Source organism: Ignatzschineria cameli, from assembly GCF_003121895.1.
Classification (GTDB): domain Bacteria; phylum Pseudomonadota; class Gammaproteobacteria; order Cardiobacteriales; family Wohlfahrtiimonadaceae; genus Ignatzschineria; species Ignatzschineria cameli.
Window position 1 is genome coordinate 1 of sequence record NZ_QEWW01000004.1, and the last position, 115,343, is coordinate 115,343.

The 115,343-nt window shown below is 42.1% G+C and carries 109 protein-coding genes and 3 tRNA genes (1 of these 112 running past the window's edge); 44 read left to right on the forward strand and 68 right to left on the reverse strand.

Annotated features, from left to right (window positions below; genetic code table 11):
- Positions 1-228, forward strand: a 228-nt coding sequence (locus DC077_RS10975; protein WP_204758305.1) for a hypothetical protein, incomplete at its 5' end; no start/stop codon positions are given.
- Positions 229-744: 516 nt separating this feature from the next.
- On the opposite strand, the gene DC077_RS06700 is transcribed toward DC077_RS10975, so the two are convergent.
- The 7 genes from DC077_RS06700 to rsmH form a co-directional block, all read right to left on the reverse strand.
- Positions 745-1,725, reverse strand: coding sequence for a malate dehydrogenase (locus tag DC077_RS06700; RefSeq protein ID WP_109201744.1), 981 nt, complete (start codon positions 1,723-1,725; stop codon positions 745-747).
- A 273-nt stretch (positions 1,726-1,998) separates the two neighbouring features.
- Positions 1,999-3,081 (reverse strand): phospho-N-acetylmuramoyl-pentapeptide-transferase, encoded by a 1,083-nt coding sequence (mraY, locus tag DC077_RS06705; protein ID WP_109201745.1) that lies wholly within the window; start codon positions 3,079-3,081, stop codon positions 1,999-2,001.
- Positions 3,082-3,278: 197 nt separating this feature from the next.
- The gene (locus DC077_RS06710) at positions 3,279-4,640 is read right to left on the reverse strand and encodes a UDP-N-acetylmuramoyl-tripeptide--D-alanyl-D-alanine ligase (protein WP_109201746.1); all 1,362 of its coding nucleotides are present in this window, start codon (positions 4,638-4,640) and stop codon (positions 3,279-3,281) included.
- Position 4,641: 1 nt separating this feature from the next.
- Entirely contained in the window at positions 4,642-6,162 is a 1,521-nt protein-coding gene (locus DC077_RS06715) for a UDP-N-acetylmuramoyl-L-alanyl-D-glutamate--2,6-diaminopimelate ligase (RefSeq protein WP_109201747.1), read from the reverse strand.
- An 88-nt stretch (positions 6,163-6,250) separates the two neighbouring features.
- Positions 6,251-7,975 carry a peptidoglycan D,D-transpeptidase FtsI family protein gene (locus tag DC077_RS06720; protein ID WP_109217906.1) on the reverse strand — a complete coding sequence of 575 codons (1,725 nt, stop codon included), beginning with the start codon at positions 7,973-7,975 and terminating at the stop codon, positions 6,251-6,253.
- Positions 7,976-8,373: 398 nt separating this feature from the next.
- Positions 8,374-8,691 (reverse strand): cell division protein FtsL, encoded by a 318-nt coding sequence (ftsL, locus tag DC077_RS06725; protein WP_109201749.1) that lies wholly within the window; start codon positions 8,689-8,691, stop codon positions 8,374-8,376.
- On the reverse strand, positions 8,688-9,623 hold the full coding sequence (rsmH, locus tag DC077_RS06730; protein WP_109201750.1) for a 16S rRNA (cytosine(1402)-N(4))-methyltransferase RsmH: 936 nt from the start codon (positions 9,621-9,623) through the stop codon (positions 8,688-8,690). Before rsmH ends, ftsL begins: the two co-directional genes overlap by 4 nt.
- 507 nt (positions 9,624-10,130) lie before the next feature.
- On the opposite strand from rsmH, the gene DC077_RS10865 reads away from it, so the two are divergent.
- Both DC077_RS10865 and DC077_RS10660 read left to right on the forward strand, forming a co-directional pair.
- Complete coding sequence (locus DC077_RS10865; protein ID WP_157953505.1) at positions 10,131-10,280, forward strand: hypothetical protein; 150 nt, start codon at positions 10,131-10,133, stop codon at positions 10,278-10,280.
- Between the two features lie 42 nt (positions 10,281-10,322).
- Complete coding sequence (locus tag DC077_RS10660; RefSeq protein WP_133243425.1) at positions 10,323-10,535, forward strand: hypothetical protein; 213 nt, start codon at positions 10,323-10,325, stop codon at positions 10,533-10,535.
- Positions 10,536-10,608: 73 nt separating this feature from the next.
- Here DC077_RS10660 and DC077_RS10665 read toward each other — a convergent pair whose 3' ends face one another.
- The 3 genes from DC077_RS10665 to DC077_RS06740 form a co-directional block, all read right to left on the reverse strand.
- A complete protein-coding gene (locus DC077_RS10665; protein WP_133243426.1) occupies positions 10,609-11,043 on the reverse strand; it encodes a hypothetical protein in 435 nt (144 codons plus the stop codon).
- Between the two features lie 54 nt (positions 11,044-11,097).
- Positions 11,098-11,508: a hypothetical protein gene (locus tag DC077_RS06735; RefSeq protein ID WP_133243427.1), complete on the reverse strand. Its 411-nt coding sequence runs from the start codon at positions 11,506-11,508 to the stop codon at positions 11,098-11,100.
- A gap of 292 nt (positions 11,509-11,800) precedes the next feature.
- Positions 11,801-12,283, reverse strand: a complete 483-nt coding sequence (locus tag DC077_RS06740; protein WP_162297639.1) for a pilin — start codon at positions 12,281-12,283, stop codon at positions 11,801-11,803.
- Between the two features lie 423 nt (positions 12,284-12,706).
- On the opposite strand from DC077_RS06740, the gene DC077_RS06745 reads away from it, so the two are divergent.
- On the forward strand, positions 12,707-13,540 hold the full coding sequence (locus DC077_RS06745; protein WP_109201753.1) for a M48 family metallopeptidase: 834 nt from the start codon (positions 12,707-12,709) through the stop codon (positions 13,538-13,540).
- Positions 13,541-13,642: 102 nt separating this feature from the next.
- Here the strand turns inward: DC077_RS06745 and DC077_RS06750 are convergent, their stop codons facing one another.
- From DC077_RS06750 to tpiA, 14 genes are all read right to left on the reverse strand, one after another.
- Positions 13,643-14,647 (reverse strand): DNA polymerase III subunit, encoded by a 1,005-nt coding sequence (locus tag DC077_RS06750; protein ID WP_109201754.1) that lies wholly within the window; start codon positions 14,645-14,647, stop codon positions 13,643-13,645.
- A 17-nt stretch (positions 14,648-14,664) separates the two neighbouring features.
- Positions 14,665-15,324, reverse strand: coding sequence for a dTMP kinase (gene tmk / locus DC077_RS06755; RefSeq protein ID WP_109201901.1), 660 nt, complete (start codon positions 15,322-15,324; stop codon positions 14,665-14,667).
- 20 nt (positions 15,325-15,344) lie between these two features.
- Positions 15,345-16,403 (reverse strand): endolytic transglycosylase MltG, encoded by a 1,059-nt coding sequence (gene mltG, locus DC077_RS06760; protein ID WP_239990296.1) that lies wholly within the window; start codon positions 16,401-16,403, stop codon positions 15,345-15,347.
- Positions 16,404-16,629: 226 nt separating this feature from the next.
- A complete protein-coding gene (gene fabF, locus DC077_RS06765; protein WP_109201756.1) occupies positions 16,630-17,871 on the reverse strand; it encodes a beta-ketoacyl-ACP synthase II in 1,242 nt (413 codons plus the stop codon).
- Positions 17,872-18,082: 211 nt separating this feature from the next.
- Entirely contained in the window at positions 18,083-18,316 is a 234-nt protein-coding gene (acpP, locus tag DC077_RS06770) for an acyl carrier protein (RefSeq protein WP_094567847.1), read from the reverse strand.
- Between the two features lie 123 nt (positions 18,317-18,439).
- On the reverse strand, positions 18,440-19,174 hold the full coding sequence (gene fabG / locus DC077_RS06775) for a 3-oxoacyl-ACP reductase FabG (protein ID WP_109201757.1): 735 nt from the start codon (positions 19,172-19,174) through the stop codon (positions 18,440-18,442).
- Positions 19,175-19,390: 216 nt separating this feature from the next.
- On the reverse strand, positions 19,391-20,107 hold the full coding sequence (zapD, locus tag DC077_RS06780; protein ID WP_109201758.1) for a cell division protein ZapD: 717 nt from the start codon (positions 20,105-20,107) through the stop codon (positions 19,391-19,393).
- A 110-nt stretch (positions 20,108-20,217) separates the two neighbouring features.
- The gene (gene coaE / locus DC077_RS06785; RefSeq protein ID WP_109201759.1) at positions 20,218-20,901 is read right to left on the reverse strand and encodes a dephospho-CoA kinase; all 684 of its coding nucleotides are present in this window, start codon (positions 20,899-20,901) and stop codon (positions 20,218-20,220) included.
- A 171-nt stretch (positions 20,902-21,072) separates the two neighbouring features.
- On the reverse strand, positions 21,073-21,927 hold the full coding sequence (locus DC077_RS06790; RefSeq protein ID WP_109201760.1) for a prepilin peptidase: 855 nt from the start codon (positions 21,925-21,927) through the stop codon (positions 21,073-21,075).
- A gap of 9 nt (positions 21,928-21,936) precedes the next feature.
- Positions 21,937-22,995: a type II secretion system F family protein gene (locus DC077_RS06795; protein ID WP_162297640.1), complete on the reverse strand. Its 1,059-nt coding sequence runs from the start codon at positions 22,993-22,995 to the stop codon at positions 21,937-21,939.
- A gap of 247 nt (positions 22,996-23,242) precedes the next feature.
- A tRNA-Leu gene (locus tag DC077_RS06800) sits at positions 23,243-23,327 on the reverse strand.
- Between the two features lie 1,003 nt (positions 23,328-24,330).
- Positions 24,331-24,415: transfer RNA gene (locus DC077_RS06805), tRNA-Leu, on the reverse strand.
- A 25-nt stretch (positions 24,416-24,440) separates the two neighbouring features.
- Positions 24,441-24,755 carry a preprotein translocase subunit SecG gene (secG, locus tag DC077_RS06810; RefSeq protein ID WP_094567856.1) on the reverse strand — a complete coding sequence of 105 codons (315 nt, stop codon included), beginning with the start codon at positions 24,753-24,755 and terminating at the stop codon, positions 24,441-24,443.
- A 26-nt stretch (positions 24,756-24,781) separates the two neighbouring features.
- Positions 24,782-25,531, reverse strand: a complete 750-nt coding sequence (tpiA, locus tag DC077_RS06815; RefSeq protein ID WP_109201762.1) for a triose-phosphate isomerase — start codon at positions 25,529-25,531, stop codon at positions 24,782-24,784.
- A 353-nt stretch (positions 25,532-25,884) separates the two neighbouring features.
- On the opposite strand from tpiA, the gene DC077_RS06820 reads away from it, so the two are divergent.
- The 10 genes from DC077_RS06820 (at position 25,885) to DC077_RS10670 (ending at position 37,696) form a co-directional block, all read left to right on the forward strand.
- Entirely contained in the window at positions 25,885-26,934 is a 1,050-nt protein-coding gene (locus tag DC077_RS06820; protein ID WP_162297643.1) for a rod shape-determining protein, read from the forward strand.
- A gap of 157 nt (positions 26,935-27,091) precedes the next feature.
- The gene (gene mreC, locus DC077_RS06825; RefSeq protein ID WP_157953506.1) at positions 27,092-27,949 is read left to right on the forward strand and encodes a rod shape-determining protein MreC; all 858 of its coding nucleotides are present in this window, start codon (positions 27,092-27,094) and stop codon (positions 27,947-27,949) included.
- Positions 27,933-28,427 (forward strand): rod shape-determining protein MreD, encoded by a 495-nt coding sequence (gene mreD, locus DC077_RS06830; RefSeq protein ID WP_109201765.1) that lies wholly within the window; start codon positions 27,933-27,935, stop codon positions 28,425-28,427. The genes mreC and mreD overlap by 17 nt, the downstream gene beginning before the upstream one ends.
- 115 nt (positions 28,428-28,542) lie before the next feature.
- Positions 28,543-30,660, forward strand: coding sequence for a penicillin-binding protein 2 (gene mrdA, locus DC077_RS06835; protein ID WP_109201766.1), 2,118 nt, complete (start codon positions 28,543-28,545; stop codon positions 30,658-30,660).
- On the forward strand, positions 30,657-31,793 hold the full coding sequence (gene rodA, locus DC077_RS06840; protein ID WP_109201767.1) for a rod shape-determining protein RodA: 1,137 nt from the start codon (positions 30,657-30,659) through the stop codon (positions 31,791-31,793). Before mrdA ends, rodA begins: the two co-directional genes overlap by 4 nt.
- On the forward strand, positions 31,794-32,927 hold the full coding sequence (gene mltB / locus DC077_RS06845; RefSeq protein WP_109201768.1) for a lytic murein transglycosylase B: 1,134 nt from the start codon (positions 31,794-31,796) through the stop codon (positions 32,925-32,927).
- Complete coding sequence (locus DC077_RS06850) at positions 32,927-33,946, forward strand: septal ring lytic transglycosylase RlpA family protein (RefSeq protein WP_109201769.1); 1,020 nt, start codon at positions 32,927-32,929, stop codon at positions 33,944-33,946. The genes mltB and DC077_RS06850 overlap by 1 nt, the downstream gene beginning before the upstream one ends.
- A 50-nt stretch (positions 33,947-33,996) precedes the next feature.
- Positions 33,997-35,130 carry a D-alanyl-D-alanine carboxypeptidase family protein gene (locus DC077_RS06855; RefSeq protein ID WP_162297641.1) on the forward strand — a complete coding sequence of 378 codons (1,134 nt, stop codon included), beginning with the start codon at positions 33,997-33,999 and terminating at the stop codon, positions 35,128-35,130.
- A 105-nt stretch (positions 35,131-35,235) separates the two neighbouring features.
- Complete coding sequence (gene pckA / locus DC077_RS06860) at positions 35,236-36,846, forward strand: phosphoenolpyruvate carboxykinase (ATP) (RefSeq protein ID WP_094567866.1); 1,611 nt, start codon at positions 35,236-35,238, stop codon at positions 36,844-36,846.
- 466 nt (positions 36,847-37,312) lie between these two features.
- Complete coding sequence (locus tag DC077_RS10670) at positions 37,313-37,696, forward strand: hypothetical protein (protein ID WP_133243428.1); 384 nt, start codon at positions 37,313-37,315, stop codon at positions 37,694-37,696.
- Here DC077_RS10670 and DC077_RS06865 read toward each other — a convergent pair.
- Genes DC077_RS06865 through DC077_RS06875 form a run of 3 tightly spaced genes read right to left on the reverse strand, consistent with a single transcriptional unit; the run spans position 37,674 to position 41,622 of the window.
- Entirely contained in the window at positions 37,674-38,714 is a 1,041-nt protein-coding gene (locus tag DC077_RS06865; protein WP_109201772.1) for a class I SAM-dependent methyltransferase, read from the reverse strand. The genes DC077_RS10670 and DC077_RS06865 overlap by 23 nt on opposite strands.
- Before the next feature lie 2 nt (positions 38,715-38,716).
- Entirely contained in the window at positions 38,717-39,445 is a 729-nt protein-coding gene (locus DC077_RS06870) for a pseudouridine synthase (RefSeq protein ID WP_109201773.1), read from the reverse strand.
- 5 nt (positions 39,446-39,450) lie between these two features.
- Positions 39,451-41,622: a GspE/PulE family protein gene (locus tag DC077_RS06875; protein ID WP_157953507.1), complete on the reverse strand. Its 2,172-nt coding sequence runs from the start codon at positions 41,620-41,622 to the stop codon at positions 39,451-39,453.
- Between the two features lie 205 nt (positions 41,623-41,827).
- Here DC077_RS06875 and DC077_RS06880 point away from each other — a divergent pair, with 205 nt between their 5' ends.
- The 3 genes from DC077_RS06880 (at position 41,828) to DC077_RS06890 (ending at position 44,021) form a co-directional block, all read left to right on the forward strand.
- Positions 41,828-42,859, forward strand: coding sequence for a PhoH family protein (locus DC077_RS06880; RefSeq protein ID WP_109201775.1), 1,032 nt, complete (start codon positions 41,828-41,830; stop codon positions 42,857-42,859).
- A gap of 3 nt (positions 42,860-42,862) precedes the next feature.
- Complete coding sequence (ybeY, locus tag DC077_RS06885; RefSeq protein WP_109201776.1) at positions 42,863-43,372, forward strand: rRNA maturation RNase YbeY; 510 nt, start codon at positions 42,863-42,865, stop codon at positions 43,370-43,372.
- A 148-nt stretch (positions 43,373-43,520) separates the two neighbouring features.
- On the forward strand, positions 43,521-44,021 hold the full coding sequence (locus DC077_RS06890) for a hypothetical protein (RefSeq protein ID WP_109201777.1): 501 nt from the start codon (positions 43,521-43,523) through the stop codon (positions 44,019-44,021).
- Positions 44,022-44,071: 50 nt separating this feature from the next.
- Here the strand turns inward: DC077_RS06890 and cmoB are convergent, their stop codons facing one another.
- The 5 genes from cmoB to cfa all read right to left on the reverse strand — a co-directional run bounded on the left by cmoB (position 44,072) and on the right by cfa (position 48,885).
- Positions 44,072-45,025, reverse strand: coding sequence for a tRNA 5-methoxyuridine(34)/uridine 5-oxyacetic acid(34) synthase CmoB (gene cmoB, locus DC077_RS06895; RefSeq protein WP_239990360.1), 954 nt, complete (start codon positions 45,023-45,025; stop codon positions 44,072-44,074).
- 64 nt (positions 45,026-45,089) lie between these two features.
- Entirely contained in the window at positions 45,090-45,860 is a 771-nt protein-coding gene (cmoA, locus tag DC077_RS06900; protein ID WP_275663912.1) for a carboxy-S-adenosyl-L-methionine synthase CmoA, read from the reverse strand.
- A 285-nt stretch (positions 45,861-46,145) separates the two neighbouring features.
- Complete coding sequence (gene tatB, locus DC077_RS06905) at positions 46,146-46,892, reverse strand: Sec-independent protein translocase protein TatB (protein ID WP_109201779.1); 747 nt, start codon at positions 46,890-46,892, stop codon at positions 46,146-46,148.
- Positions 46,893-46,956: 64 nt separating this feature from the next.
- Entirely contained in the window at positions 46,957-47,208 is a 252-nt protein-coding gene (gene tatA, locus DC077_RS06910; RefSeq protein ID WP_109201780.1) for a Sec-independent protein translocase subunit TatA, read from the reverse strand.
- Between the two features lie 531 nt (positions 47,209-47,739).
- The gene (gene cfa, locus DC077_RS06915) at positions 47,740-48,885 is read right to left on the reverse strand and encodes a cyclopropane fatty acyl phospholipid synthase (RefSeq protein WP_109201781.1); all 1,146 of its coding nucleotides are present in this window, start codon (positions 48,883-48,885) and stop codon (positions 47,740-47,742) included.
- A gap of 802 nt (positions 48,886-49,687) precedes the next feature.
- On the opposite strand from cfa, the gene gpmI reads away from it, so the two are divergent.
- From gpmI to uvrA, 3 genes are all read left to right on the forward strand, one after another.
- On the forward strand, positions 49,688-51,223 hold the full coding sequence (gene gpmI / locus DC077_RS06920; RefSeq protein ID WP_109217908.1) for a 2,3-bisphosphoglycerate-independent phosphoglycerate mutase: 1,536 nt from the start codon (positions 49,688-49,690) through the stop codon (positions 51,221-51,223).
- Between the two features lie 348 nt (positions 51,224-51,571).
- Entirely contained in the window at positions 51,572-52,984 is a 1,413-nt protein-coding gene (locus DC077_RS06925; protein WP_109201783.1) for a S41 family peptidase, read from the forward strand.
- A 160-nt stretch (positions 52,985-53,144) separates the two neighbouring features.
- A complete protein-coding gene (gene uvrA / locus DC077_RS06930; protein WP_109201784.1) occupies positions 53,145-55,973 on the forward strand; it encodes an excinuclease ABC subunit UvrA in 2,829 nt (942 codons plus the stop codon).
- 79 nt (positions 55,974-56,052) lie between these two features.
- Here the strand turns inward: uvrA and DC077_RS06935 are convergent, their stop codons facing one another.
- Complete coding sequence (locus DC077_RS06935) at positions 56,053-57,690, reverse strand: lactate permease LctP family transporter (protein ID WP_109201785.1); 1,638 nt, start codon at positions 57,688-57,690, stop codon at positions 56,053-56,055.
- Positions 57,691-57,868: 178 nt separating this feature from the next.
- On the reverse strand, positions 57,869-60,709 hold the full coding sequence (locus tag DC077_RS06940; RefSeq protein ID WP_109201786.1) for an FAD-binding and (Fe-S)-binding domain-containing protein: 2,841 nt from the start codon (positions 60,707-60,709) through the stop codon (positions 57,869-57,871).
- Positions 60,710-60,949: 240 nt separating this feature from the next.
- On the opposite strand from DC077_RS06940, the gene lldD reads away from it, so the two are divergent.
- A complete protein-coding gene (gene lldD / locus DC077_RS06945; protein ID WP_109201787.1) occupies positions 60,950-62,086 on the forward strand; it encodes an FMN-dependent L-lactate dehydrogenase LldD in 1,137 nt (378 codons plus the stop codon).
- A 366-nt stretch (positions 62,087-62,452) separates the two neighbouring features.
- Here the strand turns inward: lldD and DC077_RS06950 are convergent, their stop codons facing one another.
- Together DC077_RS06950 and sufU are read right to left on the reverse strand one after the other, a co-directional pair.
- Positions 62,453-62,842, reverse strand: a complete 390-nt coding sequence (locus DC077_RS06950) for an iron-sulfur cluster assembly protein (protein WP_275663913.1) — start codon at positions 62,840-62,842, stop codon at positions 62,453-62,455.
- Positions 62,843-63,052: 210 nt separating this feature from the next.
- Positions 63,053-63,520: a Fe-S cluster assembly sulfur transfer protein SufU gene (gene sufU / locus DC077_RS06955; RefSeq protein WP_109201788.1), complete on the reverse strand. Its 468-nt coding sequence runs from the start codon at positions 63,518-63,520 to the stop codon at positions 63,053-63,055.
- 336 nt (positions 63,521-63,856) lie between these two features.
- On the opposite strand from sufU, the gene accD reads away from it, so the two are divergent.
- The 23 genes from accD (at position 63,857) to DC077_RS07075 (ending at position 87,833) form a co-directional block, all read left to right on the forward strand.
- Entirely contained in the window at positions 63,857-64,726 is an 870-nt protein-coding gene (accD, locus tag DC077_RS06965; RefSeq protein ID WP_109201790.1) for an acetyl-CoA carboxylase, carboxyltransferase subunit beta, read from the forward strand.
- Positions 64,727-65,008: 282 nt separating this feature from the next.
- Entirely contained in the window at positions 65,009-66,316 is a 1,308-nt protein-coding gene (locus tag DC077_RS06970; protein ID WP_109201904.1) for a bifunctional folylpolyglutamate synthase/dihydrofolate synthase, read from the forward strand.
- Complete coding sequence (locus DC077_RS06975) at positions 66,309-67,052, forward strand: SPOR domain-containing protein (RefSeq protein WP_109201791.1); 744 nt, start codon at positions 66,309-66,311, stop codon at positions 67,050-67,052. Before DC077_RS06970 ends, DC077_RS06975 begins: the two co-directional genes overlap by 8 nt.
- A 198-nt stretch (positions 67,053-67,250) precedes the next feature.
- Complete coding sequence (locus tag DC077_RS06980; protein ID WP_157953508.1) at positions 67,251-67,895, forward strand: CvpA family protein; 645 nt, start codon at positions 67,251-67,253, stop codon at positions 67,893-67,895.
- A complete protein-coding gene (gene ubiG / locus DC077_RS06985; protein ID WP_109201793.1) occupies positions 67,888-68,577 on the forward strand; it encodes a bifunctional 2-polyprenyl-6-hydroxyphenol methylase/3-demethylubiquinol 3-O-methyltransferase UbiG in 690 nt (229 codons plus the stop codon). Before DC077_RS06980 ends, ubiG begins: the two co-directional genes overlap by 8 nt.
- A 109-nt stretch (positions 68,578-68,686) precedes the next feature.
- On the forward strand, positions 68,687-69,409 hold the full coding sequence (locus DC077_RS06990) for an SDR family NAD(P)-dependent oxidoreductase (RefSeq protein WP_109201794.1): 723 nt from the start codon (positions 68,687-68,689) through the stop codon (positions 69,407-69,409).
- Positions 69,410-69,459: 50 nt separating this feature from the next.
- Complete coding sequence (locus DC077_RS06995) at positions 69,460-70,866, forward strand: M16 family metallopeptidase (RefSeq protein WP_109201795.1); 1,407 nt, start codon at positions 69,460-69,462, stop codon at positions 70,864-70,866.
- Positions 70,867-70,896: 30 nt separating this feature from the next.
- On the forward strand, positions 70,897-72,255 hold the full coding sequence (locus DC077_RS07000) for a M16 family metallopeptidase (RefSeq protein ID WP_162297642.1): 1,359 nt from the start codon (positions 70,897-70,899) through the stop codon (positions 72,253-72,255).
- Positions 72,256-72,725: 470 nt separating this feature from the next.
- Positions 72,726-74,675, forward strand: coding sequence for a DNA repair helicase YoaA (locus tag DC077_RS07005; protein WP_109201797.1), 1,950 nt, complete (start codon positions 72,726-72,728; stop codon positions 74,673-74,675).
- A 210-nt stretch (positions 74,676-74,885) separates the two neighbouring features.
- Positions 74,886-75,488, forward strand: coding sequence for a glycerol-3-phosphate 1-O-acyltransferase PlsY (gene plsY, locus DC077_RS07010; RefSeq protein ID WP_109201798.1), 603 nt, complete (start codon positions 74,886-74,888; stop codon positions 75,486-75,488).
- Between the two features lie 228 nt (positions 75,489-75,716).
- Positions 75,717-77,309 carry a 23S rRNA pseudouridine(2605) synthase RluB gene (gene rluB, locus DC077_RS07015; protein WP_109201799.1) on the forward strand — a complete coding sequence of 531 codons (1,593 nt, stop codon included), beginning with the start codon at positions 75,717-75,719 and terminating at the stop codon, positions 77,307-77,309.
- 362 nt (positions 77,310-77,671) lie between these two features.
- Complete coding sequence (locus DC077_RS07020; RefSeq protein ID WP_109201800.1) at positions 77,672-78,616, forward strand: ABC transporter ATP-binding protein; 945 nt, start codon at positions 77,672-77,674, stop codon at positions 78,614-78,616.
- Positions 78,609-79,382 (forward strand): ABC transporter permease, encoded by a 774-nt coding sequence (locus DC077_RS07025; RefSeq protein WP_109201801.1) that lies wholly within the window; start codon positions 78,609-78,611, stop codon positions 79,380-79,382. Before DC077_RS07020 ends, DC077_RS07025 begins: the two co-directional genes overlap by 8 nt.
- 253 nt (positions 79,383-79,635) lie before the next feature.
- Positions 79,636-80,418 (forward strand): MlaA family lipoprotein, encoded by a 783-nt coding sequence (locus DC077_RS07030; protein ID WP_109201802.1) that lies wholly within the window; start codon positions 79,636-79,638, stop codon positions 80,416-80,418.
- A gap of 120 nt (positions 80,419-80,538) precedes the next feature.
- Positions 80,539-81,360 (forward strand): 16S rRNA (uracil(1498)-N(3))-methyltransferase, encoded by an 822-nt coding sequence (locus tag DC077_RS07035; RefSeq protein WP_109201803.1) that lies wholly within the window; start codon positions 80,539-80,541, stop codon positions 81,358-81,360.
- 114 nt (positions 81,361-81,474) lie between these two features.
- Entirely contained in the window at positions 81,475-82,461 is a 987-nt protein-coding gene (gene gshB, locus DC077_RS07040; protein ID WP_109201804.1) for a glutathione synthase, read from the forward strand.
- Between the two features lie 82 nt (positions 82,462-82,543).
- Positions 82,544-83,587, forward strand: coding sequence for a M42 family metallopeptidase (locus DC077_RS07045; RefSeq protein WP_109201805.1), 1,044 nt, complete (start codon positions 82,544-82,546; stop codon positions 83,585-83,587).
- Between the two features lie 82 nt (positions 83,588-83,669).
- Complete coding sequence (locus DC077_RS07050) at positions 83,670-84,536, forward strand: YicC/YloC family endoribonuclease (RefSeq protein ID WP_109201806.1); 867 nt, start codon at positions 83,670-83,672, stop codon at positions 84,534-84,536.
- A 53-nt stretch (positions 84,537-84,589) separates the two neighbouring features.
- Positions 84,590-84,666: transfer RNA gene (locus DC077_RS07055), tRNA-Arg, on the forward strand.
- A gap of 174 nt (positions 84,667-84,840) precedes the next feature.
- Positions 84,841-86,058: a tyrosine-type recombinase/integrase gene (locus tag DC077_RS07060; protein WP_109201807.1), complete on the forward strand. Its 1,218-nt coding sequence runs from the start codon at positions 84,841-84,843 to the stop codon at positions 86,056-86,058.
- 22 nt (positions 86,059-86,080) lie between these two features.
- Positions 86,081-86,944, forward strand: a complete 864-nt coding sequence (locus tag DC077_RS07065) for a bacteriophage abortive infection AbiH family protein (protein WP_109201808.1) — start codon at positions 86,081-86,083, stop codon at positions 86,942-86,944.
- Between the two features lie 165 nt (positions 86,945-87,109).
- Positions 87,110-87,454 (forward strand): hypothetical protein, encoded by a 345-nt coding sequence (locus tag DC077_RS07070; RefSeq protein ID WP_109201809.1) that lies wholly within the window; start codon positions 87,110-87,112, stop codon positions 87,452-87,454.
- Positions 87,455-87,584: 130 nt separating this feature from the next.
- Positions 87,585-87,833 (forward strand): hypothetical protein, encoded by a 249-nt coding sequence (locus DC077_RS07075; RefSeq protein ID WP_109201810.1) that lies wholly within the window; start codon positions 87,585-87,587, stop codon positions 87,831-87,833.
- 53 nt (positions 87,834-87,886) lie between these two features.
- Here DC077_RS07075 and DC077_RS07080 read toward each other — a convergent pair whose 3' ends face one another.
- From DC077_RS07080 to DC077_RS07245, 32 genes are all read right to left on the reverse strand, one after another.
- The gene (locus DC077_RS07080; RefSeq protein WP_109201811.1) at positions 87,887-88,633 is read right to left on the reverse strand and encodes a hypothetical protein; all 747 of its coding nucleotides are present in this window, start codon (positions 88,631-88,633) and stop codon (positions 87,887-87,889) included.
- 18 nt (positions 88,634-88,651) lie between these two features.
- On the reverse strand, positions 88,652-90,646 hold the full coding sequence (locus DC077_RS07085) for a hypothetical protein (protein ID WP_109201812.1): 1,995 nt from the start codon (positions 90,644-90,646) through the stop codon (positions 88,652-88,654).
- Between the two features lie 3 nt (positions 90,647-90,649).
- On the reverse strand, positions 90,650-91,147 hold the full coding sequence (locus tag DC077_RS07090) for a hypothetical protein (RefSeq protein WP_109201813.1): 498 nt from the start codon (positions 91,145-91,147) through the stop codon (positions 90,650-90,652).
- An 11-nt stretch (positions 91,148-91,158) separates the two neighbouring features.
- Positions 91,159-94,266 carry a host specificity factor TipJ family phage tail protein gene (locus DC077_RS07095; protein WP_109201814.1) on the reverse strand — a complete coding sequence of 1,036 codons (3,108 nt, stop codon included), beginning with the start codon at positions 94,264-94,266 and terminating at the stop codon, positions 91,159-91,161.
- The gene (locus DC077_RS07100) at positions 94,259-94,681 is read right to left on the reverse strand and encodes an NlpC/P60 family protein (protein WP_109201815.1); all 423 of its coding nucleotides are present in this window, start codon (positions 94,679-94,681) and stop codon (positions 94,259-94,261) included. Before DC077_RS07100 ends, DC077_RS07095 begins: the two co-directional genes overlap by 8 nt.
- Positions 94,647-95,174 (reverse strand): DUF1833 family protein, encoded by a 528-nt coding sequence (locus DC077_RS07105; protein ID WP_109201816.1) that lies wholly within the window; start codon positions 95,172-95,174, stop codon positions 94,647-94,649. Before DC077_RS07105 ends, DC077_RS07100 begins: the two co-directional genes overlap by 35 nt.
- Before the next feature lie 45 nt (positions 95,175-95,219).
- Complete coding sequence (locus tag DC077_RS07110; protein ID WP_109201817.1) at positions 95,220-97,952, reverse strand: coiled-coil domain-containing protein; 2,733 nt, start codon at positions 97,950-97,952, stop codon at positions 95,220-95,222.
- The gene (locus DC077_RS07115) at positions 97,945-98,178 is read right to left on the reverse strand and encodes a hypothetical protein (protein WP_109201818.1); all 234 of its coding nucleotides are present in this window, start codon (positions 98,176-98,178) and stop codon (positions 97,945-97,947) included. Before DC077_RS07115 ends, DC077_RS07110 begins: the two co-directional genes overlap by 8 nt.
- Before the next feature lie 38 nt (positions 98,179-98,216).
- Positions 98,217-98,615, reverse strand: coding sequence for a phage tail assembly chaperone family protein, TAC (locus tag DC077_RS07120; RefSeq protein WP_109201819.1), 399 nt, complete (start codon positions 98,613-98,615; stop codon positions 98,217-98,219).
- Between the two features lie 40 nt (positions 98,616-98,655).
- Entirely contained in the window at positions 98,656-99,180 is a 525-nt protein-coding gene (locus DC077_RS07125) for a phage tail tube protein (protein ID WP_109217909.1), read from the reverse strand.
- The gene (locus DC077_RS07130) at positions 99,173-99,517 is read right to left on the reverse strand and encodes a hypothetical protein (RefSeq protein WP_109201821.1); all 345 of its coding nucleotides are present in this window, start codon (positions 99,515-99,517) and stop codon (positions 99,173-99,175) included. The genes DC077_RS07125 and DC077_RS07130 overlap by 8 nt, the downstream gene beginning before the upstream one ends.
- A gap of 59 nt (positions 99,518-99,576) precedes the next feature.
- Positions 99,577-100,542, reverse strand: coding sequence for a hypothetical protein (locus tag DC077_RS07135; protein ID WP_109201822.1), 966 nt, complete (start codon positions 100,540-100,542; stop codon positions 99,577-99,579).
- Between the two features lie 74 nt (positions 100,543-100,616).
- The gene (locus tag DC077_RS07140; protein ID WP_109201823.1) at positions 100,617-101,072 is read right to left on the reverse strand and encodes an HK97-gp10 family putative phage morphogenesis protein; all 456 of its coding nucleotides are present in this window, start codon (positions 101,070-101,072) and stop codon (positions 100,617-100,619) included.
- Positions 101,073-101,074: 2 nt separating this feature from the next.
- On the reverse strand, positions 101,075-101,599 hold the full coding sequence (locus DC077_RS07145; protein ID WP_109201824.1) for a hypothetical protein: 525 nt from the start codon (positions 101,597-101,599) through the stop codon (positions 101,075-101,077).
- Entirely contained in the window at positions 101,600-102,496 is an 897-nt protein-coding gene (locus DC077_RS07150; RefSeq protein WP_133243429.1) for an endonuclease/exonuclease/phosphatase family protein, read from the reverse strand. It abuts the gene before it with no gap.
- Positions 102,497-103,455: 959 nt separating this feature from the next.
- Entirely contained in the window at positions 103,456-104,412 is a 957-nt protein-coding gene (locus DC077_RS07160; RefSeq protein WP_109201827.1) for a hypothetical protein, read from the reverse strand.
- A gap of 82 nt (positions 104,413-104,494) precedes the next feature.
- Positions 104,495-104,830 (reverse strand): phage head closure protein, encoded by a 336-nt coding sequence (locus DC077_RS07165; protein WP_109201828.1) that lies wholly within the window; start codon positions 104,828-104,830, stop codon positions 104,495-104,497.
- Between the two features lie 8 nt (positions 104,831-104,838).
- Positions 104,839-105,135: a head-tail connector protein gene (locus DC077_RS07170; RefSeq protein ID WP_109201829.1), complete on the reverse strand. Its 297-nt coding sequence runs from the start codon at positions 105,133-105,135 to the stop codon at positions 104,839-104,841.
- Positions 105,132-106,130: a hypothetical protein gene (locus DC077_RS11040; protein ID WP_239990354.1), complete on the reverse strand. Its 999-nt coding sequence runs from the start codon at positions 106,128-106,130 to the stop codon at positions 105,132-105,134. Before DC077_RS11040 ends, DC077_RS07170 begins: the two co-directional genes overlap by 4 nt.
- Complete coding sequence (locus tag DC077_RS07180) at positions 106,123-107,445, reverse strand: phage portal protein (RefSeq protein ID WP_109201830.1); 1,323 nt, start codon at positions 107,443-107,445, stop codon at positions 106,123-106,125. Before DC077_RS07180 ends, DC077_RS11040 begins: the two co-directional genes overlap by 8 nt.
- 38 nt (positions 107,446-107,483) lie before the next feature.
- A complete protein-coding gene (locus DC077_RS11135) occupies positions 107,484-107,621 on the reverse strand; it encodes an E3 binding domain-containing protein (RefSeq protein ID WP_109201905.1) in 138 nt (45 codons plus the stop codon).
- A gap of 35 nt (positions 107,622-107,656) precedes the next feature.
- Entirely contained in the window at positions 107,657-109,036 is a 1,380-nt protein-coding gene (locus DC077_RS07190; RefSeq protein ID WP_109201831.1) for a phage major capsid protein, read from the reverse strand.
- Between the two features lie 14 nt (positions 109,037-109,050).
- Positions 109,051-109,644 carry an HK97 family phage prohead protease gene (locus DC077_RS07195; protein WP_109201832.1) on the reverse strand — a complete coding sequence of 198 codons (594 nt, stop codon included), beginning with the start codon at positions 109,642-109,644 and terminating at the stop codon, positions 109,051-109,053.
- Positions 109,645-109,655: 11 nt separating this feature from the next.
- Positions 109,656-111,290: a terminase large subunit gene (locus DC077_RS07200; protein ID WP_239990355.1), complete on the reverse strand. Its 1,635-nt coding sequence runs from the start codon at positions 111,288-111,290 to the stop codon at positions 109,656-109,658.
- Positions 111,283-111,750 carry a hypothetical protein gene (locus DC077_RS07205; protein WP_109201833.1) on the reverse strand — a complete coding sequence of 156 codons (468 nt, stop codon included), beginning with the start codon at positions 111,748-111,750 and terminating at the stop codon, positions 111,283-111,285. The genes DC077_RS07200 and DC077_RS07205 overlap by 8 nt, the downstream gene beginning before the upstream one ends.
- Positions 111,751-111,875: 125 nt before the next feature.
- Positions 111,876-112,133: an HNH endonuclease signature motif containing protein gene (locus tag DC077_RS07210; RefSeq protein WP_239990356.1), complete on the reverse strand. Its 258-nt coding sequence runs from the start codon at positions 112,131-112,133 to the stop codon at positions 111,876-111,878.
- Positions 112,134-112,177: 44 nt separating this feature from the next.
- Complete coding sequence (locus DC077_RS07215) at positions 112,178-112,369, reverse strand: hypothetical protein (RefSeq protein ID WP_109201835.1); 192 nt, start codon at positions 112,367-112,369, stop codon at positions 112,178-112,180.
- Positions 112,362-112,973, reverse strand: a complete 612-nt coding sequence (locus DC077_RS07220; RefSeq protein WP_109201836.1) for a hypothetical protein — start codon at positions 112,971-112,973, stop codon at positions 112,362-112,364. Before DC077_RS07220 ends, DC077_RS07215 begins: the two co-directional genes overlap by 8 nt.
- Positions 112,974-113,102: 129 nt before the next feature.
- A complete protein-coding gene (locus DC077_RS07225) occupies positions 113,103-113,357 on the reverse strand; it encodes a DUF2681 domain-containing protein (protein WP_109201837.1) in 255 nt (84 codons plus the stop codon).
- Entirely contained in the window at positions 113,350-113,571 is a 222-nt protein-coding gene (locus DC077_RS07230) for a DUF2644 domain-containing protein (RefSeq protein WP_157953509.1), read from the reverse strand. The genes DC077_RS07225 and DC077_RS07230 overlap by 8 nt, the downstream gene beginning before the upstream one ends.
- Positions 113,572-113,588: 17 nt before the next feature.
- On the reverse strand, positions 113,589-114,143 hold the full coding sequence (locus tag DC077_RS07235; protein WP_109201839.1) for a TIGR02594 family protein: 555 nt from the start codon (positions 114,141-114,143) through the stop codon (positions 113,589-113,591).
- A 676-nt stretch (positions 114,144-114,819) separates the two neighbouring features.
- Positions 114,820-115,343, reverse strand: partial view of a hypothetical protein gene (locus DC077_RS07245; protein WP_109201841.1) — the 3' portion only. It continues 523 nt past the right edge of the window; only the last 524 of its 1,047 coding nucleotides appear in the window; the start codon falls outside the window, past its right edge; its stop codon occupies positions 114,820-114,822.

The following is a 115,343-nucleotide window of genomic DNA, read 5'->3' on the forward strand; positions in this document are numbered from 1 at the left end:
GATGATATCGCTAAAGTAGCGATATTTGCCGGCATGCAAATTTTGGAGGGATGCAATGGTCATCTCCGGCAACTCATCAACCTATATTATTTCAAAAAAATAAGAAAGTTATTGGCGATAGAAGATCGCCAGCTGCCGGCGTGCGATTTATGGAAGTACGCAATAGTGAGGACCGGCAGCGTTCAGCTTTTTCTGTCTCATTTTTTTATCTCAAACAATGATTCCTAAGAAGGTTCATGGAGCCGCGGGAACCGACCATTTCGTTCTTTTCACCTCTGCATGCCCGCTGTTCGGCACTTTCAGCACCAGGATGATATCGCTAAAGTAACGATATTTGCCGGCATGCAAATTTTGGAGGGATGCAATGGTCATCTCCGGCAACTCATCAACCTATATTATTTCAAAAAAATAAGAAAGTTATTGGCGATAGAAGATCGCCAACTGCCGGCGTGCGATTTATGGAAGTACGCAATAGTGAGGACCGGCAGCCTTCAGCTTTTTCTGTCTCATTTTTTTATCTCAAACAATGATTCCTAAGAAGGCTCATGGAGCCGCGGGAGCCGGCTATTTCGTTCTTTTAGCCGGTGCATGCCCGTAAATTGGCATCTTTGATGCCGGCACTAAAACTACATATTACCTACGAAAATATCCATAAAAAAAGCTAATGTGATCTGATCGATCATCATTAGCTTATTTAATACTTGATATTTTAGGACGCCGCTATTAGCAACGTATCAACATTGATTAACCTAAAAGTGATTTAACTGCTTCTGCTTCTTCACGAAGTTCTTTCTCAGTTGCATCCATCTTCTCACGTGAGTAGTCAGAGATCTCAAGACCTTGAACGATCTCAAAATCACCATCTTTACAGATACATGGATATGAGTAGATGATTCCTTCTTCGATACCATATGAGCCATCAGCAGGTACTGCCATAGAGACCCAATCGCCCTCTTTCGTACCTAATGCCCATGAACGCATATGATCGATTGCAGATGATGCTGCAGATGCCGCTGAAGATGCGCCACGTGCTTTGATAATCGCTGCACCACGTTGTTGAACTTGTGGAATATACTCGTTTTCATACCAATCACGCTCAATTAACTCAAGCGCTGGCTTACCATTAACAGTTGTAAAGGTAAGATCAGGATATTGTGTTGAAGAGTGGTTGCCCCAGATTGTCATCTTTTTGATGTCATTGATGTGTGAACCTGTCTTCTCTGCAAGAAGGCTTAAACCACGGTTATGGTCTAAACGTGTCATTGCATGGAAATGACGTGGGTTAAGATCTGGTGCATTCTTCATTGCGATCAATGCGTTTGTATTTGCTGGGTTACCAACAACTAATACTTTAACATCACGGCTTGCGTGATCATTAAGCGCTTTACCTTGTGGACCAAAGATCGCACCGTTTGCTTCAAGAAGATCTTTACGCTCCATACCTGGACCACGTGGACGCGCACCAACGAGCATCGCATAGTCAGTATCTTTAAATGCAACGTTAAGATCATCTGTTGCGATGATATCTTGCACTAATGGGAACGCACAGTCATTGAGCTCCATCACAACACCTTTAAGCGCTTCTAACGCTGGGGTGATCTCTAGAAGCTGAAGGATAACAGGTTGATCTGGACCTAACATATCGCCTGCTGCGATACGGAATGCCATTGCATAACCGATATTACCTGCTGCACCTGTGATGGTTACTCTTACTGGTTTTTTCATATTTGCTTCTCCTCATAAATAGAATGCACTGTCATTAAAATCTTGTTAAAACAGATCTTGCTAAAATTGCTTAACAAGCGATCGTGCGCGAGTTCAAATCATTTTTCATATCTCTTCTCGACAATTGCACCATCTGTTGTTTCTGTTTTGTAGTGAATATGTAATTTTTTCTATTATACGCCATTCAATGGGAATGTCTTCTCTATTGTCCCCACTTTTATAAAAGTTTCCGCCCGACGCTCATCTTAAGCCGGCGATAACACCTTTGATCGATTAACGAAGTTTAATTGAGGCAAGCCCTACTAAAACTAAGATAAAGGTGAAGATCCAGAAACGGACAATAACGCGTGGCTCCGGCCACCCTTTTAACTCAAAGTGGTGATGAATCGGCGCCATTCTAAAGAGTCGCTTTTTACGCAACTTAAAGGAGGCAACCTGTAGGATCACAGAGAGTGTCTCCATCACAAAGAGCCCACTCATAATAAAGAAAACTAACTCTTGGCGCACAATTACAGCAATCACCCCTAATACGCCCCCTAAAGAGAGCGCACCAACATCCCCCATAAAGACCTGTGCAGGATAGGTGTTAAACCATAAGAAGCCTAATCCCGCGCCAACAATAGCGGCACAGATAATTAGCATCTCCCCTGCTCCTTCCACATAAGGAAGTGAGAGATAATCAGCAAAGACCATATTACCGGCAATATAAGCAAAGATCGCCAATGCCCCGCCGACCATAATAGTAGGCATAATCGCTAAGCCATCTAAACCATCGGTCATATTGACTGCATTACTCGCACCGACAATAACAAGATAGGTAAAAGGGATAAAGAGAATCCCTAAGGGGATCGCTAAATCTTTAAAGTAGGGGATTAAAAGATCGGTATCTGAAGGTACTTCTGCCGTAAAGTAGAGCGCACATGAGGCGAGTAACCCTGCGGCACTGAGATAGAGATACTTCTCTTTTGCCCGTAATCCTAAGGATTGCTTCTTCACCACCTTGCGATAATCATCAAGAAATCCCACAGCGCCAAAGCTTAGGAGAACAAAGAGCACTACCCAAACATCAAAGTTAGAGAGATCGGCCCATAAGAGAGTGGAGATAAAGATCCCAAAGATAATGAGAACGCCCCCCATGGTTGGCGTTCCCTGCTTAGAGAGATGACTTTCCGGCCCATCATTTCTAACAAATTGACCAATCTGCTGCTTCTGCAGATAGCGGATAAAGCTTGGACCAAAGCCAATACTCAAGACTAGCGCTGTTAAGGCCGACATAATTCCGCGCATCGTAATGTATTGAAAGACGCGGAGCGGCGACCAATATTCCGCTAGAAAAGAGAGAAGCGCATACAACATAGTGGAGAATCCTTTAAACGAATAATGCTAATGAGTAATGTGTAATGTGTAATGTGTAATTTAATGAGTAATAACTTAGTAATGGTTTAATAAGAGTTTGGTAATGATTTTTAATCATCATCGAGCCATAATCTAGTGATCAACTGATCGAGTCATGACTCGGCAATCAATTAAGGAATTAAAGGGCTGAGGGAGGCTTATTCATCATCCCGATACTCTCGCTCCCGCAATAGTGCCTCATAGAAATATTGCATATTCATGCTATTAGAGCCTTTAAGGAGAATCGTTAAGAGTGTTGAATCATCATAGCCATCAATCGCCGCCCTCAATTCCTCAAGCAGTGATTGATGATCCTCAAAACTGATGGCACCGGCACCAAATCCGGTAACGCTAGCTTTTGTCAATTCACCTAACGCAAACAGCTTAGAGAAACCGGCCTCTTTCGCATAGAGACCACACTCTTGATGAATGGCGATCTCCTCTTTGCCAAGCTCCCGCATATCCCCTAAAACTAACCAGCGAACGCCGGCATTACAGGCATCAATTCCTGCTTTTAAGGAGTTAGGATTTGCATTGTAGGCATCGTTGACTAGTTGCACATTCTCTTTGAGCTTCACAACTTGTAATCGCCCTTGAACAGCTTCTAAGCGCTCAAGCCCTTTCTGAATCGTGGTGATCGACTCGCCGGCGGCAACTGCAGCGGCAGAGGCGGCTAAGGCATTGAGAATATTGTGGCGCCCTAACAATTTTAATTCGATCTTGCGTCGCTCTTTTAAGGGTTTTAGCTCTAACTCAAAAGATCGTCCTTCAATCTGATGCGCCATCACATCGGAGGCAGATTTAATCCCGAAGGTCAGGTGTTTAAAGTCGGCAACATCTTTAAGCCACTTCTTCGCAAAGGCATCATCGGCATTGATAATGGCTGTTCCCGTTTTTGCCAATCCTAAAAAGATCTCCGCTTTTGCCTCAGCGACCCCTTCAAGAGAACCAAATCCCTCTAGATGGCAGGCGCCGGCATTATTGAGAATAGCGATATCGGGTTGAACAATTTTGGTTAAATACTCAATTTCATGAGGATGATTCGCCCCCATCTCAATTACCGCATGGGTATGATGCTTATTGAGTCGTAAGAGCATCAAAGGGCAACCGACATGATTGTTGTAGTTGCTCTCTGTGGCTAAAACTTCATGTTCTTGTGAGAGAATGGAGGTGATCATCTCCTTTAAGGTAGTTTTACCATTCGATCCAGTCAGTGCGATCATGGTTCCTTTCCACTCTTTACGCCACGCTTTCGCAATTTTACCTAGCGCTTTTTGGCTATCTTTAACCACAATCTGTGCAATTTGAGCCGAAGGAACAAAGCGCTCAACAACGGCGCCGATCGCCCCTTTGAGCTCAGCACTCTCAAGATAATCGTGCGCATCGAAGCGATCCCCTTTCCATGCAAAAAAGAGCTCGCCCGGCTTTAGTTTACGCGTATCACTTGCGCCACCAAAGAAGTAGGCATCTTGCCCAATCAGCTCACCATTCATAATTTTGGCCGCATCTGATAGCTTCATACTATAACTCCTCGTTATTCTTCTCTACTTCAGCAAAGTCGGAGAAATAGATCTCTCTATCTCCTAAAATTTGGTAATCTTCATGCCCTTTTCCGGCAATCAGGATAATATCGCCCGGCGCACTGGTGCGAATTGCCATCGCAATGGCTGCTGCACGATCAGCTTCAATAGTAATATGGGTGCCTTCAGGATCTTTTAATCCCGCTTTGATCTCCTCAATAATCGCCATCGGCTCTTCAAATCGAGGATTATCGCTTGTGATAATCACCTTATCGGCATGCGCTTCTGCAATCTCCGCCATCAATGGACGCTTCCCTTTATCACGATTGCCACCACAGCCAAAGAGTACGGTAAGCGCGCCTTCATCGAGATGATCTCTTAAAGAGAGAAGCGCCTGCTTTAACGCATTAGGCTTATGAGCATAATCGACCACCGCTACCGCTCCATTTTTAAGATGGAGCATCTCCATGCGCCCTTTAACATGGGGAATATGGGAGATAATCTCCACAATCCACTCGATGCGTAGGCGGAATGAGAGTAAAACAGCGATCGCTGCTGCTAAGTTATAGGCATTAAATGCGCCATAGAGCGGACTTTTAATCGGGTAAGCCGCGCCCTCAAAGTTGAGCGTAAAGCGCAGCCCTTCCGCATGAAGCTCTAGATTCTCAATATGGAGGTAGCGAGGATCATCAACAGGTTTCGTCCCAAAAGGGAAGAGTCGCACCTCAGGACGTTCCTGCTTTAAGCGCTGATAGAGTGTCGCTCCAAAGGGATCATCGAGATTGATAACACTATTTTTTTGAGGATACTCTAAAAAGAGGCGAGCCTTTGCAGCACCATAAGCCTCTAATGTGCCGTGATAATCGAGGTGATCACGATTGAGATTGGTAAAGACAGTGGTCTCAAAAGTTAATCCCTCTACCCGCTTCTGATCGAGCGCATGTGAGGTAACCTCAAGCGCGATCGGCAAGCGACCATCGATCAAGACACGAACATTATCATTCTGATCGATCTCTGCGAGAGATTGATAGAGCGCTAAAAGGTCGGGCGTTGTATGGGTATTCTCCTTTAAATTATGGAGAAAGCCGATGCCATTTGTTCCGATTAAACCACAATCGATATTGAGTGCTTCAAACGCTTTCACAATAAATTGGGTCACTGATGTTTTTCCCTCAGTGCCGGTCACACCGATTAGTGCAAGCCGTGCTTGTAACTCTTCGTAGTAGCGAAAGGTGAGAAGACGCATCAATTGATCGACCGATGCCACTTTAAAGGCGGGAATCGTTGTGGGATGAGGGATCGTTCCGTGAGGATCTTCATAAAAAATCGCAGCAACACCGATCGTTTCAAGTGCCGGGAGATAATCGAGGCCGTGACTGCTCTCCCCCTGCTTTGCAAAAAAGAGATCACCCTCTGCGGCATAACGGCTATCCGATGCCAAACCAGCAATCTCAAGGATTAAGAACTCGGCAGGAATATCACCGATGATGTTGGTTCCTTCTAAAAGTGTTGCTAATTTCATCCATCACTCCTCTGCTTAAAATTCACTGCTACTTCACTACTACTTCACTATTATGCAACTACTAAGATCGCTCTTTTCGCCCCTCGCCCTACTTCGCAATGAGCTTAATATTGGGCTCATCGAGCAATGCATCGGGCTTGGTTCCCATAATTCTTAAGGTGCTGCGCATCACATCACTAAAGATGGGCGCCACTACTAAACCACCGTAATAACCATCTTTTCGAGGCTCATCAATCATCACTGCCACAACATATTGAGGATCGGAGATCGGTGCGACACCCACAAAGAAGCTACGATGGTGCGTACTACTATATTTACCATTGACGATTTTACGAATCGTTCCCGATTTTCCACCTACTCTAAAGTTAGGTACACGCGCACGCCAACCGCCGGCTCCTTTCGATTTATCTGTTGCGGCTTCCAACATTAAGAGAACCTCGCCTGTAACGCGAGGGCTAAAGACCTCAACCGTTTCAGGATAGTAATCATTCTTCACAATACGAAGGGGTCGATATTGCCCCTCATTACCGAAGACGGTATACATCTGCGCTAATTTTAAGGTATTGACACTGATGCCATAACCATATGCTTTTGTGGCATATTCAAAGGGATCGACTTGCCAACGACGAAGGGGACCGAGTCGCCCCGCCTCTTCACCGGTTAAGCGTAATTGGCTCTTCTGGCCGATCCCGATTTTGTCATAGATATTGTAGAGAATAGAGGGTTCTAAGGTCTCTGCAATCCGCACAACACCGATATTACTCGACTTCATCAAAACAGTAGTAACATCCATCGTGTCAGAGGAGGAGACGTCACGAATCACATTTTTCCCGATTCGATAACCCCCACGTCCCGTCTTTACAATTGAGTTTGGACGCCACTTTCCTGATTCTAATCCTGCAGCAACAACAAAGGGTTTAATTGTTGAGCCAGGTTCAAAGATATCGGTAATAACACGATTTTTCAGAAGTTCAGCACGGCGCTCATCTAGACGATTTGGATTTCCCGCAGGTTGATTCACCATCGCGAGGATATCGCCTGTTCGCATATCGGCAACAATGACCGCACCGGCAACCGCTTCATGCTTAATCATTCCTGTTTTCAAGGCGCGATAGGCAGAGATCTGAATACGGCGATCGATGGTTAATGTTAGATCTTTACTCTCACGGAAATTATCCATATCGATAATCTCTTCCCGCTCAATCACTCGACCTTTCGCATCTTTTAAGATTCGTGTCGTCGTATCATCCCCTTTCAGCCAATCTTGATAGGAGAGCTCTAAGCCTTCGATCCCATCATCATCAATATTGGTAAACCCTAAAAGGTGAGAGGTGATCTCCGCATCGGGATAGTAGCGTTTATACTCCACCTGATCGTAGACCCCGGGGATTTTAAGATCCATTAAGACTTGTGCTTCATGGGGAGGAAGTTGACGCTTTAGCCAGTAGAATCGTGACTTTTGACGTGAGAGGATGAGCTGTTTAATCTCCTCTTCGGAGCGCCCTAAAAAGTAGGCCAGCTTAGGAATTTCATGGAGGTTTTGACTTAAGATACTCGGATCGATCCAGATGGAGCGAACCTCAGTTGAGAGCGCAATCGGCTCTCCATTTCGATCATAGATGGTGCCACGAACAGCGGGATTCTTTACATGGCGAACAAAACGATTATCCCCCTGCTCGAGGAGAAAATCGGTCATATAGTATTGGAGGTAGAGGGCTCTAGCAACAACGGCAAACGCTATCAGCGTGAAAATCCCTAAAACTAATATTTTCCGCCAATTACGCTTCCCTAGCGATTTCAATGCGCGCTTCATTCGTTTCTCTTACTCGCTTTTATGCACTATTTTAATTTTAGTTTTAACTATCAGTATTGATTCTAAGTATTGATTTGAGATTTCAAGTTTTAATTCGAGATTTCGATGCTCATCGAAACTACTATTTTCAGACTCATTTGCATCTCTTTCGAAATCTTTTTAACGCTTCAACACTTTTAAATCTTCTAGACCTTCTAGGTCTTCTAAGATTTTCTAAGATCTTCTAAATCTTAATAAATCTTTTAGCTCTCATTTTAAAATGAGTCTTAATATGGGCTTGAATATAAAAATCATGGAATAATAAAAGCCATGAAAATCATAAAAATGACACAATAATAAAAAAGAAAATAGGAAGACCGGCACCTAAAGCACCGGTAACTTCCTTCATTTTATTGCTCTTACTGTGCATTAACCTTAGGATCAAGGCCAACATATTTCACATCAGTATTGGTCTCAATAACATAGACAATAGCACTCTCATCAGGGACGACCATCTTCAATTGCTCTCTTGTTTCACTATCGAGAAGCGCCTCTGTAATCAACATGCTCTCTTCTAACTGCAAGCGACCATACTCTTCACGCAGAGCGATATTTTCACGTTCGATCTTATCGATCTCATTCCACAGCTTATAGCTCTGTTGGATTGTCACTGAACGATGAATCCCCAATGCAACAATTCCAAACATTACTGCAATAATTAACTTATCTACTCTCATAGAACCCTCTCCGCAACCCGTAGGATTGCACTTCTAGAACGCACATTTGCCCGGCACTCTTCATCGCTTGCTTTAATTGGTTTCCCAATCACTTTTAGCGCCGGTTTACCTGTACTTATTAAGATTGGAAGATCTGGGTAGAGATCCTTCACTCTCGATTGATCCCGCATAAAGTGTTTTACAATTCGATCCTCAAGGGAGTGGAAGCTAATCACCGCTAATCTCCCCTCATGACCTAATATCTCCACTGACTGGGCTAATGCAGCTTCTAACTGCTCAAGCTCACCGTTAACAGCAATACGGATTGCTTGAAAAACTCGCGTTGCCGGATGAATCCGCCCCTCTTTAAAGGGCATCGCATCACTGACAATATTAGCGAGCTGTAATGTTGTTGTGATGGGCGTCTCTGCTCGCTCTCGCTCAATTGCGCGGGCGATTCGATGAGAGAAACGCTCTTCACCATACTTTTTAAAAACTTCGGTCATCTCTTCGACGCTGCTCTCTGCGACCCAAACTTCAGCGCTCAATGGCGACGCTTGGTCCATGCGCATATCTAACGGGCCCTCTTTCATAAAGCTAAAACCTCGTTCAGCTTCATCAAGTTGTGGCGAAGAGACACCAATATCCATTAAGATGCCATCGACCGCTGAGATCCCGATCGATCTTATCAAGGCTGCAATGCTCCCCATCTCGCCTCGCAAGAAGCGGAAATTTTCATATTGCGAGAAATGCTCTTTCGCATAGGCTTCTGCCGTTAAATCGCGATCGATACCGATTAACAACCCTTCATGACTCAGATATTTTAAGATCTCACGAGAATGTCCGCCGCGCCCAAAAGTAGCGTCAACGTAGATTCCATTGGGCTTAATATTGAGTGCAGTGATCGACTCTTCTAAAAGAACCGAAATGTGTTTATCTGTTGGGCTGCTCACGATGATCCTTATATCTCTATTATTAGAGCAAATATTACACTTTCTATAAAATATTTTCCACTTTTCGCCACTTTTCTCCACTATTTTGTTTTTATGTCAATATTTGTCGATCTTAATCTTCTCTTTTCCAAATAAAATAGCGCTCTCCACGCAACTTAAGTTCATCTAAAAATAGATATGATTTTGATAATAAAATGCCGGCGATTTGGAATTAATTATTTTCTATCGGCACGAGATTTATGGAAGCACGCGATAGTGAGGACCGGCATCTCATCAGCCCTTTTCTATCAACATCTTTCAACCAGTCATTCTTAAGAAAAGCTGTGGAGCGGCGGGAACCGACTATTGCAATCTTTTCACTACTGCATGCCCGCCCTTTGGCATCTTCAATGCCTACTGCCGGCGCGAAATTTGTTGGAAATACGCGATAGTGAGGACCGGCAGCGTTCAGCTTATTTTGGAATGAATGATTCTTAAGAGGATTTGTTGAGCGGCGGGAGCTGACTATTGCAATCTTTTCACTACTGCATGCCCGCCGGTTGGCGCTTTCAGCGCCAGGATTATATTACTAAAGGAGCACCATTTGCCGGCATGAGATTTGTGGAAGCACGCGATAGTGAGGGCCGGCAACTCAACAGCTTTGACAAGAATGAATAATGTTGTCAGCGATTGAGATTGCCTACTGCCGGCACGAGATGTGTGGAAGCACGCGATAGTGAGGACCGGCAGCGTTCAGCTTATGTTGTTCCAATATTATCTATCGTTAAAGTAGCGATATTTGCCGGCGCAAGATTGATAGAAATATGCGATGGTAAGATCCGACAAATCATTAGCTTTTATAAAGATAAGATCTATTCCGGCAATCGAATGATTGCCTACTGCCGGCGCGAGATTTGTGGAAATACGCGATAGTGAGGACCGGCAGCGTTCAGCTTATTTTTGGATGAATGATTCTTAAGAGGATTTGTTGAGCGGCGGGAGCTGACTATTGCAATCTTTTCACTACTGCATGCCCGCCGGTTGGCGCTTTCAGCGCCAGGATTATATTACTAAAGGAGCACCATTTGCCGGCATGAGATTTGTGGAAGCACGCGATAGTGAGGACCGGCAACTCAACAGCTTTGATAAGAATGAATAATGTTGTCGGCGATTGAGATTGCCTACTGCCGGCGCAAGATTGATAGAAATATGCGATTGTAAGATCCGACAATTCATCAGCTTTTATAAAGATAAGATCTATTCCGGCAATCGAATGATTGCCTACTGCCGGCGCGAAATTTGTTGGAAATACGCGATAGTGAGGACCGGCAACGTTCAGCTTATTTTTGGATGAATGATTCTTAAGAGGATTTGTTGAGCGGCGGGAGCTGACTATTGCAATCTTTTCACTACTGCATGCCCGCCATTTGGCACTTTTCAATGCCGAGAGTGATTGCTAAGAGAGCAATCCTTGCCGGCATCAATGATGCCGAATCTATCGACGACATTGTAGCGGCGTGATCGGCATCGGTAGATCGCCACCTCGGCACTCCACATTCCCTCGCGTTAAGTGATCAAGGGAGATGAAAGAGAGTTGCAATGTTCTTGTGGGAAGATCAATCAATTTTGGAGAAAAGGTTACTTCAAGGTAATTACCTGGGTAGATAATAATATCGGTAATATCGGGAGCACGCGTTGCCAAAAAGGCACTTGATACCGCAAGAGGACCACTCATCTGCTCTATCGTTAAACTTAAAGCAACCTCCGATATTAAACTCTTCGCCTCTTCTAATGCCTGATCAATACGACGTCGCTCCATAATATCACGCGCAATAATCGCCACTAAAGCTAAAACGATCAGCCCTAAAATGAGGGTAATCATCCATTCCGGTTTTACTCTACGCAATAGTAATCTCTTCACAATTAACGGCTCTGTTATCAATAATTTTAAGGAGAATAAAAGAGATAACCGATCAAAAACATTATTTCGATCGGTTGCCAATTCACTTCCCTACCAACTTGAATCTTCTGCATCACCACCACTTTGCTATTTTAGCGCATGATATTTTAGCGCATGAATATAGATCTTATCTGAAGCTTGATAATGAAGACCCGCTGATAGGGTTATTTGAGAGAAATTATATCACACCCCTAAAACAAAACCTCACTGAAGATCACGCTCTTTAGGGAAGATACCATTAAGGAAGACACTCTTTAGGGAGATGATCTTCCGCAATATTCTCACCGGAGCAGCGCCAGCGGATCGTCCCTCCGGGAGCTTCTGCTCTTAAAATCAATCTTGCCGGCCCACCTTCTGCCCCCACTTCATCATTATAGGTGATGGTGATCTCATTGCCTTCAAGCGCGATTGACTCCACACTATTGCCACGATAATCGCTCGCCTTATCAAGCCCTAAAGCTTGATGTGCATTCTCCCGTGGCCAATCACCATTGAGCGCATAGTAGAGTTCTGCTTCTAGTTGAATACCTTTTGCTAAAGTTAAACCCTCAGTAATCTTTGCTCGTTGAAGATAGTTACTATAGAGGGGAATAGCGATCATGCTGATCGTAGCAATTAGCGCTAAAACAATGAGAAGCTCCATCAATGTAAAACCGCTCTCTTGTACAAAAGCATGCTCTCGCCGGCGTAACATCATATTGCGAACTCTTGAGTTTTGCATACTTGAGTCTCGAATACTTAGGCCACTTTTGATGCCTCTTGATACCACTGCAGCCTCAATAGCATCTACGTATAATCTCTCTCTGAAAAACTTGATCATCGATCTCATACATCCTCCTACTATTTTCTGCCGTTTTTCAATAAGATCGCCCCTAAAAGTAGTACAATGGAATCTTTTAAGGTGAAAAGGAAATAGTACGTATCTCCCCACCTCAAAAAAAACTTTAGTACCAAATGATCGAGCAACTGAATGAGAAGTCTTACAAATCGCTACCCATATAAACGGTAAATCTAAGCGGTAAGTCCGAATAATACGAACAATAGGGATAAGGCGGACAATACGAATAAGACGGATAAGACAGATAAGACGAATAAGTGCAAATTGCTAAGAATAGAGAATAAGAATGATAGGAGAGTAGAGCCGATGAGTATCAAGAAGATCTATCAAAGAGTGCAGATGGGAATTACAGGTAAAAAGGGATTACTCCCCATTGTTGCGGCAACCCTGATTTTAAGCGCCTGTGCTAGTAGCACTCAAGCAGGATTGACCGGCGTTACACGATCACAACTACAAATCATTCCTGCGGCAGAACTGAATGCTCAATCGAAGCAGGCATATCAAGGGATGATTCTTGAAGCGAAAAAAGAGGGAGCGATCGATCATAACTCCCGCACAGCACAGCGAGTCAAGCGTGTCTTTAAACGGTTAGTACCTCATACTCAAAATTTCCGCCCCGATAGCGATCAATTTGAGTGGGAGATCAATGTGATTCGTAGCAATGAGCTCAATGCTTTTGCAATGCCGGGTGGGAAAATGGCGGTCTATAGCGGTATTGTGGAGAAACTCAACCTCTCCGATGATGAGATCGCTGCAATTGTCGGTCATGAGATGGCGCATGTCTTAAGAGAACATAGCCGAGAAAAAGCATCACAAGCGTTAGTGAAGAGTTCTGGTATCTCTATTGTCGCCTCTGTCTTAGGCGTGGGGGATATTGGCAATGAGTTGATGCAGCAGGCAGGCGATGTTGCTTTTTCCCTCCCCTTCTCACGAACCATGGAGAGTGAAGCTGATATCTTAGGATTGGAGTTGATGGCACTTGCCGGCTACGACCCTAATGCCGCCGTCACACTATGGCAGAAGATGTTAAATGCCTCCGGCAGTAGCGGTAGCTCAATTCTCTCTACCCACCCTTCAGGCCCTGAACGAATCACAAACCTTCAATCCCAAATCCCTAAAGTAGCCCATCTTGCTCGATAGTATAATTCGATAACATTATTCGATACCGTTACTCAATAACGTTACTCGATAACGTTACTTAAGAATCAGGATTAGAGAACATCACTAAGGAAGCTAAGGGAACTAAGGGAAAAAAGAGAGGAACCATGCTTCAAGCGCCCAATCGGTTCGAGTCTGCTCCTCTCGAAGACGACTCATCTCCACAAGCGCCTCATATTGCTGTAAGCGCAACTGTGGGGAGAGTCGCGAAAGGTAGAGAAAGAGCGCGGCTAACGTTGGAAATCGCTCCCCAATTGTGGGATCAAAAGAGCTCCGAAGAAGGAAGAAGAGAAAAGCAAAAGTGAGCCCCTCAACTTCTAACAATAGCGTCATCTCACGACTCGGGAGCGTCTCTCCTAAAAGGAGGCGCTCAATACTCGCCTGTAGCGCCGGCAATTTTTCAACATCGCCCTTCTTAAGATATGAAAGCGCTAAGAAAGGTGCATCAAAAGTGATAGCAAGAAGAAGCCGTAACTGCTCCTCATTGAGGCGATATTCCCCTTCAATCTGCGTTTGAAGATAGCGAAGAGCATCCGGCTCTGATGGTGAGGCGACAAAGTAGAATTGTGAACGACTGCGAACCGTAATCGGCAACTTCTCCGGCTCGCTACTCTCTAAGAGAAAGAGAAGATCTAATGGAGGCTCCTCAAGAACTTTCAAAAGACTATTTGCCGCATTGAGATTCATTCGATCTGCCTGCTTGATGACGACAATTTTACGCCCCGTTTCGGCGGTTAATTGGGCAAAGTGGTGAATTTTCCGAATATCATCCACCTTAATCTCACTCTCGCCTGCGATGATATAGAGATCGGGGTGAAAATCTGAGTGCAACCACCGGCAACTCTGACACACTCCACAGGCATGATTCTGCTGCGGCTGTTGACAGAGTAATCGCGCAACAAGCGCATCAATTAAGTAACGTTTGCCAACGCCAGCCTTCCCATAAAGTAGTAGCGCATGGGGAGGATAGGGGCTCTCAAGACGATTCATCAGATCGGCATAACCTGCCTGCAACCAAGGAATCTCTCTAAAGAGAATCGGCCGTTCAATCTTCTCCTGCCCCGCTTCTTGCTGCTTATCTCTCATCATTGCTCTCCCTTCTCTTCTCAACAACTTCTCTGCTGATAGGCCGGTAGACTCTCGATTTTTCTTAAGATCTCTGAAGTCACCTGATCAATCGATTGCATAGCATCAATGATATAAAATTGTTCTGGGCGCATTTTCGCAAGCGCCGCAAAACCAGCTGCGACCTGCTCAAAAAATTGGATATTCTCCGCCTCAAATCGATCCTTCTTACCGCGAGATTGAACACGCTTCATCCCCTCTACCACCGGTAAATTGAACCAAAAAGTACAATCGGGGCGAAGATCCCCTTGAACAAGCGTCTCTAAGGTTTCAATATCGTCAAGCGGTAGCCCTCGCGCATAACCTTGATATGCATAGCTCGATTCTGTAAAACGATCACAGAGCACCCATTTTCCTGCGACTAATGCCGGGAGGATCACCTTTTGAAGATGCTCTGCTCTTGCGGCAAACATCAAGAGAAGTTCTGTCATCTGCGACATCTCTTTTGTTAGGAGCAATTCCCTAACAGATTCCCCTAAAGCGGTACCGCCAGGTTCTCGCGTGGTGACTACCTCAATTCCATGCGCCTCTAAAAAGTGTTGCACATAGGCGATCTGAGTACTCTTTCCCGCCCCTTCTGTTCCTTCAAAGGTAATAAAAGAACCCCGAATGGGGTTCTGACTCTGCGGAGTATTCTCCATAGATAATCTCGCTTGCTTTATCACTGCTGCTTTCCTCTGACTCGATCTCGATACTGCTTCACGGCTCGATTATGTTGCTCTAATGTCTCTGAGAAGAGATGCTCCCCGGAACCATCTCCTTTAGCAACAAAGTAGAGTGTCTTTCCCGGTTTAGGATTAGCTGCAGCATAGATCGCCTCTCGACTCGGCATTGCGATCGGTGTTGGGGGCAGACCATCGCGGGTATAGGTGTTATAAGGCGTATCTTTCTGCAGATCGCTCTTATAGATCACGCCACGATAACGATCTCCTAAGCCATAGATCACGGTAGGGTCGGTCTGTAGACGCATCCCCTTTTGCAAGCGACGCACAAAGACGCCGGCAATCTCTGGCCGTTCACTAGCAACGCCGGTCTCCTTCTCCACAATAGAGGCAAGCGTTAAGAGCTCCCCTTTATTCTTAATCGGTAGATTAGGCTGACGCGTCGCCCACGCTTGATCCACCACTTCATTCATCGCGGTGTAACTTCGCTTAAGGAGTTCAGCATCGCTATAATTTTTAGGAAAGAGATAGGTATCGGGGAGGAAATAGCCTTCATAGGGCCTGCCTTCTAAACCGATCGCCGCCATCACCTCCTCATTACTTAAACCCTTTAAGGTCTGATTGAGATGGGGGGATTTCTCCAATGCTTGCCGCAACTGAGAAAAATTCCATCCCTCAATAATGGTAAAGTTATATTGCAACACCCGACCACTGGTAATGATGGAGAGCAGCTCTAAAGGATACATCTCCGGCAAGAGCGCATACTCCCCTACCTTTAACTTACTTGCATCACCAGTAAAACGGGCATACCACTTAAAGTAGAGCGCATTGCGAATAATATTTTTACTACGCAATATCCCGACGACATCATCGATCGTCATCCCCGGTTTAATCTCCAATACAATTCCATCTTCCGGCAAATTGACCGGCGTTTGGAGAAAGTCCTCCAGATCTTTAGAGACCACGAAGAATCCTCCTAATAGAATAATTAAGAAGATAATAACGCTTACTTTCGATAGAAGATAACGAAAAAAGGTCTGAATAACTCTACCTAACAATCTCAAAAGAAACCTCTTTACTTAAGCTATTTGGTCTATTAGTTCGATCAATCGACTAATGATTAATCATTAACCACTAATTACTAATCGCTAATCAAGACTCATTAGCCAACTGATCAGCAGATCAACTGCCTAACAGGTCAATTAGCAAATGAGTCTATTAATGCATCGATTAATGATTCGATTAATGAATCGATTAGTCAGTCAATTAATCAATCTACGCTCTTTAATCTATTTTTTTAAAGATTAGGCTACCATTGGTCCCGCCGAATCCAAATGAGTTAGAAAGTACTACATTCAACTCAGCAGGTTCCGCCTTATTGGCAATAATCCGATACTCTGCAACTTGTGGCTCAGGATTATCAAGATTGATAGTTGGGGGAATAATCTGATCACGCAATGCCAAAATAGAGAAGATCGCCTCAATCCCACCGGCAGCGCCTAAGAGATGTCCCGTCATCGATTTAGTTGAACTAATGGCAACATCTTTAGCAGCATCACCAAAGCTATTTTTAATCGCCTCAAGCTCCATCAGATCCCCAACCGGTGTTGACGTTCCATGGGCATTGATATAATCGATCTCCGAAGGATCAATTCCAGCATCTTTAATAGCGGCATTCATACAGAGTGATGCACCTTCACCATCTGGAGAGGGGCTCGTGATATGGTAAGCATCAGAGCTCATTCCAAAGCCAATAAGCTCACAATAGATATGGGCGCCACGCGCCTTAGCATGTTCATACTCTTCTAAAACAATTACACCGGCACCATCGCCTAAGAGAAAACCATCACGATCCACATCCCATGGACGAGAGGCTTTTTCTGGTGCATCATTTCGGCGCGAAAGAGCTCTTGCTGCAGCAAATCCGGCAACACCAAGAGGCGTTGTCGCCATCTCCGCTCCACCTGCTAACATCACATCTGCATCACCATGCTCAATTAAACGCGCAGCAAGACCGATGGAGTGGGTCGCTGAAGCACAAGCGGTTACCGCAGCAATATTAGGACCTTTCAACCCGGTTAAGATTGAGATCTGTCCTGATACCATATTGACAATCGATCCAGGTACAAAAAAAGGGCTCACCTTATTGGGCCCACGATCGATCAATGTTGAATGATTCTCTTCAATCCCTGGTAAACCACCAATTCCAGAGCCGATTAATGCACCGATGCGCTCGGCATTCTCTTCTGTTACCTCTAATCCTGAATCCTTTAAGGCATCTAATCCCGCAGCGATTCCATACTGAATAAAGAGATTGAGTCTTCTCGCATCTCTTGGAGAGATATATTGAGCGATATCGAAATCTTTTACAGGGGCGGAAAATGTGACAGGTGAGTTACTCACATCAAAATGGGTAATCGGCGCAGCGCCACTCTTCCCGGCTAAAATATTTTTCCAAGATTCTTCATAACTATTCCCTACAGGCGTTACTGCTCCTAATCCTGTAACAACCACTCGTCGTTTCATTTAAAGCCCCCTTGTCTGTCAGCTTTATCTATATATCAATCAAGTAAATCGGTATTGCTTCTGTTCAATAATCAATAATCTATCAATAAAAAAAAGCGACTGTATAGAGCTTAATATAAGTCCTAAACAGTCGCTTCTATTTACATATGTTTTCTCGAGCAGACGCTCGTCTCCAAACACCTACTCAAAACTACATTCTGTAAATCAACTACTATAGGTTAGCATTTACGTAGTCGATAGCCTGCTGAACTGTAGTAATTTTTTCTGCTTCTTCGTCTGGAATATCGCAGTCAAACTCTTCTTCAAGAGCCATTACTAACTCAACAGTATCAAGAGAATCTGCACCTAAATCGTCTACGAAAGATGCTGAATTCACAACTTGCTCTTCTTTAGCATCAAGTTGTTCCATAATTACTTTTTTGACTCGTGCTTCGATGTCGCTCATAACTTTAAATCCTTAAATTATTATAACAAAATGGCTCGTGCCAATTCTGTACTAAAAAAACGACTGTTGAATTAACAGTTCACCAAAATTAATACAAAGGCAATTATAACGAATAAAAAATCATTAGTCCATCAACATACCACCATTAACATTGATGGTTTCGCCTGTAATATAAGCAGCAAGATCGGAAGCTAAAAAGGTGACTGCCGCTGCAATCTCCTCAGGTTGACCTAATCGTCCTACAGGAATATTGGCTAAAAGAGCCTCTTTAACAGACTCTGGTAAATCTTTAGTCATATCGGTATCGATAAATCCGGGAGCGACGCAATTGACGGTAATTCCGCGTGATCCCACCTCTTTAGCCATCGATTTTGTAAAGCCAATAACGCCCGCTTTTGCCGCTGCATAATTTGTTTGTCCTGCATTGCCGGTAATTCCAACCACAGAACTAATATTGATAATACGACCATATCTAGCCTTCATCATTGGGCGAAGAAGCGCTTTAGAGAGGGTATAGACACTTGTAAGATTGGTTAAAATAACATCATTCCACTCATCATCTTTCATGCGCATTAAGAGCTGATCTCTTGTAATACCGGCATTATTGACCAAAATTGCAGGTGATCCTTTCTTCTCAGTGATCGTCTTTAACACCGACTCAATACTCTCTTGATCGGTCACATTGAGCACTAATCCTTCACCAGAATCTCCTAAATAAGCGGAGATCGCCTCTGCACCCTTCTCTGAGGTTGCTGTTCCAAAGACATAAGCACCTTCACGCGCTAAACTCTCCGCAATCGCCTTACCAATTCCGCGCGTTGCGCCTGTTACTAATGCAATTTTTCCATCTAAACTCATAAATACCTCATTCAAATAAAGGAGTGAATCATCTAACTTAACAGTTGAGTCAAAAATTTACGTTAAAATTAAGTTAAAAATTAAGGGTTAAATCAGGGGTAAATCAAAATCTTAGTAAAAATCTCACTGAAAAATTCAATAAGAGCTTTCAATAAGCGTTTTCAATAAAAATTCAATTAAGCTTTCAAGCAAAGTAGATTAAGCAGACCAAACAGACTAGGCACCGCAAATTTCAACCTTTAAGGTGATATCGGTATCTACTTGACGCGGTGGTTCCCAAGGAGTTGATTGGGCAACAAGACGAATACTAAGCTGATGACGATTACCACTAAATTCGGGAAAGAAATCGTAACCTTCCGTATTTAAGCGTAAGAGTCCTGCTTTCCATTTTACCGAGCGATAGTAGAAACCGTGCTTAAAGATGCACTCCTCCTCCACCATTTTGCTCCGAAGATGGGTTAACACAAAGCGGACTGCGTGCATGATATTATCGATAACCGACATCCATTGATAGAAATGTTGCTTGCGAAGCTCAAAGGGCATATTGAGCCAATTGTGAAGGACGGGAAGATCAAACGCGCAGATTCCGCCAACAATCACAAATCGTTGCCGTAAGGTATTGAGGAAGACATTCTCCTTAACATCATCGTAGGCACGGAAAGATTGCCGGCTTAAAATATTCTTTAGTTCAACTGCCTCTAACTGATCTTCACCCTCTAATTTCTTCATCGAGATCATCTGATCGAGCTGTTTAATCAATTCAATCTTCGTATCATTTTTAGAAACGAGTGTCACTAGATCTAGCAATGCCCGAACAGCAGCTATGGTACTATATTCTGAATCATGCTCAATATAGACAACCGCTTGTTCAGCTAACATCTCGATTCTTAAAAAGCGTCTAATACCTTCTGTTAATGGAAACTCGTAAATCATTCTAATCCTTATCTGTTATTTCACGATCTCGCTTTAGCAATGAGCTCAAAGAGTAGTCTATCACTCTTACAACTCCTGTAACCCCAGCAACTACTGCAACTACTACATGTCTAAGCCAAAACGATCGGTTCTATATAGTGTTGATGAAGCTTATCGAGTTGCCGCTTCACAAACTGATTGTTTTCATTGATGATAATATGATTACCTAACTTGCGTCGATCTAAACGAGAGATTTGAGCATTAATAATCTTCTCTGCTAACGCTTGATCAATATTATCACGCGCCATTAAGCGCTGTAACTGTAATTGATAGGGAACCTCAACGACTAAGACTTCATCACATAAGAAGAGATAGGGAGATTTTAGATCAATAACCGGCACAACGACGACAATATAGGGGACATTTTCTGCTTCAGCTATCATCTTCTCAACAGCGCTTCGAATTCGCCCATGCAAAATCGCCTCTAGCTGCTGCTTTGCATTGAGATCATTAAAGATCAGCGCGCGCATCTTTGCCCGATCAAGCTCACCCGATTCTGTAAAGAGATCGGCACCAAAATAGGCTCGAATCTCTGCAAGTGCCGCTCTTCCCTGCTCATTATCGCTTTGTGTCATCGAGCGAGAGATCTGATCGGTATCGATAATCATCGCCCCTTTAGATGCAAGGTAATCGGAGACAAATGTCTTACCACTTGCTATTCCGCCCGTCAAAAGAAGGCACCTTGCTCTTTTACCCAAATCACTCTTTTCTTGATGATGATCATCTACGATCAATTGATCACGCTTATCGCCCATCGCTGTTACTCTCCCTCATTGCTACCTCTCCTACTCTACACTCAACTCGACTTATCAACTAGATATCGATTAGATATCGATTAGATATCACTAGACATCGACAAGGCATCAACGCCCTTACGACTCTGATAATGTGCCGGTAGATACGCTGCAATCGCTCCTCTTTTTCGATCAATAACCGAAAATTTGTAAGTTAAAGTAGAGAATTATACCTGAAAATCCTAATGCCGGCGCAAACGGAATCACTTTCGCTGCCGATTGATCTCTTCTCTCTTCTTGCAAAAATAACCAGAGATAGCTCAGTACACCATAGAGCAATCCCAAAAGCGCACTTAAAAGAAGCAGTAATGGTAAATTCCCCACACCTATCCAAGCAAGTAGTGCCGCAAAGAGCTTAATATCGCCCCGCCCCATCACCTCTCTTCTACTCAAAAGTAGCCCTATCCAATAGATAGACTCAAAAAGGAGATAACCTAAAATGACACCCCAAAGCGCCCCCTCCACCACAAAAGGGGTTAAATGGAGAAGTGCTAGAGAGAGTCCCGACCAGAGAAAGAGATACAAAAGTGGATCTGGAATCAGATAATAACGACAATCGAAGAGAATTAAGGGCAGTAAAAGCAACAGAAAAAGGCCATCTTGCCACTTAAGTAAATAGGCAAAGAAAAAAGAGAGAATCAAGGTCAGCAGAAATAGTAGCCCCCATAAAAGGAGAAAGAGAAAGGAGAGATTCTGCCAAAGTCTGCGTAATCTTTGATTGCTCACCCATTGCGGTAGACACCAATTGAGTAACCTTAAGGGTTGTTCAAAGAGCTGTAATCTTCGATTCTCCCCGGGTTCTCTCATCTCTTTTGATTCTCGCCACAAAGCAAGATAGATTCCTTTACGAATCCACCAGAGCCAGAGGGTCAGTAACGTTACGCCAAGGGCAACCGTTGCTGATTGGGCAAGCGCCTTCAATATCAAAATCACTATCTGAAGAAAAGAAGATTCAGAAAGGCTCTGCTCACTCAATAGCATTCTCATAATATGCCCCTACAATGCCGATCCAAGATTGAAGAGTGGTAGATAGAGCGCGATCAAGATTACACCGACTAAAGCACCAATAAAAAGTAACGATAGCGGATCGATCAGAGCAATAAGCCCTTCAATTCGCCCTTTTAATCGAGCATTATGGTAATCGGCAATTCGCTTCATCACAGAGGTTAACTCTCCACTCATCTCACCAATTGAGATCATCGTTAAAGCCACATCACTCATCAAGCCACTATCGGTTGCACTCAGATGAAGTGATTGTCCGGCACTTAGCGCGGCAATCATCTCCTCCAACTTCTCCTTCTGATAATGATTTTCAACGCTCTCGCCAAAAAGCTTAAGCGCATTCACTAAGGTAACACCACTCTGTAACATCAAATTTAAGACAGTCGCACAGCGGACAATAAAGCTTTCCTGCAAAATCATCCCCAATAACGGGAGCTCTAATACGATTCGATCAAACTGATAACGAAAGCGCCCTTCAGCGCCGTAGAGGCGAATAATACCCCACACTAAAATCAAAAATGAGGTCAGCCAATAGAGCATGGCCGGTGAGAAGAGAAAATGGGAAAATTGGATCACCTTTTGTGTCAACAATGGCAGAGATTCACCGCCAGCGCGATAGATCGATTCAAAGGTAGGTACAATTGCAATCAAAATAAAGAGTAGAACAGCTATCGCTACCACTAAAACCGTTAATGGATAGCGCAAAGCATTACGAATCATCGCTACTCTCTCATGCTCGGTGCGTTCTAAGGATTCTAGATAGTGAAAAACAGCAGATAATTGCCCTGATCGCTCTCCTACCCTTATCAAAGCTAGATAGAGTCTTGAAAAGCTACGGGGTGCTAAGGCTAAGACCGTCGAGAGCGCTTGCCCTGCCATCACGCTTTCTTGTAGTTTTCGAAAGAGAAATTGCAAACGTCGCCGGGTACTATGCGTTGTTAATAGCACTAACGCTTGAGTCAAAGGAACGCCGGCATCAAGTAACAATGCCATCTGCTCTGTAAAGAAGCGTCGCTCTTGCCAACTTAGCTCTAAACGCTCTAATTTCTGCATTCGCCTCTCCATCAAACTATCTCTTCTCATCGGTATCATCTATTCGTTATCATCTAAAATGATCAACTCAATGCTCAGATTGCACCCATCGATGGAGATAAGCGTAGTGAAGTGGACGTATTTTCGGGAAGAGAATATCAGAGGCGGAATATTTACCGGCGCAATACAAAAAAACTTAAGAAGCGCTAATAAAAATTGGACAAAAAAGCAAAAAGCTCTAGCATTTCTACTAGAGCTTCTCTTTGTATGGTACCGACGCCCAGATTTGAACTGGGACGCAGTTACGCACTACCACCTCAAGGTAGCGTGTCTACCAATTCCACCACGCCGGCATTACTCAATCAACTTTTAAACTGCTTGCTGAATTGAGGAAAACAATATTACAACCCTTCCCAACATAAAACAAGCAGATGAGAAAAAATAATACAAAACAGTAAATACTCCCGGCATTATCAATGCCAAATGGCGGGCATGCACCGGTTAAAAGAATGAAATAGTAAACTCCCACCGCTCCACAGATTTTCTTATTTGTTGAAACAACACTGGCAGATGAGTTGCCGGTAATTAGCGATACTTTATCATCGGCAATGAAAGCGCCGATTGGCGGGCATGCAGTAGTGAAAAGAGTGCAATAGTCGGTTCCCGCCCCTCAATGAATCTTCTTAAGAATCATTCATCAAAAAATAGGCTGAACGCTGCCGGTCCTCACTATCGCATATTTCCATCAATCTCGCGCCGGCAGAGGGCAATCTCAATTACCGGCAAATATTTGTTAGATAGAAAATATTCCCGGCATCATCGATGCCAAATGGTGGGCATACACTAGTTAAAAGAATGAAATAGTAAGCTCCCACCGCTCCACAGATTTTCTTATTTGTTGAAACAACACTGGCAGATGAGTTGCCGGTAATTAGCGATACTTTATCATCGGCAATGAAAGCGCCGATTGGCGGGCATGCAGTGGTGAAAAGAGTGCAATAGTCGGTTCCCGCCCCCTCAATGAATCTTCTTAAGAATCATTCATCAAAAAATAGGCTGAACGCTGCCGGTCCTCACTATCGCATATTTCCATCAATCTCGCGCCGGCAGAGGGCAATCTCAATTGCCGGCAATTAGCGATACTTTATCATCGGCACTGAAAGTGCCGAGTGGCGGGCATGCAGTGGTGAAAAGAGTGCAATAGTTGGTTCCCGCAGCTCAATGAATCTTCTTAAGAATCATTCATCAAAAAATAAGCTGAACATTGCCGGTTCTTACTAAAAATATATTCAACAAAATGTATTTAATAGAAAAATAAAAAAATCCTAGATAGCTTTCACTATCTAGGATCTCTGTTGGTACCGACGCCCAGATTTGAACTGGGACGCTGTTAGGCACTACCACCTCAAGGTAGCGTGTCTACCAATTCCACCACGCCGGCATAACTTTTAAAATCTGCTGCAGAGTTACTTCGTTACAGGCTCACTGCCACCAATCACAGGAACTTCCTGAATTGGGAGTGAATCGATCACACTACTGCTAGCGCTAATCTTACCTGAATTAAACATCATTACAAGACTTGTAATGAAAAAAAGCGCAACCATCCACTTCGTAAGACGTGCGAGAAAGTTCGCTTTCCCCGCCGCACCGAACACCGTACCTGATGCGCCCTGTCCGAAAGAAGCACCTATATTCGCGCCCTTACCTTGCTGTACAAGTACTAATGCAATAATAATAAGACATACTACAACATGAAGAACATAAATTAGATTTTCAAGCATCTTTCTTACTCTACCTTATCCTAAAATTAGGCTAAAACAATCTTTGCAAACTCTTTAGCTTTCAACGATGCGCCTCCAACGAGAGCCCCATCAATATTCTCTTGTGCAAAGAGTGATTCTACATTTGATGCATTCACGCTACCGCCATAAACCACTCTTACAAGGTTCGATATTTTATCATCGTAACTTTTTAAAGTACAGAGAATAAAATCATGAACACTCTCTGCTTCTTCTGGCGTCGCTGTTTTACCCGTCCCGATCGCCCAAACAGGCTCATATGCAATAATGGCATTCTTAAATGCTTCAATTCCAATCGCATCGATCACTGAGGTTAACTGCTTTTTGATAACCGCTTCAGTCTCTCCAGCTTCCCGCTCTTCCAAAGTTTCACCCACACAGATAACGGGAATTAAACCGGCATCAACCACCGCTTTCATCTTTTTCGCCACATCGGCATCGGTCTCACCATAGAGGGTTCTACGCTCTGAGTGACCAATTAATACATAGCGACATCCAAAATCTTCTACCATCGCTAAAGAGATCTCACCTGTAAAGGCGCCCTTCGCTTCTGCCGAGACATTTTGAATTCCCACTTTAATATTGCTCCCTTCTGTAATGGAAGCGACTTGCTGAATATAGATCGCTGGGGGGAAAACAACCACTTCAGCATCGGCATCTTTGACAAGCTCCATCAACTCATTGAGAAGCTCACGATTCTCCGCAAGTGATCCATTCATCTTCCAGTTACCCGCTACAAACTGCTTTTTACGACCCATCTAATTCTCCTTCAAGACTCGATAACAATAAAAATTTTCTAATATTTTAATCATCTGGCGCCATTAATTGCTATAATCGTACCTTATTTTCTAGGAGCCTGCCTACTTTATAAGAAGAGTTACTCAAAGCTTTATACAACTTGATATTAAAACTTGATATTAATTAAATATTTGATTGATATATCGATTACCTATCAATAGATCGCTCCGTTGCAAGCGATAGATAGGATAGCAATAGATTGATCAGCAAATAAAGACAAATAATCAAGTAATAGATAGTCAGTAAAGTAGTAAGTAAAGATTTGATCGGCAGGTTAATACGTTAACCGAATTCACATTGAGTATTAATTATGATCCCAAAACGTTTGAAGGCTTTCTTTTCCAGAGATCTCTCTATTGATCTCGGTACGGCAAACACTCTGATTTATATGCGCGGTCAAGGGATCGTGTTAAATGAACCTTCTGTCGTCGCCATCGAGCGCGATCTAAAAACGGGGCGCCCGCGTCTCTCTGCAGTGGGTCAAGAGGCAAAATTAATGCTCGGTAGAACGCCCGATACGATCGAAACAACTCGCCCACTGAAAGATGGTGTGATTGCCGATCTTCCGAAAACAGAGATTATGCTCGAAAACTTTATTAACCAAGTCCTCAAGCGCAATATCTTCTTAGGGCGTCCTAACCCTCGCGTTATTGTCTGTGTTCCATCTGGCGCAACCCATGTTGAGCGCCGTGCGATTAAAGAGGCGGCTGAAAGTGCCGGGGCTCTCGAAGCTCGCCTTATTCCAGAACCGATGGCTGCAGCTTTAGGTGCCGGCATTCCTGTCCATGAGGCAACTGGATCGATGGTCCTCGATATTGGGGGCGGAACATCTGAAGTCGCTGTAATCTCCCTAACCGGTATTGTTTATGCTAACTCTGTTCGTATCGGTGGAGATACCTTTGATGAGGCGATTATCAACTACGTTCGCCGAAATTATGGCATGCTCATTGGGGAACCTACCGCAGAACGAATCAAAAAAGATATCGGCACTGCCTTCCCGACAGCAGAAGTGTTAGAGACACAGGTGCGTGGCCGAAACTTAAGTGAAGGCTTACCAAGAACCTTCTCTCTTACCTCTAATGAGATCTTAGAAGCCTTAATGGAACCGCTACAAGGAATTGTCAGCGCCGTTCAATTAGCGTTAGAGTCTACACCACCTGAGCTTGCAGCAGATATCTCTGAGCGTGGTATTGTAATCACAGGAGGCGGTGCGCTTCTTCGTAATATCGATCAATTGATCTCTGAAGAGACCGGCTTAGATGCACTGATTGCTGATGATCCGCTGACCTGTGTCGTTCGCGGAGGTGGAAAAGCGCTCGAGCTTCAAGGCGTCTACGGTTATAATGCTTTCGGCTTAGAGTAGAACTTAAGACAAAACTTAAAGTAGAATCTTTAAGAGCGCACTAAAAAAATAGCAAAGCCCCTATCTTGAATCTCTCGGTAGGGGTTTCTCTATCATCCGCAAGATGGCGCCTCGCCTCTTTCACCCACTATTTTTTGCAGTAAACGAGCGAACATTTATGGATAAGCAAGATAAAGGGCAGGAACAGTTTGAGTTCCAAAGCTTTGGCCTAAAAGGAAAAACGATTTTTTTCTGCTTGCTCTCGATCGCCTTAATGTTTCTTGATCATCGGACCCCCTACCTTCGACTCCCTAAATATTACCTTGAAGAGATGATTCATCCACTCTCTTTAATTGCTGAAGCCCCTTACCGAGGGATTGAGACTTTAAAACAGTGGTATACCGAAAAAGAGGAGCTGCTACAACGGATTGCCACATTAGAAGAGAAAGAGCTCTATCTTGCTTATGAAACGCAACAGATGGCAGCTTTAACTGCAGAGAATAGGCGTCTACGCCTGCTGTTACAATCCTCCTCAAAGCTCGATCACTCCACGATTATTGCTCAACTGATCAATATCAATTCCGATCCTTACCGCCATATTGTGCTACTCAATCGTGGTGCTAATCAGGGCGTTAAGGAGAATCTTCCCGTCTTAAATAATCTTGGAATTGTAGGGCAAACAGTCTCTGTCTCCCCCTCTTCAAGCAAAGTAATTCTCATTACAGACCCTCACCATTCACTCCCGGTGGAGGTCAATCGTAATGGGATTCGTGGGATTGCAAATGGTAATGGCAAGCTCAATGAGATTGAGATCTCCAATATCGCTTTCGATGATGATGTAAAGGTGGGCGACCTACTTGTTACATCGGGATTAGATGAGCGCTTCCCCCAAGGTTATCCTGTTGCTGTAATCAAGACAATTACAGTCGATTCCACAGGTTATTTTGCAAAAATTATTGCAACCCCTACTGCCAAGTTAGATCGAATTCGTGAGGTCTTAATCTTAACGCCGGGAGAGTATGATGACCTTCATTAAACGATTTATTATTATTTTGATCACTTTTGGTATCGCCATTGTGTTAGATACCATCTCGATGCCCAACTTTTTTGAGGCGATTCGTCCTAACTGGACCACCATGACCATGCTCTTTTGGGCAATTAAATTGCAGAGACACTTTGGCATCGGTTCTGCTTGGCTGATGGGACTCCTTCTCGATATCTCTAAATCCTTTGTCTGGGGCCTGCATGGATTTACCTTTGCACTGCTTTGCTATATTGTAAAACGTTACTATCCTCGGATAAAATCTTTCACATTACCGGTAAAGACCTGCCTTATCCCTATACTTTTGATCATACAATCTCTTATTACCATCTGGGTGAATGGCATTTTAGGTAATTCAACTCCTAGCTTTACCCATTGGGTGATACCGATAGTTGTCTCTAGCCTCTTATGGCCGATTCTCAATATTCTTCTTTCGGAGATCTGTGACGTTTTTGGTATCACTGATAAGTAGATCGGCTCTCTATTGATCGGTATTGAATCGATATTGATCAGTATTAATCACTCTAAACCAATACTTTCTACTCATAAAAATAGAGCTTTAGACAGCAGATAGATTAGATAAACCTATGAATGTAACTCGCAATAAGAAGAAGACCAATAGCAACTCGCTCTTTCTAGGGCGGGCGATCTTATGCGCTATTCTCGTTCTTTGTGGTTTTCTCTTCCTCATGGGGCGACTCTTCCACCTTCAAGTCATTGAGCATGAACTCTATACTACGCGCTCAAATGATAATCGCATCAAGCTTCTTCCTCTTCCCCCAACTCGCGGGCAGATCTTTGATCGTAATGGTGAAGTATTAGCCACCAATATCCCCATCTATAATTTAGAGATTGTTCGGCAAGATTTAACACTCCCTCTCGATCAGGTTTTAGCTGAGATCAATACTCTTGTTCCACTCACCGAAGAGGAGATCAAGCAATTTGAACGTGGCCTTCGTCGCTCTAATCGTCAAGAGAGTGTCGTCCTTAAAAAGGGGTTAACGGAAGAGGAATCGGCGCTGATTGCGATCAATCTGCATAAGCTCAATGGTGTCAATCTACAAGCAGATCTCGTCCGCGTCTACCCTTATAAAAACCGTGCGGTGCATGCTATCGGCTATGTGGGAAGAGTTGATACCCGAGATCTTAAAGAGATTGAAGAGCAAGGATTGCAGCATGAGTATAGCGGCATCACCCACATCGGTAAACGAGGAGCGGAAAAGAGCTTTGAACATATCTTACGAGGCTCGATGGGCTTTGAGACTGTCGAGGCGAGCTCTTCCGGTCGTACTGTCCGCAAAATCGATGAAGTCCCCCCTGTCCCTGGGAAAAATATCTATCTAACGCTCGATCTTCGTCTTCAAATTCTCGCCGAAGAGGCGCTTGAAGATTATGATGGTGCAATTGTCGCGCTCGATCCTCAAAGTGGTGATGTGCTCGCCTTTGTCTCAAAACCGACCTACGATCCTAATCTCTTTGTCGATGGCATTACTCATAAAGATTTTAATGAGCTCAATAATGATCCTTCCACCCCTTTTCTCAATCGTGTTATGCAGGGGCTCTACCCCCCTGGATCGGTGATTAAGCCACAGATCGGCCTTGCTGGTCTTGAAAATGACTTTATTACAGAAAATACCATTATCAACTGTAAGGGATACTTCTCGGTTCCCGGCAATAGCCATAAATTTAGAGATATGGGCTACTATGGCCCCTCTGATCTCCGAAAATCGATCGAGCGCTCTTGTGATGTCTTCTTCTATGAACTTGCCTACAATATGGGCGTCACTATTATGACCGATTTTCTCAAACCTTTTGCCTTAGGAACTCCGACTAATATCGACCTTTTAGGAGAATCGAAGGGAGTAGCACCAACGCCTGAATATAAGCGTCAGCGATTTAAGCAACCCTGGTATACCGGTGATACGATCACTGCGGGGATTGGCCAGAGCTATTGGTTAACAACTCCGCTTCAGATTGCACAAGCCACCGCCATTGTCGGGATGCGAGGAGAGGCCTTTGAACCCCATATCTTAGGGGCAACAGCAATGCCACCCTCCAATCAGAAGGAGTTTGTTATTCCCAACCCTATCAAACCGATCGTCCTCAAAGATGAGAAGTATTGGGATGTGGCGATCGATGGAATGGTTGCGGTTGTCCACGGTGCAAGAGGAACCGCAAGAGCGACAAAATCAGATCACTATAAAACAGCGGGGAAAACAGGAACGGCACAAGTGAAGACAATTGCCCAAGGGGCGAAATATGATGCAAATAAGCTCGACCGCCGCCACCGAGATCATGCTTGGTATGTGGCCTTTGCCCCAGTAGAATCCCCCAAAATTGCCATCTCGGTTATCGTTGAAAATGGAGGATCTGGCTCAAGAGTTGCCGCACCGATTGCGAAAAAACTTTTAGATGCTTGGTTACTCGACTTTGATACCCCTTATGCCAAAGAGACACTCGCTCGCGTCAAGGCTGAGGAGGGTGCTTTTGCCCAAGAGGAAGCCGTTACACTTCCGCTACTAGAACTTGAGTCGATGCCCTACCTTGAAGAGATCCCTTTCGACTCAGAAGGAAAAGACTCTCCACCAGAGAAAGAGATCCCCAACCTTAAATCATTGATGAATATTCGTTTAGGCTCCAAAGCACCCAAAAATAATCTTCTTATAGAGAGAAGCGAGCTCTACCCGAAGGAGGATGAGTTATGAGACATGAAGAGCTCTACCACACAATTGAGGTGAAGCCCAAAGGGCTACTCGCCTTCTTTCATCTCGATACAGTTTTAACCTTTCTTATCTCGATGCTCGCACTCTTTAGTATTGCTGTTCTCTGGAGTGCATCAAATCATGATACCGCTTATATCACCTCTCAAGCATTAAAGATCATTGCCGGCTTTGTGATGATGGTAATTATCGCTTTTATCCCGCCAGAGCGTCTAAAGCAGCTCACCCCTATTATCTATATTGCGGCTCTTCTTCTCCTTCTTGCCGTGATCTTTATCGGGATTGAAGCAAATGGCGCATACCGCTGGATCGATCTTAAGCTCTTTCGCTTTCAGCCCTCTGAAATTGCCAAGTTAGCAGTGCCGATGATGGTGGCTTACTATCTCCATAAAACAAAGATTCCCCCCACTTTCCTCAATGTTATCGGCTCTCTACTCCTTATCGCCCTTCCCGTTGCCCTTATCTTTCTTCAGCCCGATCTCGGAACGGCGATTATTGTCCTCTTCTCTGGCGTAATTGTGCTCTTTTTAGGAGGATTACAGTGGCGCTATATCTTAATTGCTTTCGGAATTATTGCCATCGCCATTCCCTCACTCTGGTTTTTTGGGATGAAAGAGTATCAGAAAGATCGTGTAGAGACCTTTCTTAACCCTGAGCTCGATCCGCTTGGAAAGGGGTATCAAATTATCCAGTCGAAGATTGCGATCGGCTCTGGTGGTATCTATGGGAAAGGATGGGAAAATAGTACCCAAGTCTCCCTACAATTTTTGCCGGAAGCCACCACCGACTTTATCTATGCCATTATTGGTGAAGAATTTGGACTAATAGGTTCGGTTCTCCTCTTAATCTGTTATCTTATGATTATTTGGCGCGGACTCTATATCTCCTACTATGCTCGGGATAGCTTCTATCAGCTTGTTGGAGGCGCTGTCTGCCTTGTGTTCTTTTTCTATGTCTTTGTTAATACCGGAATGGTGAGCGGCGTTCTTCCTGTTGTCGGAGTACCGCTCCCATTTATTAGCTATGGAGGGACCTCGATTATGACTCTCTTTATCTCCTTTGGTATATTAATGAACATCTATTCACATCCCGCATCTATCACAAAGAGGATTCAATAAATGAGATTACGACTTTTAACGGTAACATTGATCAGCGCAATGACGCTCTCCGCCTGCGCATCGAATAGTGCTAACGAGAGTAATTTATCGCAATCTCAAGCGAGCGAACCGGCCCATATTCAACAATCGATTCAACGATCAACCCCTCAACCTAAAAGGACCGCGGCACAGATCAATCCTAATACTCGCCCCGACAAGAGCGATTTAGCACAGCGTCAAGATGTACAAGAATTTATCAATAAAGTGAGTCGTGAACAGAATCTTGATCCTCGCTGGATGAGCGAAATCCTCGATCACACAACGATTCAACCTAAGATTATCGCCGCAATGAATAGACCTGCCGAAGGGGTGATGAATTGGGGTAAATATCGCCCAATCTTCCTAACTGAGAAGCGAATCAATGATGGTGTTAAATTTTACAACCAATATAAAGAGGCTTTTCTTCGAGCAGAAGAGATCTATGGCGTAGATCGCTTTGTGATTGCCGCAATTATTGGTGTTGAGACCGGCTATGGACAGAATAAAGGCTCTTGGAAAGTGGTCGATGCGCTCTCCACACTTGCTTTTGATTACCCAAGACGCGCGAGCTACTTCTCGGGCGAATTAGCCAACTTCTTTAAGATCCTCAATGAAAATGGGGGTGATCCCTTTAGTTATCGCGGTTCCTATGCCGGCGCAATGGGATATCCTCAATTTATGCCATCAAGCTATCTTGCCTACGCGGTGGATTTCGATGGCGATGGTAAACGCGACCTTTGGAATAATCCGGTGGATGCCATCGGTTCTGTCGGTAACTATCTGATGAAAAGTGGCTGGGTAAGAGGAGGCAAAATTGCTGAACAGGTTGAAGTGAGCAGAAATAACCTCGCCTATCAAGCTCTTAAACAGAGTGGCCGTTTAACACCCCCTAAAGAGACAATCCAGATGTTACGCAATGCTGGGGTGATTATTCCACAAGGAACACCTAATGCTAAAGTGACTCTCTTTGAATTTGAGGTGAGTGCTGAACCGAAAGTGGATGAATGGTGGATCGGTTATCAAAACTTCTATGCAATTACACGCTATAACCACTCTAAACTCTATGCACTTGCGGTCTATCAAGTTGCTGAGGCAATTCGAAAAGGGGTTCGTTAATGCAATTAGGTCGTTATCAGAAGATCATTTTTGGCTCGCTGCTACTTCTCATTGCTGCGAGCTGCTCTTCTACAGGTCAACATCAATATCGAACGAGCGTTAAAGGGGCAACACCTCAAGATCACCCTCTTAGTAAGTCGGGAAATCCCGCTAGCTACGTGGTATTTGGTAAAACGTATCATCTGTTACCCACTTCGAAGGGATATAAAGAGAAGGGAATGGCCTCTTGGTATGGCGATAAGTTTCATGGCAAACCAACCTCAAGTGGTGAGCCCTACAATATGCATGCTTATACTGCCGCGCATAAGACACTTCCTATCCCCTCTTATGTTATCGTCACCAATACAGAGACAAATAAATCGATCACCGTCTTAGTCAATGATCGTGGTCCTTTTGTCAAAGGGCGAATTATCGACCTCTCCTATGCGGCAGCGAAAGAGCTTGATGTGGTTAAAAATGGTACGGCGCCTGTTATTGTCGAAGCAATCGGACCGTACCAATATCTCGATCCGACAAAAAAGCCTAAGAAAAATCCTGTTGCCGAGATTAAGGTGAGTAATCCGGGAACGGTACAGATGGCAAAATTAGAGGAGAGTACAATCTCCTATCAAGGAGAGCCGATCGAAGTGACTTGGCAAGAGCCGCCACCACAAGCATCAGCAACAGCAACTACACAGCAACCCTATTTCAATGGAGATGGAGATGCATATCGCTCACCATCGCCCCAGTTTATTGAGGAGAGCTATCAGCAGCAAAATAGTACAGCGACGATAACTTCGATCGATAAACGCCCGGTGCAACAGAATGCTGCAAGCTACCATATTCAGCTCGGCTCTTTTGGGAACGAACAAAATGCTATCAACTTCCAGCGAAGTATGGCAAATAGGCTACAGCAGCCAACAGAAGTCAAGTATGATAAAGGGCTCTATCGAGTCTATATTGGAAACTATCCGACACGAGAAGAGGCGGGATATGCCGCATTCTCTCTCCCTGTATCCACAACTGTTATCCACTTTTAAGAATGAAAACAACTATGTTTAAAAAAATCTTCAAAATTTGCGCGATCGCGATGACAACCGTTTCACTCTCATTTGCGCAATCGCCCAGCACTTTGCAGCTTCCTGAGTATGCCGTAAAATCTTGGATTATTATGGATTATGATACCGGTGCTGTCTTAGCTGAATATAATAGTACCGTTCAATTTGAGCCGGCGAGTATCACCAAAGTGATGACCGATTATGTCATTGCCGATGCGATCGAAAAAGGTCTTATCAACCATAATGATCAAGTTCTCATCTCCTCTAAATCTCGCAATATGCCGGGATCAAGAATGTTTGTTGAGGAAGGAACATTGGTCTCTGTCGATAATCTCTTACAGGGACTAATTGTACAATCGGGGAACGATGCAGCGGTTGCTCTTGCAGAACATGTCGCGGTCTCCGAAGAGGCTTTTGCCATTAAGATGAACGAAAAAGCGGCAGAATTAGGCATGAAGAAGAGCCACTTTAAGAATGCTAGTGGCCTGCCTGACCCAGAGCATCTTACAACAGCTTACGATCTTGCGATCCTCTCACGAGCATTGATCAATAATTTCCCAGATCACTACAAATATTATTCCCAAAAAACCTTTACATGGAATAACATTAAACAGAACAATCGCAACACACTCCTTTGGGAAGATCCTTCCGTTGATGGCATTAAGACAGGTCATACAAGCAGTGCGGGTTATGCCCTTGCTTCAAGTGCAGAGCGTAATGGATTTCGAGTTATTGTGATTGTAATGGGAGCAGATACTGAAGCGTATCGCCAACGCGTATCGCGTGAGCTGATCAACTTCGCATTCAACAACTTTGACCGAAAACAGCTCTATAGCGCTAATGAAGTGATTGCCGAGGCAAATGTCCTTCATGGAATTGAGAAGCAGGTACCGGTAGGCGTTAGCGAAAGCATCACAGCGACACTTCCTCGCGTGCAATATGATAATCTCAAAGCACAGATTCAGATCAATCCTGGCTTAGAAGCACCCATCACAAAAGGGGAGCAGATCGGGAATTTAGAGTTCTATATCGACAAGCATCTTCTCTACAGTTTCCCCGTTATTGCGCTCGATAATGTTGAGAAAACCGGGATATTCCATCGTTTATGGAATAGTTTTTTAATAAAACTCAACAATAAAATCAATAAGTTCAAAGAAGCGCTCTAAATTTAGCCACTTTTTTGTAGTATTTTTGTAGTTTATTAGTTATCATACTTCCCCATAAACAAGGTGTGTTTATTTTTTGAATTAAATTTTTAGGAAACGAGAGACATGTCACAACAGATTATTGACGATCTAAAAGCACAAGGTATTACCGCAACAGAAGTTATATACAATCCAAGCTATGATGTTCTTTTCAAGGAAGAGACTGACCCAAGCCTTACAGGCTATGATAAAGGGACTGTCACAAACCTAGGTGCCGTCGGTGTAGATACTGGTATTTATACAGGTCGCTCGCCTAAAGATAAATATATTGTTCGTGATGAAACGACTAAAGATACCGTTTGGTGGGCAGATTCCGGCAAAGGTAAAAATGATAACAAACCAATTACTGAAGAAGTATGGGCACAATTAAAAGAGCTCGTATTAGACCAGTTATCAGGCAAACGCCTCTTTGTTATCGATGGTTTCTGTGGTGCTAACGAAGAGACTCGCCTCGCGGTTCGCTTTGTGACTGAAGTTGCATGGCAAGCGCACTTTGTTAAGAACATGTTCATTCGCCCAAGCGAAGAAGAGCTTAAAAACTTTAAGCCTGACTTTACCGTTCTCAATGGTGCAAAAGTTACCAATAAGAACTACAAAGAGATGGGTCTTAACTCTGAAACTTTCGTTGCGTTCAACTTAACTGAAAATATGCAGTTAATTGGTGGTACTTGGTACGGCGGCGAGATGAAGAAAGGTCTCTTCTCTGTTATGAACTATCTTCTCCCATTAAAAGGCATCGCTTCAATGCACTGCTCTGCAAACGTAGGTAAAGATGGCGAAACAGCGATCTTCTTCGGTCTTTCAGGAACAGGTAAAACAACACTTTCAACAGACCCTAATCGTCAATTAATTGGTGATGATGAGCATGGTTGGGATGATGATGGTGTCTTCAACTTTGAAGGGGGTTGCTATGCAAAAACAATCAACCTCTCAAAAGAGCATGAGCCAGAGATCTATGGTGCGATTCGTCGTGATGCGCTTCTTGAAAACGTTGTTATCAAAGAAGATGGTTCTGTCGATTTTGATGATGCATCAAAAACAGAAAATACTCGTGTTTCATACCCGATCTACCATATTGAAAACATTGTAGAGCCTGTATCAAAAGCAGGTCCTGCGAAGAAAGTTATCTTCTTAACTGCAGATGCTTTCGGTGTTATCCCACCGGTATCGAAATTAACACCTGAGCAGATGCAATACTACTTCCTTTCAGGCTTTACCTCTAAACTTGCAGGTACTGAGCGTGGTATTACTGAGCCAACACCAACTTTCTCAGCATGTTTCGGTGCGGCATTCCTTCTTCTTCACCCAACACAATACGCTGAAGTATTGGTAAAACGTATGGAAGAAGCAGGTGCATCAGCATACTTAGTGAACACTGGTTGGAATGGTACAGGTAAACGTATCTCTCTTAAAGATACACGTAACATTATCAATGCAATCTTAAGTGGTGATATTGATAAAGAAGAGACAGAGATTATTCCAATCTTCAATCTCGAAGTGCCAAAAGCAGTTGCAGATGTTGACTCAACAATCTTAGATCCACGTAACACCTACGCAGATCCAGCTGAGTGGACAGAGAAAGCAGAAAAACTTGCTGAACTCTTTGAGAACAACTTTGACAAGTATACCGATACAAAATTAGGTGCTGAACTTGCTAAAGTGGGTCCTAAGAAGTAATTAAGGTATCAGTTATATAAGATCTATCTTTCACAGATAGCATCAAATAAAAAGCAAAAGCCCGAAGATAAACACTTCGGGCTTTCTTTTATCCTCAATTTCTCTAACATCATCGGTGCCAAACCGGCAGGCATGCAGTGGTGAAAAGAACGAAATAGTAGGTTCCCACCGCTCCACAATCTCTCTTAAGAATGATTAATTGAAATAAATAAAGCTGTTGAGTTGCCGGAAATCACTATCGCATGCTTTCACAAATCTCATGCCGGCAAATATCGCTCTTTTAACGATATCGTCCCGGTGTCGAAGATGCCGAATGGCAGGCATGCGCCGGCGGAAGAACGAAATCTTCACGACATCAAGGATGCCAACCGGTGGGCATGCAGTGGCAAAAGAACGAAATAGTAGGTTCCCACCGCTCCACAATCTCTCTTAAGAATGATTAATTGAAATAAATAAAGCTATTGAGTTGCCGGAAATCACTATCGCATGCTTTCACAAACCTCATGCCGGCAAATATCGCTCTTTTAACGATATCGTCCCGGTGTCGAAGATGCCGAATGGCGGGCATGCAGTGGCGAAAGAACGAAATCTTCACGGCATCAAGGATGCCAACCGGTGGGCATGCAGTGGTGAAAAGAACGAAACAGTGAGCTCCCGCCGCTCAACAATCTCTTTTAAGAATCATTTATCACAACAAAAAAGCTTGAACGCTGCCGGTCCTCACTATCGCGTACTTCCATCAATCACGCGCCGGCAGTTGGCGATCTTAATCGCCGGCAAATATCCCTACTTTAACAACAAAATGATACTCAAGATAATCAGAAACTTTACTTCACTCGTTCTAATTTAAGAATCTTAAAGTGATTATTGGTGGCGATCTCTGTCGCTTTCACATATTGGGCATAACAGATCTCTTCGATGGCTAAAAACTTATTAACCACAAAGTAGGCAATGCCTCGACGACGCAGTAGACGCTTACTATTTTCAACAAATTTTACCGTCAACTCTTTAGAAGTTCCAAAGCCTTGATGAAATGGGGGATTACAGATAATGCGATCAAAGCTACGATCCTCTAAAGCAGAACCACAATCATCGAGCGTTACAAGCGCCTCTATCCCCATATTCTCAAGATTATAGGCGGCAAGCTGAACAGCCGCGACATTACAATCGGTTGCTACTAACTGCTCGATCTTACTATTTTTTCCTACCGATGCCGCAAGATAACCATATCCACACCCTAGATCTAAAACCTTTCCTTCTAAAGCAAAAGGATCACTATTGAGTGTTTCAGCTAAAAAACGACTCCCTTCATCGATCTTTTTATAACCATAAATTCCCGGCTTACTGACAAAGGTGAGCGCTTGCGCCTCATCCTGAATCTCTAAAAATTGACGATACTCTGCCCCATTTAGATCGAGACTTTTATCTGCTTCCTTAACAATACGCGCATAACGCAACCCTTTTCCTAAGAGCTCAAGCTCTGCTAAATGCCCCATCTTCTCCGCATGCTTAATAACACTCTTAATTCCCTCTTGATTATTTCCGGTCAAAATAAGGCTACCCCCCACCTTCAAGAGACGCGCCGCAGACTCTAAAAGATAATGGGTTAAAACTTTAGCCTTATTGAGTCTAAAGAGAATAAAGTCAAAATGGTTATCAGGAGCCTCTTCTAATTCAAAGTCGCTTAAATTGCCATCAAAACCGATCACTTGCAGAGCATGATCAATATCCTTACGATTGGTGATGTAACGAATATTATCCCGCGCACTGATGCCGGAGAGCTCAAAACTCTCATCTGCAATCAATAACCCTCTCCCTTCACCTATCAACGCACTATCTCGAAAGAGCGCAATACTTGCTTCAGCCATCTCTAAAATCCTTTAATCTCTGCTTCTGTCAAAGGGCGATATTCACCCTCTCGTAATCCATCTAATGTTAGATGACCAATTTGTGATCGATGCAATCTCTCAACATGATTTCCCACAGCGGCTAACATCCGCTTAACCTGATGATAACGCCCCTCTGTTAATGTGAGTCGAATCTCCCGTTCCGAGAGTATCTCCACCTTTGCCGGCTTTGTGATAAGATCATCCCCTCGTAATTCAACACCCGCTTCAAGCTGAGCCACCATCTCAGAGCTCATCAGCCTTGCAAGCTCAATCTCATATACCTTCTCAATATCATCTGAGGCTCGATCCGTCGGATGTGTTACGCGGTGAGACCATGCACCATCATCAGTAATTAAGACCATTCCCGTGGTATCGGCATCAAGGCGACCCGCGATATGTAAGCGTTCCAAAGCGCGCTCATTTTCCAATAATTTAAAGAGTGAGATATGCCCATCATGACGATGACTTGAGACATATCCTGCCGGCTTATAGAGCATAAAATAGCGAGGCTGACTGCTATAGATCAGCGGCTCACCATCGATCTCGATTTGATCCGATTCACTCACCTTAAAATCGCGGGCGCGAATCTCCTCACCATTGACTGTGATCCACCCATTACGAATGATTTTCCCCGCCTCTTTACGAGAAACCTCCATCGCTAACTGCAGATATTGATCGAGCCGATAGCTCTCTTGTCCCTTTTCCGCCATTCCTACTACTCCGTCGTAACGCGTAAAATCTCTTCTAATGAGGTTCTACCAGCTAACACCATCTCAATGCCGGCAGTTCTTAAATTCTTCACCCCTTCGCGCTCTGCTTGTTTTGCAATCTCTAAAGGAGAGGCGCCCTCTAATAAGAGTTGTGAAACTCGTTTTGAAACCGGCATCACTTCAAAGATCGCAAAACGGCCGCGATATCCATCATGACACTCCGAACAACCACTCGCCCGATAGAACTTGCTCGCCGCTTGCATCGGAGTGAAACCTAATGTCTCAAGATAAGCAGAATCTACAATATCTTCCTCTTTACAGTGACAGAGTTCCCGTACCAGACGCTGAGCAATAATGAGATCTACCGTCGAGGCGATATTATAGGGTTCAACTCCCATATTTTTGAGACGAACAAGACTCTCGACTGCGCTCTTTGTATGGAGCGTCGAGAGAACAAGATGTCCGGTCTGTGCCGCTTTAATAGTGATATCTGCCGTTTCATAATCTCGAATCTCCCCGACCATTAAAACATCAGGGTCTTGACGCAAGAAAGCACGTAATGCTTCGGCAAATGTTAGCCCAATTTTAGGATGTACCTGCAGCTGATTGATTCCTTCTAAGTTGATCTCAATAGGATCTTCAACCGTTGCAATATTGCGCGAAACATCATTGAGATAATTGAGGCAAGCATAGAGCGTCACGGTCTTTCCGGAACCGGTTGGACCCGTTACTAAGATTAATCCTTGTGAGCGCTCAATCGATGATTGAACCAAGCTCTTCTGTGTAGCTGTTAAACCGATCTTATTGAGTGAGTAATTGAGCTCAGAATTATCGAGCAGACGGATCACCACCTTCTCTCCCCATAAAGTGGGGATCACCGAGATTCTCGCATCGACCTCTTCCTCTTCTAAACAGAGGGTAATATGTCCATCTTGAGGTAAGCGCTTCTCAGCAATATCGAGCTCCGCCATCACCTTTAAGCGCGAAGCTAAAGTATCGCGATACGCTTCTGGCACAACATAGACCTTATGGAGAATGCCATCGATCCGAAAACGGACACGATAGCTCGATTCATAAGGCTCAAAGTGAATATCAGAGGCTTTCTGTGTGATCGCATCGAGAAGAATAAAATTGAGATAATCGACAACCCCATCACTCGTTTCAACACTGATCGCAGTTGTGGCTTCTTCCGCTTGATTCTCCTGTTGAATCTCTGCGAGAACCGACTCTAAGATCTCCGTTGAATCTTCTAAGGCGGGCATCATTTCATCCGAAATAGAGAGATCACTCGCTGTTGGCGTATCTTCAACGGCTGCTAACACTTCTTCTGATAAACCAGCAGCGAATGACGCAAGCGCACCCTCCTCTCTAGATGCGATTTCCACTTCAGATTCATTCTCATCTAATCTCGATTCAATTTCGGAAAGATCGAGTGCCGAGTCGCGCAATGCTTCCGATCGAGGATCTTCTTCCATCTCTTCCTTGATCTCTTCCTTGATCTCTTCATCCATCTTTTCGTCCGTCTCTTCTCCCATTAATGGCTCAAGATCTCGCATCGATTCAATCTCATCTCTCTCTTCTTCAAGATCACGATGGTGAGCAAAATCTTCCGGCATCTTGCTGACGATATCGGAGGCATTATCAACTTCATGATGAGCAACATCATTGGGTACTTCTCTCGCTTCCGGCGCAACTTCTTGAACCTCCGGCAACGGCATCGCTTGGGTCGGGATTGTGAGTAACTTAATCATCGCGCTAATTTGATCACTATCGCCCAACCAATACTCAATTTTTCCAGGATAACGGAGTGCTAATGTATCGAAAAACTTCTCATTGCCGGGATCTCCCGTCACCACCACTAAACGATCTGGGAGGATCACTAATGGCACACTATATTGCGCTAAGAGCTCCTCTTTTGTGGCAAAAGTACCAAAGTCGAAATCTTTGATGGAGGAAAAGTACACCAAATCCACAATAGGAAGTGGTGTATGGCGTCTCTGATTGACTGCAAGAGCGGCTTCAAAGATCGCCTGACTAGTCAATCCATGTGCACGCAACTTCCCAACTACAGAACGCTCATTCTCATACATCTTTGCGGAGAGGAGAGGAACGGCCTCTTTTGCCATCCACTTTAAATCAATCAGCCCCTGAATCAACGGATTATGTTCCAATTTCACACGTAACCTCTTCATTAAATATTGAGCAACTTTATCATTCGTCTTACACTTCAACACAAATATAGTTGCGCAAATACCTTGTATTATCGCTTTTTGCCCCAAAATTGTAGCTATTATAACACTACTTCTTGAGTCTATAGAGCTCATAATGATAGAGTTATAAAGCATTTTTTCCGGATTTCGATAGAGGATAATAGAAGAACGAATGACTACAATCACACTCGCCTTTGAGGGCGATAATGAGCGCTTATCAAACCTTTGCGGCAATCTTGATGAGCATCTTCGATTAATTGAGAAGCGCGTAATGGTTGATATTGGCAACCGTGGTGCTGAATTTCAGATCGCCGGCAATGGAGATGATGTCAAAAGTGCGAAAGAGATCTTAGAGGAGCTCTATCGTCAGACAAAAGAGAAGTGGTTAGAACCGAATGATGTTCATCTTGTCATTCAAGAGTTTGGCCCGGAGTTTAAGGCACTCAAACAGGATAAGAAAGATCGCGTCATTAAGACAAAAGCGGGCTTAATTAGAGGCCGAACGCCGGCGCAGAAAGAGTATCTCTACAATATGGGCAAGCACGATATCAACTTTGGAATCGGCCCTGCTGGCACCGGTAAGACCTTTCTTGCCGTCGCTTCTGCTGTAGAAGCGCTTCAAAAAGATGAAGTTCGCCGTATTATCCTTGTCCGCCCTGCTGTTGAAGCGGGAGAGAAGTTAGGCTTTTTACCTGGTGATTTAACGGAAAAGATCGATCCCTATCTTCGTCCTCTCTACGATGCACTCTATGAGATGCTCGGTTTTGAGACCGTCAATAAATTGATCGAGCGCCACACCATTGAGATCGCTCCGCTCGCCTTTATGCGTGGAAGAACCCTCAATGATGCCTATATTCTTCTCGATGAGGCACAAAATACAACAATCGAGCAGATGAAGATGTTCCTTACTCGAATCGGTTTTGGTTCAACAGCGGTCATTACCGGCGATGCATCACAGGTAGATCTACCGCGCCACGTAAAATCGGGGCTAAAACATGCGCTCGATATCTTAGAGAATGTCGATGGAATCTCTATCAGTCACTTCTCATCGGTAGATGTTGTCCGTCATCCGATGGTGGCAAAGATTATTGATGCCTATGAAAAGGCCGATAAGATCGAGCGAGAGAGAGCCGAGATGAAAGCCGCAATTAACGCGGCAAGAGATGCCGAAAAAAGTAGTAAAGCAACCGCTGAGGAGCAGTAGCAGATGACAGATACAAATACAGATACAGATACAGATAATCTACAAGATAGAGAACTCTCCCTCTACACCGAGCGCGTAACCACAATCGATACCGCAAGTGATGAGCAGTTACAACATTGGATCACCACTGCACTACTCCATGCCGGCTACCAAAAACCTGCCGAGATCAATATTCGCTTTACCGATAATGAGGAGATTCAACAACTGAATCGTGATTTTCGGCAGAAAGATCGCCCGACAAATGTGCTCTCTTTCCCCTTTGAGGTCCCCGATTTTCTAGAGGAGGAGATCTTCACCTTAGGAGATATTATTATTGCGATGCCGGTGATTGAAGCGGAAGCTAAAGCGCAAGAGAAACCGATTGAGAATCATCTTGCCCATATGGTCGTTCATGGTACGCTCCATCTCTTAGGATTTGATCATATTGAGGATGTGGAAGCAGAAGAGATGGAAGCACTTGAGATCGCAATTTTAGCAAAATTGGGAATCGACAATCCCTATCAAGAACGTTAAAAATCGGTATAATTGTGAAACCCTTTAACCCTTTATAACTTTTTAACCTTTTCCTCTGCTTTTAAAGGGGTTTTTCTGTGAAGCGTCGCCATTGTTGATGGCGCTTCCCTATTTTATCGATATTTGCTAACTGAGTAGATGAATAATTATGACAAATACAGTACAAAAAAATAATCGTACCGCAATCTTTATTGTTGCGTGGATTGGACTCTTTATCTTTAACTTCCTCTTTGCTCGTTTAACGACCATGGTGCCGGTCTCGCTAATCTCGATCTTTATGTTCTTTACTGCCGGCGCGCTCTATAAAGATAATCCTACTCTTCGCCCCTTTGCCATCATTGGTATTTTAATCGGTATTCTCTTTATTGCATTGACCTATTTTGGCACAATCTGGCTTCGTTATGAGGTTGTCAGCCTGCTCGATATTGGCGGCCCTAAAGCGTTTCAAGTTGGATTCTATCTCCTTGCCTTTCTCAATGCGGCAGCCTTTACCACAATCGGTCTTGCACTCTTTAAGGCGCTACGAACAATGCGCGGCATGATCATCACCTTTCTTATCACTGCGCTGATCTATTTTCTTGTCAGCTACCTCTCAATGGATGTAATTAAGGTGATTATGGAGATGTCAGCACAGATTCCTCAAGGTTAGGATTAAGATTAAGCATCATAAAAGCTGATAGAAGTGAGATGCCCCGTTGATTAACGGGGCTTTTTTGCATGGATCACAGCACGAATTGGCGCAGGATGCCCCTCTATCGTTCGTGAATCATCTTCCGGATCTAAAAAGTCGGAAAGAGAGAGGTAATCCATCCACTCCGTAGTTCGTTGCTCCTCTACCGTTGTCTTTGCCAGATCAACACACTGGACATCGACAAAGCCAACACGCTCTAACCAGAGAATTAGCGCTTCAACAGAAGGGAGGAACCAGACATTACGCATCTGCGCATACCGATCTTCCGGCACTAAAACCTGCTCCTTATATCCCTCAATAACAATCGTCTCTAAGAGAAGCTCGCCGCCGGGGCGTAGTGTTCCCTTTAATTGATAGAGATGATCGATCGGTGATCGGCGATGGTAGAGAACACCCATAGAGAAGACTGTATCGAAGAGCTCAAGCGCTTCTGGCATCTCCTCTAATGTCATCGGCAGTTGCCAAATGGGTGCTTCCGGCAGATACTTTCTGACAGCTAAAAATTGGTAGAGAAAGAGCCAATTAGGATCGATACCAATCACACTCTTCGCTCCGGCACCTAACATACGATAACCGTAATAACCATTTCCAGAGCCAACATCGAGAATATTTTTATTTCTCAAATCGATATGTTGACTCACTCGATTCCACTTAAAATCAGAACGCCATTCAGTATCGATATAGGTATCACAGAGCTGAAAAGGCCCTTTTCGCCAAGGCTTCAATCGTTTTAAGGCATCTTGTAAGATCGCTTCATCACACGCTCCTTTTAAGATCACCCCCGATGCTAGATCAGCTGTGAAATCTTCAATCTCAGGAAGATCTAAAAGTGCATGCTCCCAACGTGGGCTATCACCATGTTTTTTTCGGAGGCGCTCTGCTAAAAATGAGGGCAATGTTGCGCTAAATCGCTCCATCTTCTGCCCTTTAAAATGATTGAGTAATTGATCGAGATAAATCATCTTATCCATATTCTCTCTTCTATCTGTTGTCTGTCAGTTGTCTGTATGTTGATCATCTATAAAGCTACTTAATAGCTAAAATTGAGGAGAAGTTCATACATTGAAACCAGAGGTAGACCTCACTAAATCCCGCTTCCAATAACCGAGCTTTATGGGTTTCAAAGCTATCGATCTTCATCACATCCTCCAGAGATTCTCGCTTTTGAGCAATCTCTAACTCGGAATAACCTTGGGAGCGCTTAAATTGAATATGGAGGTTATTGAGCATCTGATGCTCGCTCGGATCACTAAAGCTCAGCTTTTCCGATAGAAAGAGCGCACCGTCCGGCAAGAGTGCATCGGAGATCTTTTGCAAAAGCGCAAGCCGCTCTTCTCGCTTAATAAATTGGAGCGTAAAGTTCATCGCAAAGAGAGAGGCCTTTTCAAAGGGATAATCGGTAATATCTGCCTCAATAACTTCAATAGGGAGCAGAGATTCGATCATCATCTCCTGCGCTTTGAGATATTCTCGTGATTTCTCCACCATTGCTGATGAGTTATCGATAGCGACAATAGAGGTGTTAGGTGTCTTAATTGCACTTCGCAATACCATCGATACTGCACCAAGCGAACTTCCAAGATCATAGATTTTACTATTCTCCTGCGCGAAGAGTGGTGCTAAATTCCCAATATTCTCTACAATCGTCGTATATCCCGCCGCTGAGCGCCGAATCATATCGGGGAAGACTTTTACCACCTCTTCATTAAAGGTGAAACGATTACAAGGACGCTTCTGAGCATAGATTGCGTCTGCTTCTGATTGCTCAAAAAGGTATTGAATAGATCGATCATTCACAAATGTATCTCCTAAAACAGCAATAGATCTAGAGGCACAGCCCCGATTCCATCTGAATCTGCGGTGCCACTAGATCTATCGATAATATTGAAACAGTAATTAAAACAATAATTGAAACAATAAATTGAAACGGTAATTACAACGATAATTTGAGCGATAACTTGAGTGATGTAATGCTTAAATATAATTGCATATAACCGAATATAGCCGAATATAGCCAAATATAACCTTTAGCGTTAACGAGTCTTAATCGTAACGAATCCTATTGATAAGTCTTAATAAACTCTAACGATTCAACTCTAACTGCCGCAAGGTCATTCGGCGGCGGATCTCATCTTGACTCAAGAGATTTCGTGCCTCTTTTGCTTCCATCAGCGCAAATTGCAATGCGACCTTATCGTTCTCTTGCGCGGCAATCTCTGCTTGACGCATCCGCACAATACGCGCAATTAAAGCGTGACTATCGAGTTCATCACTAGGAGATGCCACAAGACGTTGCCCATAATTTTTAGGCGGTGCTGTCATAACGGCACCCTCTGCTGCATCCGCGATAAACTCTGCCTCCCCTTCTAGGAACGCATCATCTAACTCAAGATCAAAGAACTCCTCATCATCAATCGTATCATCTTTAATAACGGACTTTTTCCCGCTCTCTTTTGCCACACTTTCTGGCTTTTCTGAGATATCAAGATAGCGATCGACCTTCTTCACCTCATTCTCAACTTGAGATTGGGTATCAAGAACAGTGGATTCCACTTTCCGTAAAGATTGCGTTAACTCCGATTTAGTGCTATCGATTTCGCTCTTTAACTTCTGTAATTCAGAACTCTGCTTTAACTCCTCAATGGAGCGCTTAATCTCATCAAGCTCTAACTCATTGGTCAGATCATTCTTGATACTCTTCGTAAAGTGCTGAATCTTACCAACCCATTTACCAACAGTACGAATCATCTCCGGCAATTTTTGCGGACCAATGACAACAAGCGCGATGACGAGAATAATGAGAAATTCCGTGCTACTAATTCCAAACATGCAGCATCCTTCCTCTTATCCGCGCCAATCACGCTTTAAATTTGATGAGAAACAGTTGCAGAGATTACTCCACACGACTATTTTTCTGCTCATCAACAACGCTCTCATCCTTCACTTGAGTATCTGCTTTTTTATTCTCTAAATTTTGGGGTGTTGCACTCTCTTTTGCCTCTTTCTCCCCATCTTTTACTGCATCTTTAAAGCCTTTTACCGCACTTCCAAGATCCTTTCCTGCATTTTTTAATTTTGCAGTACCAAAGACTAAAAGTACGACAACAAGAAGAATCGCCCAGTGCCAAATACTAAATGAACCCATAATTACATTTCCTCTAAGAGTGTACGAGTATTAAATAATTTCTCCTTAATGATACTCTAAAACCATCGCTTTATATAGCCTATTATCAGCTAAATTTCATCGCAAAGCGCATCGATAAGGAATCATTATTAATAACAATCAACAATAAACGACTACCAATGACTATCAATGACTATCAATGACTATCAATGACTATCAATGACTATCAATGACTATCAATGACTATCAATGACTATCAATGACTATCAATGACTATCAATGACGACCAATAATCATAAACAAATACGGATAAATAACGGATAAACAGGAATAAACAACTACTAAGTACCTACAATAAACACCTAAAATAAGTACTCATAAAATAGTTATAAAGTAGTCATAAAGTCCCCATCAATCCTTCGTAAGCCTCTTCAATCAATTCCTCTGATATGGCATCGAAAAGTAGCACCGAGAAGCAGAATTGAGAAGAGGCTTATCGATCTACCGAAGTACTCTAACAGAGTAATATGACAAAACTGTCACGATCGAATCTTAACGCGCAACCTGAATGCCACCTTCAACCCCTAATGGACTCCAGAGAATCTGCCACAACTGGATGCTTCTTGCTCGAAAAGCGCCGGCACAAGCCATTAGATAGTAGATAAACATCCGCTTAAAGCGAGGAGAGTAATTAGATTCTAACTCCGGCCAATGCGCTAAGAAACGTTCAGCCCATGCCATTAGCGTTCGATCATAATCGGCACCAAAATTATGCCAATCCTCCATCACAAACTTTCCTTGACTCGCATTTGCAATTTTTTGGATCGAAGGAAGCTCACCGTTAGGGAAGATATACTTCTCAATCCAAGGGTCCACATTATACTTATTGTTATTCGAGCCGATTGTATGGAGCAGGAAAAGGCCATCCTCTTTAAGATTGCGATGGGCGACTTCAAAATATTTACGATAATTTTTCGGCCCTACATGTTCAAACATCCCCACCGAAACAATGCGATCAAACGATCCTTGAAGATCTCGATAATCCTCTAAAATAATCTCCACATCGAAAGATTCGCAGCGCTCTTGCGCCAATTTCTGTTGCTCCTTAGAGATCGTCACCCCAGTAACAGAGACTCCATAATGTTCAGCTGCATAAGCAGAGAGCCCACCCCAACCACAACCGATATCAAGAAGCTTCATTCCCGGTGCAAGTTGAAGTTTTCGGCAGATGAGATCCAATTTTGCCTCTTGTGCCGCTTCTAATGTTGTCGCCTCAGCCCAATAGCCGCAGGAGTATTGCATATAAGGATCGAGCATCGCCGTAAAGAGATCATTGCCCAAATCATAGTGCTCTTCCCCAACAATCCAAGCTCGCTCTTTACTCTGTAAGTTTCGAAGCCGGGCAAAGAGGACCTTTAACGTATCTCTAAAACGACTTGGAAGCTTCTCATCAAGCTTCTCCCGCATCACTTTTGTAAAGAAGAGATCGAGCCGTTCACAATCCCACCAACCATCCATATAGCTCTCACCGAGTCCGATCGACCCCTCTTCTAAGACACGTTGATAGAAATGATCATTATGGATCTGAATATCGTAGGGACGGCTTCCATTAATCTCGATTCCCGCCTGATCTAATAGATCCTGCGCGATACGTTTCCACTCGGTTGATTGACTTGCTCTCTTTTGAATACTGCTCATTTCACTCCTCAACAATTAAATCAGCTATTCAATTAGCTCCTAATTAATATTAAATTCACGCTAAGTTTTCGTTAAATTTGCATTGTTAAATTCGTATTAGATGAAGCGCTTCTAGACAAATCTTTAAACATTTAAATATTTATTGCTAATTTGTTGATAATTTATAAACAAATTTACAGACAAACTATAAACAATTATTATATCAAAATAACAAAATATAACTCTTCTTTTTATCTCTTCTTTTTTCTAAATAGATGGTGAAAGTATGCCATTAACCGCTATTATCTTTCCCCTCATATCATCATACTCAAATCTACTCTCTTAACATATCTATTGATATTCTATTGATATTCTATTGATCTACCATTGGCATATCGTTGATCTGCCATTGATATATCGAATATCTCTCTGAGGCACCACCATTATCACACTTAATTAGAAAGATATATTATGGCTATTCATTATGATGCTAAATTATCTCAAGATCATTTTTATCAAGAGCATTATTAATACTTCTCTGATACCTCTCTTAATCTCTCCTACCATATCTACACCAGCTTCCAGCGATATTATGCATCAATGAAGCTCTAAGCTAGCAAACGGTAACGCCCTAAAAGGAATTCTCCCTCAGCCCCCCTTTTTCGCTATAATGAACCATTAGATAACATATATTAAGTGTTCCCCTTTAAAGTAGGCTCATCACCGCCTCTTTAGAGATTCAAGGGGATCACTATTTGTAAGTTTTAAATTTCGAGTTTTAAGTTTTAAGTTTTTTAAAATCATTTCAAACAAGGAATCACGCATAATGTCTAGACCTAAACCGATTGTGCTCACCATTCTTGATGGCTGGGGATTTCGTAACGAAGTTGAAAATAATGCAATTGCAGCAGCTCAAACCCCTAACTGGGACCATCTACGTGAAGTGGGTGCTGTTACTTTTATTAAAACCTCCGGTGAAGCGGTGGGATTACCAGATGGACAGATGGGGAACTCAGAAGTCGGTCATATGAATATCGGTGCCGGTCGTGTTGTAAATCAAGACTTTACCCGCATTACCCAAGATCTCCGCAGTGGCGAATTTGATCATAACCCTATCTTCAATAAGGTGATGAGTGATCTAACCACAAATAATCGTGCGCTCCATATCTTTGGCCTACTCTCTCCCGGCGGTGTTCACTCGGATGAAAAGCATATCTTTGCATTGATTCGCCTTGCTGCCAAAAAAGGGGTCGAGAAGATCTATCTCCACGCTTTCCTTGATGGCCGTGATATGCCACCGCAATCAGCAACACCCTCTCTTGAAAAAGCAGAAGCACTCTTTAAAGAGCTTGGACATGGCCGAATTGCAACGATTATCGGACGCTACTATGCGATGGATCGCGATAGCCGTTGGGATCGTGTTGAGAAGGCCTACGATCTTGTGAGCCAAGGTTTAGGGGAATACCATGCAGCAACGGCAGAAGCAGGCTTAAATGATGCCTATGCTCGCGGCGAACATGATGAATTTGTTAAAGCTACGGTGATCGGTGACTCTGTGAAGATGGTCGATGGTGATGCCGTTATCTTTATGAACTTCCGTTCAGACCGTGCACGCGAATTGAGCTATCCCTTTGTAGAGGATGATTTTTCTGGCTTTACACCTAAATATCGCCCTAAACTCTCCCACTTTGTCTCTTTAACACAATATAAAGAGGGGCTGAATACCGAAGTTGCCTATCCTCCATTAGAGCTTAACAATGGCTTAGGCGAGGTATTAGCGAAAGGGGGTTATACTCAATTACGGATTGCGGAAACAGAGAAATATCCCCATGTCACCTTCTTCTTTAATGGTGGAGAAGAGAAGGTCTTTACAGGGGAAGAGCGTATTTTGGTTAACTCCCCTAAAGTAGCGACCTATGACCTTCAACCTGAGATGAGTGCGCCGGAAGTGACGGCACGTCTGGTAGAGGCGATCGAATCAGAAAAATTTGATGTCATTATCTGTAACTATGCAAATCCTGATATGGTGGGACATACCGGCGTTTTTGAGGCAATTGTCAAAGCAATTGAAGCGGTCGATACCGGTTTAGGAAAGGTCTATGAGGCTGTTAAGAAGGTGGGTGGCGAGATGTTAGTTACTGCTGACCACGGGAATGCCGAGCAGACTTGGGATGAAAAGACCAATCAGCCCCATACAGCTCATACTACAACCCCTGTTCCACTAATCTATGTAGGGCGCAAGGCAACATTAGAACCCGATGGCGCGCTCTGTGATTTAGCGCCAACAATCCTCTATCTCCTAGGTGAAAAGCAGCCTAAAGAGATGACTGGAAAGAATCTAATCCATTTCCAATCATAGTGCCCAATTATGGCGCCGGGTCACATCAAGCGAGATTGGATCAGTCAAAATTAGATCACGCAAAATTGAAATAAAATTGAAATAATCAGCGTGAAATAATCAACGCAAGATTAAGAGAGGCTCTTATCGGGATACTCTTATCGGCATCAAGACCGATAAGTACTCTCTTAATCGCTCAGCTTTCCCGAAGTAGCTCAACTTCAACATCGATTCGAGCGCCGACTTAAAGAAGCAACCATTTAAAAACATCAACAAAAGCATCATCGACAATCACATCGATAAGTTCGCTGGCCCTCTCTCCGGCCATTCCTCTGACATTCTCAGTGATATCATTTAAGGAACCTATTTATGAAAAGAGCGTTCTCCCACACCCTTCTCCTCTCAACTCTCCTGTCACTTAGTTTGAATCCCCTTGCTTACGCAGAGCCAAAAGCCGCTCAAGAACAGAGAGAATCGATGGGGCCGATCGATCTAATCTCCACGCCGGCAGAACCCACCATTCCGGTAGATGATCTACGCCGGTTTATTGAGGTCTTTGATGAGCTTAAACGCAATTATGTCGATGAATTGAGCGATGCCACTTTGATTCAAAATGCGATTATCGGCATGTTAACGAACCTCGATCCTCACTCAAAATATTATAGTGCTGAGCAATTTCAGAAAATAAAAAATGAGACCGCTGGTAAAGAGAGCAGTATCGGCATTACATTGCAATATGCTGCAAAAGAGCAGACGCTCGAAGGGGAGAAGAGTGTGGCAAAACAGCGAACACTGATTGTTCAAGCTGTTGCCCCTAACTCTCCTGCCGAGAAGGCGGGGATTGCTGTCGGAGATCGAATTGTGAGTATCGATCAGATTCCGGCAGATCAACTATCCCTCAAGCAAGCAGATGCCATGTTACAAGGGGAAAAGGGGACAAATGTTCACTTGGAGTTCTTCCATCAAGGGGAGTTGCAGGAGCGTACTATTCTTCGCACAGATATCTCCTTACCAAGTGTGACGCAGGCAAAGCGATATGGTCAATTTGCTTACATCTCCTTAAGCCGCTTTCAAGAGAGTAGTAGCGAAGAGATTGCCGATGCCCTTCTCGCCCTTGAGATAGAGGCAACGACTGAAGCAAACCCTATTAAGGGGATGATTCTTGATCTGCGCAATAATAATGGCGGGCTTCTCTCTGCCGCCATCGATGTCGTGGATCTCTTCCTCAACCAAGGCATTATCACCTACACCACCGGTCAAGCGGCGCAACATCAGAAACAATATCTTGCAACTGAGCGGGAGATCCTAGCTGAGGTTCCAATCATTCTTTTGATCAATCAACAGAGTGCCTCTGCAGCGGAAATTGTCGCCGGTGCCCTTCAAGATCATCAAAGAGCGTTAATAGTTGGTGAGAATAGTTATGGCAAAGGTTCTATCCAATATGCCGTTCCTCTCAATAATGGCGATGCGATTCGTTACACCATTGCCCGCTACTATACCCCTAATGGGCAGAGTATCCAGGATGAAGGGATTACACCCGATATCACAATTCCTGACCTTAAAGTCAGCCCTAAAATGAAGAGTGACAATCTTCAAGGTAAGAGAAGAAGTGCCGATAGAGATAAAGCTTCTTCTGAACGCTTCAGACAACAGAAGCAGTATCTCCTTGAGCATGACTATCCGCTCTATGAGAGCATTCTGCTCTTAGAAGGGATTACCCGCTATCCACAATCAACCTCCGCTAAAGGTAATGGTATGAAAGGAGATAGCGCGTTGAAATAGCCTCTTCGATCTTGAAATTTCGAAGATTCACCCTATATTCTCACATAGTACAAATTGACATAGTACAAAAAGATTATTTAAGGGAGTCGGCACTTTTATTGGAGACGCACTTAAGCGCTCTACCCCGGCTCTATCTCTCTACCTCCTATTTGAAGGTTTTATGGAAGATATAATTATTCAAGGTGCGCGCACGCACAATCTTAAAGATATTAGTTTAACCCTTCCCCGCAATAAACTTGTGGTGATTACAGGGCTTTCAGGCTCAGGAAAATCATCACTTGCGTTCGATACACTCTATGCAGAAGGGCAAAGACGCTATGTAGAGTCTCTCTCCTCTTATGCACGACAATTCCTCTCTGTTATGGGAAAACCTGATGTAGACCATATCTCCGGTTTATCGCCGGCGATCTCCATCGAGCAGAAATCCACCTCACACAATCCGCGCTCAACGGTCGGAACAGTCACAGAGATCTACGATTATCTTCGCCTTCTCTTTGCTCGTATCGGTACGCCGCACTGTCCGACGCATCATCTCCCCCTCAATGCTCAAACCATTCCGCAGATGGTAGATATGACAATGATGCTCTCTGAGGAGTTACGCCTAATGTTGGTAGCGCCCATTGTTCGTAATCGTAAAGGGGAGCATCTTAAACTCTTTGAAGAGCTAAAAGCACGAGGATTCCTCCGCGTTCGTGTTGATGGTGAGACTTACGAGATCGATGAACTTCCAGAGATCAATCCAAAGCAGCATCATGATATCGATGTTGTCGTCGATCGTTTCCGGGTGCGAGATGATATTCGGATTCGTCTCTCAGAATCATTAGAGACAGCGCTCGATCTCACAAACGGTTTAGCCGCTATTGTCGATATGAAGAGTGAAGAGACCCTACTCCACTTCTCGGCAAATTATGCTTGTCCTGAGTGTGGCTTTACCATTGCCGAGTTAGAGCCGCGTCTCTTCTCCTTTAATAATCCTGAAGGGGCATGCCCGACCTGTGATGGCTTAGGGGTGAATCAATATTTCGATCCTGATCGAGTCATTGCCGAGCCCTCTCTTTCATTGGCAAGTGGCGCTATTCGAGGTTGGGATAAAAATTCGAGCTACTACTTTTCGATGATCGAATCCTTAGGACGCCATTACGGCTTTAATCCTGAAACCCCTTTTGAGGCGCTACCTAAAAAGATTCAACAGATTCTGCTCTACGGATCGGGTGAGGAGGAGATAGAGTTCCATTATCTGAGCAATCGAGGACAACGCTCTATCCGTATCCATCCTTTTGAAGGGATCTTAAACAATCTAGAACGCCGCTATCATGAGACCGACTCTCAGATTGTCCGTGAAAGTTTAACGCGCTTCTTAGCGATGCGTGTCTGCCCCGATTGTGAAGGAAGCCGTTTAGGTCCAGCCGCAAAAAATGTACTGATTGAGGGTAAAGCGATCCACAATATTACAGCCCTTCCTATCAATGATGCTTTGATGTGGGCAGAGAATGTTAAGCTCTCAGGCGCAAAGAAGGAGATTGCCGATAAGATCTTTAAAGAGATTCAGGAGCGCTTAGGCTTTTTAGTCAATGTCGGACTCGATTATCTCAATCTCTCACGCTCAGCTGAGACGCTCTCTGGAGGCGAGGCGCAACGAATTCGACTAGCCTCCCAAATTGGTGCCGGCTTAATGGGCGTTCTCTATGTCTTAGATGAACCTTCGATCGGTCTGCATCAACGCGATAATGATCGTCTACTACAGACCCTTTTCCATCTTCGTGATCTTGGTAATACCGTCATTGTAGTTGAACATGATGAAGATGCGATTTTAGCCGCTGATTATATTGTGGATATTGGCCCCGGCGCTGGGGTTCATGGCGGTTCTGTTGTTGCCGCCGGCACGCCTCAAGAGGTGATGAAAAATAGAGATTCTCTCACAGCGGATTATCTCTCTGGGCGCAAAAAAATTGAAGTTCCGAAAGAGCGAACACCACGAGATCCTAAGCGAGAGATCAAGCTCATTGGTGCTACCGGCAACAACCTCAAGAAAGTAACCGCCTCCTTCCCATTAGGGCTTTTAACTTGTGTAACGGGTGTCTCTGGCTCTGGGAAATCGACCCTTGTGAATGATACGCTCTATAGTGCAATTGCCCGTATTCTCAACAAGAATAATAGTATTGAAGTTGCACCCTATCAAAAAATCGAAGGATTAGATCAGATCGATAAGATCGTCAATATCGATCAGAGCCCGATTGGTCGAACACCTCGTTCAAATCCCGCAACCTATACCGGACTCTTTACCCCTATTCGCGAGATCTTCGCTAATACGCCAGAGGCGCGTGCGCGCGGTTATCAGCCTGGACGCTTTAGCTTCAATGTGAAAGGGGGTCGTTGTGAGAATTGTCAGGGAGATGGTTTAATCAAGGTAGAGATGCACTTTCTCCCCGATGTCTATGTGATGTGTGATGAGTGTCAAGGTAAGCGTTACAATCGCGAAACTCTCGATATTCTCTATAAAGGAAAATCGATCAATGATGTACTCAATATGACGGTAGAAGAGGCCTATCAATTCTTTGATGCTATTCCTGTTGTTCATCGTCGCCTCGAAACCTTAATGGAGGTGGGTTTAAGTTACATCACGCTCGGTCAAAATGCGACAACACTCTCCGGCGGTGAAGCGCAGCGGGTGAAGCTCTCTCGAGAGCTTTCAAAGAGAGATACAGGCAAAACAGTCTATATCCTCGATGAGCCAACAACCGGTCTCCACTTCCACGATATTGCGCAACTTCTCAAGGTGATTCATACCTTACGGGATAAGGGTAATACCATTATCATTATCGAGCATAATCTCGATGTTATTAAGACAGCGGATTGGCTCATCGATATTGGTCCTGAAGGGGGAGCGAAAGGTGGGAATATCATCTTTGCCGGCACCCCCGAAGAGATCGCTCAATGTCCAGAGAGTTATACCGGAAAATATCTTAAACCGCTTTTAGAGAAAAAATAATAATTGCACCAACCCTTAAAAACAAAAGGTAGATTCAAACTAGAGTCTACCTTTTTTCTTTATTGAAATTTTGTAAAACTTATTTATTAAAAAATACTAAAGTCCATGGAACGACATATGCCTGCATTATGGTAATAAATCCTACAAATGAACAGAAAATCAAACTATGCTTTACGGTAAATTTAAACAAATCTGACTCTTTACCAACCATTCCCGTCGCAGCGGTTGCCACGGCAATCGATTGTGGTGAAATCATTTTCCCCGTAACGCCTCCTGTGGTATTTGCCGCAACTAACAGCTCAGGAGAAACATTCAATTGATGCGCCACATTTGCCTGTAGTGAACTGAATAAGGCATTTGAAGAGGTATCTGAGCCGGTTAAAAACACTCCTAGCCAACCTAAAAAAGGTGCGAAGAATGGAAAAAACACCCCGGTTTGAGCTAGCAAAAGCGCTAATGTGGAAGATAAACCTGAGTAATTTGCAATAAACGCAAACCCTAACACTAATCCAATAGAAAGAATAGGGAAACGCAACTCAACCAATGTTTCTAAAAAGGTTGATACAGCATCTTTCATTCGCATCTTAAGTATTATCAAAGATAAAATAGCAGCAATAAAAATAGAGGTTCCAACTGCCCCTAATATATTTAAGGTATAGACTGCAGCATAAGGTGTATCTTGAGGAACAACGGGAGTCGTCTTAATGACCAATTGATGTAAAAATGGCACCTCAAACTTCAACGTTGCAAATGTTAATAAATTTTGGATCGTCTTAAAACTCCACAACGTGACCATTATTGTCAAGATAATAAATGGAGACCAAGCAAGGAAGATCTGTCCAAAAGAATATCCACTTGGCATTTGTTTTTGAGGTTTTTTCTGCCCCTCAAAAGTGAATATCTCCTTAGGTTGCCATACGCGCAAGAAAATCGTAAGAGAGATTAAACTGACTAATGCTGAAGTAATATCGGGCAATTCTGGCCCAATAAAATTAGACGTCAAAAACTGCGTCACTGCAAATGAAACACCACAAACTAAAACAGCGGGCCACGTCTGTTTAATACCACGCCATCCATCCATCATTGCGATTAACCAAAAAGGGACAATGATAGATAAAATGGGAAGCTGTCGCCCTACTACTTGTCCAATATGAAATGCATCAAGATTTGCAACTTCTCCCGCGACAATAATGGGAATCCCCATTGCCCCAAATGCAACAGGTGCCGTATTTGCAATCAAACATAAACCTGCCGCATAAAGTGGCTTAAAACCTAAACCCACTAGTAACGCCGCCGTAATCGCAACTGGCGCACCAAAGCCTGCAGCGCCTTCTAAGAAGGCACCAAAAACAAAGCCTACCAGTAATAATTGTAAGCGTTGATCCTCAGTGATAGAAATAATAGAAGATCGAATAATGTCAAATTGGCCTGTCTTAACAGCGATTTTATATAAAAATACAGCGGTAATAATAATCCAAGCAATAGGCCATAGGCCATATAAAAAGCCATATCCTGAAGCTGCTAATGCCATAGTTACCGGCATTTTATATACAAAAATTGCCACGATAATCGCGATACTTAATGTTAATAAGCCGGCAATGTGCCCCTTTAGCTTTAAAACGGTTAATCCCAGAAAAAAAGCCACAATTGGCATAATTGCAAATAGTGATGACACCCCTAAATTCATAATCGGGGTATAGTTTTGAATCCACGTCATATTTTACTCCTCCTACATCTCCTTAAAAGTTATAGCATCCTACTTCTAATTAACTTTTAAGGTGATTTGTTTATGACATTATTATTGATAAATACTTTTATTTTTATTCTTTAACTTCATGCGCCTTAAAGGCCTATTTTCGTATTTGTGTTTTGCATTACCCCCTAACCTCGATTTATTAATTCGAACATTGATTCAATAATGATTCAATGCTGGCATATGACATCCCTGAATGCTCCGTTAGACCTATTTGACAAGTACGACTCATCGAAACGCCATGGTCACAACCTTTAGGAATATTATTATTTAAAAGTCTTAACCCATTTTGATTAAGTTCTGGTAAAAACATTCCCTTATTTCCCGCATAACCACAGCAAGCGATACCACTCAAGCTTAAAGAATCTGTAACTGCCCCTGCTAATGTCTGTAATGCCGTTCCTGATCCCATCTTGGTCGTAGAACAGGGGATATGTAGATTCAAAGCGGGCTTTTTATTTGTAATCGTTAACTTCGGTAAAATATTTTCAACTAAAAAAGTTGCCGCATCATAAATTTTTAATCTAGCATCTAATAATCCTTCTTTTTGGGCTTCCATAAGACGAAAAGCACATGGGGCATTGTCCGCATAAATAGGAATTTCCCCATTATGACTCGCTTGTAAAAGCGCACTATTCACTTTATTAACAGATTTATCTGCGGATAATTCCATTTTTAAAGAATCAAATGGCTGACCACAACAAAGAGATTGGTAATCACTAGGAAAAATAGCCTTATAACCTGCTTTTTGAAATAGTGCTAAGGTATCATTTGCAACGGATGTCGTCCCTTTTATGCCCTCAGCAAATGTACGATTAACGCAAGAGATAAAATAAACTACGGATTTTCCTGCTTCAGTCGTTGAAGCGCTTAAGATCGCCTTTGATAAGGCGCTAGCGCTCGCTGCTTTAGGCAAAGTTTCTGGAAGAACGGGAATCCCTTTAAATCTTTTATGAAGATTCGTCGATATTTTTTTACTCAAAGATGCCCCAATCATATGCGATAACTTAATCCCAATACGAGCACCTTGAGTCATCGTATGAATATGGTCTACTGCAAAATTGACAACTTTATAATGCGTATTAGGCACCTTTAGTTTTTTCATCATTTTGCCCGTATCAATGCCTATAGGGCAACGCGTTGCACACATACCTGTCATGGCACAAGTTTCAATCCCCATTTCTGGATAAACTTTTTGAATGGATGATAGTAGCTCCGGGTCTTTACCTGTCTTCACTAACATTTCATGCTGTCGCCATAAAACAATTCGCTGTCTTGGCGTTAGAGTAAATCCATCAGCAGGACAAGCGGGCTCGCAAAATCCACATTCCATGCATTGATCAATGAGAGGATCTGCCTCCGGCACTTCTTTTAAATTTTTTAAATGCAGCTCAGGATCATCGGTAATAATGACATCTGGGTTAAAAATACCTTTGGGATCAAAGAGCTTTTTAATATCACGCATAATATTATAAGCATCCTTACCCCATTCAACCTCCACAAAAGGCGCAACATTACGCCCTGTCCCATGTTCAGCTTTAAGAGAGCCTTGATATTCGACAGCAACTAACTGCGCTAAATCATGCATAAACGCATTATAATTTGAAATTTCCTCTGCCGTTTCAAATGTCGGCGTTAACAAGAAATGTAAATTCCCCTCTAGCGCATGCCCCATAATAATGGCTTCTGAGTAGTGATACTTTTTAAATAACAACGTTAATGCCTTGACACCCTTTGATAAATTTTCAATAGGAAAGGCCACATCTTCTGTAATAAGATTACTTCCCACAGGACGATTAGCACCAATAATGGGTAATAACCCTTTACGGACACTCCAATAAAGGTCTGTTACAATCGGATCTTTCGAAAAAGAGCTTTGATCATTACAGTAGAAATCTGCAACAATCTTATTAATTTGCACGATTTGCTCATCTAAGCTTTTATCGTTATCAGCACGAGTCTCAATCAAAAGACATGCGGCATTATCCGGAATATCTTGATAAAAAAAGCCAGGGAGATCAGACGTAATATGCTCAGCAACACAGCGAATACTAGGAGCATCTAATAATTCTACTGAGTCTACTATCGCCGCTTTTCTCAGTGCTGTTACCGCATCACAACAATGATCCATCGACTCAAAATAAATGAGCGCTGATGCTTTATGAGGATGATCAATAACTGTTTTATAAGTAATTTCACTAATAAAACCTAGCGTTCCCTCCGCGCCAATCATTAAATGCGATAAAATCTCTATAGGATCATCAAAATCAACAAGTGCATTTAAACCATAACCTGTTGTATTTTTTAATCGATATTTATGTCTAATTTTTGCCTCTAATTCAGGCTGACTTTTAATGCGATTCGCTAAATCCAGCAAACCTTTTAAGAAGGTATCATGAGTTTCTCGAAACTGCACCACGCTCTTAGGATCACCTGTATCTAAAACAGCGCCATCAGCAAAAATTACTTTAATAGAATCAAGGGTATGATAACTATTATCTTTAGTCCCACAACACATTCCACTTGAATTATTAGAGGCAATGCCCCCAATTCTAGCCGTATTAATTGTCGCAGGATCCGGGCCAATTTTACGGCCAAAAGGTACTAATAAGTTATTCGCATTTTGCCCGATAGTCATAGGTAGTAAGCGGATTTTTAATCCATCATCTATAACATCCCCTCCCACAAAACCATCCCCTAATAACACCAATACAGAATTAGAAGAAGTTTGTCCGGAAAGCGACGTTCCTGAAGCACTAAAAGTAATAGGGATCAGATATAAATCAGCTAATGCGATAATCTCTTTAACGTCTTTTTCATTTTGAGCTCGAACAACAATCTCAGGAATATACCGATAACAACTAGCATCTGTTCCATAAGCAAATCGAACCGCTAACTCAGTATATATCTGCTTCTCAGGAATTACTTCCATTAACGCGTCCAAAAATATTTGATAATTTCCCTTCTCTTCTATCAAAGCCATAAATCCCCCTCATTTCTACTTTTTTTACATGTTACTTCATAATTCTTATACTCTAATCGTAAGCTTACCGTCATAAGCTCATTTATTTTCATTTATTAAAATTAATACTATTTGCAATTAATAAAACATTTTTTTTAACAAAAAGATAGCCGAATGAGTAGTTGATTGATATCTTTTAAAGATATCAATCAAGAATCATATAAATTAGAATAATAATGATCATCAGAAAGAGGAGCTTCCATGATAATTTCAGCTTCAACAGACTACCGCAAAGCTGCGCAAAAAACTCTCCCACCATTTTTATTTCACTATATTGATGGAGGAGCTTATGCAGAACATACTCTAAGACGTAATGTTTCCGACTTATCAGATATAGAACTCAAACAACGTGTCCTAAATAACATGGAGAATGTGAGTACTGAAACAACGCTGTGGGATGACAAACTTGATTTACCCGTCATCCTTGCTCCTGTGGGTTTAACAGGAATGTACGCGAGAAGAGGGGAAGTTCAGGCCGCTAAAGCTGCGGACAATAAAGGCATTCCTTTTACACTCTCATCAGTATCTGTTTGCCCAATAGAGGAAGTTGTTCCTGCTATCGATCGACCTATGTGGTTTCAGCTCTATGTCCTCAAAGATCGTGGTTTTATGAAAAATGCTTTAGAGCGTGCAAAAGAAAACGGCGTTAAAACTTTAGTATTTACTGTAGATATGCCAACACCAGGAGCAAGATACAGAGATGCGCACTCGGGAATGAGCGGACCTAATGCCAATCTTCGCCGTATGATTCAAGCATCTCTTCATCCTAAATGGGCGTGGGATGTTGGTTTAAAAGGCAAGCCGCACGATCTTGGCAATATTTCTAAATATCGAGGAGAGCCTACACATCTTGAAGACTATATCGGTTGGCTTACTAAAAACTTTGATCCCTCTATCTGCTGGAAAGATTTAGAATGGATTCGAGAATTTTGGGAAGGTCCAATGATTATTAAAGGAATCCTTGATCCTGAAGATGCAAAAGAAGCTGTCAGATTTGGTGCTGATGGCATCGTTGTCTCAAATCATGGAGGGCGACAATTAGATGGAGTATTATCAAGCGCGAGAGCCCTGCCTAAAATCGTAGATGCCGTTAAAGGGGATATAAAAATATTGGCAGACTCAGGAATACGTACAGGTCTTGATGTTGTGAGAATGATAGCCCTAGGCGCAGATAGTGTAATGATTGGACGCGCTTATGCTTATGCTTTAGCCGCTCAAGGCCAAAAAGGCGTTGAAAATCTTCTCGATCTTTTCCAAAAAGAGATGAAAGTTGCAATGACACTAACAGGCGCGAATAGCATTAAAGATATCACTAAGGATATTTTGGTAGATTATTAAGTTCTATCTTACGTTCTATACAAATAACAACAGTATAAGAAGCCTTGCAATAAAGCTTCTTATACCTTTTCGTCCCTCATCAAAAGATCAAAAATTATAGTAAAATCGGTTCAAAAGAAGCTAGCTTAAATGCCGGCGCATCGACAACTAGAGGCAAGGAGAGAGTTCTATCCGGCACCCTGCAAATCTATTTATGTCGCTCTTTTATCAATGAATGCAAAGCTGGGACGAATGTTTCGTGCTCGTTCTAAAATCCTGTACCAGCAGTTTTTATTGAACCGATTTCACTAGGGATATAAAAAAGCCTAGAATAATATTCTATTCTAGGCTTCGATGTTTATCCCTAATCTGCGGAGTGATGCTAAATTACAGCATATTCAACTCTAATTTTGCACGAAGTGACATTCTTTGTGGCGTCCAGAACGGTTCCCAAACTAGATCAACCATGCACTCTTTAATCTCAGGGATGGAGTAGACCGCATTTGAAACCCAACCGGGCATCTCACCGGCAACCGGGCATCCTGGTGCGGTTAAAGTCATATCGATCCGGATACGAATATTGTTCTCCGTCAGATCAAGAAACTCAATTGCGTAGATCAATCCTAACTCATAGATATCTACAGGAATCTCCGGGTCATATACTTTCTTAATAGCATCTACAATCCCTTCAATCAGTTCATCTACCTTCTCATCCGGCGCAACACCCTCTGCAAAGAGAATCTGCGGGAAATTAGGCTCATCGCGATTCATATCCATTTAAATCTCTATCCTTCTAATTCTTAATTATTAATTTAATTAATAATTCAATTAATGATTCAATTAATGATTCAGCTAAAATTACTAATCTAATCTGTCTACTATGTCTAATCTGTCTAGTACTGTCTAATCGATCTCTTAGTGAGATCTATTCTGCTCATGCCGACATCGACAAAAGTATTCCACTTCTATTCCACTTCATCCGATATTCTACTCTGTCTGAACAACCTCATCTTTTGCATGAATGGCTGAGTAGAGGGCATGCCATGGTAATGTGGCGCACTTAACACGTGCAGGATATTCGCGAACTCCCGTTAGAATCTGGAGCGCACCTAATCCTTCTCCTGGCGCATCTAGCGTCACCGCATCATGAAATCGCTGAAAGAGCGCTTCTGCCTCAGCAATACTCTTCCCCTTTATCGCCTCTGTCATCATGGAACTTGAGGCTGTTGAGATGGCACACCCCTCTCCTTGAAAAGCAATATCGGTAATAACACCATCTTCAATATTGAGATAGACCTCAATCTGATCGCCACAGAGCGGATTATGCCCTTCTGCATGATGAGAGCATGGGTCAATTTTATGGAAGTTTCGAGGATTACGATTGTGATCTAAAATCACCTCTTGATAGAGCGCTTTAATATCCGCTCCACTGCCCGCTTTTATATCAAAACTCATGGTAAATAATCTTCAACCTTAAATTAGCACTAAATTCGTACTGATTATAACGGATCAAAATTCCATTTACGAGCATTGATTCATTGCTGCATCTATTTTCTACCGAAAAAAGAGAATCTCAAAGCACCTCATTAGAGAATCGCTCCTTCATGATTCGAGAAAATCCTCATTGGCTATTTCTCTCTTTTATGAGAAAATTGAGTATTCAACTCGAAATCTTCATATTTTTATATTTCGAAACCTCACAACTTGATTGGCGTGAGTTGATCATTACAAATAGATCGACTCATGTAGCAACCGATACTAAAGAATATATTAAAAAAGGATGGTTATAGAATGAACTGGTTTGAGCGTATAATTCCAATGATCCGCACAACGAAGAAGGAGAATACAGTTCCGGAAGGTGTCTGGGCAAAGTGCCGTTCTTGCGATGCCATTCTCTATCAACAAGAGCTTGCAGCGAACCTTGAGGTTTGCCCAAAATGTAATGCTCATATGCGCATCGATCCTCGTACAAGATTAACAACATTTTTAGATAAAGATTCGACAACTGAGATTGGTGCAGAGATCGAATCGGTTGATTTTTTAAACTTTAAAGATAGTCGTCGCTATCGTGATCGTCTTCTCGATGCACAAAAATCAACAGGTGAAACTGAAGCGTTAATTGCAATGTCAGGAACCCTTAAAGGAATGCCAATTGTTGCCGCTTCTTTTAACTTTAACTTTATGGGTGGCTCAATGGGCTCTGTTGTCGGTGAGCGCTTTATTCGTGCGGTCAACCATAGTCTCGAGCATAAAGTTCCACTCGTCTGCTTTATGACAAGCGGTGGTGCGCGGATGCAAGAGGGCTTAACCTCCCTTATGCAGATGGCGAAAACATCCGCAGGGATTGCCCGTCTTAATGAAGAGCATTTACCCTTTATCTCTGTTTTAACAGACCCCACATTTGGTGGTGTTTCTGCAAGTTTAGCGATGTTAGGAGATATCAATATCGCTGAACCTTATGCACTTATCGGCTTTGCGGGCCCCCGCGTTATTGAACAGACTGTTCGAGAGAAATTACCAGAAGGATTCCAACGCTCTGAGTTCCTCCTTGAGAAAGGAGCGATCGATATGATTGTCGATCGCCGAGAACTTCGAAATGAGATTGCAAGCCTCCTTGCAAAATTAACACATCAAGGTAAGCCGTTAGAAGAGGTGGGTTAATCCTCAATCATCACTAATACTAATCGCTATTGAGATATCCCCTAACAGATAGTTTCGGGATATCTCCTTACCTCTATTTAATCACTCCTATTTAATAAGACTTGATCAATACCTGATCGACGCTTGATCGGCATTTGATCGATATTTGACTGACATTTAGTCGATACTTGAGCAACATTGTTACCTAATCAATAACCTAATGTATCACCTTATTAGTTTGGTAGTTTAACTCCCAATCAACCCATTAATCGCTTATAGATTCTACTAAGGGCAGAGATGACTATGGCTTCGAATCGTTCCCTTCAATCCTGGCTCACCTACTTAGAGGCTATTCATCCTCTTTCGATGGACTTTAAATTAGAGCGTATCAAAACCGTTCTAAAGAACCTCAATCTTGGCAAGATCGCGCCGCTTATTATCACCGTTGCCGGTACGAATGGAAAAGGTTCAACCTCAACCACAATCGCCAATCTCTACCATAGTGCCGGAAAGCGAGTTGGACTCTTTACCTCTCCCCATATTTGGCGCTTTAATGAGCGGATACGCATCGATCTAGAAGAGGCAGAAGATTGCGATATTATCGCTGCATTTGAAGCGATTGAAGCAGCTCGAGGCGAAATCACTCTCACCTACTTTGAATTTGCCACATTAGCGGCATTCTATCTCTTTAAAGAGAAGCAAGTTGATGTTGCGGTTCTTGAGGTAGGACTCGGGGGGCGGCTCGATTCAACCAATATTATCGATGCTGATATTGCCGTCATCACCCCAATCGGTATCGATCATACAGCACAACTAGGCAACACTATCGAAGAGATTGCCCGAGAGAAAGCGGGCATTATTAAAGATCGTGCTGCTGTTATCACTGCTGAAGCCTCACCCAATATCTCCATTACAAAACGCGTTACTGAAAGCTCGGCAACGCTCTATCAAAATGGACGAGATTTTCACTATCAGCTGCAAAAATCGGGGAAGTTTCACTATCAATTTCAAAAGATGCCTGAGCTTACTCTCCCTGCTCCCGCTCTTAAAGGATTGCATCAATATCAAAATGCGGCAACAGCAATTACCGCCCTCTACATTGGTGCTTCAAAACTTGGCATAACGCCCTCTCAAGAGATCATTGTAGAAGGATTAAAGCGAGTAAAATTAGAGGGGCGCTTTCAGCAACTCTCCCGGCCCGATAGCCCCTTAATCTATCTTGATGTGACACATAACCCTCAAGGAGCACTTGTGTTAAAATCATTAATTGAGGATCTTCGGTCTGAAAAGGGGGAATCATTTGAGATTATCGCCCTTTTAGGGATGCTTAAAGATAAGGACTCCGTGGCATTAGCAACGCCCTTAAAAGAAGTGATTCAATCATGGATTACTGCAACAATTGATGATTGTGATCGGGGTCAATCGGGCGAGGCTCTCGCAGCAAAGATTCAACCTATTATTCAACAAACCATTCTTGTGGCGCCTTCCATTGCCGCAGGTTGCAAACTTGCGTTAGAGAAGGCTCGACCACAAGATATTATTATTGTTTTTGGTTCATTTCATATGATGGCAGATAGCCTCAACTGGTTTAAAGAGAATCGATATGTCTAATACGCTAACAAAATCACTACTACAGCGCCTGATCGGTGGAATATTTCTTCTTGCTCTTGTAGGGCTCATCGCAGTGCTTCTCCTACAGCCTTCCGATAAGTTACCGAGCACAACTCCTCAGGCAAATAATGCGCAAAAGCCAGCCATTAGCATCACCTCTACAGCGAAAAAAGAGCCGCAAGAGATTGCTCCGCCGATTATTCTCGAAAGCCAATCTGGAAAAGAGATCACTGAAATTGTTAGCAATAGTAATGCACCCGGCGATATCATCGGTGAAGAGCTCTGGCAAAGTGTTGAGCAAGGCAAGAGCATTAAAGAGGAGAATGCCATTATTTTAGCGAGTATCGAGCCACCTAAAGTGACCCCAGCGCCTAAAAAAGAGGTTGAAAAACCGAAGACAACTGCAAAAAAAGAGCCGGTGATGCCAAAGATTGAGCTAATTGCCGATAGTGAAAAAAATAGCGCGAAAGCGCCGCAAAAAGCCCAAACACCCCAAGCGCCCAAAGTGGCAGCGCAAGGATCTTGGTATGTGCAGTTAGGTGCTTTCGGCAATAGTGCAAATGCACAAAAGTTGATGAATGAGTTTAAACAGAAGGGATATAACGTTCGAATCTTAAAAGATAACAAATTAAATCGTGTGCAAATTGGCCCTTATGCTACCAAAAAAGAGGCTGAACAAGTACAATCACGTACTAGAAGCGGGTCATTAAAACCATCTGTTGTACAGGCGAAATAAGTTAATAAAAAAGTATAGAGTTACAGAAATACAGAAGTACAGAAGTACAGAAAATAAAATACAAAAACACAGAGATCACTTTTACCTCTTCCCTCTTACACCCCCTCAAAGGATAAAAGAAGTGATAAGAGAAATGAGAAGAGAGGGAAATAAACGTGATCTATCTACAAAAAACTATTGGACTAGGAGCTCATTAACGTGGATATCTCAACCATTATTGATGCCATCATTATTGCTATTATTGCTATCTCTGTCATTGTGGCATTCTTTAGAGGCTTTATCTCAGAGGCTCTCTCATTGATCGTCTGGGTATTAGCATTTATGGGAGCTGTCTTCTACTATCAAGATGTGGGCAAGATGCTCCCCAACCTCTTTGGCGGTAGTGCAAATGCCTTAAGTGGTGATGAGTCGATCTTCGGCGATCTTATCAGTTTTGCTATCACCTTTATCGCGCTCCTTATTATTTTAGGATTGGTCAATCTTTTGATCACCTTTGTTCTTCGCAAATTGAGTATCTCCTGGCCAGATAGACTCCTCGGTACTATCTTTGGGCTTTTAAGAGGGATCTTTATCGTTGCTGTGATCTCCCTCTTTATTATTGAATCCCCCTTTAAAGAGAGTGAATATTGGAAAAATGCTAAATTTTCCGGCATGGCATCATCGTGGGCGGAAACTCTTGGCTCGATGATTCCCGAAAACTTCCTAGAGAGCATCAACACCACTGTTATTGAGCCTGCAAAAGGAGCTGCTCAGCAAAATAGTAATAGCATTAAAGAGGCTGCTCAAAAAGCAGCAATCGAACAGATGACGCGCCTACGCGAGGAGGCTACACGTAATGAGTAATGTATCACACGATGAAATTGAGAAGTTTAATGATCAAGATTGGTGGAATCGCGAAGGTGAATTGAAAACCCTACACGATATCAATCCTACCCGTTTTGAGTTTATTGAGCAGTTTGTTAATCTTGCCGGAATTAAAGCCCTCGATATCGGTTGCGGTGGCGGAATCATTACCGAAGGCTTAGCTAAGCGTCATGCCAAAACGACCGGAATCGATATGGCTCCTAATGCGATTGCGATCGCTAAAGCGCATGCTCAAGAGAATCATCTTAAGATCGATTATCAAGTGACTACCGCTGAAGAGTTTGCCGAAAATCATCATGAGGCATTTGATCTAATCACCTGTCTTGAGATGCTCGAACATGTTCCTACGCCAAGTGCAATTATTGAGGCGGCGAGCAAAATGTTAAAACCGGGGGGCGATATCTTCTTCTCAACCATCAATCGCACCTTAAAATCGAGAGCTCTAGCACTCTTTGCGGCTGAGAGTATTCTGCGCATCGTTCCGAAGGGAACCCATGACTATAACAAGTTAATCACGCCCCTAGAACTCTATGAGATGTGTGAAAGTTACGGCTTAACTGTCAAAAAGATTGTAGGGATGAGTTATAACCCCTTTACGCGAGTCGCAACTCTGACCGATGATGTCAGCATGAATTATCTCCTCTATGCGACAAAAGCGTAAATGGCAGGGCTAAAATCCTTGGTCTTCTAACAACGATCAAGGATTGATTCACAATATTTGATTCAACTATAGAGATAGATTTGGGTATCAATTTAGAGAAGGATTTTATATGTCAAAACCATTAACAGGTCGTATCATTTTAGTCACTGGTGCTTCAGGTGCTATCGGAAAAGAATCTGCTTTACGCCTTGCCGATCTCGGTGCGACCATTATCCTCATGGGGCGAAAAGAGGAGAAGCTCAACCCCATCTATGACATTATTGTCAACCGAGGGGGAGCAGAACCTGCTATTGTGGCAATGGACTTTCTAAAAGTAGAAGATCTCGATTACTACAATCTTGCTCAAAACCTAGCGTTAGAGTTTGGAAAACTTGATGGTATTGTCCATGCAGCCATCAACCTTGGTTACTTAACTCCCCTTGCCCATACCAGCCCTGAAAAATGGCATCATGGACTTGATATTACCCTCAATGCGCCCTACTTTTTAACTCATGCAATGTTGCCACTTCTTGATCAATCTGATCGCGCTTCTGTGATCTTCTTTACCCATGATGAAGTTGCGAAAGGTGATCGTGCCTATTGGGGCAGCTATGCGATTGCTAAAGCGGGCTTAGAGACAATGATGAAGATCTTTGCCTTAGAGAATGAATCAGAGCAGAAGATCTCCTTTAATGCTATCGATCCGGTCTGTATCAACTCAGCCCTTCGTATGAGTGTGATGCCGGAAGGTGCGCCTAACCCGAAAGAGTTACGTAAAGTGATCGATCTTGTATGGCAGCTCAATGACCCTGAACAACCCTTTGTCACGGGGACAACATTAACTGTTGAATAGATGGGCAACCTGCCCTATTACATCAATCTATCTTCTATTAGGAGGAGACTATGAAAAAAGTACACCCTCTCAAAAAAGCGGCAACTCTCTTTATTGCCGCTTTTTCTTTTTCCTCAATCATCGCTATTGCCGAAACAGCAACCGAAAGAGTACGTATTATCGATAACACCTATGAAACTGAGCTCGATAATGGCTTAAAAGTGATCGTCAGAGAAGATCATCGGGCACCGGTTGTCACCTCAATGGTCTGGTATAAAGTAGGATCGGTAGATGAACCGCGAGGCCTTGGGGGAATCTCCCATATGCTAGAGCATATGATGTTTAAAGGAACCGATACTTTAGGCCCTAATGAGCATTCGATGATTATTGCTAACCTTGGTGGTCGAGATAATGCTTTCACCTCCACCGATTATACCGCCTACTTTGAGAATCTACCGGCATGGGAGCTAGAGACGGCCCTCAAATTAGAGGCTGATCGAATGCAGAACTTAGAGCTTCGCGCAGAAGATTTTACCCCTGAACGACTCGTTGTTGCAGAAGAGCGCCGGCAACGGACCGATAGTAATCCGCAAGCACAACTCTATGAAGCATTTAATGCCAATCTCTTTACCACAAGCGCCTATCGCAATCCGGTAATTGGCTGGATGCCGGAGATTGAAGGCTGGACTTTAGAGGATCTTGCAAATTGGTATCAACAATTTTATGCCCCCAATAATGCCACAGTTGTAATTGTTGGTGATATTGATCCTAAAAAAACGATCGCCCTTGTTGAGCAATATTTTGGAGATATTCCTCCGAGCGAAGAAATTACCCGCCCTCACAATTTTGAAGTTGCACAAAAAGGAGAGAAACGGATCGATCTTGCAATCCCCGCTAATATGCCGCTTCTCTTTATGGGTTATAAAGTTCCTAGTATCAATGAGGTCGATCCTGCAGAGAGCCAAGAGCCCGATGCCCTTCTTCTCGCCTCTTTAATCTTAGATGGCACCTCCTCTTCTCGCCTTCCTAAACGCTTAGTGCGTGATGAGCAGATTGCATTAGAAGCTGGCAGTTACTACAACTATGGTGCTCGCTACACAACGCCCTTTACCTTTGTCGCTGTTCCTGCAGAAGGGGTCTCTTTAACACAACTTGAGCAGAGCTTAAAAAAAGAGATTGCCCTTCTACAAAATGAGCTTGTCTCTGAAGAGGAGATCGAGCGTATTATCGGTCTCTATGAAGCGGGAAATATCTACAGTCAAGATTCCGTAGCAACGCAAGCGATGTTAATCGGTCAAGCTGAAACTACCGGTGAAGGTTGGCAAAATGCAGAGAATCGTGTCGAACGCTTGAAGAAGGTCACCCCGGAGATGATTCGCGAAGTCGCACAAAAATATCTCAATGATCAGCAAGCCACAATCGCAACACTCCATCCACAACAAGCCGCTCAAGAGCGCCATGAGATCGCACCGCTTTAAGCGTTCATGTTGCTTTAAAAAGGAATGATAATGAGACAGATTATGAGAAAGTTCTTCACAACCCTCCTCTTCACAATCCCATTTTTTGCCAGCTTAAGCGCACAAGCTGCAACCGATGTTGAGACTTGGCGTACCGATGAAGGGGCTGAGGTCTACTACCTTTATGCGCCAGAAATTCCGATGGTTGATCTTATCCTCTCGCTCGAAGCGGGATCGATTCGTGAAGGCGATAGCTATGGTTTAGCGGCGATGACCGCTAAGATGGTTACCTCAGGAACGCAATCGCTCGATGAAGAGGCGCTTCTATTGAAGCTCGACCAATTACAAAGCTCAATCACTGCGTCAAGCTCTACCTATCATACGCTCTTCTCCCTACGCTCACTAAGCAAAGCATCCCTGCTTCAACCAAGCTTAGATCTGCTCTATGAGATGTTGCAATCACCGCGCTTTGAGGAGAAGGTCTTCAAAAGAGAGATCACCCAAGCAATCGATAGCCAAAAAGCTCGCCTCGATAATCCCTCTGCGATTGCCAATGAGCTCTACTATGCTGCGCTCTACCCCAATAGCGTGATTGGCGCCACTTCAGAGATGTTACAAGCATCACTTACAAAGATGAGTCTAGGCGATGTAAAGGCATTCCAAGAGCAATATTATGATGCTCATGGCGCAAAGATCATCTTTGTTGGGGATATTTCAGAAGAGGATGCCAAAAAGGTATCGGCTCAAATTAGCCAGATTTTAGGGCCCGGCGAGATCCATCCGGCAATAGCTCAAATTGAGCCCGTCTCCATGAATCTCACCTATGAAAAATATTTCAATAGCCCACAGACACAAGTCATGATGGGTCAACCCGCAATCGATCGCTTTAGTCCCGATTATCTTCCTCTAATGATTGGGAATCATCTTTTAGGTGGAAGCGGTTTAACCTCACTCTTAATGACAACGATTCGAGAAAAAGAGGGATTAACTTATGGTATCTATAGCCGTTTTTCCCCCAACTTCTATGAAGGTCCTTTTACAATTAGCTTCTCTACCAAAAATGAGAGCGTTGAAGATGCCATTACTCAGACCAAAGCTGTCGTGAAACAATTTATCGATAATGGACCTGATCCTGAGCTTTTAGAGCGTGCAAAGAATAACTATATCGGCTCATTAGTGCTCGATCTCGATAGTAATCTTAAACTAGCTTATGCCATCTTAAACTTAGCAACTTATGGATTACCACTCGATTATTATGAGACTTTGCCAGAAAAAGTGAGAGCAATTACCCCTCAAGAGATTCAGGAAGCCTTTAAGCGTCATGTCAACCCCCAAGAGATGACCACTGTGATCGTCGGTGGCGATGTTGCACCCGATACAGAGACCGAAACCCCCTTCCAAGACCAGTAACAATCAAGCTTTAGAAGGTTTTTGCTAACTAAATAGGGTTATCCCCTCTTATCCCCACAAGCTGTGGATAAGTTTTGGGATAGCCCTATTATATTGTTAACGCTCCCCATAAGAATGCGCCTCTCAGGAATTGCGCAATAATAGATCAGCATAAAGAGTGACATTGTTCTATATTGATTAGTTCCCCCTAATATTTATCTTCTTTAGATATCTACCTTAAATATCTACTGTAAGTTTCTATTCTGTTAGAACTTCAAACTAGCAACTCGCAACTAAGCGCCGATGATGCTTAAGATCGTTTCTAAGATCAATAAATGGCCTAACACCTCCCCAACTCTTCTTCTGCCCAAATTCATTGCAATAATGGGGCTTTCCTCCTCCGCCAATTATCTCCTCCCGCTTCTTTGAAAAAAACGTTACAATAGTCCCCTCTTATCCTCAGATCTAACCTACGGTAGAATCAAAATCTTATGAATAGAGATCGTATTACGCAATTTTTCGCCCAAGATGGCGCATTAAGCAGCATCATTGATGGTTATCAGCCACGTGATGAACAGATTGAGATGGCTGAGGCAATCGCCCTTGCCATTGAGGAGCAAGAGACCTTAATCGTAGAAGCAGGTACAGGAACAGGAAAGACCTTTGCCTATCTTGTGCCAGCACTCCTCTCTAAAAAGAAGACATTAATCTCAACCGGAACGAAACATCTACAAGATCAGCTCTATGAGAAGGATATCCCCTTACTGAAGAAGGTGATTAAACACCCGATCTCAACAGCACTCTTAAAGGGGCGCAGTAACTATCTCTGCCTCTATCGAACAAAGACGCTACGCGCTCGTGGACGATTTGAGAATAAGAAACAGGTTGAGCAATTTTTTCGAATTGAACGCTTCTCACAACAAGATGCTATCGGCGATATTACGCAGCTCTCTGGTATTACCGAAACAGAGCTCTGGTCACAAGTGACCTCCACAACCGAAAATTGCCTCCACAATGAGTGCCCTGATTATGAGGAGTGCTTTGTCTTTAAAGCTCGAAAAAAGGCGATGGACTCTGATGTTGTGGTCATTAACCACCATCTCCTTTGTGCCGACTTAGCACTAAAACAGGATGGTTTTGGCGAGCTTCTGCCAGAGGCAGATATCATTATTATCGATGAGGCCCACCAACTTGCAGAGACTGCCGGGCTCTTCTTTAGTACACAAATTTCCACGAAGCAATTTCATGATTGGATCGATGATCTCAACAAAGCGATTGCCGTAGATGCTCCTGACTTCAGCGGTCACGATACCGCGGCAGATGCACTCTTTAAAGCGCTCACAGAACTACGAAAAGCGCTCCCTCAATATAATCAACGCTACGCTTTAACAGAGTTTGCCGATAACCCCATTATCACAAATCTCTACCAAGAGGTTTACGATATTCTCAAAACCTTACTGCAGATTGTTGACCCGCTCAAGGTTCGCGCGCAAATCTTTACAAAGTTGCTCGATCGTTTAGAAGAGCTGACGATGACCTGGAAGATTCTCCTCTTAAGTGAAAAGACCCCAGATTCTATCAATGCCATCAATTGGCTAGAGACCTATACCTTCAACATCACATTTCATTCAACGCCGCTCGATATCTCCGAACAGTTTCGAAAAAATAGCGGCTTACTCAATGCTAGCTGGATCTTCACTTCGGCAACTTTAGCGGTCAAAGATGATTTTAGCTACTTCTGCCGCCCCTTAGGGTTATCGAAGAAGAATACCTTAAAACTAGAGAGCCCTTTCGATTATCCCCGAACCTCTCTACTCTACCATCCTGATCATCTACCACTGCCGAGCGATCCTCGCTTTCTGCCGGAGATGATCGATGCGATTATCCCGATTTTAGAGGTAACAAAAGGACGCGCTTTTATCCTTTTTACCAGTTATCGAGCGCTCAATGAAGCAAAAGAGCTCTTAGGACGAAAGACCGATTACCCCCTCTTTGTACAGGGAGATCTTCCTAAGATGCAGCTGATCGAAGAGTTTAAAGAATCCGGCAATGGTGTGCTCTTAGGAACTATGAGTTTTTGGGAAGGGGTTGATGTTAAGGGCGATGCGCTCTCTTGTGTCATTATTGAGAAATTCCCCTTCGCTTCTCCGGGCGATCCGATTGAGCAGGCGAAGATGGATCTAATTCGCGAACAGGGCTATGACCCTTTCAATACCTATCAACTCCCAAAAGCGATTATTGCACTGAAACAAGGAGTTGGCCGGCTGATTCGCGATCATGATGATTATGGATTACTCGTTATTGCCGATCCGCGCCTCTCTAAGAGTCGCTACGGAAAACGATTCCTCGATAGTCTTCCGCCGATGACGAAAACATTAAAAGCAGAACGAATCTCCCGATTCTTTGACTATATCGAAAGTAGAGAGAAGGATAAAAAATAGCAAAATAACCAAACAGCCAAATAACAAAGTTATAAAATCATATAGTTATAACCTTATATCACCTTATGTGACACAATAGACAGCAGTAAACATAACAAACTCAAGAGATATAAGATGCAAGAAATAATATCTTGAAGTAAAAGATACTTCGGTTACAACGCCCTATTTAAATTCCCACTTCTAACCCTTTTCTAATAGAGGTTTCACCCCATGAATATCACATTCCTAGGACTCCTACTTATCATTGCAAGTTACTTAATCGGCTCGCTCTCTTCGGCGATTATTCTCTGTAAACTTGCTGGACTACCCGACCCAAGAACTGAAGGCTCCGGCAACCCCGGCGCCACTAATGTGATGCGCATCGGCGGGAAAAAACTTGCCGCTCTCACCCTTTTAGGGGATCTACTTAAAGGCTTAATCCCGGTTCTACTTGCTAAGATCCTCGGTCAGTCTCCCACAATTATCTCTCTTGTGGCAGTCGCGGCCTTTTTAGGTCACCTCTATCCGCTATTTTTCGGCTTTAAAGGGGGCAAAGGTGTTGCAACAGCTTTTGGTGCGGTCTTAGGTCTCAATCCTTTCGTGGCTCTCTGCGCTTTCGGTGTCTGGTTACTGATCTTCTTTGGAACTAAAATCTCTTCACTCTCTGCCCTTACTGCGGCAATCTCCGTTCCTCTCTTTCTCTATCTCTTTAATACTCCGGCAGCGATCGTTGGTGCGGTAATCTTTATGGATCTCTTTTTAATCTATCGCCATAAGAGCAATATTGAGAGACTTCTCCGAGGAGAAGAGGGAAAATTGAAGTCTAAAAAATAACAATAAAGTGCCGCAAAGCAGACAATTGAAGCATTATCAGACAGTCCTCTCTCAGCAATTCTACGAGAAACCCCATCGATAGTAATCGCTTACTATATGAAATGAAATGAAGATGAGAGACCGATAAGGTGAACTGCATAGTGATAAGCTAAATGATCACTATAAATCGATGCTTTGATCAGCTATAATAAGACCTATTTAATTGAAAATTCCTATTTTAAGGACAGCATGAAAGAACGTTTACAGAAAGTTTTAGCGAACCTAGGATTTGGTTCACGCCGGGAGATTGAGGGTTGGATTAGCGAGGGTCGCATTAAGGTGAATGGCGAAGTCGCAGAGCTCGGTTGCCAAATAGATGGAACAGAGAGTGTCCACCTAGATGATCGCCGAATTTCTATCGACAAAAGTGAACAAGAGCGTCGCGTCTTAATCTATTACAAGCCCGTAGGTGAGATTACAACCCGCCACGACCCTGAAGGTCGTCCTACTATTTTCGAGAGCCTGCCGAGCATCCGCGATGGTCGTTGGATCACCGTTGGTCGTCTCGATATCAATACCCAAGGGCTTCTCCTTGTAACTAATGATGGCGAACTTGCCCATCGTTTAATGCACCCTTCCCATGAGCTAGAGCGCGAATATGCGGTACGTGTTATCGGTGAGTTTACCGATGAGATGGCAGATAATATGCGCAATGGAATTGAGTTTGAAGATGGTGTCTCAAAATTTGAAGAGATCCTCTGGTCAGGCGGAAGTGGCGCAAACTTCTGGTATCACGTCACCGTTAAAGGTGGGAAAAACCGAGAAGTCCGCCGTCTTTGGGAATCCCAAGGTTTAATGGTTTCACGCCTTATTCGTATTCGTTATGGCAACGTGGAATTACCACCAGGATTACGTGAAGGACAATTTATCGATATCGATCCTGAAGTCTTAAAAGAGCTAGTAGAATCGGTGGGTCTTGAGCATCAACATGTCGTTCTTGATGAGAAGCAAGAGCGTCAAAGAACAAAACCGCGTCGTATCGGTAGTGTTCAAGAGCGTCGCCGTGAACTGAGCCGTTCTCCTCGTCCAAGAAGTGATGAGCGTGGAGAACGCAGTGATCGTGGTGAGCGTAGTAACTTCGGTCGTAGTAATGATCGTTTCGAGCGCCGTCCTTCATCCGATCGCCCTGACAATCGCGGAGATCGCGCAGGTCGTGGCGAGCGCAGTGATCGTGGTGAACGTAGCAACTTCGGCCGTAGTAATGATCGTTTCGAGCGCCGTCCTTCATCCGATCGCCCTGACAATCGCGGAGATCGCGCAGGTCGTGGCGAGCGCAGTGATCGTGGTGAACGTAGCAACTTCGGCCGTAGCAATGATCGTTTCGAGCGCAGATCATCTGATCGTCCTGACAATCGCAGAGACCGTGACAATCGTGGCGAACGCAGTGATCGTGGTGAGCGTAGTAACTTCGGTCGTAGCAATGATCGTCTCGAACGCAGATCATCTGATCGCCCTGACAATCGCGGGGATCGCGCAGGTCGTGGCGAGCGCAGTGATCGTGGTGAACGTAGTAACTTCGGTCGTAGCAATGATCGTTTCGAGCGCCGTCCTTCCTCTGATCGCCCTGATAATCGCAGAGATCGTGCAGGTCGTGACAATCGTGGCGAGCGCAGTGAACGCAACTTTGGCTCACAAGATTCACGTCGCCACAATCGCTCAGAAACACGCTCTTTTAACCGCGACCGCAATGAAGGTCAACGAGGAGCAGGAAGAGGTAGAGATTCTGGTCGAGATTTTAAACGAGATGGGAATCACGACTCTGACCGCCGATCTCGCTCATAACCCCAGATAGCGGGAATATCTTATAAAGATCTTTTGCACTGCAGGAGGTCTTTATTTATTTCTAGCGCTCTCTGAGCTTTCAAATTTTAAGTTTTAAGTTTTAAGTTTTAAGTTTTTAAGAAGGGATCTCAAAATATCTAATAAAGAGATCTCTCAAATATCTACTCACCTATAACAATCGATGAGATCGTGCGATTTTAACCCATAACACTTAGAGTAATCGCCCTAGATACTGATAGTGACAGCAATAGTGGCAGTGATATTAATATTAGCCTAAGTGTTACTATAGGTTGTAAGATCAATACCAATATCAAGATTAATATCAAGATCACCATCATCGAACAAACTAATGAGGATCGTTTATGTCAACGCCATTAGCACTCAAAATCACAGACCTAAAAAAGCAGTATCAAAATGGAAAGGTTGCCCTAAAAGGGATCAATCTTGAAGTGAAAGAGGGTGACTTCTTTGCACTCCTTGGCCCCAATGGCGCGGGGAAATCAACCACTATCGGAATCATCACCGATCTTGTACAACCCTCATCGGGTCATGTTGAAGTCTTTGGGGTTGATGCCCAAAAAAATCGTAATCTCGCTAAATCGATGATCGGTCTAGTGCCACAAGAATTTAACTTCAATCCCTTTGAGCCATGTGAAGAGATTGTGATCAACCAAGCAGGTTATCTCGGCATTCCTCGCGCTGAAGCTAAAAAGAGAACCGCGGAGTTACTTCGTCTGCTCGATTTAAGCGATAAAGCAAAAGTGATGGCGCGCGAACTCTCCGGCGGTATGAAGCGACGCCTAATGATTGCCCGAGCTTTAGTCCACAATCCACGTCTATTAATCCTCGATGAGCCCACTGCCGGTGTTGATATTGAGATTCGCAGACAGACCTGGGAGCTAATGAAGCGCGTTAATGCTGCTGGAACAACCATTATCCTCACCACCCACTATTTAGAAGAAGCGGAACAGATGTGTAAAAATATCGCCATTATCAATCATGGTGAGATTGTGCAGCAGAGCTCAATGAGCGCCCTTCTTCGAGAGTTACAATCGGAATCTTTTATCCTCGATCTAAGCGCTCCGGCAACAGCCCTTCCTGAAATTGAAGGAATTGAGCTAAAATTGATCGATCCGATGACATTAGAAGCAGAGATCACAAAGCCACATACCATCAATGATCTCTTTATAGGTCTCAACACTAAAAACATTAAGATCGATACCATGCGAAATAAAGCTAATCGCTTAGAGGAGCTCTTCCTTCGCATTACTAATCAACCACAAATTACAGGAGCAAAAGATGAGTAACCGCGCTTATTGGATCGCTTTTTATACTATTTTAACAAAAGAGATCTACCGTTTTGTTCGTATCTGGCCACAAACCCTACTTCCGCCACTAATCACGACAATTCTCTACTTTCTTATCTTTGGAAAGGTGATTGGTGATCGAGTGGGAGCAATGGATGGGGTCACCTATGCGCAATTTATTGCGCCGGGACTCATTATGATGACAGTCATTAGTAATAGCTACTCCAATGTTGTCTCCTCCTTCTTTAGTGCAAAATATTCACACCATATAGAAGAGATGTTAGTCGCGCCGGTTCCAAACTTGGTCATTATCGCCGGTTATGTGATGGGTGGCGTTGCGCGAGGCTTAGCGGTGGGTGGAATCGTAACAATTGTGGCCCTCTTCTTTATCGATATGAAGATCGATAATATCCTTCTTATGTTACTGATCTTCCTCCTTACATCACTTGTCTTCTCCCTCGCGGGCTTGATCAATGCAATCTTTGCCCGTAGCTTTGATGATATCTCTATTATTCCAACCTTTATCTTAACGCCGCTTACCTATCTAGGGGGTGTCTTCTACTCAGTCTCTCTTCTGCCTGAGTTTTGGCAAAATATCTCCTACTTTAACCCCGTGCTCTACATGGTAAGCGCTTTCCGTTACAGTATTTTAGGTGTCTCGGATATCAATATCGTTACGGCAATTGCCCTACTTTTAGGATTTTTTATCCTACTCTTTTCGGTTGCGTACTATCTATTACAGAAAGGCACCGGCTTAAAATCTTAATTAGAGTAGCACCGATCCTACTAAGATCTCTAATGATCGATATCGTTTCAAGATCGCAAGTGGTAGAATTGTAAGTTAAATTTCTTTTAAAGTTCTTTTAAAGTTCTTTTAAAGTTCTTTTAAAATTCTTTTACAAATATTCATTCTTATCACCACTGCATTCTTGCAACGATCGATCAATAAGGATCTAATAACGTTGAATAAGATTCAATAGAGATTACCAAGAATTACTTTTCTGATTTGAGACTTTTTTATGAAACATCTAAAACGCTTCTTAACGCTCTCTTGCGCTTGGATTGTTGCGGCATGTGCCGGTAATCCGCCTAACCCCTACGATCCTTATGAGGGCTATAACCGAGCGACCTATGAGTTCAATACCGCAGTTGATAACGCAATCGCAAAACCGGTTGCTAAGGGCTACGTTAAGGTTGTTCCTAAAACGGTTCGGACCGGCGTCAGCAACGCGCTCGAAAATCTAGCAGATACACGCTATACCGTTGTTAATCTTACCCAAGGTGAGCCTGTTGCCGCCCTTGAGAGTCTCCATCGCTTTGTCTTTAACTCCACCTTTGGTCTTTTAGGCTTAATTGATGTTACAGAACTCTTCAATCTACCGCCTAAACAGAAAAATGATATGGGGGTAACTTTTGCGAAGATGGGGTGGGCTAATAGCAACTACTTTGTTGTTCCCTTAATCGGTCCTTCAACTTCAAGAGATACCGTTGGCGTTGTAGCGGATGTCTTTGCGACACCTTATGCATATGCTTTTAATGATTGGGTCAGTTTAGGCGTTTTAGTTGCCGGAGGAATCGACCTTCGGAGTAAACTTCTCGATGTTGAGTCGGTGACAACGACTGCAGCACTCGATCCTTATGTCTTTCAACGAGAAGCCTATCTACAATTTAGAAATCAGCAGCTTAAGAATCATGGGGTGAAATATATTCAATCCGCCCATGAGCGCGAATCACTCTATGAAGATGATGAGGATGATGCAGGACTCTCGATCGCAGAGTTAGCTCGTCAACGAAACCAATAAAAGAGCACGATAAAATCTCTTTTAAAAGGCGTTTAGTCAATTGATTAAGCGCCTTTCACTTTCTAATCTTTCTAATCTTTCTAATCTTTCCAACTCTACTCAAGCGATAAAGGAGTCTTCATGCGTCGCTACGTCAATCAACCTTTAGCTATTGGTGCCGATATTATTTTAGAAGATGAGGATTATAACTATATTGTCCGCGTCTTACGTCACCGTGAGGGTGATTCTATCGTCCTCTTCAATGGCGAAGGGGGAGAATATCATGGTATTATTATTGAAATTGCAAAGCGCCACTTAACGATTCGTCTCAAAAAATATAATCCAATCAACCGAGAGAGTCGCCTCAAAATCAATATTTTACAATCTCTGGTAAAAGGGGAAAAAATGGATTTTGTTCTCCAGAAAGGAAGTGAACTCGGCATGAATGCGATCACCCCGATTATCACGGAGCGAAGCGTTCTTCATCTCAAAAAAGAGCAACTTCCAAAACGTTTAGAGCGCTGGCACCATATTATTACCTCTGCCTGTGAACAGTGCGGACTCAATCTACCGCCAACGCTGCATGCGCCAGTAGAGCTTAAAGAATGGCTCGAAGAGTATTACGCTAAAGAGGAGACGCTTCTGATCACGCTCTCACCAACGGCAGAGCAGAGTCTTGGCCATTTTCTCTGCCATGATCTGCAAACGCGCGAGACAATGCCCGCATCCATCACTTTTATTATCGGTCCTGAAGGTGGCTTGAGTGAAGAGGAGATTGAGCAACTACAGAAAGTGGGAGCCCATAGCGTTACGCTCGGCCCTCGAATCTTACGAACAGAGACCGCAGCGCTCTCCGTTATCTCCACCCTCCAAGGCATTATGGGCGATTGGAGCGAAAGTGCGGAGAGAACAATCGAAATAGAGAATGATGAATATCTCCAAACCCATGAGTCATTTGATTAATAGATCACAAGAGAGATCATAAGAGCGATCACAAGAGATCACGATCGATTAGAAAGTGGTAAAATAGCGCTATCGATACTATGAGATGGGATTTGACCCCACAAAAGGAATGTTATGACAAGAGAAGCTCGAATTATCTTTATTATGGACCCTATTGAGTCCCTTCCTGCCCAAAAAGATACCACAATTGGGATGATGATGGGTGCTGCTAGCTTAGGTCTTCCCATCTACTATAGTCGTCAAGAATCGATCTATCTTCTCGAAGGAGCGGTTCAAACAAGAGCGAAAAAGATTACACTTAAGTTGAAAAATGAGCGTGAGCTTGCAAGCTTTGAAGATTGGTATCAATTAGATGAGGCGGAAAATATCATCTTTGGTGAGAATGATATTGTGCTACAGCGAAAAGACCCTCCTTTTAATATGCACTATATCCACGCTACCTATCTTTTAGAGCTGATGGAGAAACAGGGAGCTTTTGTCTGCAACCGTCCCGATTCACTTCGTGATTGTAATGAGAAGATGTTTACCGCTTGGTTCCCAGAGTTAACGCCTCCTACTTTGGTCTCAAGCCAGAGTGATAAGATCAAAGCCTTTATCGCCCAACATCACGACACGATCGTTAAGCCGCTCGATGGCATGGGGGGAAGCTCTATCTTCCGTGTGACAGAAAATGATCCTAACTTAAATGTGATCCTTGAAACTATGACGGAGCATAATCAGACCTCCATTATGGTTCAGCGCTATATTCCAGAGATTAAGAAGGGAGATAAGCGGATTATCCTCATCAATGGCGTTCCGGCACCCTACCTTCTTGCCCGAGTTCCTGCGGCAAATGAGACGCGTGGAAACCTTGCTGCCGGCGCAACAGGTGTTGTTCAAACCCTCTCTGAGAATGATCGTCTCATCTGTGAAAAGTTGGGGCCTGAGCTTGTAAAACGGGGACTCTACTTTGTAGGACTCGATGTGATCGGCGATTATCTTACAGAGATCAATGTCACAAGCCCTACCGGCATTCGTCAGATCGATGCAGAAACGGGAACCTTCCTCGGTCGCGATCTAATCGAAGCACTCCTTTCGCTCTGGCAAGAACGAAGAAGCTAAGATTAACCCTCCCCCTCAACCCTATTTCTCTCTATTTACTCTCTATTGACCCTCTATTTAATATAGAAAAAGAAGGAGCCCTATGTCTCTTAACCTTGAATCCCTACTTCAACGACTTGAAAAAATTGTCAATATCCCCTCCCCATCGGGTTATACCGAAGATGCTCTAGCAGCGATTTTTAGTGAATTAAGCCAATATGATCTCCCAATAAAGATCACCAATAAAGGGGCTTTGATCGCCAAAGTGGAAGGGAAAGAGCGGGAGCGAGCACGACTTCTAACTGCTCATGTTGACACTTTAGGAGCGATGGTTAAAGAGATTAAGGGAGATGGCCGTCTTAAATTAACAAAGATCGGCGGCTTTAACTGGAATGCTGTTGAAGGGGAGTATTGCAAAATTCATACCCGGACCGGGAAAACCTTTACCGGTACCATTTTGATGCATGAGACATCGGTACATGTCTACCAAAAAGCGGGAGAGCTTCTCCGTGATGATCACCATATTGAGGTGCGCCTCGATGAGAAGAGTCGCTCTAAAGAGGAGACGCTTGAGCTAGGGATTGCGCCGGGAGATTTTGTCTCATTCGATCCTCGTTTTCAGTACACCTCAAGCCAATTTATTAAGTCACGCCATCTCGATGACAAAGCAAGTGTCGCACTTCTGCTCTCCCTTATTGAATGGCTCTCAGCAGCAGAAAAACCGCCTTATACCCTCTATTTCTACTTCTCTAATAATGAAGAGATCGGCTTTGGCGGGAATGCCTCTATTCCGGCAGAGGTCGTGGAGTATCTTGCTGTTGATATGGGCGCAATTGGAGATGGTCAAACGACCGATGAGTATTCAGTCTCGATCTGTGCTAAAGACTCATCTGGCCCTTACCACTATCAATTGACCAACCAATTAATCACATTAGCAAAAGAGAGTAAGATTCCCCATCAAGTAGATATCTACCCTTTCTACGGTTCCGATGCATCTGCGGCAATTCGTGCCGGATATGATATTCGTCACGCCTTAATTGGACCTGGAATTGAGTCTTCTCATGCGTTAGAGCGAACCCATATCGATTCGATGATCGCCACCTTCGATCTCCTCAAAGCATATATTTTTGCAGAGATGATCGACTAATTGAGATAATTTAAGAACGATACTGCATCGATTCAGCATAATCATAATAGTAAACGACGATAGAGAAAAATAAAGGATAATTATGTTACGTTCCATGACGGGATTTGCCCGCGAAACGACGACCACGGATATTGGTCAATTAAATCTTGAAATCCGTAGCGTCAATAGCCGCTATTTAGATCCCACCTTTAAGATGCCGGAGCTCTTAAGAGCTTTAGAGCCGGAGCTCAGAGAGCGATTACAGAAAGCGGTATCTCGCGGGAAGGTAGAAGTAGGTATTCGCATCAATTTTGATGAGGCAGAGAGCCAACAGCTCACCTTTAATGAGCAAGCAGCTAAAGAGATCTTAGCGATCCATCAAAGTGCAAATAGCCTTTTAGGAACTGAAGGAAAACTCACCGCATTAGAGTTAATCCAACTTCCCGGCGTTATGCGCCCGACAACGCTCGATGCAGAATCGATTAAAGCAGCACTGTTTGAGCTCTTTGAGAATGCTATTGAATCCTTTTTAGCCAATAGAGAACGAGAAGGCGAAAGATTAAAAGAGATGATGCTCGACCGCCTCAATCAGATGGAGGTGCTAGTTGAAAAAGCTCGAGAGCAGCGTCCTATTGCTATTGAGAAGATTGAAGAACGTCTTCTCTCTCGCTTAGAAAAATTAGAGATTGAGCATGACCCTCAGCGTTTTGAGCAAGAGCTCGTCTATATAACTCAACGACTCGATATTGATGAAGAGATCGACCGTTTAACAGCTCATATTGCAGAGATGCGTGATGTGTTTAATCGCAAAGAACCTGTCGGACGCCGACTCGACTTCTTAACGCAAGAGCTCAACCGTGAAGCTAATACCTTAGGTTCTAAATCACAAGATGTTGTTCTCACACAAATCGGTGTCGATCTGAAGGTCTTAATCGAGCAGATTCGTGAACAGATTCAAAATATTGAGTAGAAAAAACATTATTCCCATCTTCTCTATTCAATGTTATAATGGCTCACTTAAAAGCGCCTATAGCTCAGTTGGATAGAGTGTTGGTTTCCGAAACCAAAGGTCAGAGGTTCAATTCCTCTTAGGCGCGCCAAATGTTTAATAGCCCCGAATATCATACTATAGAAAATGTAGATATTACGGGGCTTTTCATTGGCTTAGGATCATCGCTTAATCTTCATTAATGAGCTGTAATCATAGAAAATAAGAACTAATGGTAGTAACATTGGTAGTAAGATTTAATAAAACATAGGATCTTACTACTATTATGGCTAAAATAATCAAACCTCTTACTACCAAAGAGATCAGGGATGCTAAGCCAAAGTCGCGTGAATACAGGCTTTATGACGGCAATGGTCTATTCATTTCTATTCGTCCAAGCGGAGCTAAAGTCTGGTGCTTTAACTACGTCAATGCAAATAAGAAAAGAACAGTTCAAACAATTGGACCTCTTGAGTTCTACTCATTAAGTGATGCTAGAAATATCCGAGATGAATTTAGAGAAAACTTAGCAAAAGGCCTCTCAATAAATACAAGTAATGAACCTACATTTAGAGATGTTTTTCACGAATGGATTGAGAAGTGGAAGCCAGAGATTACTGAAAAAACATATAACCGCTATAAAAACGGAATGAATAAGTATTGTTTACCTGTTCTTGCCAATATCCCGATCTCGAAAGTTGAACCTAAAGATGTTGTGAAATCCCTATCAGAGATGGAGAAAAAAGGGATTATCGATTCTCTCTATACAATGAAATCCGTAATCAGCCAAACTTTAGATTACGCGATAGCAAGAGGACTCTGTACGAGCAATTCAGCTCAAGCTGTGTCTAACAAAGCATTCAAGAAACAAGTAAAAGAGAATCATGCTTATCTTCCTCCCCGTGAGCTTTATCTACTTGTTGATATTTTCAAAGGAAATAGAAGCAGTATTGTCACTCGTTTATGCTTAGAGTTTACATTAAGAACAATGTGTCGCGTAAGCGAGGTTGCTCAAGCAAAATGGGGTGAGTTCGACTTCAATGAAAAAATATGGACCATACCTGCAGAGCGTATGAAGATGAGAAGAGAGCATGTTGTCCCCCTTACTGACCAGATGATAAGCATCTTAAAAGAAGTTGAGCATTTCAAAACTACAGATTATGTATTCCCAAGTTTTAATTTTAAAAGCCATCTAAATGGCGAAACAATGAGAATGGCCCTGAAAAGAAATGGCATAAAATCAACAGTACATGGTTTTAGACATCTAGCATCAACAATACTCAATGAGGCTCATAAAGGTAATAAAAAAATGTTTGATTCAGATGTCATTGAGATGTGTTTATCTCATCAAGATGCTAATACGATAAAAGCAACATATAACAAAGCTGAATATATAGAGCCAAGAAGAGCAGTTTTAAAATGGTGGTCAGACTTCATAGACAAATGCGACACGAAAGAGAATAATGAAAAAGCGCTTAAAGAAGCGGGAATTTCGCTAATTTAATAATTTATAAGAGCCAATGGATATGAGTGTTTTAGTTATTACAGGGAATGGGTTTGATATATGGCATAATTTGCCCACAAAATATAAGAATTTTTATAATAAATATAGCGATGAGTTATCACCGTACACAAAATATTTTGACGATTTTGGGAATAAAGATATTGAATGGGAATCCTTTGAAGAATCTCTGGGTTCATTTAATCATGACTACTTTCTCGATGATTCTTCATATAGGCCTTCTATTGAAGAAATGGCTGACGATGTCAAAATGATGTATGGTTATGAAGATGATATTTCGTTCAATACAAGAGAGTTAATCCAGAATATAACCAGCTCATTTAATAAATGGATTTCTTCAATTAAGGTTAACGCAGCAAAAAAAACAATAACAATGCCCGTCAATTGTAAATTTATAAACTTTAATTACACGACTACTCTGCAAAAAGTATATGGGATACCTGATTCTGATATATTGCATATACACGGGAAAGCTTGGGGGAAAATTATTTTTGGGCATGGCCGCCCTATATGGAGCAAACAAATCAATGACGATGAGCCTTGGTTTGATATACCTCAAAAAGATGCTGAGTCAATCTATAATGTATTCCGTAAGCCTGTCTCCGATATTATCCAACAGCACCAAGCACAATTAAAAAGCTATGGGAATATCAAAAAAATCATAGTGATCGGGCACTCAATTAATGATATTGACAAACCATACTTTGAGTTTATTTTAAAAGAATATCCTCAAGCAAAATGGGAAAACTATAATTATGGTAATGAAATACAAAATACTCATGACAGGCTCATTAACTTAGGGATTCCTAAAGGAATGCTAGTGTCAGGATCTACTGCTGATCTTCTAAAAATCTACCCTCTGCCTTGATTTATTTTTAATTTTAGGATCTAAAGACACCAGGGGTAACAGGTATTATTACTCTCACTAATAGCGAATCCTCAACCTAATTAGATAAATAATTACAACTAAATGAAAGAGAATAATGAAAGAGCGCTTAAAGAAGCGGGGATTTCATTGATATAAGGAGATATAATGCAAGTTATAAATTATGAAGATCAAATCAAAGATTATGAAGCTGACACAGAACTACAAGATTTAATTAAATATTTTGCGGAGGTTATGAGTGATGACCATATCATACATGAGGGAACTTCTATTCGGCTCTATTCTCTATTGCAGGATTACTCTGGGTATTTAAAAAGAAAAATAGCGGAATACTCTGATGAAGCAGCAGAGCCAGATGATTTTATGGATCTTGCGAAATATGACTGTAGAGAGGGAAATTTCTACTACATGTTTGATACGCGTTATTTGACACCGCCGCAAGCAGAAAATAGAGTGAATGCTTATTTGGATAAAAAATTTGCTGATAATTAGAGTTACTATCAGATGGTATTCCGAAGTATCACGAAATTTAATTTGTTAAAATAATAGACAATTTAAAGCTTTGATAGTTTAATGATACTCAAAGGGCTCACACAAGCATATTTTAAATAAGGAATGTTTTATGAGTAAAAATAAAAAAGAAACTTCAAAGCAGATTGCATCTAACGCTGCTAAAACATTGTCTAACCCAAATGCATCTAAAATACAAAAATCTCTCGCGGGTTCGGCTCTTACTCAAAGCAACACAAATAAGCAAACAGGAAAAGCTATGGAAGCTAAAGCTTCAAGTGCTCTAAAAAACCCTAATTCTGCTGCAAAAACAAAACAGCTCGCGGGGTCTATTGTATCTCAATCTAACAAAAAGAGATAAATTTATTACATTTCAGACAAAAAAAAAGACCCCGAACTTAATCGGGGTTTTGTTTATACTTCACGGTCATTATGAGAAGCTTCATATTTTCTCATCTCATCAACGACAGCGTCTATTTCTTGCTGAGTTAAAGCTCTGTCATAAAATCTGACTTGAGAAATATTAGAGCTACCTTTCTGTAAAACTCTTCCGGAAGCTCCTATTTTAATTGATTCGCTATTTTTGACGACTTTATAACCGTCCACCACAAATCTTTCAGTTTCAAAGCCGCTTGTGACACATTTTAAAGTCGCGTAACCATCGCCAAAAACAGCACAATATAACCCCCAGTCAGTTACTTTATGCCCGTCTTTCCCTTTGTACTCAAGATTCCATAGGGTTTCCCTTACATCATTGCGATAACGTCTTCCGAAACTTAAAGCGGTGGGATCGCTAATGGTTTGGTATCCCATAGAGATCCCGCCCGCACTCTGGTTTTCATTTCCTAAAAATAAAGAGAGGTTCTCATAGTCACCTGTTGTATTGTTTAATCTACCGACAACGAACACAGAAAAAACATCTGGTTCCATCAACTCTGTTTCTAAAAAGGCATCAACAGGATTAAATACAGCTCCATCTTTATTGACAACTATACCTCCATTTTTTACCAGCTCTATTTCACTTTCAAGTGAAAAATTGTTAGAAACTTTTTGAATTGATGTGTCAAAAAAGCACATTAATTGCAACCCATCTTGGACAGATGAAAACGCTTTAGTTGCGTAGCTAGACGCATCAACATTTGAAGTAATTACAATACCCATAATATATTTCCTTTTTAATTAAAAACCCGATTTAAGTGAATATTCAAACATTACACATGCATTATGTAATAAAAAAATGTTACCAAGTGGAGATATAGCAGTATCAACAAGACCTGCTTCGTCTCGCAAATTTCCTCTTGCGCCAGAAATAGGGCCCGACGCTTTCCTGTCTCCCGGCTTTCCTCTTGCGTATGTGATTTTTGCGTCAAGTGGAATAACATCTTTTGTTTTTATTAAAACAGCGTTACGTCCAACGAGCTCAACTGATGCAATAAAATCATCCATAACCACATCATCTTTATCTCGAAAAATAAAACCCGCATTCTCATAGCTTTCACAAAGAGCGTTATCAATCACAAGCTTTCCTGTCGGCACATGAAATTCAATGACTACTTCCATATCTCGGACTTCAACAGAAACAGGCTCAAGCGGTCTGAATTTTCCGGATCTTGCTATCATTGTTTGAAATATAGCTCTACTGGTATATTCGCCCATCAGCCATGATGCTTCATTTGTGAGATGAAGATCATCCGATGCTGTTTGAAAAATATAAGCTGGCGCAGCTAATATGACATCATCATACATTCTTGACGCTCTCCATTGAGCGATTGCTATGCTCATTTCATCGCTGTCATATCGACGATGAGCCGCAACTTGATAAGTAAAAAGATAAGGAGAAAATTCTTGTCCTGTAATCTTTGCGATATTTTTTTTAAGAGGCTCCCACATTGATGATAACCATCTTTCAATGTATGAGTAGCTATCATTGTCATTAGAGTTGGCGCTGTAATCACTCTCACCTTGATACCAAATCATTGACCAAACTGAATACGATCTCCCCTCTTTATCAGCAATTGCTTTGCAGTCTTTAATTAAGTTTACTGTGTCAGAAAATCTTCTAGAAATACCGAATTCAGAAAGACTCTGAATGGTTTGCCCGCCTTGTCCTGTAGATGAGCCGAGAAAAACCCAATCACTTCCATAACCTCCCGCATCTATTCTTTGAGACAACCCATTTAAACAACCCGACGTCGGAGTTTCCCCTTCATTCCCAACATCTTGCTCAATCATAGGGACAAACTCTGATGCGTCGTAATCAACGTCTCTATAACGAGACTTCACCCCACTCTTAATCATAATGTTTTTAAATTCTTGGTTTACACTAATCGCTGGCATTGATCTCTGCCCTCTGCTTAACGATTGTCCATATGTCAAAATATGATTTATATCGCTTTTTTTATGTCGCCCAATTTGTAGATTTTTTTGAGATTCTCTTTCTACTATTTCATTATTATGATTTGTTATTCCAAATATTCCTCGATTGCCGATATAAAAAACGACAAACCCGTTTTGATCTTTTATTACAAGATCTGCATTAGCGGGCTCTATTTTTAATCCATATAAATTGGAATAGGAAGCACCAAAATGAAGAGGTATAAATCCATTAGAATCCGCAACAGATATACCGTCCCCACCTGACGAAACAACCGTTTCATTTAATAGTATTTTCCGAACACAAAAACCGCCATCTTCATATAGTGATGCAATAACATTCTTTGTAGATTCATTATCAACAAAAGCAAAAGCTAACTTGTTTGTTTTATTTTTTGAGATAATAGACTCGAGGTCTTTTACATCTTTATTTTGAGCAGGTTGAATATCTGAATATATCCATTTCTCGCCATCCCAAACATAATATCCATTTTTATTAGGATCGATATCGTTTGTCACTTGAGCCATTGCCCCATTCACAGCAGACTTCGGGAGCTCAGAATGATTAATGTAAGCAGGCATAGCCCCAACTTCTGCTCTATCTGCCGCCGCCTCTGCCCTTCTTGCCTCCTCTTGAGCTTTCTTTACATTAATATCAGCTTCTTTCTGCAAGTTTCTAATAGAGCGGACCTTAGTTCCATCTTTTGCTGTATATGTTGCATCCTCATCACCGTGAACAAAGATATTCGCTTTATTTACATCATCTTCAAGCTGATTTGTCGCTTTTAAAATTCTACTCATCTACTATTCTCCAAATTTTGATGGCATATCTTCATTAATTAATTCATGCAATGGATCAATAGCCACCTCAAAAACATCAGGATTTCTCTCAAAGAAGTCATGTTCTTTCATTAGGCTTAGTTCCATTACTTCCAGTTGCGCAGAGACCACATAAACCTTATTTTCTTCATTACTTACAGTGAATGGTTCATCTGGATTCATAAACCGCGCTCTCATGTTTTTTACTTCATCATCAAACAAAAGCGGAGTGAGAAAATATCCCCACCCCGCATCTGCTCCAACGATCTCAAAAACAAAAAACCGAAAGTCTTTCATATCAACTCTCGGTATTTTCCACTTAACACTTACTACTGTTTTTATTCTTTTGCTTCGCCGTCGATGCCTTGCTTCACCACTTTCCATCTGGGTTCTATAAAATACATTTTTTGGTGCATAAGAATATTCCATAAATGGTATAGGAAGCCTCTCTGGCCAAGCATAAAGAGCTCTCTTATTACTCATCAAGCACTCCTTTAATAGATCATATAATTAATAGCTGATTCACTTCGATCTCCAAAACTATCAATTGCATAGGCTTTGAATTCAACTTGTTTCTCTTTCGGTATCTCCTCAGGATCAATAATTACTTCAGATTCAAACTGTCTAGTGATTGTGGCTTCCTGTCCTTTTAATAGAGTGCCAGTCCAAATAACAATTCCATCTTGTTCAATGAAGTAACTTATTGCAGTATCAAGATCAATACCCATGATAGTGATATCTGCATAGACTGGATTATTACCTCTTTTATCAACTCGTAATCCCGGTCTAGTTTTACTTATTGCAGATTCATCTGCCGTGACCTCTCCAACCCACACGAACCACTCTCCCGCATGGGTACCAATAACTCTTGCACGAATAAATACTTGTCCACCAAATGGGAGCTTGCTAGTGAATAATGGCGTTTCCCCTTTATATAGGGCTTCCCACTCTGCAGCTACCCCTACACGAACCTCGAATTCATATTCCAAAGCTCCCCTAGCCTGATTACAAGACACTTCAAAAATGTTTCGTTGGATTGATTTCTTAACTCTGATCCATGTAACTGCTAATACTTCTTCGATGTCATCATGCGGGGGAACAATAATCGGCATTTCTAACTCATTCTCAGCATTGTGAGGATAATCATCATAGATAACACCACTTAGGGATACTTGATTGTTACTACCTGGAACAACGCCTGTAATAACAAGTTTTCTACCTATGCGCTCGGTGTTACCAAAGATATAATGAGTCGGTTCACACCAGCTACCATCGCTTAAATTAGGTTGACCTCTTTCATCTAAAGGCAAATCTGGAATAATACCGCTAGTTGCTGAACGTCTTTCAATAGCATAAGTTCCTAATACGCTACCATCTCTTGCTCTAAGACAAATAACATTATTCCCGCTCCACTCAAGCTCTTCACTGGTATGGATTACATTGCCACTAAAATGTTGAATTCGTCCCGTCGATCCCCACTCGGGATTATCATAAGAAACCAAAACTTCATTACCGTAACTGACAGCCATTCCTTCAAGCTCAGTACTCCAACTGAGAAACTCTCTCTGTACTCTATGCATCGCGGCTCTATGGATTCCTTCCCTCCAAGCTTGTTGTGGGCTAGTAATTGAGTGCATCGCAATTCTCATCGGTTTTAACATTTTACTATCAGGTAAAGCGCAGATCATATCCGCCGACTTCCAAGAAACAGGATCGGTATATTCAACGATTATATGATCAGCTTCCCCTGTTTTAGGGAAAACATACTGCGTTTGATAACTATCTTTTACAATATTTTCAGGAGTAAACATTTGTGTTGGCGCTATTCTCGGCTCATTTCTTACAAAATCAATGATACCCGCAACATAAATAGGCTTAGCTCTACCTACTTCTAAAACTCTTGTTAAAGCTTCCCAAACTGTCAGTTGTTCAGTGAAATACCCATCAAAAAAATCGGAGCGGCCATACCAGATGCGATCAAGTCTCTCAAGCTCTTTCAAGTTAATTCGACTATCCTTAAGCCCTCTTCCATACTCTTTGTTTCTCAAAATATCAGCTGCAGCCCAAGCAATTGATCTTGTGGGTTGCTTAACCCATTCAGTACCATTAAAAACAGGCAAAATACGAGTGGCAATAACATTTACACGTCTTGCAATGTTGTTGTTTAAATTATTACTTGATCTGATTTTTACAGCTAACATTGTCACATTTCCGTAATAATGTTTATTTGGCATATATGATCGTAATCCTACCCACTGAATTTCATCACTAATTCTTGTTGAGTTATTAGCTGCTGTAGCCCTACCAACACGGACTTCATATCGTCCTTTAGGTACTTTAAATGTATAACTCAACGGGATAGCATCAATAGTTCCAGCATGAATCCAGATTCCTGTATTAAAAAAATCTTTAGTTGCAGATCTAAAAGGCCTATAAATTATACTGGTGTTATTTTTAGGTATTTCCCGTGTCTCTTTGGTAAGGTTAAACCAGTCTCCCGCAGGTTGATTGCTATCATCAACAAGTCTAGCTTGTGCAATAAAACCCACACTTCTAGTAGTAGGATTCCCATTATCATCCATATAGGCTAGTCCACGAGGAAGGTAAATATCAATTCCTATAGTGTCAGTTTGAGCCCCAAGCGGAGTGGCAATGAACCCTCCCTTAAATTGAATGTTTGCAGTCAACTCCGAATATACTGTTGTTTTTTCATAAGTAGGCTCCCAATAATCACTTGATGGAGGCCTCCCTTTTTTATCATTTATCGCTTTAGATGTCGTTCTTTCCCGATAGCCAATAATATGTTCATTACCATTTTCAGAACCTTCGAGCTTCAAGCCTTGCACTTCTGGCGCTGTATAAACGTTATCAGGAAATAAATCTACTTTCTCATTTGGCCCATAAACTTTGTATTCAATATCGTCATAATTATCGAATGGGGTATTTTCAATATATAACTCTTCAATATCAGCCTCTCCTTGAGTTACGATAAATAATTGATACAGATAAACCCCATCACCAGACATTTCGTTATATGGTTGCGCCGCTAAATCAAGATAAATTCTTCTACGCCCATACAATGTTGCGATCGGCGCTCCTGCTTTTGCTTGATTTGACTGTGGACCAAGAAAATTAACTTGCTTAGCTTGTGCTCCATCATTACTAAAACCGCCTCCTAACTGAGGTACCGGCAATAGTGCATTCACCAGTAGTGATCCGCCTATCATGATCCCTGCCTGCATCGCAGCTGTTCCGAAAGCTCCAAACCCAGCAAGAGGCGGTACATAAATCGCTGCGACCATCACCGCAACCATTAAAACAAGTCGAAGAGGATTACTTCCTCCACCACCACCTTTTAAGTGAGGAGGTAATGCAACAAGAACCACTAAGTTATCAGTACCAACCAACTGATCCCAATCTTTCTCAAGTTTATAATCTCCATCTACAGAAACAACAAAGGCACTATTTCTAGTGCCTTTCTCATCTATTACCCCTTGCTTTTTTAACAGTTCTCTAATTGATGTCGGCTCTGTTAATTTATAAAAGTTAGGATTTAGAGCCGGTCTAAATGGGTCTTGCAACTCAACAATATTTTTATCCATTTTTGAACCTATAAAATTTTAAATTTGCATAAAGAGAAGCTCTTAACTCATGTTCTTTTTGCCAAAGGACGCCATTGCCTCGCTCACAATGAAGAACACCGCCACCTTCAAAATCCAACCATACTCCGCAGTGAGGATCATTTCCTGAACGCATTAATACCCCGCAACCATGAAATGGCCTATCAATAATTTCCCAATTACCAGACTTCATCTGTTCACTATAAAGTTCAGCAAGGGGATCTCCAAGGCTTGTTTTGAGAAGTTCTATACCAAAAAATCGCCGTTGCACATCTCTAAGCAATCCCCAGCAATTAAACTTATTATCCTCACCATTTGCATTGTCACCATATTTGTAGTTAGTGACGTAATAAACGATATCATTAGGTGTTATAAGAGAGTGTTGGAAATCTGTCATGTATATACCTCGTCAATGGAAATGCTGCATGAAATACATCTTCAACATTTGCTGTTAATTGAATTTGATAGTTATTTGCAGTAGCCTCTAAAACCTCCATTTCAATAGGAACTTTCATCTGTGGTCCCGCATCTAAAGAGCTATCAAGATATGGCCTGAAAACGACCTTTACAGGATCTTCCCTCTTTACTGCCTCACTAATATGATTCGTTATCTCACGACTAACATTGTCAAAAGTTAATTGAATCTCAGGAATTGTTCCCTCTTCAACTTTTGGTAAACTGAGCTCCCAAGGTGCTCCAATAAACTCAACCATTTCCCCAGGATTAGTGTCAGCCTCATCTTCTAGCTTCGCGACTATATTATCGTTACCTTGAACTAATCTAATCGGTACTTCAAAAGCCGGATGGTTTATCTCAATAGTGTAATAAATAATTTCGTGACCAGGTGCTGATGCAAAAGCCTCCTGCATCGCTTCTTCAAATGTTGCCATTTATTTCTCCCATAAAAAAAGCCCGCAAAGGCGAGCTGTTGATATTTACCTTACTTGTCTTCTAAGCCCCCAATTTGATTCCATAGCCCTAGAAAACTGCCCTCCACTCGACATATCTTTTTGTAAAGCATTAGTCACGCCGTTAATAATCACATCTAAAATAGGCATACCGTTTTCATCAGATCTTTGCCTTGTTTCGACTTCTGCTGGCGCATTATTTGTGATGTTTACAGTAATTGGAGCGCTAACTTTTGCCCCCAAATTACCCCTTACCTTTTCAAGTGTCGCATCAAGACGCGCAGAAGTATTCGCCGTAACAACTCGCTCGCCTTTTTCTAAGAGCCACGTTCCTGTCTCCGGGACTTTATCGATACCGCTATGCGCCATACCTTTTAAGCCAGTTGCTGCAATAATCCCGGCATTGGCCAAGCCGATACCTGTGATCATTTTTGATAATGCAATCCCTGCTGGTCCCGGCATAACAGCTAGAGCTTTTGCTCCGGCCTCTTGCGCTGAAATGATCGCATTTGCGAAAGCTGCTGCTTTATTCGCTAGGAACATCGCTTTATAGATTCCACTTGCTTCCATTCCTGCCGCTTCAAGCGCGGACAAAGATTCCGCGGATAGATTTTGACCGATATTAAGTAGCTCTTGACTCATTTCACCTTCATATTGCGCCCGGCGTTCTCGATACTGTCTTTCTATCTCTTCTTTTCGTGCAATTGACTCCGCAAGCGCACTCTCTTCTTCCCCGTATGCTTGTTGAATCTTCTGTAATTGCTCCTCTCTCCATTGATCGAGTTCTGAGATATTTTCATTGATACGCGCCAATTGCGCCGTCAATGTGCTTCCAGATCCGTCGAACCCCGGAAGATCGACGCTCATAGACTCATAAGCTGCACGACGAACTGCTAACATATCTTCTTCAGACGCGCCATATTGACGGAGAATGTCGAGGTTTTTGGCAAGCTCTTGCCCTCTCCTCTCTTCATCTGAGAGCGTTGAATTCATAATACGCTGATATTCTTTAGCGATATCAACACCTTTAGATTTCGATTTATTCGTTTTTAGGCTCGCTTTATGATTCTCTAACGCTAGATCTTTCTCAGCATACAAAGCTCTAAGCTCTTTACGTTGCTTTTCTGTGAAGTCTTTATACTTATCTGTATTGATTACCTCGTAATCAAATAATGCAACATTACTGCTTAAGCCAACTCTTCCAATCTCATCTTTAATTTTTGATCTCATCTTTTCAAAGCGATCAATAATATTGCTTGTACTTGTTGTTGCGCTGTTTGCCAAACTTGATAGATGACCATCTAATATTGCTATCGCTTCTGACGCTTTATTGATAGCGCCCGTTGTATCATCAATCTCGCCTTTTACATCTTGTTGCTTTCTCTCCCACTCTTGGAGCTTCTGGTAGATCGCTTCGTAGTGCTTTGTTGAGAGGTTCTCTGTCGCTAATCGAGTACTGAGAGTAACAATCGCATCATCCGCCCTTGATAACTCCTCTTCTAGTACTTTTAGCTCTTTTTCTAGCTCTCTAATATCGTCATTAAATGAGTTTTTGGAGCGTATTGCCTGGTTCTCAGTTAATGTTTTAATATTTTGAGAAAGGCCATATATTTTTGCATCAAGCTCCTCAATATTCGTCACCGCTTTGCTTGCAGAAGTTCCAAACATCATTAAGCTACTCGCTGCAATAGCGAGTATACCAACCGGACCTCCCAATGCATTCATCGCCAAAGATGCAGTTCTTGCGGCTGCCCCCATAGCAGTTAATCCAACCGCTGCGCTTTTAGAGATGCCGGCCATTGACGCCAATGTTGCTTGATATCTTAATGCTTCTCTTGTTGATGCGACAAAAGAGGCAGCGGAAGCATAAAGAGATGCAACAAGCCTGCCAAGCAAGACAAGCGCTAATGCTTTTGCGGAAGTTACTGCAATATCAAAGCCCTTTTTAATACCGTTCAGAGCGTTTTGAATATCATCAGCAGAGATACTGTTGATAAACTTCTCAAGCGGAGGAAGCAGGTCTTCTAAGATACTGAATGAAATATTACTAAATGCCTGCTTTATATTGCCCATTTGAGTTAAAACCGAGTCGGCAGATTGCGCTAATTCAGTTGAGTAGACGTACCCCAGCTTCTCTGCGTTTTCTCTTGCTCTATCGATCTCTTCTGATTGCATCATAAAGAGAGGGACAAGCTGTCTTGCTGAATCGCCGGCAAGGTCTTGCGCAGCAGTTAATCGCTCTGCTTGCGTCTCTAACTGCTTCATAGATTCGCCGATCGCTTTTATTCGTTCGTGAAGCGGTAAATCTAAGAGCGCTTTAGCACTTAAACCAAGGCGATCAAGTGTTGCAATGGCGGGCCCTCCCCCGTTCTTTGCTGCTCCTAATCGTCTTGTGAGCCTCATCATAGAAGCATCAAAAGACTCAACGCTGACTCCTGTTTGCTCCGCAACAAATCTCATTGCTGTAAGGTCTTCCACTGCAACATCGATCCTGCTAGCAAAAATAGCTGTGCTTGCAGCTGCTTGCGCCGCGCCTTGAATCCAGCCCGTGAATGCATTTGCAGATAAACCGACGCCTAAAACCGCGGCAAACTTCTTGATATTGCTTCCTACTGTACTCAGCTTGTCATCAATACTTTGAATGCTTTTCTGTATTTCGCGAGAGTTTCTATCTGCATTTCTAGATGCCTCATTCAAACCGCTCGTAAATCGCCCGACTTCTGCTACGAGATCAAGCGTTAATGATCCTAAACTACTCATTTGCTGTACCTATCTTATTGAAGAAATTCTTGATTTTTTCAGCCTGACTTTTCGGTCTTGCTTGGCTCTCTCGCTCATTCGACATCTCATACGGCATATAATTTGAAAGGGGAACTTTCTCTTTGCTGTTAGCGCTTACCCATAATGCAGTGAAGAGACCAACAACCTGCTCGATTTTACGAGAAACATTAATCGTTCCTCTTTTTCTAAGATAGTTGAGCCACATTAGCCCCTCATCGTTAGAGATATTTCTCTTTGCTTCTTCTACTGTTTTTCCGCCGATTCCGTTGATAACGAGTTCACACCAGAATTCATCTTCATGAGTAAGTCCCCGTAAATCTTTCCCAAATTATTCTCCTCCACAATCACCTCATGTAGAGCGATTACAACATCTGCCGGCACCACTTTTACATCATTACCTAGCAATTGCGCTTCTGTAAAAATTGGACTGCCTTCTTTATCGACATAGCAGTGGGCAACACGCTTTGCTATTAACTCATTGCCACCGATCGCTTTCCCTTTCTCATCTTTCGCATCAAAAACAAGAGAAAAAGGAAGCTTTCTTAAATAAACATCAACACTTGCACTGGAGCCACCTTCGCCAATCGGCAGTTCAATTGTTTTTTGTTGTGCATCACTTACCAAGACATCTGCTAAATTCATTTAATAAACTCCAAAAAGAAGCCCCTTTTCGGGGCTAAAATTAATCTTCATATGATGAGAAATTTTTTGTTTCAGCTCCATCATCTAGCCAAACAAATCCACCTTCACCAGAAACCTGAATATTGATGTTAACCGCTACAGCAGAATCATCATTAATGACCGGAGGAAACGACTTTACAGAACCATCAAAAACAAACCATGTCCGACCTTTTGGCAGATCGAAATCATCACCTTCTAGCGTTGCGTCTTGACCAAAGCCATCATCTAGCCCGATCGCAAATTTAACTTTCTGATCCGTTTTATAAAAATGCTCTAAGTTTCGATGCCCTTTATTGCCTTTTCGTAAATAAATGCTAAAAGAGGCAGTTCCGGGATCTAAAAGTCCGTTCATCGATCTTTTCGCTTTATCTTCTAGCGTTGTGATAGGAATTTCATTTTTAGTTGCTTCTCCCGGCGTTAATCCGTGAACGCCATCAACTTTAAAGACAATCTTTTGCCCCTCGCTATCTTCTCCAAGCGCATAAAGTTGCGTCCCTTGTGTCCAAATTTCTTCGTGCTTACTCATATCTATTTCCTTTTAAAACACTCATATCAATCGTGCGACGATACATCTTTGTATCAACATCAAAAAAAGGGCCATTCCTCGCCAAAACAAGCCCTTTCCCATTCATCTCTTTCTCTAAATTGTCGCTTATAACAAATGCCACCTCCTCTTGTTGCGCGTAAATATCAAACTGCAACCTTACTTTCGATGTTTCGCTACGATAATCTATTGTCTGAAGTGGAACATCGCTAATAATCTGCCACGTTATGTAATTAGCCCCTCTTTTTGTTTGTGCTGTTCCTGCACTATGAAACGGCACGCCCATTTTTTTTGATACTTCATAGATCAAATGATTCATTTTATTACTCGCATAAAAAAAGCTCGCCGGAGCGAACTTTGAAATAAATCTCTTACATACTATTGGAAGAAACTCTGGATCTGCAAAATATTCTCTAATAGCTTTTTCTGCTTATTTGATATTTTTCTGTCGTTATAATAGTTCTTTCCGTAAAACCTAACAACGGTATTTTCACTTGAAACTATATCCTTAATCGTCTGAATCTCTTGATCAGTGGCATTGATATCAGCCCATTCCCAGATAATGCCTCCTGAGTTATCCCTCTTAAAATGTAAGTTATCAAACGTTCTTTTTTTATCATCGGTTTTTATAAGAACCTTTTCTACAAATAACCAATTATCTGCAACATAGTAAACCTTAAACCTCATCCAAGACCTCCCATCTTGAATTCCGATATAAGGCTGGATTGGTAATCTTTCTCTCATTCTAGTACCCATAGGCTCTTTTATGGATAAGAAAAATCTATCTTCAACATCATCATGAGTTATATCTATATCATCAATGATACTCATTAGCGTAATTTCATGCTCTTTAGGGATCTGCTCTAATAATGATCTTAATGCCAGAAACTCATCCCCCCACAACTCATCACCTGTTGATAAATGATATTTATAACCAATACCGTCAGTATCGAGAACCACTTTATCAACAATAATTGAGCTACCTTCAATTACAGGCTTACCTGCTTCTTGCAATCTTTTTTCATGTGAAGATAAAGTAACAAGCCCCCCTCTATCATTAAAAAAATCATCGCTCTTGTTGTGGAAATATAAAATACTATTATCTTTCATTTTGATTATATATATTTTTTTCCCAAACTCTTCTCCAACAGGTGTTGGATTCAGTTTTCCACCCATGCCATTATATCTTTTTGGGTCAGGTTTATCGCTGGGGCAAAGTGCTGTCTTCTTTTTACAAAAATCCATCATAGATATACTTTTAACAATAATATCTATCTCATTATCAGTTGCTTGAGCAATAGGAAGTCCAAAAACCATAAACAATAAAAAAGTTAATTTCCTCATTAATTTTATCCTTAGAGCTAAATAACCATTAATAGTTTAGTATAGGTCATTAAAATAATCCTAACTGATAGCATCTAAGAAAGAACTTTATCAAGTTGCTTTTTATAAGCCTCTACAAACTTATCAATAGCCTCTTTTTGTTTTGTATCGATCGCTGGCCTCATAAAAGGTTTTGCCGGCATCTTCGCCGTTCCAAATTCCAGAAAGCGCCAATAGAACGTATCACCACCCCTTCCTTTCTTTTTAGAATCTTTTTTAGCACCACCTAGTATGCCGACTTTGAACGCCGGATTACCTGTTTTTCGGAACGTTTTGCGATCCCACCTCACAACCACATTATCTGCAATGCGTTCTGGAGTATTGGGATCATCTAGCCTTTCCGCCCGTTCTTTCGCTTCTTTACGAATCACATTCGCTGCACTTCTCAATGCAGAGCGACCGCCTTTATTGATCATGTCATCGCTAACGCTTTTGAGCTTCTCTTTCAGCTCTTTTATTCCTGTTATGCGGGTTTTAATTATTCTACTCACACCTAGGACTTCTCAGCATCTGATAATAATGTTTGAAAAATACTACCAACAACCGGGGAACTAATCATGTCAGATAAAACCCCCTCTAATGATTTCTTATCAAAAACTTCACGCTCTAGACCATCATAAAATATTTTACAGGGGTACCCCTGATCAGACTTCCACTCAGCTATTACTCTTGTCGTATACCTATTACCATTCACTATTGAACTAGCCAATATAGCATCGCTTTGACTTAGGCTAACTTGTTCTTCTGACTCCAGTCCCATAATTTTATTGACAAATAATTGGTTTTTTTTAGAGAAATTTATCTGGTCTCTAATAATAGAATCTATTGAAGAGTTAGTGCTACATCTATCTTTTGTTTGGCTTTTTTTATTGCCTAAGTAAACTTCTATATTACCGTCAGTCACCTTAGATATTTGATCTTTTAAGGTTTTAAACAACTGAATAATTTCAGCTTTTTCCCTTTCTGCTCTCTTAGCATTAGCAATCCCCTTCTTAAAGGACTCTGTAAAATCTACCATCTAATTCACCTTTCTAATTATGCCCAAAATAGGAAAATGGTCCAGCTTAGACTCATTGTCTGTTATTAATGAGAACAATTCAGGGAATGCCATTATTCTATCCAAGAAATCAACTACCTCCCATTCTTTCCCATCAACAAATGCATGTGAATACATTATTTGATCAAGTGTATACCATCGGGTAATATCCCCCTTTTTAAAATAGTAACTGCCAATATGTTGCTGATTTTCTTTCAGAGATAAATCTCCCCAAAAAGGGTTGTAAAATAAATCTGGCTTTTTTTTAACTAAAAACTTATCTCTTGTAGATTTTAAATTCTCAGATAAATGAACACTAAAAGGCTCCTCATTATAGTCCCCTAAAAGTATTATAAAAGGCTCCCCTAATTCATCTGCTCTATATTTTTCTATAATGTCGCTCTCAATACTAAATCTCAATCTAGCTGACATCTCATTTCGCTTTTGAATATCTGTACCATATATTCGTGCCGGCCAATGGGAAAAAATAGTATGAAATATCTCTTTAGAATTCTTCTCAAAAAATTTTACACGCACACCTAACTTATAAGATTTATTATTAACGATCTTATCAATTTTTATCGGTTGACCTAGTATTTCTAATGTAGCGTTTTTATATATCACGCAAAAATCAAAATGAGTTTTCCCAACCTTATCAAAAATAGACCTTATCTTGTAACCCCTTAAGTTACATTCTACTCTAATCTCTTTAACGTCTTCTTCAGATATTTCAGTTAAAACAATGCAATCAACATCACTAGATGTGAACTTATTAATTGTATCAAATATGACTTTTCTCGACTCATCTTCAAGGTTTCGTTTTTTGCCAAAAGATAAGCTAGTATTCCACCAAATAAATGAAATTAATTGTTCTTCCAAATACACTTTAGATTCTCATAACATTACTTATAAATTACATATTAATCCATGCTAGACATTAAAACTATTTATTTACCCCAAATTTGGGGGCAGTGGGAATATCAGAGATTGATGTGATTATCTTTTCAATATTCCTGATAACGTGATGATGCCTCTTATTAAAGGCTTTAACTACAAGAAAACTATCCGTCACCACTTCTTTTCCATTGATGAATACAAAATCTAACTCTACTATTTCATTTGCCTTATTTGCTACATTTTCATTTGTAATGTCTCCGTGTTTTAATTAATAAAAACCCCCTAACCAGATTTACCCTGGAAAGGGGTTATTTTTTGCGAGTAGCTATCTCACAAACAGTATTTGATAGCGTCTAAAGCTTTGCACTATCTATGTTTTGAACTTGCAAGGAATCCTTGCAAGTTTGATTTTGGACAATAAAAAAGCCCGCATTTGCGAGCTATCTTTCTTTAAAATATTAAATATCTTATTTTGAAGCGTTTTCTTCTTCTAATATTCTGTCAAAAATACTCTGACTCAAATCTTGTATTTTAATAAAATTATATATGAAATAAATTATAGAATACACCATTACAAACAGTGAAAATATTGTCAGTATATCCTTCAAATCGAGAGTCAAATTAAACCTATCATAATGATAAAAAACATCATCTGAAAGGAGATTCACAAGTATAAAACTAAATGATGATACAGAAAAGAAACTAATGAAGGAATTTCTTACCAAATTAATATTTTTTCTAATAGTTGCTATGTAATCCCATCTCCTAATCCCCTGTAGGTTAAAGTTGCTAACAATCCCAAGCCCTATCGAAAACATAATCCCATTAATGGTAAATATTGTAGACAGCAAAGCACCTTCCCCTATCTTAATAAAAAAAGATAGGGGTATTGATATAATCAATGCTATCAATAAAACATACCAAAACTTTCTATTCATCTCTTATTTAGATTGATTTAATTCATTTAAGAATTTACTCATCTCCTGTTGCAGTCCCATTTCAACTATTTTACCTGAAGATGTATGTGCCACCTTAACTACTTTAGTTTTAGGAATTTCTTCACCTCTTATTAGTCTACCCTTCTTTGGCTTAATCGTCATGCCCTCTAAATCAGCAACAGGCTTAATCATGGCGCCCATTACTTTCTCATATTCTTCCTTACTCATATCTTTCGGCTTACTCCACTTAACTATTAAGTTAGCCTCTATGATTCTTTCTAAGTCAATATCAGATAAATCTTGGGTATCGCCAAAAAGATCGTCGATAATACTTGCAGCCATATTCTTGAGGTTAAAACTCCTAGTTTGGGATGATTGTGTTTTCACTACCTCTCCCTCAAAAGAAGAATCTATATAGCCATCGCTAAACGTAATATTACTAATATCCTGCATTGGAATATCATCTGGGATATTTACCATTGGAGTCAATATCAAAAGATCATTGCCGAGTAACCAAGATAGATATGTCTGTAGATCTTTTATCGTTTTATTTCCCCTGAGGTTTGTTACTAAATAATGTCCACAGGTAGAAAAATAAAAGCTCTCCTTGCACAGATTGGGCAAATTATGCGACTCTTGCAACTCCTCAACCTCATCCATAGAAAATTTCTTTTGCTCAAGTAATTCATCCGGAATATGCTGCGCATCCTCCCCTGGAACTATCCTTAACATTGTACAAAAAAAACTCTTAGGAATTATCACTTCATGGTAGTCTGAGATTAAATCCTTCTCATTATTGGGATCCGTTGGATTCAAGATCATGCATCGGTCAGAGGAAGATTCAAAGCCACCTAGCTTAACTTTTAAATCATCAAAAATATTTACTGCATTACTGACCTTCGTATCTCCAATACTAATCCTGAAAGCACGCAAAATTATATCTTTAGTTTTTGAGCTCATTTCTAATCCTGTTATTAATAGTTTTAAATTACCTATTATTATAGGTAAATACCTAAATTATTCATTATTTACTCTTATGAGCTTAAAAATCGGTAACACCCCGAGTCACAAAGACCGTCATCCACTGTAATCCACTTTCATTGTCCGGCATCACGCCCTCGATCTCGTAAAGCTCATCTCTAAACTTAATACGCATCTTTGCATTAATGCTCTTGTCGTATCTCACTTGTATTCGAGCCTTCACTTCTGATAATTCAGCACCACTGGCTACAATCTCTTTTGTGCTTAGAAATGTGACCTTTGCTGCCACATTCTCACGATATACTTTCCAGACCTCTTCCCGATATGGACCATCAATAACTTCTGGGGCTTCGATAGTAATACGATGCCGTAGATCTCCTGCTTTTAATCCGCTCATATTCCCTCCTACTGTACCGTTGGTTCACGAAGGGGATAAAGAATTGCCGTTACAAAATTGGGGAGCATACCGTGGGAATAATCTTGGTTTTCATCGTTATCACGATCTTTATACATCTTCGCCACATAAGCTAGAACGGCATATTTAGCCTCTATCGGGGCATTCTCTAGTGTTAGATCGTCTCGCTTAATATAATTGGCTACTGCACTGCTTGCTGCTTTGATATAGAGGGTAATCAACTCATCATCAAAATCATGATCGACATAGCATTGATGCTTCGCTTCCTCTAATGTTATTAACATCATGATCCGATTCCTCTTCTAATCCCTGCTAAATACTCTTTCTCAGAGCCTTTGAAGCCATTTTTTACGGCTAAATCATAAGCACTCATGCCGGGAAGTCCTTTATCTCCTTGGCGTCCATGTTTGACGGCTAATTGCCAATAACCTTTTTCTGCTGAAATGGGGCGTTCACTAGTTGCTTTAAGGCATGTCCAAAGACTTCCATTATCAGTGACAGTATCCCCAATTTGATAGTTTTGAGCGTCTTTATAAACGCCTTTGTATATCATCGCAGGAATAGAAAACTCATAAGATTTCGTATTTCCTTCCGCTACAAATTTGAGTGAAACCGTGCGCTCGCCATCGAATTCGACTTTAAGATCATCAAAACCGACTCCATCTTTCCCGTCACGACCATCCTTACCATTTTGTCCGTCTTTGCCATCTTTTCCAAACTGCTTTTGAGCGAATTCAAGCTGAGTTCCTTTAAAGCCATGATCTACTGCAATTTCATATGCTGATTTTCCGGGAACACCATCAGCACCATTTAATCCATCTTTACCATCTTGGCCATCTTTTCCATCCTTCCCAAACTGCTTTTGAGCAAACTCAAGCTCAGTTCCTTTAAAACCATATTTAACGGCAATGTCGTAAGCAGATGCTCCATCCTTGCCGTTTTGACCATCTTGCCCATCCTTACCATCACGCCCATCTTTTCCATCTTTAAGATTGGCCAACTTGATTTTATAGGGCTCAAACATCAGCTCTAGCATCTCTTTCGCAATTTGCTGATCGAAATCTTTTCCATCTTTACCGTTCTGGCCATCCTTGCCATTTTGGCCATCTTTCCCTGGCTTACCATCAATGCCATTAATAGCCTTCGTAGGAAGCGATGCTAACGTCTTTCGTAACTGAACATTTTCATTTTCTAATGATTTAACTTTTAACTCTAAGGATTCCAGTCGTTCATTAATAAAAGATTTAATAGTTTCTAAAAGCTGATTTCTTAACTCATCCATTCAATTTAAACCCCTCTATAAGCCCTTCTATTAATGCTTTTTCTATATCTTCTATCTCATCTGATTTAGGACTCTTCTCACTTTTAGAGAAAGGATCATCCTTTGCATCTCTTTTTGAGAGCGCTTCCAATGAGTAGTTTTGTTGCTGTAGATAAGGTGTGCTACCTCCCGTTACAGGATCTAATCCCTCCTCAGCACGAACCTCATTAATCGTTTTAAATGCAGCTTTTAATGCTTCGCTATGGGATTTATAGCGATTTAAAGTATCCATTCTTAATAAATTAGTGGTATCCAAATCAATTGACTCAGTCACACCATCTAAATTATGAGAATCATCAAGAACTGCTTCCATTGATTCAATGTGAAAATGTAGTGTTTTCTGTAGATACTCTAAATAGATTCCTTCAACGGTCTCTTGCGGTCTCTTATCTGATATTCCCGCAAGATAAGGGTTCACTTTAAATAATGCACAAACAACTTCTGCAGTTAACTTCAGTTGTTCAATAAGCTGAGAATCAAGAGCAGTCATCGCCATCGGCTCAAACTTCAACCCATCTCCCAAAACAGCAACTTTACCTGCGCCATTACCTGAGTAATTGCTTTCCCAATGTTTTTTCATCCTTTTGGCCGTATCATCGCTAATGCTTCCGGGGGCTGTTAACAATCCACTCGGAACGGCTTTATTTCCAAAGAATGTTGAACTGTTTTCTTGAATCTTTAACCCTTGATCCACTGATGCTTTTGCTGCATAGAGCGGAGAGATACCAACTAGAGGATGAAATAAACAGTTAAATCGATCATGAATAATCTCGCTCGCCGGCACCATTACCTCATCTATGCCTGCAAGCTTATCTTTCGCTAATTTATAGTAAACAGAACCACTATCAGATACGTAAGGCGTCACTGACTTCGGATCAAGAATATGATATCCGATGGTTTTTCCAGATCTATTTTTAACAATTAGAACATAGGTATTTCCATACATTAACTTTGAAAACATCCATGCTTCTTTAAACTGGATATGGTTTTGATAATAGTTAGGCTTTCTCAATGCTGTTAAATGAGGACTTTCAACACGTTGAAGAACATTACTACTATTTCGTTTTACAAATATAAAAGGTAACTTTGCAATATCTTGAGATATTAATGACAAACAAGAAAAAACGGCATAATGAGTTAAGAGTTCCTCGTTTTTTAATTCTCGGCCCTGTCGCAAACCACCAGAGAATAGATCACCGATAATCATCGGTCGCCAATTACCATCCCCGGCAGATTTAAGTTCCTTTTTTCTATTTCGTTTAAAAAAACTAAACATTCTCACCCCATTAAAAAAGCCCCTTTCGGGGCTATTTGTTATCCTTGATCTTTATCAGCAAGATACTTCTCAACATCCGGCTTCGTAATACTTCCCCCAGAACCTGTACCTGTGATTTCATTAAGGTCAACGCCATTCTCTCGCGCAAAATCTCGCGCTGCCTGAGTTGCATTAATGCCATCATCGGTTGGCGTATTAAATTCTGGGTTATCTACTTTCCCGGCTCACCATCATCGAAGGTCCAGTTCACTTCTTTGATATAGGAGACACTACCACTACGCGCCAATGACCAGTTGATATATTGATCCGTCTTGATAGCGACCATATCATTCTGGAACATGCTGACAGACTCTGCTCCAGAGTCATTTTCAGGATCTGAACTCATTTTGATATTCGCTTCCTGGCTATACTTCACACTAATATCATCATCTTTCGCAATTAAGATACTGGCTGCATCAGCAAGAATAAGCATCTTTCCAATATTGCTACTCACAATAACCGGTTTCCCTAAGAAGAAACCACCTCCTGGTGTCATTCCAGGGAATGCAGGAGCACCTGATTGTGTTGTCATGAGTGACAGAGTTAATGCCGTAGATGAACCCATCAACCACACTAATCTATCAGTAGGAATATTAGCTTTAATAAATGGCGCATGCATTGCTACCGCATCACGCTTAATTGCTGCAGAGTTATTCCCAACGCTTTCAATTGCAACGCCCTTATTTGTAATTGATGCTGGAGATAGGCGCGCTGATTCTGTCTTTGTCGGATCAATAAAATCTTTATCAATTCGACTTGAGATTGCAGCAATCAAAGTATCTCTTACCAAAATATCCGCTGCAGGAGAACTATCTAAAATCATCTCTTCAGTTAATACTGAAATCGCAGATAATTTCATGCGATCAAGCTTCGTATTAAAGAATCCTGCCGTGGTTACAGATGCGGCCTTTCCTTCCCCCACCCATGTAGCAGAGCCTCCAAGACTTTGCCCTGGCACTAAGACATTGAATGGGATCTCGCGCAAACTAGGAATCCCATTCGTTCCAAATTTACCAAGAATCGTTTCAGGCAATAGAAGCTCAATGAACTCTTTAGATGCTTCTTTCCCTTCTGTTAAAGCCCCTGCCCATTCTGTATTTTGCGTTGTTGCCGGAGCAACAGCTGCTTTTACAAGATTAAGGAGGCGATTGTCATTTGTTTTCTTCGCATCATTTTCTGCAAAGATAATAGCATCTGAGGCTGATCCTTTTGCTCGCGCGAGTGTTTTAACTAAACGCGCAAACATTACGCCTTTCTCTAACTCTGGTGTTATAACACGAACACTGGTTTGCCCTTGACGTGAATTATGTCCTGATTTTTCAGTATTCCCTTCAACAGGAGTAGCTGTATCTTTATCTTCAGTACTTGCTGCACGATAATATCGTAGATCTACATCTAGGCTTTTGATGGTGTCATCTAACTCTTGTAGCTCTGCAACATCTTGCTCTGAAAGAGACATTCCTTCATCAGCAGATTTTTGCAAAATAGCTGCTTTTTCATCTTGAGCTTTTTTCTTGGCAGCTTCGAGCCCTTTAATGTGTTTTGTAAACATATCATTATTTCCTTTTAATAAATTTTAATAACTTTTTTCTTCTTGGTCGAAGCGCCGACCGATTTGCGAGTAGGATCAATTTTGATAGGTAACGCCCTTTGCTGTAGATCCAGTCTCTTAATCTCAGTGATAATTGCGTCTGAGTTAGCAGGTATCGTCACTAGTGATAACTCATAACATTCCCATTCTTGAATATGCATGCCGTAAGTTTCATCGATCCATGCATATTTCAATGTTCTAAAACCAATAGATAAACAGCGAACCAGTCCATATTTGATAGAGTGAATCGCTTCATCCACCCGCTTCTTCAGTTCACCATCTTCCTTTATATAGGGGATTTTAGCGGTAAACTTTACCCCCTCATCTGTAGCCTCTTCAAAGTAAACGTGGCCTACAGGTTCAGCATGTCGATGTTGCCAAAGCAGAGGAACTGGGTTTTCAAATTCAATGCCTTTCGGCTCAACAACATCACCATGACGATCTGTTTTGGGTGTTGTCGCTATTCCTGAGAAAATAAAGAAGTCATCTTTATCCTCAAAATTTTTAACAGATACGACCGAATAAGCTCTATTATTCTTATTCAACATATCTTTCGGATCTTTGTTCATTATTTCCTTCCTTATATAAAGAATAATTCTGGCTCTTTCTTGACTTCTTCAGGCTCTTTTAAAGATGCCCCAATTGCCATACCAAAAGCCTGAATTCCATCGATTCTCCCTGTTGCTTTTCGTTTTTCTAACTTAATATTTCCTGCAGCATCCTCTACCGATACCGCATTAAATGAGCACATATTTAAAACAGGATTATCTCCATGATTAATTTTGTGGTTTAGGATGTACTCGGTCATTTTTTTTAAAGCGGGGTCCATGTCCTTGAACCCCTGCCCATATTCAATAAAGCACTCATCAATTTCTGCTTCAGTAATGCCGGCTTCCATCAATGCTCGTTTAAAGAATACAAATCGCCATCTATCAAAACCTATCTTTAAATCACTAAACCAAAGCCCATGATCTTCTAGGATTTCAATCAACTGATAGGCAACAAAGTCATAATCCACCGTTGCTCCCGGCGTTGTCATAATGAAACCTTCATCACGCCAAAAAAGGTAAGGTGCCCTATCGGTCTTATCTCGCTCTTCAATCTTGTGATTAGGCATCCAAAAATAGGGATAAACCTCTACTTCTTCACCAATTCCAATCAGTACAAAAGATGTCAGGTCTGTATTTTGGGATAAGTCGAATCCCCCAAATATCCTCATCTTTTCTTTATCAAGAACAGCGGGCTTTGCATTGCACAGCTTCCATTCATCAGCTTGTATAAATGCATCATTCGATACAATCCTTTGATTAAGTTGATATCTCCGAAAGGTATTGGCCAATCTTGGAGAGCGGGAGGCTTTATCTGCTTCTGCTCTCAAATAATTGATATCTTTAAACTCACCCAACGCTGGATTTGCATAGAGCCATTGCTCTTCATCGAGTAGATCACAATCTTTCTCAGCCTCATATAAGTGACAAACCTTGTCTACCGGCTGATGCTCTATCGCATCATCAATATCGAGAGAGAAATAATCATGATCTGTTTCAGACTGAGTACTAATTGTGATTCGCAGAGGATCATCATAAGCACCTCCTGCAGTCGTAATCGCTTCAATGAACTCTGAAGTATTTCCCTTTATCTGTCCTGCTTCATCAATAATTGTTAAAACAGGGTTATTACCATGTGCCGTCTTTCCCTCCGCGCTGATTGCTTTATATTCAGCATTCACAGGAAGTCCGAGTAGTGATTTTTGTGAAGGTGTCGCCCTCACCAAAGAACGAAGATCATCAGATAATTCAGCGCAGTTAGCTGCTGCACGATAGACTTCGGAAGCTTGCTCCCTACTCATGGCACCAGAGATCACGCGTGAATTGATTTTCGCCTCTGGTCCTACAATATGACCAAGCATTAAAAAAGCGATTAGCCCGGTTTTCCCGTTCTTTCGGGCTATGGATAAAATCGCTTCAGTTGTTTGATATGGATTATCGTAAACAGCATAGATAAAAGCTTCTTGAAAGAGCGATAACTTTGCCGGCTGACCTGCTAATTTCCCCTCTGGAATTACACAATGATTCTCTATAAAAGCGCACATTCGCTCGGCTCTTGTCAGCTGATGAAACTCCAACTCTCGCCAATTTCTTACTTTGGGAACAGGACCACTCTTGATTGCTCTGAGGATATGCTCTGGCAACTCAATATAACGTGGTTCAATCATTCAGTGGCAATCCTCCTGCAAGTAGAGGAGATCCTCCCGTCATCACATTTCGAGCATCTCTTACGCTTCTATTTTTTCCTCGCGCATCTTTGGCTCTGCCTCCTGTCGCTTCGGCATGTACATGAATAATGCGTGATAATCGAATAGATAAATCTACCTCTTTTATTTTTGCATCAATCTTTGGATTTGGAATTGTCGTATTCGTTCCTTCTTTTTTTACTAAAACTCCTTCCGCTTTAATCTCTTCTGTTAACTTCTGAATTGTAGCTTGAGAGATTGCAAGATTAGCTGCTTGAATTAAATCAAACTCAGTCCACGTTTCGTATGCTTTCGAGTTCATAATCGCTCGCCAAAAGTGCATATCAAAATCTGATAGTTTTATAAAATCTGGCGGGCTATGAATTTTGTTAGCTTGCTCAAATGCATTGATAGCACCGGTAGCAGTATCAATTTTACTCATAAAAAACCCTTGACAAATACAAACAAATAAAGCACACATGCGCGCGCACGCGTGAGGCAAAATGTCCAAAGCAATAAAGAAAAGGTAGGGGGGCGGTAAACAGAAGAGCATTCGCAAAAATAGAATCACTCCCCCCCGGGTACCTGAATCGGATAACCATCCGCACCAAATCTTATCTTGGCATTACCGCCGGATTCTTCTCGAGCTTTATCGCTGTCATGACACTGCTTACACAGCGATTGCAGGTTATTTTCATCCCAAAACAATGCAGGATTGCCCTTATGCGGAATAATATGATCCGCAACCGTCGCTTTAACTATCCGCCCTTCTCTCTTCTTGCAATAAAGACAGTAAGGTTTTCTCTGCAATAATCGCTTGCGCATCTCACGCCATCTTCTTGTCGAATACCAAGCGCGCCACCATCTTCCTACTTGACATTGCATTCAATCTTCCCCACAGATGCAACTTTAATATCCAAAATCTTATATGGCTTAGTCTCAACATCATTCGATACTGATACCGCTTTTAGATTATGTACAACCTTTTTCGTGATCTTATCGCGAACAAGAAGAACGCCCTGATCATCAAAAAATGGTTCTAACTCTATATAACTACTCATGCACAATACCCCTTGATGCTTTGCGTAAATCTAATCGAACCGCGCTCGTTGCTTCTTGCGCGTGATCAAAGTACACACTAATCACACCGATCATATTCCCACTGGTTGGTGGTACCGGAACAGAGCATACATGAGTAATACCATCGGTCTCACTGATCCGGCGTTCTATTTCGGAATGAGCAGTGAACTCACTGCAGGTAACATGGCCTTCTAATAGATATGTCATCTCCAATCGATTGCGTTCACTAGCATAAAGTGGTGCAGATTTACCTATCCATGATTCAGTAGTATGCTCTCCACCTTCTGAGTCGTAAGCAAACATCACTGTCTTAGCTGCTTGATTACCGCTGATGTCTGTTGCCCATACAACTACACTCTTCGCACCTAAGCTTTCAACAAGACGTTCAGACTCTTGCAAAAATTGTTCAGGACAAAACTGGGACTGCAAATTACGCATATCAATAAGTCTAGCAACTGATGTTTGCACTGGATTGCTTGTTGCAACCAATGTCACTGCACCAGTCACAACTAAGATCCACGTCGTGATAATCGCGCCCTTCCATGTCTTTGGGAATTTCTCTATTAAGCTTGCAAGTTTTACCATTACAATCCCTCGCAATACTTAACGTAACGTGAATTATGAGAGACTACATCTTCCTTAGTTGCTTTACTCAAGACATCATCTCGATCAACCAACACCTTCTTCCAACCTGCACAATTAATAGCACGGTAATCAATCTCGGTATGAACCAGTTTGCTCGAGCATGCTGTCAATATCAGACTCAGAAGCGCTACTGATGCTACTTGTAGCATTCTTTGTTTCTGTTTCTTGCTCAGCAATAAATTGTTGTTGCTCTGCTTTTGATTTATGTTGTTTGATTTCGTCATCTTTCTTCTCAAGCTCTCGATTCTTCTGCCGAATTAAGAGCATTAAAAAAGCGCCTATAGCGCTCATAACTGTTACTAATACTGATAAGACCTTATTCATGATCTTTTCTCTTTTGCATTGTATCGACAACGCCCTTCGATATTGTTGTACCTGCACCGGCACCAATCATCGTGATAAACAACGCCTCAGCAAAACTCGCTTGAACGATCACCGCATAAGTCGTTAATAAGATGCCGGCAACAGATGTCATAAAGAGAGTCGTTTTATTGAGATCAAGCCGAAGCTTCCCATCACTTGATCTACTTTGAAGCATTCTTAATAGCTCTTTGGTCATTGCAAATTAGCCTCTCCATCTGCTTTTAAACTTGGAATAGGCTTAAGCGACTTATACCCCTTCGGCATTACATATCCAATAAAGCGAGATTTTGGGAACTTAGCGATTGATACTGCTGATCCTTGATTACCACCAAGTAGTACCCAATTATCCCCATCTTCACCAACTAAGAACCCAACATGTCCGCCACCGGATCTTGTCATTACCGCAATACAGCCGTAGCAAGGGCTTACCTTTTCACCACCATCCCAATGCAACCAATACTGCGAGCTATCTTTTGTTCGCTTCTGATATATCGACTTATCTTTTGAATTCGTATTAATCCCACTAGCTTCAAGTGCTGCACCTACAAATGCAGAACACCAGGAGATTCTTTCGTTCTTTATTCCACTCATTCTGAACATCTTCCAATATTCAATAATTCGTGGATTACCGGCACCAATACCTGTTCGCTTAACCCCAACCTCTTTCATCCCCCATTTAATCCATGGGAAATTTAATTGATTTTCGGATACCACTTTCGCAGCCCCGCCTACTACTCCTGCATTCATTTTCTTTCACCCATAAAAAAAGACCGCCAAAGCGTTCTTATCTAAACTTAGTGCTAGTTACGCTAGCAAGACAATCATTTCCTTTTAATATGCTAATCTGAATTTCCTACAACTCATTAAATATTATAAGGAAACTGTTATGTTGAACTTAAATGATATGCCTATTGAAATTCCCTGCCCTGACTGCTCTCATAAAATCTCGGAAACTATCGGAAACCTTAAGAAGAACCCTACACTCGAGTGTCCCGTCTGCGGATTCCAATTCAAAGTGAATGCCGATGAACTTAAAGAAAGTATCAAATCCGCCGAAATGATGCTCAATCAACTGAGGGGTTCTCTGAAGAATTTTAAGATCTGATTCTAATGTGCCTATATCACATGCAAGGTTTAGTGTAGGTATATTCATATTATTATCCCCAATAAAAAAGCTCCGATTAAGGAGCTTTTACTTTCTATATAAAATTCGTTTATGACCCAACCTGTAGTACAGATATAAATCGCATGACTGATTTAGATAAACAACTTAAAGATCTTATTTTTGAGATTATCTATGATTACTATATATCCAACCTTTGTGTTAGGTTAGCTGAATTTATGACACTCATATCTTCAAATGTCGTTACACCATCATAGAATAACCTTTATTAAAGGTTAACCTACTGATCCACATACAATCTTATTTTCTCAACTCCTTGAGAATTTGCACATATGGCGCATGGTCTAAATTTTTATCAAACTGCTCTAATGGACTTCTAGCCAAATTATCTATTGTCATTTCCATCAATCTATCCCTCATTTTACTATTGCCATCTCTACTATCCCAGTACTTTTCAATTTCTTCTTTATAGCCTTCATACGCAAGAGCCGTTGCGTATTTATAAGAGTACTCTTCTTTTATTTGGTATAAAAATTGGCTCCGCTTGCTGACAAACCAAGACAGAAATATCAAGGGGGTTATCATTAGAAATCTACCATACATCTTTAGAGACTCGTCACCGATAACGCTATCAAAAATAAAATATGACATTATCCCCATAGCTACTAGACTGACGTAATTGATAATATCTAGCCAACGTATTTTTTTTGTCAAGCTGTCTACACTCAATTTGAATGATTTTGTTAACCCCTCCCTAGTAGCGGCATCAGCTATAAGCTTCATGTCTGAAAGAAGCTTCTCTGCTTCTTGCTTTTGAAGTTCTA

Bases quoted from the DNA above. Each gene is read 5' to 3' on its own strand.
- DC077_RS07200 (WP_239990355.1), bottom strand. From the start codon at position 111,290: ATGATTGAACCACGTTATATTGAGTTGCCAGAGCATATCCTCAGAGCA.
- DC077_RS07085 (WP_109201812.1), bottom strand. From the start codon at position 90,646: ATGAGTAGAATTTTAAAAGCGACAAATCAGCTTGAAGATGATGTAAAT.
- DC077_RS06855 (WP_162297641.1), top strand. From the start codon at position 33,997: ATGACAACCGTTTCACTCTCATTTGCGCAATCGCCCAGCACTTTGCAG.
- DC077_RS07005 (WP_109201797.1), top strand. From the start codon at position 72,726: ATGAATAGAGATCGTATTACGCAATTTTTCGCCCAAGATGGCGCATTA.
- DC077_RS07045 (WP_109201805.1), top strand. From the start codon at position 82,544: ATGTCTCTTAACCTTGAATCCCTACTTCAACGACTTGAAAAAATTGTC.
- DC077_RS07135 (WP_109201822.1), bottom strand. From the start codon at position 100,542: ATGAGGAAATTAACTTTTTTATTGTTTATGGTTTTTGGACTTCCTATT.
- DC077_RS07025 (WP_109201801.1), top strand. From the start codon at position 78,609: ATGAGTAACCGCGCTTATTGGATCGCTTTTTATACTATTTTAACAAAA.
- DC077_RS06995 (WP_109201795.1), top strand. From the start codon at position 69,460: ATGAAAAAAGTACACCCTCTCAAAAAAGCGGCAACTCTCTTTATTGCC.
- mraY (WP_109201745.1), bottom strand. From the start codon at position 3,081: ATGTTGTATGCGCTTCTCTCTTTTCTAGCGGAATATTGGTCGCCGCTC.
- DC077_RS07180 (WP_109201830.1), bottom strand. From the start codon at position 107,445: ATGTTTAGTTTTTTTAAACGAAATAGAAAAAAGGAACTTAAATCTGCC.
- DC077_RS07100 (WP_109201815.1), bottom strand. From the start codon at position 94,681: ATGACAGATTTCCAACACTCTCTTATAACACCTAATGATATCGTTTAT.
- DC077_RS07105 (WP_109201816.1), bottom strand. From the start codon at position 95,174: ATGGCAACATTTGAAGAAGCGATGCAGGAGGCTTTTGCATCAGCACCT.
- sufU (WP_109201788.1), bottom strand. From the start codon at position 63,520: ATGAGTTTTGATATAAAAGCGGGCAGTGGAGCGGATATTAAAGCGCTC.
- DC077_RS06865 (WP_109201772.1), bottom strand. From the start codon at position 38,714: ATGGCTGAAGCAAGTATTGCGCTCTTTCGAGATAGTGCGTTGATAGGT.
- DC077_RS07110 (WP_109201817.1), bottom strand. From the start codon at position 97,952: ATGAGTAGTTTAGGATCATTAACGCTTGATCTCGTAGCAGAAGTCGGG.
- DC077_RS06935 (WP_109201785.1), bottom strand. From the start codon at position 57,690: ATGACGTGGATTCAAAACTATACCCCGATTATGAATTTAGGGGTGTCA.
- rluB (WP_109201799.1), top strand. From the start codon at position 75,717: ATGAAAGAACGTTTACAGAAAGTTTTAGCGAACCTAGGATTTGGTTCA.
- DC077_RS06715 (WP_109201747.1), bottom strand. From the start codon at position 6,162: ATGAAATTAGCAACACTTTTAGAAGGAACCAACATCATCGGTGATATT.
- rodA (WP_109201767.1), top strand. From the start codon at position 30,657: ATGAGACATGAAGAGCTCTACCACACAATTGAGGTGAAGCCCAAAGGG.
- DC077_RS06700 (WP_109201744.1), bottom strand. From the start codon at position 1,725: ATGAAAAAACCAGTAAGAGTAACCATCACAGGTGCAGCAGGTAATATC.
- DC077_RS07060 (WP_109201807.1), top strand. From the start codon at position 84,841: ATGGCTAAAATAATCAAACCTCTTACTACCAAAGAGATCAGGGATGCT.
- DC077_RS07145 (WP_109201824.1), bottom strand. From the start codon at position 101,599: ATGGTAGATTTTACAGAGTCCTTTAAGAAGGGGATTGCTAATGCTAAG.
- DC077_RS07190 (WP_109201831.1), bottom strand. From the start codon at position 109,036: ATGTTTACAAAACACATTAAAGGGCTCGAAGCTGCCAAGAAAAAAGCT.
- mreD (WP_109201765.1), top strand. From the start codon at position 27,933: ATGATGACCTTCATTAAACGATTTATTATTATTTTGATCACTTTTGGT.
- DC077_RS07065 (WP_109201808.1), top strand. From the start codon at position 86,081: ATGAGTGTTTTAGTTATTACAGGGAATGGGTTTGATATATGGCATAAT.
- DC077_RS06970 (WP_109201904.1), top strand. From the start codon at position 65,009: ATGGCTTCGAATCGTTCCCTTCAATCCTGGCTCACCTACTTAGAGGCT.
- accD (WP_109201790.1), top strand. From the start codon at position 63,857: ATGAACTGGTTTGAGCGTATAATTCCAATGATCCGCACAACGAAGAAG.
- DC077_RS06975 (WP_109201791.1), top strand. From the start codon at position 66,309: ATGTCTAATACGCTAACAAAATCACTACTACAGCGCCTGATCGGTGGA.
- DC077_RS07170 (WP_109201829.1), bottom strand. From the start codon at position 105,135: ATGATGTTAATAACATTAGAGGAAGCGAAGCATCAATGCTATGTCGAT.
- DC077_RS07160 (WP_109201827.1), bottom strand. From the start codon at position 104,412: ATGAGCTCAAAAACTAAAGATATAATTTTGCGTGCTTTCAGGATTAGT.
- uvrA (WP_109201784.1), top strand. From the start codon at position 53,145: ATGGAAGATATAATTATTCAAGGTGCGCGCACGCACAATCTTAAAGAT.
- secG (WP_094567856.1), bottom strand. From the start codon at position 24,755: ATGCTTGAAAATCTAATTTATGTTCTTCATGTTGTAGTATGTCTTATT.
- DC077_RS06795 (WP_162297640.1), bottom strand. From the start codon at position 22,995: ATGCAGAAATTAGAGCGTTTAGAGCTAAGTTGGCAAGAGCGACGCTTC.
- DC077_RS06880 (WP_109201775.1), top strand. From the start codon at position 41,828: ATGACTACAATCACACTCGCCTTTGAGGGCGATAATGAGCGCTTATCA.
- DC077_RS06925 (WP_109201783.1), top strand. From the start codon at position 51,572: ATGAAAAGAGCGTTCTCCCACACCCTTCTCCTCTCAACTCTCCTGTCA.
- DC077_RS07020 (WP_109201800.1), top strand. From the start codon at position 77,672: ATGTCAACGCCATTAGCACTCAAAATCACAGACCTAAAAAAGCAGTAT.
- DC077_RS06790 (WP_109201760.1), bottom strand. From the start codon at position 21,927: ATGAGAATGCTATTGAGTGAGCAGAGCCTTTCTGAATCTTCTTTTCTT.
- DC077_RS07235 (WP_109201839.1), bottom strand. From the start codon at position 114,143: ATGAATGCAGGAGTAGTAGGCGGGGCTGCGAAAGTGGTATCCGAAAAT.
- ybeY (WP_109201776.1), top strand. From the start codon at position 42,863: ATGACAGATACAAATACAGATACAGATACAGATAATCTACAAGATAGA.
- DC077_RS07095 (WP_109201814.1), bottom strand. From the start codon at position 94,266: ATGGATAAAAATATTGTTGAGTTGCAAGACCCATTTAGACCGGCTCTA.
- DC077_RS07165 (WP_109201828.1), bottom strand. From the start codon at position 104,830: ATGAGCGGATTAAAAGCAGGAGATCTACGGCATCGTATTACTATCGAA.
- DC077_RS06745 (WP_109201753.1), top strand. From the start codon at position 12,707: ATGAGTATCAAGAAGATCTATCAAAGAGTGCAGATGGGAATTACAGGT.
- DC077_RS07220 (WP_109201836.1), bottom strand. From the start codon at position 112,973: ATGGTAAAACTTGCAAGCTTAATAGAGAAATTCCCAAAGACATGGAAG.
- DC077_RS06710 (WP_109201746.1), bottom strand. From the start codon at position 4,640: ATGAAGCTATCAGATGCGGCCAAAATTATGAATGGTGAGCTGATTGGG.
- tmk (WP_109201901.1), bottom strand. From the start codon at position 15,324: ATGGAGAATACTCCGCAGAGTCAGAACCCCATTCGGGGTTCTTTTATT.
- tatA (WP_109201780.1), bottom strand. From the start codon at position 47,208: ATGGGTTCATTTAGTATTTGGCACTGGGCGATTCTTCTTGTTGTCGTA.
- DC077_RS07115 (WP_109201818.1), bottom strand. From the start codon at position 98,178: ATGTGGCTCAACTATCTTAGAAAAAGAGGAACGATTAATGTTTCTCGT.
- DC077_RS07130 (WP_109201821.1), bottom strand. From the start codon at position 99,517: ATGAATCATTTGATCTATGAAGTATCAAAAAAAATGGGCGTGCCGTTT.
- plsY (WP_109201798.1), top strand. From the start codon at position 74,886: ATGAATATCACATTCCTAGGACTCCTACTTATCATTGCAAGTTACTTA.
- fabF (WP_109201756.1), bottom strand. From the start codon at position 17,871: ATGAAACGACGAGTGGTTGTTACAGGATTAGGAGCAGTAACGCCTGTA.
- DC077_RS07080 (WP_109201811.1), bottom strand. From the start codon at position 88,633: ATGGGTATTGTAATTACTTCAAATGTTGATGCGTCTAGCTACGCAACT.
- fabG (WP_109201757.1), bottom strand. From the start codon at position 19,174: ATGAGTTTAGATGGAAAAATTGCATTAGTAACAGGCGCAACGCGCGGA.
- mltB (WP_109201768.1), top strand. From the start codon at position 31,794: ATGAGATTACGACTTTTAACGGTAACATTGATCAGCGCAATGACGCTC.
- DC077_RS07215 (WP_109201835.1), bottom strand. From the start codon at position 112,369: ATGAGTAGTTATATAGAGTTAGAACCATTTTTTGATGATCAGGGCGTT.
- DC077_RS07125 (WP_109217909.1), bottom strand. From the start codon at position 99,180: ATGAGTAAGCACGAAGAAATTTGGACACAAGGGACGCAACTTTATGCG.
- DC077_RS06850 (WP_109201769.1), top strand. From the start codon at position 32,927: ATGCAATTAGGTCGTTATCAGAAGATCATTTTTGGCTCGCTGCTACTT.
- DC077_RS07030 (WP_109201802.1), top strand. From the start codon at position 79,636: ATGAAACATCTAAAACGCTTCTTAACGCTCTCTTGCGCTTGGATTGTT.
- DC077_RS06720 (WP_109217906.1), bottom strand. From the start codon at position 7,975: ATGAAGCGCGCATTGAAATCGCTAGGGAAGCGTAATTGGCGGAAAATA.
- DC077_RS07050 (WP_109201806.1), top strand. From the start codon at position 83,670: ATGTTACGTTCCATGACGGGATTTGCCCGCGAAACGACGACCACGGAT.
- tpiA (WP_109201762.1), bottom strand. From the start codon at position 25,531: ATGGGTCGTAAAAAGCAGTTTGTAGCGGGTAACTGGAAGATGAATGGA.
- DC077_RS07120 (WP_109201819.1), bottom strand. From the start codon at position 98,615: ATGAATTTAGCAGATGTCTTGGTAAGTGATGCACAACAAAAAACAATT.
- tatB (WP_109201779.1), bottom strand. From the start codon at position 46,892: ATGTTTGGAATTAGTAGCACGGAATTTCTCATTATTCTCGTCATCGCG.
- DC077_RS06940 (WP_109201786.1), bottom strand. From the start codon at position 60,709: ATGGCTTTGATAGAAGAGAAGGGAAATTATCAAATATTTTTGGACGCG.
- cmoB (WP_239990360.1), bottom strand. From the start codon at position 45,025: ATGATTTATCTCGATCAATTACTCAATCATTTTAAAGGGCAGAAGATG.
- DC077_RS07210 (WP_239990356.1), bottom strand. From the start codon at position 112,133: ATGCGCAAGCGATTATTGCAGAGAAAACCTTACTGTCTTTATTGCAAG.
- DC077_RS06870 (WP_109201773.1), bottom strand. From the start codon at position 39,445: ATGGCGGAAAAGGGACAAGAGAGCTATCGGCTCGATCAATATCTGCAG.
- DC077_RS07195 (WP_109201832.1), bottom strand. From the start codon at position 109,644: ATGAACAAAGATCCGAAAGATATGTTGAATAAGAATAATAGAGCTTAT.
- DC077_RS07225 (WP_109201837.1), bottom strand. From the start codon at position 113,357: ATGAATAAGGTCTTATCAGTATTAGTAACAGTTATGAGCGCTATAGGC.
- coaE (WP_109201759.1), bottom strand. From the start codon at position 20,901: ATGGGCGATAAGCGTGATCAATTGATCGTAGATGATCATCATCAAGAA.
- DC077_RS06950 (WP_275663913.1), bottom strand. From the start codon at position 62,842: ATGGATATGAATCGCGATGAGCCTAATTTCCCGCAGATTCTCTTTGCA.
- ftsL (WP_109201749.1), bottom strand. From the start codon at position 8,691: ATGAGAGTAGATAAGTTAATTATTGCAGTAATGTTTGGAATTGTTGCA.
- DC077_RS07075 (WP_109201810.1), top strand. From the start codon at position 87,585: ATGAGTAAAAATAAAAAAGAAACTTCAAAGCAGATTGCATCTAACGCT.
- gshB (WP_109201804.1), top strand. From the start codon at position 81,475: ATGACAAGAGAAGCTCGAATTATCTTTATTATGGACCCTATTGAGTCC.
- DC077_RS06890 (WP_109201777.1), top strand. From the start codon at position 43,521: ATGACAAATACAGTACAAAAAAATAATCGTACCGCAATCTTTATTGTT.
- cfa (WP_109201781.1), bottom strand. From the start codon at position 48,885: ATGAGCAGTATTCAAAAGAGAGCAAGTCAATCAACCGAGTGGAAACGT.
- DC077_RS07090 (WP_109201813.1), bottom strand. From the start codon at position 91,147: ATGAGTAATAAGAGAGCTCTTTATGCTTGGCCAGAGAGGCTTCCTATA.
- DC077_RS07205 (WP_109201833.1), bottom strand. From the start codon at position 111,750: ATGAGTAAAATTGATACTGCTACCGGTGCTATCAATGCATTTGAGCAA.
- DC077_RS06750 (WP_109201754.1), bottom strand. From the start codon at position 14,647: ATGATGAGAGATAAGCAGCAAGAAGCGGGGCAGGAGAAGATTGAACGG.
- DC077_RS11040 (WP_239990354.1), bottom strand. From the start codon at position 106,130: ATGGATGAGTTAAGAAATCAGCTTTTAGAAACTATTAAATCTTTTATT.
- DC077_RS06740 (WP_162297639.1), bottom strand. From the start codon at position 12,283: ATGCAAAACTCAAGAGTTCGCAATATGATGTTACGCCGGCGAGAGCAT.
- DC077_RS07000 (WP_162297642.1), top strand. From the start codon at position 70,897: ATGAGACAGATTATGAGAAAGTTCTTCACAACCCTCCTCTTCACAATC.
- zapD (WP_109201758.1), bottom strand. From the start codon at position 20,107: ATGATTTACGAGTTTCCATTAACAGAAGGTATTAGACGCTTTTTAAGA.
- DC077_RS07070 (WP_109201809.1), top strand. From the start codon at position 87,110: ATGCAAGTTATAAATTATGAAGATCAAATCAAAGATTATGAAGCTGAC.
- mrdA (WP_109201766.1), top strand. From the start codon at position 28,543: ATGAATGTAACTCGCAATAAGAAGAAGACCAATAGCAACTCGCTCTTT.
- lldD (WP_109201787.1), top strand. From the start codon at position 60,950: ATGATAATTTCAGCTTCAACAGACTACCGCAAAGCTGCGCAAAAAACT.
- mreC (WP_157953506.1), top strand. From the start codon at position 27,092: ATGGATAAGCAAGATAAAGGGCAGGAACAGTTTGAGTTCCAAAGCTTT.
- pckA (WP_094567866.1), top strand. From the start codon at position 35,236: ATGTCACAACAGATTATTGACGATCTAAAAGCACAAGGTATTACCGCA.
- DC077_RS07230 (WP_157953509.1), bottom strand. From the start codon at position 113,571: ATGCTTCAAAGTAGATCAAGTGATGGGAAGCTTCGGCTTGATCTCAAT.
- ubiG (WP_109201793.1), top strand. From the start codon at position 67,888: ATGAGTAATGTATCACACGATGAAATTGAGAAGTTTAATGATCAAGAT.
- DC077_RS07035 (WP_109201803.1), top strand. From the start codon at position 80,539: ATGCGTCGCTACGTCAATCAACCTTTAGCTATTGGTGCCGATATTATT.
- DC077_RS06990 (WP_109201794.1), top strand. From the start codon at position 68,687: ATGTCAAAACCATTAACAGGTCGTATCATTTTAGTCACTGGTGCTTCA.
- acpP (WP_094567847.1), bottom strand. From the start codon at position 18,316: ATGAGCGACATCGAAGCACGAGTCAAAAAAGTAATTATGGAACAACTT.